Origin of the sequence: Streptomyces sp. NPDC048291 (assembly GCF_043201715.1) — a bacterium.
Classification (GTDB): Bacteria; Actinomycetota; Actinomycetes; order Streptomycetales; family Streptomycetaceae; genus Streptomyces.
Genome location: NZ_JBICZC010000018.1, coordinates 1 through 113499 on the forward strand (window position 1 = coordinate 1; position 113499 = coordinate 113499).

93 protein-coding genes and 4 pseudogenes (1 of these 97 only partly in view) are annotated in these 113499 nt (G+C 71.9%); 42 read left to right on the top strand and 55 right to left on the bottom strand.

What is annotated here, in order from left to right; translation table 11 throughout:
• Nucleotides 1-252: 252 nt before the first annotated feature.
• The 4 genes and pseudogenes from ACGF5O_RS40815 to ACGF5O_RS40830 all read left to right on the top strand — a co-directional run.
• On the top strand, nt 253-465 hold the full coding sequence (locus ACGF5O_RS40815) for a hypothetical protein (protein ID WP_393814993.1): 213 nt from the start codon (nt 253-255) through the stop codon (nt 463-465).
• Complete coding sequence (locus ACGF5O_RS40820) at nt 462-806, top strand: hypothetical protein (RefSeq protein ID WP_393814994.1); 345 nt, start codon at nt 462-464, stop codon at nt 804-806. The genes ACGF5O_RS40815 and ACGF5O_RS40820 overlap by 4 nt, the downstream gene beginning before the upstream one ends.
• 3 nt (nt 807-809) lie before the next feature.
• Nucleotides 810-1283 carry a hypothetical protein gene (locus ACGF5O_RS40825; protein WP_393814995.1) on the top strand — a complete coding sequence of 158 codons (474 nt, stop codon included), beginning with the start codon at nt 810-812 and terminating at the stop codon, nt 1281-1283.
• A 317-nt stretch (nt 1284-1600) separates the two neighbouring features.
• Nucleotides 1601-1798 (top strand): annotated as a pseudogene (locus tag ACGF5O_RS40830) (dTDP-4-dehydrorhamnose reductase); the annotation flags it as partial.
• An 84-nt stretch (nt 1799-1882) separates the two neighbouring features.
• Here the strand turns inward: ACGF5O_RS40830 and ACGF5O_RS40835 are convergent.
• The 3 genes and pseudogenes from ACGF5O_RS40835 to ACGF5O_RS40845 all read right to left on the bottom strand — a co-directional run bounded on the left by ACGF5O_RS40835 (nt 1883) and on the right by ACGF5O_RS40845 (nt 4836).
• Nucleotides 1883-3433, bottom strand: a complete 1551-nt coding sequence (locus ACGF5O_RS40835) for a caspase domain-containing protein (protein WP_393814996.1) — start codon at nt 3431-3433, stop codon at nt 1883-1885.
• A gap of 22 nt (nt 3434-3455) precedes the next feature.
• Nucleotides 3456-3890 (bottom strand): annotated as a pseudogene (locus ACGF5O_RS40840) (hypothetical protein); the annotation flags it as partial.
• 559 nt (nt 3891-4449) lie between these two features.
• Complete coding sequence (locus ACGF5O_RS40845) at nt 4450-4836, bottom strand: recombinase family protein (protein ID WP_393814997.1); 387 nt, start codon at nt 4834-4836, stop codon at nt 4450-4452.
• A gap of 98 nt (nt 4837-4934) precedes the next feature.
• Between ACGF5O_RS40845 and ACGF5O_RS40850 the strand changes: the two genes are divergently transcribed.
• From ACGF5O_RS40850 to ACGF5O_RS40865, 4 genes are all read left to right on the top strand, one after another.
• On the top strand, nt 4935-6608 hold the full coding sequence (locus ACGF5O_RS40850; RefSeq protein ID WP_393814998.1) for an FAD-dependent oxidoreductase: 1674 nt from the start codon (nt 4935-4937) through the stop codon (nt 6606-6608).
• The gene (locus ACGF5O_RS40855; protein WP_393814999.1) at nt 6605-8083 is read left to right on the top strand and encodes an ATP-binding protein; all 1479 of its coding nucleotides are present in this window, start codon (nt 6605-6607) and stop codon (nt 8081-8083) included. Before ACGF5O_RS40850 ends, ACGF5O_RS40855 begins: the two co-directional genes overlap by 4 nt.
• Nucleotides 8080-8433: a UBP-type zinc finger domain-containing protein gene (locus ACGF5O_RS40860; RefSeq protein ID WP_393815000.1), complete on the top strand. Its 354-nt coding sequence runs from the start codon at nt 8080-8082 to the stop codon at nt 8431-8433. Before ACGF5O_RS40855 ends, ACGF5O_RS40860 begins: the two co-directional genes overlap by 4 nt.
• Nucleotides 8434-8551: 118 nt before the next feature.
• On the top strand, nt 8552-11428 hold the full coding sequence (locus ACGF5O_RS40865; RefSeq protein WP_393815001.1) for an AAA family ATPase: 2877 nt from the start codon (nt 8552-8554) through the stop codon (nt 11426-11428).
• Nucleotides 11429-11452: 24 nt separating this feature from the next.
• On the opposite strand, the gene ACGF5O_RS40870 is transcribed toward ACGF5O_RS40865, so the two are convergent.
• The 5 genes from ACGF5O_RS40870 to ACGF5O_RS40890 all read right to left on the bottom strand — a co-directional run bounded on the left by ACGF5O_RS40870 (nt 11453) and on the right by ACGF5O_RS40890 (nt 20226).
• Complete coding sequence (locus ACGF5O_RS40870; RefSeq protein ID WP_393815002.1) at nt 11453-12778, bottom strand: SGNH/GDSL hydrolase family protein; 1326 nt, start codon at nt 12776-12778, stop codon at nt 11453-11455.
• On the bottom strand, nt 12775-15120 hold the full coding sequence (locus ACGF5O_RS40875; protein ID WP_393815003.1) for a glycoside hydrolase N-terminal domain-containing protein: 2346 nt from the start codon (nt 15118-15120) through the stop codon (nt 12775-12777). The genes ACGF5O_RS40870 and ACGF5O_RS40875 overlap by 4 nt, the downstream gene beginning before the upstream one ends.
• A 112-nt stretch (nt 15121-15232) precedes the next feature.
• A complete protein-coding gene (locus tag ACGF5O_RS40880; protein ID WP_393815004.1) occupies nt 15233-17029 on the bottom strand; it encodes an alpha-galactosidase D in 1797 nt (598 codons plus the stop codon).
• Between the two features lie 31 nt (nt 17030-17060).
• Nucleotides 17061-18251, bottom strand: a complete 1191-nt coding sequence (locus tag ACGF5O_RS40885; protein WP_393815005.1) for an ROK family protein — start codon at nt 18249-18251, stop codon at nt 17061-17063.
• Between the two features lie 193 nt (nt 18252-18444).
• A complete protein-coding gene (locus ACGF5O_RS40890) occupies nt 18445-20226 on the bottom strand; it encodes a M4 family metallopeptidase (RefSeq protein WP_393815006.1) in 1782 nt (593 codons plus the stop codon).
• Between the two features lie 307 nt (nt 20227-20533).
• Here ACGF5O_RS40890 and ACGF5O_RS40895 point away from each other — a divergent pair, with 307 nt between their 5' ends.
• The 7 genes from ACGF5O_RS40895 (at nt 20534) to ACGF5O_RS40925 (ending at nt 28556) form a co-directional block, all read left to right on the top strand.
• A complete protein-coding gene (locus tag ACGF5O_RS40895; protein ID WP_393815007.1) occupies nt 20534-21760 on the top strand; it encodes a serine hydrolase domain-containing protein in 1227 nt (408 codons plus the stop codon).
• A gap of 103 nt (nt 21761-21863) precedes the next feature.
• A complete protein-coding gene (locus ACGF5O_RS40900; protein WP_393815008.1) occupies nt 21864-23207 on the top strand; it encodes a CAP domain-containing protein in 1344 nt (447 codons plus the stop codon).
• A 56-nt stretch (nt 23208-23263) separates the two neighbouring features.
• Nucleotides 23264-23941, top strand: a complete 678-nt coding sequence (locus ACGF5O_RS40905; RefSeq protein WP_393815009.1) for an AIM24 family protein — start codon at nt 23264-23266, stop codon at nt 23939-23941.
• 132 nt (nt 23942-24073) lie between these two features.
• Nucleotides 24074-25033 (top strand): threonine/serine dehydratase, encoded by a 960-nt coding sequence (locus ACGF5O_RS40910; protein WP_393815172.1) that lies wholly within the window; start codon nt 24074-24076, stop codon nt 25031-25033.
• A 200-nt stretch (nt 25034-25233) separates the two neighbouring features.
• Nucleotides 25234-26868: a serine/threonine protein kinase gene (locus ACGF5O_RS40915; protein WP_393815010.1), complete on the top strand. Its 1635-nt coding sequence runs from the start codon at nt 25234-25236 to the stop codon at nt 26866-26868.
• Nucleotides 26869-26991: 123 nt separating this feature from the next.
• Nucleotides 26992-28029 (top strand): hypothetical protein, encoded by a 1038-nt coding sequence (locus ACGF5O_RS40920; protein WP_393815011.1) that lies wholly within the window; start codon nt 26992-26994, stop codon nt 28027-28029.
• A gap of 101 nt (nt 28030-28130) precedes the next feature.
• Nucleotides 28131-28556, top strand: a complete 426-nt coding sequence (locus ACGF5O_RS40925) for an SsgA family sporulation/cell division regulator (RefSeq protein ID WP_393815012.1) — start codon at nt 28131-28133, stop codon at nt 28554-28556.
• Between the two features lie 58 nt (nt 28557-28614).
• Here the strand turns inward: ACGF5O_RS40925 and ACGF5O_RS40930 are convergent, their stop codons facing one another.
• Together ACGF5O_RS40930 and ACGF5O_RS40935 are read right to left on the bottom strand one after the other, a co-directional pair.
• Nucleotides 28615-29598: an aldo/keto reductase gene (locus ACGF5O_RS40930; RefSeq protein WP_393815013.1), complete on the bottom strand. Its 984-nt coding sequence runs from the start codon at nt 29596-29598 to the stop codon at nt 28615-28617.
• A gap of 69 nt (nt 29599-29667) precedes the next feature.
• Nucleotides 29668-30564: an SDR family oxidoreductase gene (locus ACGF5O_RS40935; RefSeq protein WP_393815014.1), complete on the bottom strand. Its 897-nt coding sequence runs from the start codon at nt 30562-30564 to the stop codon at nt 29668-29670.
• A gap of 133 nt (nt 30565-30697) precedes the next feature.
• Between ACGF5O_RS40935 and ACGF5O_RS40940 the strand changes: the two genes are divergently transcribed.
• On the top strand, nt 30698-31606 hold the full coding sequence (locus ACGF5O_RS40940; RefSeq protein WP_393815015.1) for a LysR family transcriptional regulator: 909 nt from the start codon (nt 30698-30700) through the stop codon (nt 31604-31606).
• On the opposite strand, the gene ACGF5O_RS40945 is transcribed toward ACGF5O_RS40940, so the two are convergent.
• The 3 genes from ACGF5O_RS40945 to ACGF5O_RS40955 form a co-directional block, all read right to left on the bottom strand.
• Nucleotides 31603-32238 carry a TetR family transcriptional regulator gene (locus ACGF5O_RS40945; RefSeq protein ID WP_393815016.1) on the bottom strand — a complete coding sequence of 212 codons (636 nt, stop codon included), beginning with the start codon at nt 32236-32238 and terminating at the stop codon, nt 31603-31605. The genes ACGF5O_RS40940 and ACGF5O_RS40945 overlap by 4 nt on opposite strands.
• Nucleotides 32235-33728, bottom strand: coding sequence for an MFS transporter (locus tag ACGF5O_RS40950; protein WP_393815017.1), 1494 nt, complete (start codon nt 33726-33728; stop codon nt 32235-32237). Before ACGF5O_RS40950 ends, ACGF5O_RS40945 begins: the two co-directional genes overlap by 4 nt.
• 96 nt (nt 33729-33824) lie before the next feature.
• The gene (locus ACGF5O_RS40955; protein WP_393815173.1) at nt 33825-35015 is read right to left on the bottom strand and encodes an FAD-dependent monooxygenase; all 1191 of its coding nucleotides are present in this window, start codon (nt 35013-35015) and stop codon (nt 33825-33827) included.
• A 343-nt stretch (nt 35016-35358) separates the two neighbouring features.
• Here ACGF5O_RS40955 and ACGF5O_RS40960 point away from each other — a divergent pair, with 343 nt between their 5' ends.
• Entirely contained in the window at nt 35359-35766 is a 408-nt protein-coding gene (locus ACGF5O_RS40960; protein WP_393815018.1) for a tyrosinase cofactor, read from the top strand.
• A 26-nt stretch (nt 35767-35792) separates the two neighbouring features.
• On the top strand, nt 35793-36623 hold the full coding sequence (locus ACGF5O_RS40965; RefSeq protein WP_393815019.1) for a tyrosinase family protein: 831 nt from the start codon (nt 35793-35795) through the stop codon (nt 36621-36623).
• A 25-nt stretch (nt 36624-36648) separates the two neighbouring features.
• Here the strand turns inward: ACGF5O_RS40965 and ACGF5O_RS40970 are convergent, their stop codons facing one another.
• Nucleotides 36649-37353: a ribonuclease H gene (locus ACGF5O_RS40970; protein ID WP_393815020.1), complete on the bottom strand. Its 705-nt coding sequence runs from the start codon at nt 37351-37353 to the stop codon at nt 36649-36651.
• Nucleotides 37354-37400: 47 nt separating this feature from the next.
• Entirely contained in the window at nt 37401-38195 is a 795-nt protein-coding gene (locus ACGF5O_RS40975; RefSeq protein WP_393815021.1) for a VOC family protein, read from the bottom strand.
• 148 nt (nt 38196-38343) lie between these two features.
• Between ACGF5O_RS40975 and ACGF5O_RS40980 the strand changes: the two genes are divergently transcribed.
• The 4 genes from ACGF5O_RS40980 to ACGF5O_RS40995 all read left to right on the top strand — a co-directional run bounded on the left by ACGF5O_RS40980 (nt 38344) and on the right by ACGF5O_RS40995 (nt 43027).
• Nucleotides 38344-39351 carry a zinc-binding alcohol dehydrogenase family protein gene (locus ACGF5O_RS40980; RefSeq protein WP_393815174.1) on the top strand — a complete coding sequence of 336 codons (1008 nt, stop codon included), beginning with the start codon at nt 38344-38346 and terminating at the stop codon, nt 39349-39351.
• A 229-nt stretch (nt 39352-39580) separates the two neighbouring features.
• Nucleotides 39581-41023, top strand: a complete 1443-nt coding sequence (locus ACGF5O_RS40985) for a family 2B encapsulin nanocompartment shell protein (RefSeq protein WP_393815022.1) — start codon at nt 39581-39583, stop codon at nt 41021-41023.
• Nucleotides 41024-41040: 17 nt separating this feature from the next.
• On the top strand, nt 41041-42093 hold the full coding sequence (locus tag ACGF5O_RS40990) for a family 2 encapsulin nanocompartment cargo protein terpene cyclase (RefSeq protein WP_393815023.1): 1053 nt from the start codon (nt 41041-41043) through the stop codon (nt 42091-42093).
• A gap of 49 nt (nt 42094-42142) precedes the next feature.
• Entirely contained in the window at nt 42143-43027 is an 885-nt protein-coding gene (locus ACGF5O_RS40995; RefSeq protein WP_393815024.1) for a geranyl diphosphate 2-C-methyltransferase, read from the top strand.
• A gap of 60 nt (nt 43028-43087) precedes the next feature.
• Here ACGF5O_RS40995 and ACGF5O_RS41000 read toward each other — a convergent pair whose 3' ends face one another.
• Complete coding sequence (locus tag ACGF5O_RS41000) at nt 43088-43570, bottom strand: VOC family protein (RefSeq protein WP_393815175.1); 483 nt, start codon at nt 43568-43570, stop codon at nt 43088-43090.
• 182 nt (nt 43571-43752) lie between these two features.
• Here ACGF5O_RS41000 and ACGF5O_RS41005 point away from each other — a divergent pair, with 182 nt between their 5' ends.
• The 3 genes from ACGF5O_RS41005 to ACGF5O_RS41015 all read left to right on the top strand — a co-directional run bounded on the left by ACGF5O_RS41005 (nt 43753) and on the right by ACGF5O_RS41015 (nt 46919).
• A complete protein-coding gene (locus ACGF5O_RS41005) occupies nt 43753-44958 on the top strand; it encodes an epoxide hydrolase family protein (protein WP_393815025.1) in 1206 nt (401 codons plus the stop codon).
• Between the two features lie 55 nt (nt 44959-45013).
• Entirely contained in the window at nt 45014-45826 is an 813-nt protein-coding gene (locus tag ACGF5O_RS41010; RefSeq protein ID WP_393815026.1) for a class I SAM-dependent methyltransferase, read from the top strand.
• 205 nt (nt 45827-46031) lie between these two features.
• A complete protein-coding gene (locus ACGF5O_RS41015; protein ID WP_393815027.1) occupies nt 46032-46919 on the top strand; it encodes an RNA polymerase sigma factor SigF in 888 nt (295 codons plus the stop codon).
• A gap of 102 nt (nt 46920-47021) precedes the next feature.
• On the opposite strand, the gene ACGF5O_RS41020 is transcribed toward ACGF5O_RS41015, so the two are convergent.
• Entirely contained in the window at nt 47022-47474 is a 453-nt protein-coding gene (locus ACGF5O_RS41020) for an ATP-binding protein (protein ID WP_393815028.1), read from the bottom strand.
• Nucleotides 47475-47866: 392 nt separating this feature from the next.
• Nucleotides 47867-49090, bottom strand: a pseudogene (locus tag ACGF5O_RS41025) (DUF6777 domain-containing protein); the annotation flags it as partial.
• 155 nt (nt 49091-49245) lie between these two features.
• Here ACGF5O_RS41025 and ACGF5O_RS41030 point away from each other — a divergent pair.
• On the top strand, nt 49246-50535 hold the full coding sequence (locus tag ACGF5O_RS41030; protein ID WP_393815029.1) for a streptophobe family protein: 1290 nt from the start codon (nt 49246-49248) through the stop codon (nt 50533-50535).
• Nucleotides 50536-50562: 27 nt separating this feature from the next.
• On the opposite strand, the gene ACGF5O_RS41035 is transcribed toward ACGF5O_RS41030, so the two are convergent.
• The 3 genes from ACGF5O_RS41035 to ACGF5O_RS41045 form a co-directional block, all read right to left on the bottom strand.
• Nucleotides 50563-51111: a hypothetical protein gene (locus ACGF5O_RS41035; RefSeq protein ID WP_393815030.1), complete on the bottom strand. Its 549-nt coding sequence runs from the start codon at nt 51109-51111 to the stop codon at nt 50563-50565.
• Nucleotides 51112-51118: 7 nt separating this feature from the next.
• Entirely contained in the window at nt 51119-53458 is a 2340-nt protein-coding gene (locus tag ACGF5O_RS41040; RefSeq protein WP_393815031.1) for an FHA domain-containing protein, read from the bottom strand.
• Nucleotides 53459-53527: 69 nt separating this feature from the next.
• Entirely contained in the window at nt 53528-53938 is a 411-nt protein-coding gene (locus ACGF5O_RS41045; RefSeq protein WP_393815032.1) for a hypothetical protein, read from the bottom strand.
• A 763-nt stretch (nt 53939-54701) separates the two neighbouring features.
• On the opposite strand from ACGF5O_RS41045, the gene ACGF5O_RS41050 reads away from it, so the two are divergent.
• Entirely contained in the window at nt 54702-54989 is a 288-nt protein-coding gene (locus ACGF5O_RS41050) for a DUF1905 domain-containing protein (protein WP_393815033.1), read from the top strand.
• Nucleotides 54990-55011: 22 nt separating this feature from the next.
• Here ACGF5O_RS41050 and mgrA read toward each other — a convergent pair whose 3' ends face one another.
• Complete coding sequence (mgrA, locus tag ACGF5O_RS41055) at nt 55012-56004, bottom strand: L-glyceraldehyde 3-phosphate reductase (RefSeq protein WP_393815034.1); 993 nt, start codon at nt 56002-56004, stop codon at nt 55012-55014.
• A 111-nt stretch (nt 56005-56115) separates the two neighbouring features.
• On the opposite strand from mgrA, the gene ACGF5O_RS41060 reads away from it, so the two are divergent.
• From ACGF5O_RS41060 to ACGF5O_RS41070, 3 genes are read left to right on the top strand one after another with little or no spacing between them, the layout of a single operon-like run.
• The gene (locus ACGF5O_RS41060; protein ID WP_393815035.1) at nt 56116-57030 is read left to right on the top strand and encodes a LysR substrate-binding domain-containing protein; all 915 of its coding nucleotides are present in this window, start codon (nt 56116-56118) and stop codon (nt 57028-57030) included.
• Nucleotides 57031-57090: 60 nt separating this feature from the next.
• The gene (locus tag ACGF5O_RS41065) at nt 57091-58584 is read left to right on the top strand and encodes a carotenoid oxygenase family protein (protein WP_393815036.1); all 1494 of its coding nucleotides are present in this window, start codon (nt 57091-57093) and stop codon (nt 58582-58584) included.
• A gap of 27 nt (nt 58585-58611) precedes the next feature.
• On the top strand, nt 58612-59127 hold the full coding sequence (locus tag ACGF5O_RS41070) for a DinB family protein (RefSeq protein ID WP_393815037.1): 516 nt from the start codon (nt 58612-58614) through the stop codon (nt 59125-59127).
• On the opposite strand, the gene ACGF5O_RS41075 is transcribed toward ACGF5O_RS41070, so the two are convergent.
• From ACGF5O_RS41075 to ACGF5O_RS41090, 4 genes are all read right to left on the bottom strand, one after another.
• The gene (locus ACGF5O_RS41075; protein WP_393815038.1) at nt 59109-60179 is read right to left on the bottom strand and encodes an adenosine deaminase; all 1071 of its coding nucleotides are present in this window, start codon (nt 60177-60179) and stop codon (nt 59109-59111) included. The two genes, ACGF5O_RS41070 and ACGF5O_RS41075, sit on opposite strands and share 19 nt — an antisense overlap.
• 38 nt (nt 60180-60217) lie before the next feature.
• Nucleotides 60218-60610, bottom strand: coding sequence for a VOC family protein (locus ACGF5O_RS41080; RefSeq protein ID WP_393815039.1), 393 nt, complete (start codon nt 60608-60610; stop codon nt 60218-60220).
• Nucleotides 60611-60790: 180 nt separating this feature from the next.
• Nucleotides 60791-61717, bottom strand: coding sequence for a M48 family metalloprotease (locus tag ACGF5O_RS41085; RefSeq protein ID WP_393815176.1), 927 nt, complete (start codon nt 61715-61717; stop codon nt 60791-60793).
• Entirely contained in the window at nt 61717-62097 is a 381-nt protein-coding gene (locus ACGF5O_RS41090; RefSeq protein ID WP_393815040.1) for a BlaI/MecI/CopY family transcriptional regulator, read from the bottom strand. Before ACGF5O_RS41090 ends, ACGF5O_RS41085 begins: the two co-directional genes overlap by 1 nt.
• A gap of 229 nt (nt 62098-62326) precedes the next feature.
• On the opposite strand from ACGF5O_RS41090, the gene ACGF5O_RS41095 reads away from it, so the two are divergent.
• A complete protein-coding gene (locus ACGF5O_RS41095) occupies nt 62327-62782 on the top strand; it encodes a pyridoxamine 5'-phosphate oxidase family protein (RefSeq protein ID WP_393815041.1) in 456 nt (151 codons plus the stop codon).
• Nucleotides 62783-62791: 9 nt separating this feature from the next.
• Here the strand turns inward: ACGF5O_RS41095 and ACGF5O_RS41100 are convergent, their stop codons facing one another.
• From ACGF5O_RS41100 to ACGF5O_RS41110, 3 genes are all read right to left on the bottom strand, one after another.
• The gene (locus tag ACGF5O_RS41100) at nt 62792-63697 is read right to left on the bottom strand and encodes an aldo/keto reductase (RefSeq protein WP_393815042.1); all 906 of its coding nucleotides are present in this window, start codon (nt 63695-63697) and stop codon (nt 62792-62794) included.
• A gap of 66 nt (nt 63698-63763) precedes the next feature.
• Nucleotides 63764-64474, bottom strand: coding sequence for a chitinase (locus ACGF5O_RS41105; RefSeq protein ID WP_393815043.1), 711 nt, complete (start codon nt 64472-64474; stop codon nt 63764-63766).
• Nucleotides 64475-64671: 197 nt separating this feature from the next.
• Nucleotides 64672-65994 (bottom strand): aldehyde dehydrogenase family protein, encoded by a 1323-nt coding sequence (locus ACGF5O_RS41110; protein WP_393815044.1) that lies wholly within the window; start codon nt 65992-65994, stop codon nt 64672-64674.
• 219 nt (nt 65995-66213) lie between these two features.
• On the opposite strand from ACGF5O_RS41110, the pseudogene ACGF5O_RS41115 reads away from it, so the two are divergent.
• Nucleotides 66214-66429: pseudogene (locus tag ACGF5O_RS41115) on the top strand (acyl-CoA dehydrogenase); the annotation flags it as partial.
• Nucleotides 66430-66571: 142 nt separating this feature from the next.
• On the top strand, nt 66572-67444 hold the full coding sequence (gene purU / locus ACGF5O_RS41120) for a formyltetrahydrofolate deformylase (protein WP_393815045.1): 873 nt from the start codon (nt 66572-66574) through the stop codon (nt 67442-67444).
• 57 nt (nt 67445-67501) lie between these two features.
• Here purU and ACGF5O_RS41125 read toward each other — a convergent pair whose 3' ends face one another.
• From ACGF5O_RS41125 to betA, 11 genes are all read right to left on the bottom strand, one after another.
• Nucleotides 67502-68110, bottom strand: a complete 609-nt coding sequence (locus ACGF5O_RS41125) for a sarcosine oxidase subunit gamma (protein WP_393815046.1) — start codon at nt 68108-68110, stop codon at nt 67502-67504.
• Nucleotides 68103-71417: a sarcosine oxidase subunit delta family protein gene (locus tag ACGF5O_RS41130; RefSeq protein ID WP_393815047.1), complete on the bottom strand. Its 3315-nt coding sequence runs from the start codon at nt 71415-71417 to the stop codon at nt 68103-68105. The genes ACGF5O_RS41125 and ACGF5O_RS41130 overlap by 8 nt, the downstream gene beginning before the upstream one ends.
• 11 nt (nt 71418-71428) lie before the next feature.
• Nucleotides 71429-72661 (bottom strand): sarcosine oxidase subunit beta family protein, encoded by a 1233-nt coding sequence (locus tag ACGF5O_RS41135; RefSeq protein WP_393815048.1) that lies wholly within the window; start codon nt 72659-72661, stop codon nt 71429-71431.
• The gene (gene glyA / locus ACGF5O_RS41140) at nt 72658-73953 is read right to left on the bottom strand and encodes a serine hydroxymethyltransferase (RefSeq protein WP_393815049.1); all 1296 of its coding nucleotides are present in this window, start codon (nt 73951-73953) and stop codon (nt 72658-72660) included. The genes ACGF5O_RS41135 and glyA overlap by 4 nt, the downstream gene beginning before the upstream one ends.
• Before the next feature lie 142 nt (nt 73954-74095).
• Nucleotides 74096-76534, bottom strand: coding sequence for an FAD-dependent oxidoreductase (locus tag ACGF5O_RS41145; protein WP_393815050.1), 2439 nt, complete (start codon nt 76532-76534; stop codon nt 74096-74098).
• Between the two features lie 232 nt (nt 76535-76766).
• Nucleotides 76767-77732: an ABC transporter substrate-binding protein gene (locus ACGF5O_RS41150; RefSeq protein ID WP_393815051.1), complete on the bottom strand. Its 966-nt coding sequence runs from the start codon at nt 77730-77732 to the stop codon at nt 76767-76769.
• Between the two features lie 13 nt (nt 77733-77745).
• On the bottom strand, nt 77746-79719 hold the full coding sequence (locus tag ACGF5O_RS41155) for an ABC transporter permease (RefSeq protein WP_393815052.1): 1974 nt from the start codon (nt 79717-79719) through the stop codon (nt 77746-77748).
• Nucleotides 79719-80810 carry a glycine betaine/L-proline ABC transporter ATP-binding protein gene (locus ACGF5O_RS41160; RefSeq protein WP_393815053.1) on the bottom strand — a complete coding sequence of 364 codons (1092 nt, stop codon included), beginning with the start codon at nt 80808-80810 and terminating at the stop codon, nt 79719-79721. Before ACGF5O_RS41160 ends, ACGF5O_RS41155 begins: the two co-directional genes overlap by 1 nt.
• Nucleotides 80811-80831: 21 nt before the next feature.
• Entirely contained in the window at nt 80832-82301 is a 1470-nt protein-coding gene (locus ACGF5O_RS41165) for an aldehyde dehydrogenase family protein (RefSeq protein WP_393815054.1), read from the bottom strand.
• 143 nt (nt 82302-82444) lie between these two features.
• Nucleotides 82445-83281 (bottom strand): 5,10-methylenetetrahydrofolate reductase, encoded by an 837-nt coding sequence (locus ACGF5O_RS41170; RefSeq protein ID WP_393815055.1) that lies wholly within the window; start codon nt 83279-83281, stop codon nt 82445-82447.
• Between the two features lie 6 nt (nt 83282-83287).
• Nucleotides 83288-84958: a choline dehydrogenase gene (gene betA / locus ACGF5O_RS41175; protein ID WP_393815056.1), complete on the bottom strand. Its 1671-nt coding sequence runs from the start codon at nt 84956-84958 to the stop codon at nt 83288-83290.
• Nucleotides 84959-85107: 149 nt separating this feature from the next.
• Here betA and ACGF5O_RS41180 point away from each other — a divergent pair, with 149 nt between their 5' ends.
• A complete protein-coding gene (locus ACGF5O_RS41180; protein WP_393815057.1) occupies nt 85108-85905 on the top strand; it encodes an IclR family transcriptional regulator in 798 nt (265 codons plus the stop codon).
• A gap of 98 nt (nt 85906-86003) precedes the next feature.
• On the opposite strand, the gene ACGF5O_RS41185 is transcribed toward ACGF5O_RS41180, so the two are convergent.
• The 4 genes from ACGF5O_RS41185 to ACGF5O_RS41200 all read right to left on the bottom strand — a co-directional run bounded on the left by ACGF5O_RS41185 (nt 86004) and on the right by ACGF5O_RS41200 (nt 90062).
• Nucleotides 86004-87137 (bottom strand): aromatic ring-hydroxylating dioxygenase subunit alpha, encoded by a 1134-nt coding sequence (locus tag ACGF5O_RS41185; protein ID WP_393815058.1) that lies wholly within the window; start codon nt 87135-87137, stop codon nt 86004-86006.
• Nucleotides 87138-87189: 52 nt separating this feature from the next.
• Nucleotides 87190-88353 carry an NAD(P)/FAD-dependent oxidoreductase gene (locus ACGF5O_RS41190; protein ID WP_393815059.1) on the bottom strand — a complete coding sequence of 388 codons (1164 nt, stop codon included), beginning with the start codon at nt 88351-88353 and terminating at the stop codon, nt 87190-87192.
• Nucleotides 88350-88712, bottom strand: a complete 363-nt coding sequence (locus tag ACGF5O_RS41195) for a bifunctional 3-phenylpropionate/cinnamic acid dioxygenase ferredoxin subunit (protein WP_393815060.1) — start codon at nt 88710-88712, stop codon at nt 88350-88352. The genes ACGF5O_RS41190 and ACGF5O_RS41195 overlap by 4 nt, the downstream gene beginning before the upstream one ends.
• A gap of 261 nt (nt 88713-88973) precedes the next feature.
• Complete coding sequence (locus ACGF5O_RS41200; protein ID WP_393815061.1) at nt 88974-90062, bottom strand: S-(hydroxymethyl)mycothiol dehydrogenase; 1089 nt, start codon at nt 90060-90062, stop codon at nt 88974-88976.
• A gap of 333 nt (nt 90063-90395) precedes the next feature.
• Between ACGF5O_RS41200 and ACGF5O_RS41205 the strand changes: the two genes are divergently transcribed.
• Nucleotides 90396-92873, top strand: a complete 2478-nt coding sequence (locus tag ACGF5O_RS41205) for a SpoIIE family protein phosphatase (protein WP_393815062.1) — start codon at nt 90396-90398, stop codon at nt 92871-92873.
• On the opposite strand, the gene ACGF5O_RS41210 is transcribed toward ACGF5O_RS41205, so the two are convergent.
• Nucleotides 92862-93062 carry a hypothetical protein gene (locus ACGF5O_RS41210; RefSeq protein ID WP_393815063.1) on the bottom strand — a complete coding sequence of 67 codons (201 nt, stop codon included), beginning with the start codon at nt 93060-93062 and terminating at the stop codon, nt 92862-92864. The genes ACGF5O_RS41205 and ACGF5O_RS41210 overlap by 12 nt on opposite strands.
• Before the next feature lie 356 nt (nt 93063-93418).
• Between ACGF5O_RS41210 and ACGF5O_RS41215 the strand changes: the two genes are divergently transcribed.
• Nucleotides 93419-93859 carry an SPW repeat protein gene (locus ACGF5O_RS41215; RefSeq protein WP_393815064.1) on the top strand — a complete coding sequence of 147 codons (441 nt, stop codon included), beginning with the start codon at nt 93419-93421 and terminating at the stop codon, nt 93857-93859.
• 76 nt (nt 93860-93935) lie between these two features.
• On the opposite strand, the gene ACGF5O_RS41220 is transcribed toward ACGF5O_RS41215, so the two are convergent.
• The 3 genes from ACGF5O_RS41220 to ACGF5O_RS41230 form a co-directional block, all read right to left on the bottom strand.
• Entirely contained in the window at nt 93936-94703 is a 768-nt protein-coding gene (locus ACGF5O_RS41220; RefSeq protein ID WP_393815177.1) for an ArsR/SmtB family transcription factor, read from the bottom strand.
• 83 nt (nt 94704-94786) lie between these two features.
• A complete protein-coding gene (locus ACGF5O_RS41225) occupies nt 94787-95299 on the bottom strand; it encodes a GNAT family N-acetyltransferase (protein ID WP_393815065.1) in 513 nt (170 codons plus the stop codon).
• Nucleotides 95300-95359: 60 nt separating this feature from the next.
• Complete coding sequence (locus ACGF5O_RS41230; protein WP_393815066.1) at nt 95360-96829, bottom strand: APC family permease; 1470 nt, start codon at nt 96827-96829, stop codon at nt 95360-95362.
• A 139-nt stretch (nt 96830-96968) separates the two neighbouring features.
• On the opposite strand from ACGF5O_RS41230, the gene ACGF5O_RS41235 reads away from it, so the two are divergent.
• Complete coding sequence (locus tag ACGF5O_RS41235; RefSeq protein WP_393815067.1) at nt 96969-98156, top strand: ROK family protein; 1188 nt, start codon at nt 96969-96971, stop codon at nt 98154-98156.
• 112 nt (nt 98157-98268) lie between these two features.
• The gene (locus tag ACGF5O_RS41240) at nt 98269-101016 is read left to right on the top strand and encodes an exo-beta-D-glucosaminidase (RefSeq protein ID WP_393815068.1); all 2748 of its coding nucleotides are present in this window, start codon (nt 98269-98271) and stop codon (nt 101014-101016) included.
• Here the strand turns inward: ACGF5O_RS41240 and ACGF5O_RS41245 are convergent.
• The gene (locus ACGF5O_RS41245; protein WP_393815069.1) at nt 101003-102433 is read right to left on the bottom strand and encodes a hydrolase; all 1431 of its coding nucleotides are present in this window, start codon (nt 102431-102433) and stop codon (nt 101003-101005) included. The two genes, ACGF5O_RS41240 and ACGF5O_RS41245, sit on opposite strands and share 14 nt — an antisense overlap.
• Before the next feature lie 217 nt (nt 102434-102650).
• On the opposite strand from ACGF5O_RS41245, the gene ACGF5O_RS41250 reads away from it, so the two are divergent.
• Nucleotides 102651-102914 carry a GlsB/YeaQ/YmgE family stress response membrane protein gene (locus ACGF5O_RS41250; protein WP_362587568.1) on the top strand — a complete coding sequence of 88 codons (264 nt, stop codon included), beginning with the start codon at nt 102651-102653 and terminating at the stop codon, nt 102912-102914.
• Nucleotides 102915-103006: 92 nt separating this feature from the next.
• Here the strand turns inward: ACGF5O_RS41250 and ACGF5O_RS41255 are convergent, their stop codons facing one another.
• From ACGF5O_RS41255 to ACGF5O_RS41265, 3 genes are all read right to left on the bottom strand, one after another.
• The gene (locus ACGF5O_RS41255) at nt 103007-103783 is read right to left on the bottom strand and encodes a GNAT family N-acetyltransferase (RefSeq protein ID WP_393815070.1); all 777 of its coding nucleotides are present in this window, start codon (nt 103781-103783) and stop codon (nt 103007-103009) included.
• Between the two features lie 76 nt (nt 103784-103859).
• Nucleotides 103860-104714 (bottom strand): GNAT family N-acetyltransferase, encoded by an 855-nt coding sequence (locus ACGF5O_RS41260; RefSeq protein ID WP_393815071.1) that lies wholly within the window; start codon nt 104712-104714, stop codon nt 103860-103862.
• 300 nt (nt 104715-105014) lie between these two features.
• Nucleotides 105015-105674, bottom strand: a complete 660-nt coding sequence (locus tag ACGF5O_RS41265) for a chaplin (RefSeq protein ID WP_393815072.1) — start codon at nt 105672-105674, stop codon at nt 105015-105017.
• A gap of 325 nt (nt 105675-105999) precedes the next feature.
• On the opposite strand from ACGF5O_RS41265, the gene ACGF5O_RS41270 reads away from it, so the two are divergent.
• Nucleotides 106000-107616, top strand: a complete 1617-nt coding sequence (locus ACGF5O_RS41270; protein ID WP_393815073.1) for an alpha/beta hydrolase — start codon at nt 106000-106002, stop codon at nt 107614-107616.
• 47 nt (nt 107617-107663) lie between these two features.
• On the opposite strand, the gene asnB is transcribed toward ACGF5O_RS41270, so the two are convergent.
• Both asnB and ACGF5O_RS41280 read right to left on the bottom strand, forming a co-directional pair.
• The gene (gene asnB / locus ACGF5O_RS41275) at nt 107664-109502 is read right to left on the bottom strand and encodes an asparagine synthase (glutamine-hydrolyzing) (RefSeq protein WP_393815074.1); all 1839 of its coding nucleotides are present in this window, start codon (nt 109500-109502) and stop codon (nt 107664-107666) included.
• Nucleotides 109503-109825: 323 nt separating this feature from the next.
• Nucleotides 109826-110605, bottom strand: a complete 780-nt coding sequence (locus ACGF5O_RS41280; protein ID WP_393815075.1) for an alpha/beta fold hydrolase — start codon at nt 110603-110605, stop codon at nt 109826-109828.
• Nucleotides 110606-110773: 168 nt separating this feature from the next.
• Between ACGF5O_RS41280 and ACGF5O_RS41285 the strand changes: the two genes are divergently transcribed.
• The gene (locus ACGF5O_RS41285) at nt 110774-111868 is read left to right on the top strand and encodes a chemotaxis protein (RefSeq protein WP_393815076.1); all 1095 of its coding nucleotides are present in this window, start codon (nt 110774-110776) and stop codon (nt 111866-111868) included.
• Nucleotides 111869-111934: 66 nt separating this feature from the next.
• Nucleotides 111935-112960: a Gfo/Idh/MocA family protein gene (locus tag ACGF5O_RS41290; RefSeq protein ID WP_393815077.1), complete on the top strand. Its 1026-nt coding sequence runs from the start codon at nt 111935-111937 to the stop codon at nt 112958-112960.
• Here ACGF5O_RS41290 and ACGF5O_RS41295 read toward each other — a convergent pair.
• Nucleotides 112950-113499, bottom strand: the final stretch of a protein-coding gene (locus ACGF5O_RS41295; protein WP_393815078.1) for a phosphocholine-specific phospholipase C. It continues 1478 nt past the right edge of the window; only the last 550 of its 2028 coding nucleotides appear in the window; the start codon falls outside the window, past its right edge; it ends in the stop codon at nt 112950-112952. The two genes, ACGF5O_RS41290 and ACGF5O_RS41295, sit on opposite strands and share 11 nt — an antisense overlap.

Below are 113499 nucleotides of genomic sequence, written 5' to 3' on the forward strand. Positions count from 1 at the left end.
CTGGCCCTGCGGAGTAAGACCACCGCCCTGCGCATATCTCATGCCCACGGCGTACCGCAGGGATCCAGCAATGTCAGCCCCGACAACTGAACGGACAGGTCAGTAACAGTCGCCGCCGAGTCGGACACCCTGGGCGTCCAGGTCCGTGCCCTGCTACTCGACTCAGCCCAGGACGACTCGGAGGCCGTCGCGACGGTCGTCACACTGGTCTGCCAGGGCGATTTCGCCGAGCACTACCCACGTCAGGCCCTCGTGCGCCTGCGGCACATCCTCGACCGGTCCGAGACGGACGAAGCCGTACGGACAGCGCAGGAGGCGCTGCGGGACATCGCCGCACGCGACGGCCAGCTGCCGCGGGTGTGGAGCACCGTCATCAAATGGGCCACTGAGAAGAAGCACCTGGCCGGACGCCGGGCCTTCCTGTCGCTCCTGGATCCGCGGGTGGACCCGTACTTCTGCAAGTGATGCTGGCGGCGGCCGAACAGAAGGAAGACATCAAGGAAGCGCTCCTGGACGGCTGGAACGCGACCTCGGCCGACACCCGGGTCGAAGCCGAATGCCTGCAGCTGCTGACCGCCTGGGCCGAGGCGCGGAAGGCAGCGGACATGCCGACCGAGCTCCCGACGGACCTCCTCAACCAGATCATGCTGGGCCACCTGGTCGCCTCCCCGGTCGCCGCGCTCATCTTCGGCGAACCCGGAGTCGCCGACGGCGAGGCGGTCATCGACCCGCGCAAGGACCTCCGGCGGCCCCCGATGCTCTCCTCCCTGATCACCACGCACGAGCGCGCCTCGGCGGAGTCCTGACCCATGGCCTCCACACGATGGTCGCGCCGACGCGCGCGCAAAGCGGTGCGGCGCGGACCGACCCGCTTCGAGGTCCGACTGCGCAGTGCCTGTCCCGACATCGGCTTCACCGCCCGGATCACGGCCACCGTCCTCGCAGAGCCGCCCTACCCCAGCCCCGTCGAGGAGATCGCGGGCGCCGTGCGCACCATGCTCAGGGACGCTGCGAGCAAAAACCCGAAGACGTGCGACCCGGCCGACCTCGCCTCGGCGCGGGATGTCTGTGGCCAGCACCTCGCACGGGTGCGTCAGCTGCCCACCGACCCTCCCATCGAGTTCACGGCCGAGCTCACACTCGGCCTGCTGCCCGACGACCGGGCCGCCGCGACCGCGCTGCTGTCCGCTCAGCGTCGGCAGGCCGTGACCGACATCCTGCGGCGGCAGAAGACCGACGCACTCGCCTCCGAACTGGCCTACCCCGCCGCCCTATTGGCTTGATGAATCGAGCGGGACAACGCCGACTGGTCCCAACTTCCACCTCTTCGCGAACGAGGTGAACACGGTCGCGGACGTGTTCGCCCGGCATCGCCCCGAGGATGTTCGCGCCGTCGAGCATGCCACGCGACTTGCCCTCGACGATGCCTTCCCAGGGCGTCGTCCGGTCCTGGTTTGCGAGATGTGAACATGCCGCAATCGTACGAAGGCAGACCGCCGTGGTGCGGTGTCACCAGGCACCCACTCCGCCGTACGCCTCCCCCACCTCGGGCCGTACGAATGTCCCGAGCGGGATCACCGTCCGGTCTGGCGTGTCGCGCATGACGGTTCTGATCATCGGCGGGAGCGGCTTCCTGGGGGCCGAACCGGTCCGGCAGGCGGGCACCGCCGGACACACGACGGCAGCCACGTACGCGACCGGGCCCGGCGACGGCGGCCGGACCGTATGGCATCACCTCGCTCTCCGGGATCCGGCACGTGTCGGCACCGTCCTGGCCGAGGCCACACCGCGGATCGTCATCAACGCGTCCAGCGGTCGAAGCGATTGGGCGGTCACAGCCGAAGAGCCGGTCCGGCTCGTGCCGACCTGGCCGCCGCCCCCTTCAGTCACTCGGGTGGTCGATCCTGAGTTTTTTGATCGTTTCTACGATGCCGTGGACGAATCGATCCGTGTTGCCGCTGCCGCTGGACTCGGTCAGCCGCAGCGACCGGGCCCCGTACTGGAATTCCGCCTTCGAGTAGGTGGCCGAGGCCCCTGTCTCTCCGGTGACCACCCACTCCTCCCGAGTGGTGAGGGAGACGACGAGCCCGTCGATGCCGTCGTAGTGAACGAACGGCACGGATCCATTGGCACGCACATACATTCCCCGGTCGGTCAGCATCGCCCAGTCCCTGTGGCGCCGGAGGAGCGACGAGCGCAGTTGCACGGCGGCGAGTGACATTTCCGTGTCCGCCACCCGGCACCGGCCCCGCAGTTCCGTGTGGTCCCGGACGGCGGCCTGCTCGGGGCTGAGCAGGAGATCCTTGTCGCTCAACAGGATGCGCAGGGCGTGGGCGAACATGGGCGGTCGGGCTCGTCGGGAGTGTAGGAAGGCATCTACGGCGGAAACCCTGTAGCCGTTGCTGAGGAAACCGACCTGTCTGAAGTAGGGCGGGCGCACACCGAGGCAACGCTCGGGATCGGACATCCTGTCGACGAGGTCGGGGAGTTCCCGGTCCACCTGTGCCATGTCGTAACCCCGGCGCTCGTGTCCGAAGGTTCGCAGGGCACGCAGCAGGGCGAGTTCATCGGCCCCGGTCGCGGCCGTGAGCGTGGCCTGCGAGTGCTGCGGGGAGGGGGTGGGGGCCAGGACGAAGTCGCCCGCCTGATGCCGCAGGGGCCGGGCCGGTTCCGGCCGCCGGCCGCGGGCGAGGACGAAGTCGCCCGCGTGGTGCCGCATGGACTGGGTCGGTTCCGGCAGCCGGTCGCGGGCCAGGGCATCGGCCGTACGGGCGAAGTGGTCGCGAAGTGTCCAGCTCTCACCCGGGCCGGGTGTCTCCCGCTCGATCGCGTCGATCAGGTACTTGGTGAAGTAGGTCTGCGCGTGCGACGTCTTCGGGTCGGATTCGTACCAAGCGGTCCGGTAGGCGCCGCTGGCGGCCATGGTGAACGCGCCCGTTCCGCCCGTCCGGTCGATCAGATTCCTGGAAGGGAACGCCAGACTGGCCTCGGGCCGCGCCGCCCAGCCCGCGAAGCAGCAGTCCAGAATCACGATCTTCGTCCGCGCGTCGCATGCGCGCAGCGCGGAGCGCACGTCGGAGAACTGTAGCCCGAGCGTGGTGCACCGCGAGCCGGACTCGGGCGATTCCCCCAGGGCCAGGCACAGTTCGTCGTCGTGGAGCTGCCCGTGTCCCACGAAGTAGAACAGGGCGACGTCCAGGGCCTCGCCGAACGCCGTCATCAGCTGATCCGGTAAGGAACCCCGCTCGGATGTGTCGCGCAGCACCTCGACCCGCTGCTTCGGCCGACCGCACAACGGGCCGGTCAACAGCCGCGCCATCCGCTCCAGGCTGGTGCGCGCCGCCGGTACCGAGGGCAGGTGCCGGTAGTGTGACACGCCGATCAACACCGCCCGCGAGCGGGAGTAGTCGCGCAGTGGGCCGCGGTCGCTCATCGAGGAGCCCCTCAAGCACCGGCTTGATCTCGTCGATGTTGGACGCTTCGAGGACGAACGGCCTGCCTTTGAATGTCGTCTCGATGCGGAGACTGGTGCGCCGCGAGCGAATGAAGTCGGGCAGGGTCCGGATCGCCTCCACCGCGGTGGTGCCGCCGGCGACCAGTGTCAGCACGTCCCACGCGCCGAGTTGCCCCGGCTCCGGCGTCCTGGCGACGACGGCCACCTCGACCCCGGGCCGCCCGAGCAGCCAATCCCGCAGCGACCACAGGTGAGACGGGTCGGAGACCGCCAACTGAACTTCCACCGTGCCGTGTTGGCGTGCTTTTTCCGGCAGCACAGAATCCTCCGGCTGATCGACTTCCAAGCCAGGCCGACATCGTTCCAGAAAGCACGACTTCGGCGGACGGAATTGGACAGACTGCCCGCGACGCTCGGTCACTCCACCGAGGAACACGCGAGGGCGTGCTGCTGCCAACCGGCACGGCCGGCGCCTCTCGCGTGTGCTGCTTGGCGACTTCCCGCGTCAGCGCGCGGCGCGGGAGTCGCCGTCGAGAGGCGCGGGGGCGGGTGGCGGGACCGGCTGTCCTCCGCCCGGAGCACCCTTGAAAACTGGAGTCCGCGACGACGAACCACTCCTGGCCGTTCCAACAGCCGATCTGCGCGTCGAGGGCCGCGTGGGCCTCCTCGAACACCTGGACGCGTTCAGTGATTTCGAGGTCCACCAGGCCGTTGACGAGTCGTTCCCGGGCCGTGCCGGCAAGCGTCCCGCAGCTGGCGAGCAGAACCTGGTACCGGCTGGTGAAAACCAGGGCGTCCATGCCCTTGGCGTTGCCCTGGGAGCGCAGGACACTCGCCGTGTCCGTGGCCCAGCTGAGGTACCGCAGGGGCGCCTGTAAGCGTTCGCCTCTGGAAGCCGGAGGTTGATGGCGTTGGCATGGATCTCTGCGAGTAGGCGGCGGATGTTTTTCCGGTCAGCCCCCGGTCGGGGTGTTATGAGCATGGCGCTGATCCTGTCAGGGAGGACCGACAGCGTCGTCCTGGCAGGGACTGCCCTCACCGACTGTGGAGTCCACGCCACGCAGCGTACGCACCGACAGGAGCCGGGCCTCCTTCTCCGCGTCTTTGATGCCACTGATCAAGGAGTGCCGGACGCCGTAGTTGCGTGGGGTGAAGGTGCGGTCCAGGCTGGTCACGTGGATCAGGTATCCGCCCGCCTCCGCCTCGTCGACCAGGGCCACGCCCCGGCCGGTCTCACGGGCGCGCCTGGACACCTCCCACGGCACGAGCACGTCGCCGGGTTCGCCGGAGGCGCCGGACGTCAGGTCGGCCAGCAGCTTCTCGAAGTCGTCGCGCACTTCGGCAGCGATGTTGTCGCGGTGCTGGTCGGTGATGCTGCGCACGGTCTAGCCCTTGCCTTTGGACACACGCACGTACTCGCGTGCTGCCCTTGTCACGGTTCCCGTGGCCATAGCCCCTCCCCGTCCCTTACGGTCGCGTTATGTCACCTTCACAGTCACCCGTAGGTGTGATCATGACCGTGGACGACGACCCGGGGGTCTCCCGTGCCGTCGCCCGGGACCTGCGGCGGCGCTACGGCGCGTCGTACCGGATCGTGCGCGCGGAGTCCGGGGAGTCGGCGCTGGACGCGCTGCGGGAGCTGAAGCTGCGCGGCGACCTGGTGGCGGTGATCCTGGCCGACTACCGGATGCCGCAGATGAACGGCATCGAGTTCCTGGAGCAGGCCCTGGACGTGTACCCGGGCGCGCGCCGGGTGCTGCTGACCGCTTACGCGGACACCAACGCGGCGATCGACGCGATCAACGTCGTCGATCTGGACCACTATCTGCTCAAGCCCTGGGATCCCCCGGAGGAGAAGCTCTACCCGGTCCTGGACGACCTGCTGGACGCCTGGCGGGCCAGTGACTACCGGCCGGTGCCGGCCACGAAGGTGGTCGGCCACCGCTGGTCGGCGCGGTCCTCGGACGTGCGGGAGTTCCTGGCCCGCAACCAGGTGCCGTACCGCTGGTACTCGGTGGAGGAGCCGGAGGGGCAGCGGCTGCTGGCCGCGGCGGAGGCCGACGGGGCGCGGCTGCCGCTGGTGATCACGCCGGACGGTACGCCCCTGGTGGAGCCGGAGGCCCCGGAGCTGGCCGCGCACGTGGGCCTGGCGACGACCCCGACGGCGGACTTCTACGACCTGGTGGTGATCGGCGGCGGTCCGGCCGGGCTCGGCTCGGCGGTGTACGGGGCGTCGGAGGGGCTGCGGACCGTGCTCGTGGAGCGGTCGGCGACCGGCGGGCAGGCCGGGCAGAGCTCGCGGATCGAGAACTACCTGGGCTTCCCCGACGGCGTGTCGGGGGCCCAGCTCACCGGCCGGGCCCGGCGGCAGGCCACCAAGTTCGGCGCGGAGATCCTGACCGCCCGCGAGGTCACGGGGCTGGAGATCAACGGCGCCGCGCGGGTGGTGCGGTTCGCGGACGGCTCGGCGGTCGCCGCGCACAGCGTGATCCTGGCGACCGGGGTGCAGTACCGGCAGCTGGAGGCCGAGGGCTGCATCGACCTGACCGGCTGCGGGGTGTTCTACGGCTCCGCGCTCACCGAGGCGACCTCCTGCCAGGGCCAGGACGTGTACATCGTCGGCGGCGCCAACTCGGCCGGCCAGGCGGCGATGTACCTGTCCCGGTTCGCGAAATCGGTGACCCTGCTGGTCCGCGGCGCCGACCTGTCGGCGTCGATGTCGTACTACCTGATCCAGCAGATCAACGAGGCCCCGAACATCGCCGTGCGCAGTCACACCGTGGTGGACGCCGCGCACGGCGTGGAGCGCCTGGAGCAGCTCACCCTGCGCCATGTGCAGAGCGGGGACCGGGAACAGGTCGACGCCCAGTGGATGTTCGTCTTCATCGGGGCGGCACCGCTCACCGACTGGCTCGGCGACACGGTGCTGCGGGACGAACGCGGGTTCATCCTGGCCGGGCCGGACCTGACCGTCGACGGACGGCCACCGGCCGGCTGGGAGCTGGACCGGCCGCCGTACCACCTGGAGACCAGCATTCCCGGCGTGTTCGTGGCGGGCGACGCACGCGCCGAGTCCGCCAAGCGTGTCGCGTCCGCCGTCGGAGAAGGAGCCATGGCAGTGATGCTCGTCCACCGGTATCTGGAGCAGTCATGAGCGGGCAGCTGATGCCGTGCAGCCCGCGGGAGATCGGCGCGCTGTTCCTGTTCGAGAAGCTGGAGCCGGAACAGCTCGGGCGGCTGTGCGCGGCCGGCCGGGTGGAGCTGTTCCAGCCGGGCCCGGTCTACACCGAGGGTGAGCCGGCCACCTGTTTCTACGTGATGGTCGAGGGCACCGTGGTGCTCTCCCGGCAGGTCGGCGGCGACGACGTCGAGGTGACCCGGACCTCGCAGGCCGGGGTGTACGCGGGCGCCATGCAGGCCTACCTCGGGGACCGGGTGCGGCAGGCGTACAACAACACGATGCGGGTGACCGAGCCGACCCGGTTCTTCGTGCTGCCGTCCGACACGTTCGCGGAGATCATGCAGGACTGGTTCCCGATGGCCGTGCACCTCCTCGAGGGCCTGTTCTTCGGTGCGAAGAACACCCAGGCGGCGATCGGTCAGCGCGAACGGCTGCTGGCGCTCGGCTCGTTGTCCGCCGGGCTCACCCACGAGCTCAACAACCCGGCCGCGGCGGCCGTGCGGGCCACGTCGACGCTGCGCGAGCGGGTGGCGAAGATGCGGCACAAGCTCGCCATCATCGCCGGCGGGCCGTACTCGCGCGAGCAGTTGGCGGGCCTGATCGAGATCCAGGAGCGCACGGCGGAACGGGTCGCCAAGGCGTCCTCGCTCAGCCCGCTGGAGACCGCCGACCGGGAGGACACGCTCACCGACTGGCTGGAGGACCGCGGCATCGAGCACGGCTGGGAGCTCGCGCCGACCTTCGTGCAGGCCGGTCTTGACGTCGACTGGCTGGAGCAGGTCGCCGCCGCGGTCGACGAGGAGATCCTGCCGAACGCGGTCGGCTGGCTCAACTACACCATCGAGACTGAGCTGTTGATGAACGAGATCGAGGACTCGACCACCCGGATCTCGAACCTCGTCGACGCGGCCAAGCAGTACAGCCAGCTGGACCGGGCGCCGTACCGGGTGGTGGACGTGCACGAACTCCTCGACAGCACCCTGCTGATGCTGTCCGCGAAGATCGGGCAGGACATCCGGGTGGTCAAGGAGTACGACCGTACGGTCCCGCCGGTCCCCGCCTACCCCGCCGAGCTCAACCAGGTGTGGACCAACCTCATCGACAACGCGGTCTGCGCGATGAAGGACGGGGCAGGCGAGGGCGACGGGCACGGCACGCTGACCGTGCGGACGGCGCTCGACCACGAGCAGCTGCTGGTGGAGTTCCGGGACACCGGGAGCGGGATCGCCCCGGAGATCAAGGACCGGATCTTCGACCCGTTCTTCACGACCAAGCCCGTGGGGCAGGGCACGGGGCTCGGTCTGGACATCTCCTGGCGGATCGTCGTGAACAAGCATCACGGCACCATGCGGGTGGAGTCGGAGCCCGGCGACACCCGGTTCCAGGTGCTGCTCCCGCTGACCGCCGAGACGCCCGAGGAATCCGAGACACCTGTGGAGGCAGTATGAGTGGCGACACCTCGATAGACCCGAACGTCGCACCGAGCGGCGCCGGGTGTGTGGAGTGCGACGCGGCGGGGGGCTGGTGGTTCCATCTGCGGCGGTGTGCCCAGTGCGGGCACGTCGGGTGCTGCGACGACTCGCCCGCGAAGCACGCGACGGCGCACTTCCGTGACACCGGGCATCCGGTGATCCGTAGTTACGAACCGGGCGAGGGGTGGTTCTGGAACTACGCGACGGAGGAATTGTTCGAGGCCGGGCCCGAGTTGGCGCCGCCGGTGAGTCATCCTGCGGAGCAGTCGGTGCCGGGGCCTGCGGAGCGGGTGCCGGAGGACTGGGCTCGGGTTCTGCGGGGCTGAGCGTCCAGGGGGGTGGGGGTGCTGTGGTGACGGCGGCTGCGGGTTCGTCGTGGCTTGTCGCGCAGTTCCCCGCGCCCCCCAGGGGGTTTCGCCTTGCGCTTCTTGCGAGGATGAGGGTGTGTCGCAGAGATCTTTCGGTAGCCCTCTGATCGGGCGGGACGAGGAACTGCTTCGCCTCGGCGGAGTACTTGAGCAAGCCCGCAACGGGCGTGGGCAAGCCATGTTGGTCGCCGGGGACGCGGGGGTCGGGAAGACCAGGCTGCTGGACGAGGTGGCGCTCAGGGCGGCCACGGACGGGGCCACCGTCGTCACCGGGCACTGTGTCGATCTCGGGGACGTCGGGCTGCCGTACCTGCCGTTCACCGAGATCCTCGGGGTGCTGGCCGCCGACGGGCGGTACGCGGAGGTGCTCGCCGCGCATCCTGTCGTGGGGCGGCTGCTCGGGGCCGGGTCGGACTCCGCCCGCGACGCGGATGCGCGACTGCGGCTCTTCGAAGGGGTCGCCGGGCTGTTCGGCAACCTGGCCGCCGAACAGCCCTTGCTGCTGGTCCTGGAGGATCTGCACTGGGCCGACCAGTCGTCGCGTGACCTGCTGCGGTTCCTGCTCAGCCGTGGGGTGCTGCCCCGGCGGCTCGCCGTGCTGGCCTCCTACCGTGCGGACGATCTCCATCGGCGCCATCCGCTGCGGCCGTTGCTCGCCGAACTGGTGCGGCTGCCCGGGGTGGAGCGGCTGGAGGTACGGCCGCTCGGGGACGGGGAGGTGGCGCGGCTGGTGCGGGCGCTGGAGGAGCGGCCGCTGTCCGAGGCGACCGTGCGGGACATCGTGGAGCGGGCCGAGGGCAACGCCTTCTACACCGAGGAGCTGGTGGCAGCCGCCGACGCGGACGGGATGCCGACCGGGCTCGCCGATCTGCTGCTGATCCGCGTCGAGCAGTTGTCGGAGACGGCCCAGCAGGTGCTGCGGACGGCCGCGGTGGCGGGGCGCAGGGTCGGGCACGACCTGCTGCGGGACGCGGCCGGGCTGCCGGAGGACGAGCTGGAGACCGCCCTGCGGGAGGCGGTTGGGCGGCAGTTGCTCGTCGCCGGGGACGGCGACACGTACGCCTTCCGGCACGCCCTCGCGCGCGAGGCCGTCTACGGCGATCTGCTGCCGGGGCAGCGGGCGCGGCTGCACGGCACGTACGCCGGGCTGCTCGCCACGCGCGGGGGCGGGGCGGCGACGGCTGCCGAGCGGGCGCACCACTACCGGGAGAGCCACGACCTGCCCGAGGCGCTGGCCGCGTCCGTGGAGGCCGCGGGTCACGCCCGGCGGATGGGTGCCCCGGCGGAGGAGCTGCGGCATCTGGAGGCGGCCCTGGACCTGTGGCCGGCCGTGCCGTGCGAGGCGCGGCCCTCCGGCGAGGGCCTGGACCCGGTGAGCCTGACGCTGCGGGCGTCGGCCGCCGCCGCACACTCCGGGGACGCGCACCGGGCGGTGTCCCTGACCCGGGCCGCGCTGGCCGGGACCGGCCAGGACGCGGATCCCGAACTCGCCGCCCGGGTGCGCTACACCCTCGCCGGGAACCTCATGACCGTCGACAACCTCGCCGCCGCGTTCGCCTACAGCAGCGAGGCACTGGCGATGATCCCGGCCGAACCGCCCTCCCGGACCTGGGTGTGGGCGGCGGCCACCCATGTCATGGCGGCCCGGCAGGTCGGGGACGACGCGACCGCGTTGCGGGTCGCGCGGCAGGCTCTGGAGGTCGCCGAGCGGATCGGTGCCACCGCGGCCCGGGCCGACCTGTTGATCTCGCTGGCCCGGCTGGAGGGCGGCGGGCGCCGCTCCCCGGAGGCTCGGGAACGGCTCCGGGAGGCGCGGGAACTGGCCAGGTCGGCCGGGGACACGCCGGTGGAGATGCGGGCGCTGTTCAGCCTGGCCATCGGCTGCTTCGAGTCGGGTGAGCTGCGGGAGTGCCTGCCGTGGATCACCGAGGGCCTCGACCGGGCCCGGCGGTCGGGGCTGCTCTCCTCGCCGTACGCGCTGGAGATGCGGTACCTGCGGCTGCTGGTGCTCTTCACGCTGGGGCGGTGGGACGAGTGTGTGCGGGTCGCCCGTGCGGATCCGGCGCCCGGTTTCGCCGAGGGGCCCGTCCTGTACATAGCGCTGGCCCGGGGCGAGCCGGACGTCGTGGCGCGGGCCGGGGCGCTGCTCGGGGAGCCGTTCGACTGGATGGGCACGTTCGTCGGGGGGATCGTGCTGACGGACGCGGCAGCGCTGCGGGGTGATCCCGAGGAGGCCGTGGCCCGGGCGCGGGACGTGGTGGCGGTGCTCTCCGACGAGTTGGGGCGGGCGCCGCACGTGACGGTCCGGCTCGCCGCGCTCGCGCTGGCGGCGCTCCCGGACCGGGCGACGGCCGAAGGGCACGGCGACGGGAGCCCGGACCGCTGGGCCGGTGCCGCCGGTGAACTGGTGGAACTGGCCCGGTCGGCGGCCGTGTCGCAGGGTCCGGAGGGGCAGGCCTGGCTGGCGCGCGCCGAGGCGGAGTGGGCCCGTGCCGTGTCCGGGCCGGACGTGGCGGCCTGGGAGAAGGCGATGGCCGCGTTCACGTTCGGCGATGTGTACGAGACGGCCCGGGTGCGGCTGCGGTACGCCGAGGCCCTGGCGGCCGACGGGCGGCGGGCCGAGGCCGCGGAGCAGGCGCGGGCGGTCCGGGAGACCGCGCTGGCGCTGGGGGCCGTGCCGTTGCGGGGGCGCGCGGACGCGGTGCTGGGCCGGTCGGCGCCTGCGGAGAGCACGGTCCCGCCGCTGACCGCACGCGAGCGGGACGTGCTGCGGCTGCTGGCGCTGGGCCGCAGCAACCGGCAGATCGGCGAGGAGCTGTTCATCACCGGCAAGACGGCGAGCGTGCATGTCTCCAACATCCTCGCCAAGCTGGGCGCGGCGAGCCGTACGGAGGCGGTGGCGATCGCCTACCGGGAACGCCTGATCACCCCCGAGCCGACGGCCCGGGGGTGATCGGACGGGGGTGGTCCGGTTGTCTCAGCGGTCGCAGTCCAGGCTCGCCAGGTCGACGGAGTCGGCCATGGCCTGCATTCCCTTGTCGTTGGGGTGGATGTGGTCGCCGCCGTCGAGGAACGGCATCATCCGCGCCTGGTCGTAGGGGCTGCGCAGGATCCGGTCGAAGTCGGCGATCCCGTCGAACTCCCCGCTGGTGCGGATGTACTGGTTGACCTGCCGGCGTACCGCCTCGCCCGCCTGGTCCCACTCCGGCCAGCCCTCGAACGGCCCGACGGTCGAGGCGACCACGCACTTCCCGGCCGCGTGCGCCCGCCGGGCGATCTCCCGGTAGCCGGCGATCAGGTCGGCCGCGGTGACCCCGGTGTGGGCCTTGATGTCGTTGACCCCCTCGAAGAGGAAGACGGTTCGCAGACCCGGCTGGCCGAGGACGTCGCGGTCCAGCCGTTTGAGGGCCGCCTGCCCGGCGCCGTCGGCGAGGACCTGGTTGCCGGAGATCCCCTCGTCGGCCACGCCCTTGACCTCGGTGTCGGCCTTCTGCAGCCGGCGGGCGAGGTAGTCGGGCCAGCGCCGGTTCTGGTCGCTGGTAGACGCCCAGCCGTCGGTGATGGAGTCGCCGAGCGCCACCACGGCCCCGGTGTCCGGGTCCTTCGGCCGTACCGAGACCGAGTCCAGGTACCACCAGGAGCCGGTGGTGTCGGTCCAGTTGGCGGCGCTCTCCTCGGCGGTGTGGTCGCCCTGGGCGAGGTAGGAGGTCTGCATGGCCATGCCGTGGCCGGTGGCGGGTCCTGCCGCGTCCGGGCTGTGCAGACTGACGACCAGGTTGCTGCCTGCGGGCAGGGTGCCGGGCAGCGGGTCGCTCCACGCGGTCGCGCCGGCCGGCACGGTGACCGTGCGGGCACCGTCGAAGGTCAGCCGCCTGTTGCTGCCCGGCTTGAGGGCGGCGCCCGCGCTCTGCAGGCCGGCGTAGACGCTGTCCAGGGTCAGCGGGCGGTCGCCGAAGGCGTTGGACAGCCGTACCCGCAGGTCGCTGCCGGCCGCGCTGGTGTGCACGACCAGCCGGTAGCCGCGGTCGGCGGTGCCCTGCCCCAGCTGGTCGGCGCTGGCACCCCAGGTGACGACGTCGTGCCGGGCGGAGGCGGTGGATCCGGCGGCCGGCTGCGCGGACCGGGCGGAGGGCTGCGCGGACGACCGGCCGGAGGGCTGCGCGGAGGCCGGGCCGGACGACTGGGAGGAGAACTGGTAGGAGGACGGTGACACGGGAGTCGCCGTGGCGGACCCGGTCTGGCAGGCGACCGTGGTCAGTAGGACGGCGGCGAGGCCGAGGAGCCGTGCGGACCGGCCGGTCACCGCGCCAGGTCCTTCAGCGTGACGGAGGCGCCGGGCTTCAGCGTGATCGTCCGGCTCCTGCCGCCGTAGGCGACCGTGGTCGTACGGCCGCCGACGCTGCGGATCCGGGCCTCGGTCGGCTTGCCGTCCCGCCAGCTCAGGTCGACGACGAAGCCGCCGCGGGCGCCCGCTCCGGTGACCTTGCCGGAGGCGGCCCAGGCGTCGGGCAGGGCGGGCAGGAGCTCCAGGTGGCCGGGACGGGAGTACAGCAGCATCTCCGCGATCGCAGCCGGCGTACCGAAGTTCGCGTCGATCTGGAAGATGCCGCGGCCTCCGCCCATGTCCATGATGTCGAAGAGGTTCGACGCGCTGCCGTTGCTGCCGTTCACCGACGGCTTCAGGTTGTTGACGACGAGCTGGTAGGCCTTCTCCGCGTTCTTCAACCGGGCCCAGCACAGGCTGCGCCAGGCGTTGGACCAACCGTAGCTGTCCATCCCGCGGGCCGTCAGCAGAGCCGTGGCACCGGCGAGGATGTCCTTGGGCGTGGAGTCGTCCGGGCGGATCCGGTCGCCGGGGAAGAGGTTGATGAGCGGCGAGAGGTGGCGGTGGGTGGTCTCGCCGAGGTTGTCCGGGGACATCCACTCCTCCAGCCAGCCGGTCTTGGGGCTCACCACCGGCAGGTAGAGGCGGTCGCGGAGCCCGCCGACGGTGCCCGCGTATCCAGCATCCCTCTTCAGCTCGGCCGCCGCAGTACGGAAGTTCCCGAACAGGGTCCAGACCAGTTCCTGGGCGTAGGTGATGCCCTTGGCGTCCAGCGGCCCCTGCTCCGGCGACCAGTCGCTGTCGGCGATCAGCACCTCCCTGCCGTCGTCCAGGGTGGTGGTGAGCAGCCGCGCCTCCCAGAACTCGACGGCGCCCTTGAGGAGCGGGTAGATCTTCTCCAGGTGGGCGCGGGACTGGGTGAACTCGTAGTGCTCCCACAGGCTCTGGCAGAGCCAGGCGTTGCCCGCCGGGTGCCACCACCAACCGCCTCCGCCGTAGGGGTTGGTGGAGATGGCGACGGTCCAGCCCGCCACCTTGCCACGGGAGTTGCGGTAGCGGTTGCGGGAGTCCTGGAACAGCCGCTCGGTGGTGTCCTGCCAGGACGGGAGCTGGTCGACGCAGTAGTCGGTGAAGGCGTCGAAGCACTGGGACAGGCCCAGCCGGTCGGACAGCCAGTAGTTCATCTGGACGTTGATGTCGGTGTGGTAGTCGCCCATCCAGTCCGGGTCGTTGCCGTCCAGCCAGAGGCCCTGCAGGCCCATCGGGAGGCTGTCGCGCGACCCGGCGACCATCAGGTACCGGCCGAACTGGGCGTAGGCGGCCTCCAGTTCGGGGTCGGGGTCGCCGGTGGCGGCGCGGGCCTGGACACGCGCCCAGGTGTCCAGCTCGCGCTGGTCGTCGGTCGAGGTGCCGAGCGACAGGTCGAACCGGCCGAACAGCGCCCGGTGGTCGGCCGCGTGGGTGCGCAGCAGCGAGTCCGCGGAGTGCCGGGCGGCAGCGCCGGCCTTGGTGCGGGCCAGCGCCACCGGGTTCAGCGACGGGTCGCGGTAGCCGGCGGCGGCGTCCGGCGCGTAGTCGGTGCCGCCGCTGAGGACGACGGTCAGGTCACGGCAGTCGCTGAAGGTGATGTGCGAGCCGCTGACCCGCACGCTGCCGCCGCTGCCGTACGCCCGGACGGCCGCCCCGTACTTCAGCCCGTTGGCGAAGGACCCGGCGAACGACTCGGCGGTGCCGCCGGTCTCCCCGTGGGTGCCCTCCAGGGTGATGGTGCCGGTGTAGCGCCCGCCGCCGTCCTGGCCGAAGTGCACCACGATCACGTCGTCGGGCCGGCTGGCGAAGACCTGCCGCCGGTACGTCACCCCGGAGCGGACGTAGGACGCCGTCACCACGCCGTTGTCGAGGTCGAGGGTGCGGCGGTAGTCGGAGACGGAACCCAGGTCGTGGTCGGGTATCTCGACGGTGAGCCGGGCGAGCAGGGTGAGCGAGCCGAAGTCCGCCCGGCCGTACGGGAACTGGCCGTCGGAGTCGAGGGTGTCGTTGAGCCGGCCGGTCCACAGGGTGGCGTCGGTGACCAGGAGGAGCTCACGGCCGGAGTCGTTGCTCGCGAGGGCGCCGAGCCGGCCGTTGCCGACGGGCAGGCCCTGCGTGATCATCGAGCCGTCGTCGGCGGGCGCCTGCCACCAGAGGTGGTGGCGGGGCGTGGTGAGCGGCTCGGAGGACCGCACCGGGGCGGCGGAGGCGGTGAAGGAGGGGAGTGAGGCCAGGGCCCCGGTGGCGGCGGCCAACGCCAGAAAGCTGCGTCTGCTGGGGTGGTTGTCCATGGGGTTCCAATCCAACGTCCGTGAGGGGTGCGCCCCCTTGGGGGCGCGGGGGAACTGCGCGACCGGCCCCCACCGGCCCGCAGTTCCCGAACGACGCACTTGACCGAGACGACTACCGAGGCGACTTGGGAACGTCGATCCGGTCGACGTCCGGCGCGTACCCCGACCCGCTGTCGAAGCTGATGGTGTTGGCGCCGGCCTTCAGGGTCACCGGCACACTCACCGACGCCACGGTCCCCCAGTCCCCGGTGGACGGGAACTTGTGGCCGGTCCCGGCCCCGGAGTCGGCCGCGACGGTGGCAGACCGGGAGTCACCGCTGATGTAGGCGACCTTCACCAGGTACGTGCCGGCCTTGTCGACGACAACGTTGTTGAAGGTCAGCTTGCCGCCCTGGTACAGGTTTCCGACCTTCTTCTGCCCGGAGCAGGCGTCGCACCCGGCGACGGACGCGTTGCCGCTCAGCGTGTTGCCGCTCGCCTCGGCCTCGTACCCGGTGGACGCCAGCGCGCTGCCCTTCGGCGTCACGGTGAACAGGCGGGAGCCGTGCGCCGGCAGCGCCTCGGTGATCTTGTTCTGGAAGCTGCCGAGGTCCTCCTTGTTCCAGACGTCCCGCACCGACGCCTTGCCGCTGAAGCCCAGCGCCGTCCAGTCGGCGGTGACCGCCGAAGGCGAGCCCGCGAGGTTGAACAGGGCGACGGTGTACGTGCCGTCGGCGTTCTTCGCGGCCCAGACCTGCTGCGGGTCGGACGGGGTGACCGGCCGGGCCGGCGGGTTGTCGCTCTGGTCGATCGCGATGACGTCGCGGTTGGTCAGCAGGGAGACGCCGTAGTCGTCGAGCTTGGTGAGGTCGTCGCCGGTGAACAGCGGCGACTTGGCGATGGCCCAGAGGGTGGCGTAGCTCTGCCGTTCGGCCTTGGTGAGGCCGTCCATCGCGCCGTTGCCGACATCGAGGGAGTCGAGGTCGTTCCAGCCGCCGGGGCCCGCCTTGCCGGTCCAGGCCGGGGTGTCGTCCCAGCGGTCGTCGACCGAGTTCTCCCAGCTGACGAGGGTGTTGCAGTAGCACTCGACGTCGGTGTCGATGCGCCAGCCGTTGGTGTACTTCTGCCAGTCGGCGGCGTGCCCGAAGTCCAGGGACCAGGAGGCCTCCAGGTGGATCGGGCGGCCGGTGGCGGCGATCGCCTGGTGCCAGGCGGCGACGTCGGCGACGTTGTCGTACTGGTCGCCGCTCTTGCCTGAGCCGGGGCCGACGCCGTCGAGCTTGAGGAAGTCGTAGCCCCAGCCGGCGATCAACTGGGCCTGGGAGTCTATGTACTTCTGCGCGCAGGGCTTGTCGAAGTCGAGCTTGTACGAGCTGTCCCAGCCGTTGGTGGTGCGCAGGTCGTCGTAGACGACGTCCGCGGTGGTGCAGCCCTCGGCGTTCCAGATCGGCGTCTTGCCGTCGCCGTAGGCGCCCTTCTCCAGGCCGGCCGGGAGGTAGATGCCTGCCTTGAGGCCCTTGGCGTGGATGTGGTCGGCGACGGCCTTCATGCCGCTGGGGAAGCGGGCGGGGTCGGCCTTCTGGCGGCCGTACTGGTCGTAGCCCTGCTTCCAGTTCCAGTCCATCCACCAGCCGGCGTCGATGTTGACGTGGTCGTAGCCGTACTTCTTCAGCTTGCTCGCGAGGGCGTCGGTCTGCTTGAGGACGTTCGCCTCGGTGAGGTAGCTGTAGTCGCCCTTGTCGTTGAGGCCGGGGTACTTGGACGACTGCATGCTCCAACTCGACCAGCCCATGTAGGGCTTGGCCGCGATCGGGGCGGGCGTCTGGGCCTGCGCGGCGGGCACGGTGGCCGCGCAGGCGGCCGTCAGCGCCAGCACGAGGACGGTTCTCAGCCCGCGTACGGGCAGGGCGGAATTCGAAGGTGACCGCATGGGCCCTCCAGGGTTCGGGGTCTTGGGCGGCTCAGCCCTTGCCCGTCGGTGTGGGAGAAGAGGTGATGAAGGACTGGATCGCGGCGGCCGCGGCCCCGCGCGCCCACTCCTCGAAGGCGAGTGGGCGGGTCTGTACGTCGCTCTGCGCGGCGGAGCCGAAGGCCGCCGCGGTGAACGAGTCGAGGATCTGCTCGGCGAAGAGGTCGTAGGCGGCGAGTCCCTCGCCGGAGATGATCACGCGTTCGGGGCCGAAGAGGTTGGCCACCGTGGCGATCCCCCGGCCGATGGCCTCGCCGGCCCGGGCGTACACCTCGCGCGCCCCGGGCACGCCCTCGTGGGCGAGGGCCAGCGCCGCCGCGGAGTCGGCGACCTGACGGCCGGTCACCTCCCGCATGCGGGTGACGATCGCGGCGTCCCCGGCGATCGCCTCCACGCAGCCGCGGTTGCCGCAGTGGCAGAGGGGCCCGGCCGGGTCGATGGCCACGTGCCCGATCTCCCCCGCCACGCCATGCGCCCCGGACACCACCCGGCCGTGGACGACCAGTCCGCAGCCGATGCCGGCGCCGACGGTGACGACCGCGAAGTCGGAGAGCCCGACCCCGGCGCCGAACCACTGCTCGGCGACGGTCAGGGCGCGGACGTCGTTGTCGACGACGACCGGCAGTCCGGTGGTCATGGCGGCGAGTTCGGCGAGGGCCACGTTCCGCCAGTCGAGGAAGGGCGAGTAGCGCACCACCCCTTCGGAGCGGTCCACGTCGCCGGAGACGGCGATGCCGAGGCCGAGCACGGGGGCGCCGAAGTCCTCGGCCTCGGTGCGCAGTTCGTGGGTGAGTTCGGCGACGGAGGTCAGGACGGCCTTGGCGGCGCGGTCCGTGACCGGCAGCCGGCGGGCCAGCAGGATCCGGCAGCACAGGTCGGTGAGGACCGCGATGACCTCGTCGCCGGTCACCTTGACCCCGATGAAGAGTGCGCGTCCGCCGTCCACCCGTACCAGGTTGGCGGGGCGGCCGAGGGAGGGCCGGGCCTCGCCGTCGGCGTCCTCCGCCAGGTACCCGGCCGCCAGCAGCGGCCGGACGGCCTTGGTCACGGCGGCCGGCGACAGGCCGGCCCGGCGGGCCGCCTCCAGCCGGGTGAGGGGGCCGTGGGACAGGACCGTGGTGAAGATCTGCGAGACGGCCGGCGTGTGGGCCGGGAACGTCTCGGCATGGGAGGTGGAGCGCATGGCCGGGAACTTAGGTGGCTTATTTTCCGCTGTCAATAAAAGAAACAGGAATCACCTGATGGTTGACTGTGAGGCTCCCGTGGCCTTCAAATGGCGGGTGAAGCGGGGGCGTTGACTCGTCTTCCACCGGTACGGCCGATCCGGGTGCCCGGCCCCCCGACGGGGCACCCGGATCAGCTTCGGGGCACGCCCGTCAGTGGCGGGCGGCCGGCGTGTCGGCCTCGGTCACGTTGACCGCGGCCCAGGCCCGGTCGACCGTGCGGTACTCGGCGCTGCTCGCGCCGTAGAGGTCCGTGGCCGCCTTCAGCGTCGCGATCCGCGCGTCGTGGAAGTCGGTCGAGGAGACCATGTACCGGGTCAGCGCGCGGTAGAAGATCGCCGTGGCCTTGGCGCGGCCGATTCCGGTGACCGTGGACCCGTCGTAGGTCGGTGAGTCGTAGGTGGTGGCACCGATCGTCTTGCGGCCGCTGCCCTCGGCGAGCAGGTAGAACGCGTGCGAGGAGACGCCGGAGCCGGCGTGCACCTCGGCATCCGCCGCCTCGGGCGACCAGTAGTCGACGGTGCCTTCGAGGCGGTCCAGCGAAGGGTGGTCGAGGCGGCGCAGGAACTTCTGGCGCAGGCCCAGCTTCTCGCCCAGCAGGTAGTTCGGCGGGTTCTTCGGGTTGTTGGCGAAGAACTCCACGCCGGAGCCGAAGACGTCGGCCAGCGACTCGTTCAGCGCGCCCGGTTCGCCGTACTGGTTGCCGTCGTCGTCCACGCGGGTCGGTTCGAGCTTGGCGGTGGCGTCGACCACGCCGTGGGTCAGCTCGTGGCCGGTGACGTCGAGGACGACCAGCGGCTTCTTGATCTCGGTGCCGTCCCCGTCGCCGTACAGCATGCAGCCGCAGGTGGAGTCCCAGAAGGCGTTGCCGACCTTGTTGCCCCAGTGGACCATGGCGCGGGCGGGCTTGGAGTTGTTCGCTATGCCCTTGCGGCCGAAGGCCTTCTTGTAGAAGTCCAGGGTCTCGGTGATGCCGTACTGGGCGTCGGCGGCGGCGCTGCCCCGGCTGGTGGTGGTGCCGTTGCCCCAGCTGTCGGTGGTGCTGGTGAACTTGGTGCCCTGGCCGAAGCTCTCGGTCTCCCGGCCCTTGGCGTCCCGGGTCTCGGTGCCGTAGCGGGTGGGGTCCTTGAGCAGGAAGCTCTTGCGGGCGGTCTGCGTGGTGGTGAGCGGGACCTTGCCGACGAAGAGGGACCTGCCGGAGCCGTGGGCGGTCGCCGGGTAGTGGGCGGCGGCGGAGACGGACGCTCCGGTGAGGGCCTGGGCGCGGACGCCGGTGCCGAGGACCGGGTCGAGGGCCTCGCCGCGGCTGCGGAGGGTGTCGAGCAGCCGGGGCGAGAGGAACTCGTCGCTGTCCGGCGTGTTGCTGCGGACCCTGCCGGTGAGGGCGTCGACGACGACCGTGCTGGAGCCGTCGGAGCCGTCGACCGCCACCTGGTAGGCGAGGGCGGCGGCGCCGTTCCGGGCGTCCACCACGAGCTGCGCCGGGCCGGGGTCGCCGCCGGCGGCCGCGGCGGCCTTCTCCTCGGCCTGCCGGGCGGTCAGCTTCGCCTCGGTGGCGGCGGGCCTGACGGTGTGGTCGGCCGCGCGGGTGACGCCGGTGTAGGCCAACCGGCGGGAAAGATGGACGACGAGGTCGCCGCCGAGCACCGGCATCCCCCGGTGGGTGCGGACGAAGCGGACGTGGCGTGCCCCTTCGGGGTCGATCATCACGTCCTGGGGCTGGAGCTCGTCGCCGGCACCGACTCCGGTCGCCGCGGCATGGGCGAAGGCCGCGGTCCGGGCCGCGGCCACCACCTGCGCGGTTGTCGTGGCGGAGGCCACGGCCTGCTGTCGTTCCCCCGTCGCGGGACCGGCGAAGGCCGTACCGGCCAGGCCCGTGGCGGCCGTCGTCACGGCGACGGCGACCGCCACGCTGCGTATGTGCGCACTACGCACTGATCAGGGTTCCTTCGTTCGAAGACGGTCGTGGTCACCAACCGCCTTGCGGCAGGGCGCTGTTGGGCGCCGAGGGGGCTGGTCGGGCCCCGGCCGCAACCCTTACGGACGAATCATGTCCATGTAAAGCGCAATTCGTCGCTTTTCTTGCTTTTCATGGCAATACTTGACGAACCCGCACCGCACGGTGATCGAGGAGTGACCAACTGTGCGTCGGCTGTGGAGATGTGACGGGATGCGAGAGGGTTCCCCGAACCCGATGTGACTCATCTCGCATCGAAGACAGCACAGAGAGGAGCAGGTCCGAATGGTCTCGGCAATGGTGTGCAGAAGTGCGGTGCTCGGGGCGGTGACGCTGTCACTGCTGGCGGTCCCGGCCCAGGCGGCACCCCTGAAGACGGCGGCGAAGGCCCGGACGGCCGCCGCCCTCCCGGCGCCCGACACCGCGGGGCTGACCGCGGTGCTGCGCTCGGTGGTGGCGAAGGGCGCGCCCGGCGCGATGGCCCGCATCGACGACGGCACCCAGGTCTACCGGTCCGCCCAGGGCATCGCCGACCGCGCGAGCGGGCGGGCCCTCACCACCGCCGACCGCTTCCGGGTGGGCAGCGTCACCAAGACGTTCTCGGCGGTGGTCCTGCTGCAGCTGGTGGACGAGCACAGGCTCGCCCTGGACGCGCCGGTCAACCGCTACCTGCCGGGGCTGCTGCCGGACGACCGCATCACGGTGCGGCACGTGCTGAGCCACCGCAGCGGGCTCTACGACTACACCAACGACATGTTCGCCAGCAGCGTGTCCGGCTTCGAGGCCGTGCGCAACAAGGTCTTCACCTACCGCCAGCTGATGGACCTGTCCCTCAAGAAGGCGCGCACCAACGCGCCGGGCGCCGCCTACTCGTACTCCAACACCAACTTCGTGGTCGCCGGGATGCTGATCGAGAAGCTCACCGGGCACAGCGTGCGCACGGAGTACCAGAACCGCATCTTCAAGCCGCTCAAGCTCGACGACACCTTCTACGTCCACCCCGACACGAAGATCCCGGGCCGGTACGCCAGCGGCTACCTCACCGCGGACCGGGCGGGCGCCGCGCCCGTCGACGCCACGAACCAGACGGTCTCCTGGGCGCAGAGCGCGGGCGCCATCATCTCCAGCGCACGCGACCTCGACACGTTCTACTCGGCGCTGGTGCGCGGCAAGCTGACGTCGGCCGCCCGCCTCGCGGAGATGGAGCGCTTCACCCGCGTCAACGCCAACACCTCCTACGGCCTCGGGCTGCGCCGCCGCGACCTGTCCTGCGGGGTCTCGGTGTACGGCCACACGGGTGCCGTACAGGGCTACTACACGTACTCGTTCACCAGCAAGGACGGCAAGCGCAGCCTCACCGCGCTCGCCAACGCCTCCAACAGCTCCGACGTGCTCAACACGCTGGCGTCCACGCTGGAGCCGGTGTTCTGCGGCAAGCAGAAGTCCCCGCGCAGCGCGACCGTGCCGCTCGAACGCGAGGACGTGGCGCCGGCCGCCCCGCGGGAGCAGTAGCGCCCCGATCCCCGCAGGGAACCTCGCGCCCGGGCCGGACGTTCAACCGGCGACTCCCCCACCGGGCGCGAGGTTCGGCCCCTGACCGCGTAGAGGCGGCGCGATGAGCGAGCTGGTCCCCGGGGGCAATCTGCCCCTTCCGGGCGGCGCGCTGACGCTGCGGGTGCCCGGTCCCTTCGACGTGTCGGCGCTGATCACCGACGACAGCGGCAAGGTCGGCGGCGACGCCGACTTCGTCTTCTACAACCAGCCGGACGCACCCGGCGTGCGGCTGCGCGGCGACACGCTGACCGTCGAACCGGCCCTGCTGCGGGCGGGCGCCGAGCGCGTCACCCTCACCGTCACCGCCGCCGAGCCGGGCACCCCGCTCGGCCGGCTGCCCGCCGCCACCCTGCACGTGACCGACCGCCTCGGCCGCACGCTGGCCCGCTTCGCCCCGGCGCGCCCGCAGACGGAGACCCTGCTTCTGCTCTCCGAGATATACCGCCGGGGCACCGGCTGGAAGCTGCGCGCGATCGGCCAGGGGTACGCGGACGGACTGGCGGGGCTCGCCCGGGACTTCGGGGTCGACGTGGTCGAGGACCGGCAGCCCTCCCCCGGCTCCCGCGCCACCATCCCGGCCCAGCGCACGGCGGCCTCCCCGGCCCGCCCCTCGACGACCGCGCTCCCCGATCCGGACGGCCTGCTGGGCCTGGTCAACTCCGCCCGCGCCGGGGCCGGCCGCCCGCCGGTGGCCCCGGACGCCCGGCTCACCTCCGCCGCCCTCGCGCACGCCACCGCGATGGCCGACGCGGGCCGGCTGGCCGGCGAGGGCCCCGACGGCGTCTCCGTCCACCAGCGGATCAGCGCCACCGGGTTCGCCTACGTCACGGTCGGCGAGCACCTCGTCTCCGGCCCCCGCACCCCGGCCGAGTTCGTCGAGTACTGCCTGCGCGGCGAGGACGCCCGGCGCACCCTGCTCGACCCGGCGTTCACCCACGCGGGCCTCGCCCACGCCCGTGGCCCACGGGGCGGGGACACCTACTGGACCGCCCTGTGGGCCAGACCCCTCACCCAGGCCGAGCTGACCCGCACCCGCGCCGAGGTCGTCGACCTCACCAACCGGGAGCGCACCCGGGCCGGGCTGCGGCCGCTCGCGGTGGATCCGCAGCTGGCGACGGCCGCGCAGGCGTACAGCACGGACATGGCGACCCGCGACTTCTACTCGCACACCTCGCCCGAGGGCACCCAGCCGTGGGACCGGGCCGCCGCCGCGGGCTCGCGGCGGCGCACCATCGGCGAGAACATCGCCTGCGGCCAGCGCTCCGCGGCCGAGGTGGTGGACGGCTGGATGAACAGCCCGGGCCACCGGGCGAACATCCTCAAACCGGACTTCACCCACATAGGCATCGGCTTCGCCGGGGGCGGCCGGGCCGGCACCTACTGGACCCAGCTGTTCGGTGCCTGAACCGGTACACACCGTGATCTTGGCGGAACGGGTCCGTCCGGGACACCATGCCCGACATGAAGGGTGATCTCTTTTCCAGTCAGCACATGGTGGCCCCGGCGCTCGAGCCGGGCATGACGGCCGAGAACGCGAAGTGCCTCAGGTACACGGTCAACGGCGAGATGTACGCCCGCCAGGGCGCGATGATCGCGCACCGCGGCAACCTGAAGTTCGAACGCAAGGGCCAGGGCGTCGGCGGGATGCTCAAGCGCGCGGTCACCGGCGAGGGGCTGCCGCTGATGTCCGTGCAGGGGCAGGGCGAGGCCTGGTTCGCACACGAGGCGCAGAACTGCTTCATCGTCGAGATAGAGCCGGGCGACCAGTTCACGGTGAACGGCCGCAACGTGCTGTGCTTCGACGCCACGCTCTCGTACGAGATCAGGACGGTGAAGGGGTCCGGCATCGCGGGCGGCGGCCTGTTCAACAGCGTGTTCTCCGGACACGGCAGGCTCGGCCTGATCTGCGACGGCAACCCGCTGGTGATCCCGGTCTCGCCGCAGGCACCGGTGTACGTCGACACGGACGCGGTGGTGGGCTGGACCGCGCACCTGCAGACCTCGCTGCACCGCTCGCAGTCGATCGGGTCGATGCTGCGCGGCGGTTCCGGCGAGGCGGTCCAGCTGATGCTCCAGGGCGAGGGCCATGTCGTGGTCCGGCCGAGCGAGGCGACCCCGCAGAAGGCACAGCAGCACTGACCCTCGGCGCCCTGGTCCGAGTGTCCGGCCGCCGCGGCCGGTCCGGGTTGACCAGGGCGGTCCGGCCGGGTGAGGGTGCGAACGGCGCGGACCGTCACTCCCGCGCCGGAAGGGTGAACCGCCTTGAACGGCATCATCGGCATCTCGGACATCGAAGCCGCGGCCCGGCTGATCGAAGGACATGTCGTCCGCACTCCCACCGTGCCCAGCCCCGGCCTGTCGGAGCTGCTCGGCGCGCCGGTCACCGCCAAGCTCGAACTCCTCCAGCGCACCGGCTCCTTCAAGGCGCGCGGTGCCGCGGCCAAGCTGCTGTCGCTGACCGAGGCCGAGCGGGCGGCCGGCGTGGTGGCGGTCAGCGGCGGCAACCACGGCATCGCCCTCGCGGTGATGGCGGCCGCCCTCGACGTGAAGGCGACGGTGGTGATGCCGCGGACGGCGCCCGCACGGTCGCTCGCGCTGGTGGCGGAGTCCGGGGCGTCGGTGCGGCTCACCGACGGCATGGCCTCGGCGTTCGAGCTGCTGCCGCGGCTGCGGGACGAGGGGCTCACCCTGGTCCATCCGTTCGACGACCCGGTGGTGATCGCCGGGCAGGGCACGGTGGGCCTGGAACTCGCCGAGGACGCGGACGACGTCACCGACGTGATCGTCAGTATCGGCGGCGGGGGTCTGATCGCGGGCGTCGCGGCGGCCCTGCGGGCGCGCCGCCCCGGGGTGCGGGTGTGGGGCGTGGAGACGGCGGGCGCGCAGGCGATGTCCGAGGCGGTCGCGGCGGGCGCTCCGCTGCCGGTCGAGGTGTCCTCGATCGTGACCACGCTCAGCGCGCCGTCCGTGTCCCGGCTGACGTACGACCATGCGGCGGAACTGGTGGAGGAGGTGCTGGTGGTGCCGGACCGGGAGGCGGTGCGGGGCAGTCTGGAGTTCGCCGAACACGCCAAGGTGTGGGCCGAGCCGGCCGCGGGCTGTCTGCTGCCCGCGGCCCGGCAGGTTCTGGAGCGGGTCGGCGCCGGGGCCCGGATCGGGCTCGTCGTCTGCGGGGGCAATGTGACGCACCAGGAGATCTCGGAGTGGACCGCGCGCTTCGGGCTGGACTGACCAGCGGACCGCAGCCGGGCTTTTACCGTCGGTTACCCGCAGGTCGAAGCCCGGTCATTCATTGTTTTCCTGAAGTACCCGGACGGTGCGGCCACTTGAATAAAAGGCAAGAACGGTCCCCGAGTTGCAGATTCTTTGAACAAACCCAGGTATGTCCCGCGTACCTCTGGTCAATGACGAGGCAGGGGTTTCAGCGAGGGATGACGATGGTCAAGGCGCATGTCTCCGCACAAGAAGTGGTCGCAGGAAGGTACCGGCTCCTCGAAGTCGCCGACCGCGAGCCGAACCGCGTCAGCTGGTACGCGGAGGACGTGCAGGCCGAGCGACCGCGCCTGGTGACCGAGATCGCGTTTCCCGAGGCGCCCACCGAGGACACCGTGCGCCGGGCCACCACCCGCATCCTGCGCTCCTCGGAGGTGATGAGCGCGCTGCGGCCCGGCCGGGTCGCCATGGTGATCGACGCCTTCGAGGAGGCGGGCGCGCTGTGGACGGTCACGGAGCTGATCGACGGCACGCCGCTCAGCGAGCTGCTCGTCCAGGAGTCCACGTTCAACTACGTACGGGCCGCGCGCATCGGTCTCGAGGTTCTGGACGTCCTGGAGGCCGCGCACGCGGACGGCTACACGCACGGCGAGCTCAGCCCCGGCCAGATCTTCGTCCGCGACCGGGGCCCGGTGGTCATCACCGGGTTCGGCCTGGCCGGCGCCACGCTGGCGCCCCGGGTCACCGCGCCGTCGTACGCCTCGCCGGAGCAGGCCCGCGACGAACGCATAGGCCCCGCCGCCGACCTGTGGGCGCTCGGCGCGATCCTCTACACGATGGTCGAGGGACGGCCGCCGTTCCGGGACCGGGGCAAGGCGGAGGCCACCCTGAAGGGCGTGGACCGGCTGCCGTTGCGCACCCCGCTGCGGGCCGGTCCGCTGACCCAGGTGGTGCAGGGGCTGCTGCGGAAGAACTCCCGTGAACGGCTGAACCGGACAGTGGTGCGTCAGGCACTGACACGTGTCCTGGACGAGGACCCCGACACGGCCGAACAGCCCGCGCCCGTCTCCCGGCTGCGCGGCGCCTACGTGGCCGCCCGGGCCTCCGGGTGGAGCAGGACCACCATGATCGGCGGGACCGCGCTGGCCGTGGTGACCGTCTCGGTCGCGGTGCTGGCCGCGACGCAGGGTCTGCCGGGCGCCACCTCGGCGGGCTCGGCCCCCACCGCCTCGGCCACGGCAGGCGACCCGGCCAACCGCACGGACGGCAACACGCCCGGCACCTCCACCTCGCAGACGGCGTCCCCCTCCCCCACACCGTCGGCATCCGCCTCCGCCTCCGCCTCCGCGTCCACGTCCCCCTCGGCGACGGCCACGGCCGGTGCCCTGCCGGCCGGCTTCCACCGCTACACCGCCCCGGAGGGGTTCTCCGTGGCGCTCCCGACGGGCTGGAAGCGCCTCGACACCGCCCGGGACGACGTCGCCTACCGCGTCACCTTCGGACCGGGCGGCGACGACCTGCGCACCCTGGCGGTCACCTACAGCACCGACGCGGGCCCGGACCCGGTCGCGATCTGGCGGGACGACGTAGAGCCGGGGCTGGAGAAGCTGGACGGCTACCAGCGGGTCGGCCAGATCCGGGCGACCACCTACCAGGGCCGCAAGGCCGCGGACATGGAGTGGGAGTCCGGCACGGGTGCCGACCGGGTGTACACCTTCGGCCGGGGCTTCCTGCTCGGCGGCGGCCGCAGCTTCTCGCTGCGCATCACGGCGCCGGCCGCCGACTGGGACGACGCCGCGGACAAGCTCGCCATGAAGACCTTCCTGGCGACGTTCCGCGGCTCGGCGAGCTGAGCCGGGGGGGGCGCCGCGCGGCACCCGGCCGGACTTCGACGGTCCGGAAAACCCCGGCCAATGGGTCGATATAGGCTGCCCGTCGGTACGTACGCAGTTCGGCAGCCTTCAGGAGTGTCCTCCGTGACCCTAGCGATCGACCCGTCCGAGACGTCCAGCGCGTCCCCGGCTCCCCTCTCCGATCTGGTGGCGCGGGACGCCCGCGAGTTCGGTGCGTATGTGCGGACCGGAGGCTGGACGTTCGGGCTGATGGTGGCCCGCAGCGTGCGGCCGGGAGGGCAGGGGACGGAGGAGACGGCGAAGGTGTCGGCGAAGGAGTTCGCCGAGCTGGCCGGCTGCTCCGCGGAGCGCGTCATGCGCTACTACAAGGCCTGGGACAAGGCCGCCGACGACGGCATGGTCCCGCACTTCGAGGCCCTCGCACCGGGCCAGGAGGTGGAACTCCCGGACTCGGACGTCTGGTTGACGTACTACGTCTCGCGCAGCAGTGCCGGCTCCGAGCGCGGTACCGCCATCGCGGAGGCCGCCGAGGCCGAGGGCATCCGGCCCACCAAGGCCCTGGAGGTCGCCGAGAACCCCACCGCGCTGCGTGCCGCGATCCTCGCCGACCCGTCCACCGCGCGCGCCGCCCGCTCGGCTCTCCTCGACCGCATCAAGGAGGACCCGGACCTGCAGACCGTGCTGGCCCGCGACGTGGTCCGCACCGCCGACCTGAAGAAGGCCGTCGCCACCGAGAGCCGCTCGGCCGACCGCATCGGCTACGTCCGGCAGATCGCCGAGTCCGGCCAGATCAAGACCCCGGCCGGGCAGACCGTCGACGCGCCGTCGGAGCTGCGCCAGGAGGCCGAGCGCCATCTGTCGCTCCTCGACGAACTGGACGACGACGAGGACACCGGAGAGTGGGCGACCGAGGCCTACGACACGATGAAGAACCTGGTCGTGGAGGCGGTGGAGGCCGACCCCGAACTGCGGGTCCAGGAGAAGCGCACCAAGTTCTACAACAGCCTCCAGAAGGCGACCAAGGCGTTCGAGGAGCTGACCTTCGACGACGCCCAGGACTTCTACGAGGACGACATGGTCCAGCGCCTGGAGGACCTCCAGCTGGCCATCGGCTCCTGCCTGGCCGCGCTGCGCGGCACGAACGGCACGCAGGACTCGTAGGACCGTAGGACCCGTAGGGCAATTCCGCTCAGGATTGAGCGTTTTTCCCGTGGGAGGGGTACTAGAGGGCACCAAGCCGATCGTTCTCGGAGGCCACTCGCGTGAACCCCATCGTGCACAGGACCCTGGTCGTACAGCTCCGGGCGGACGGGACGGGCCGCTGTCCCGTCCTCGCCCATCTGTCGTACGACGCCGGTGACCCGTTCGCCATCACCGCGGTGTTCACCCTGGACGGCCGGGTGCTCGCCCGGTGGCGGCTGGACCGCGAGATGCTCAACGACGGGCTGAGAGAGCCGGTCGGGGTCGGGGACGTCCGGCTGCGTCCCGTGCGGCAGGGGCGCTGGAGGGAAGTGCGCATGGATTTCCTCGGCGACCCCCTGCCCGGCGGCAGCCGCCACCACGCGGTGGTCTTCGCCTGGGCGCCCGCACTGGCCTCCTTCCTGAGCGACACCTACCTGGCCGTGCCGCCCGGCCGGGAGGAGGTCCCGGTGGACGACGTGCTCGCGGAGATCCTCGCCACCGGCTGAACAGCCGTGCTCGGCCCGGCCGGGAGCGGCAGGGCTGCGCTCCCGGCTCGTACCGCTGCTACCAGCGGGTTTCCACCTGGTCCTTGATCCGGCGGTCGTACAGCTCGCGGATCGCGGCGACCGTTTCCCCGGACAGCTCCGGGAGCCGCGCGGCGGCCGCGTTGGCGCGGGCCTGGTCCGGGTTGCGGGCGCCCGGGATCACCGTGGTCACGCCTGGCCGGTCGATGATCCAGCGCAGGGCGAGCTGGGCCGGGGTGTACCCCTCGGGGGCGAGGGCGGCGAACTCGGCGGCGGCCTCGACGCCCGTCGCGTAGTCCACGCCGGAGAAGGTCTCGCCCTGGTCGAAGGCCTCGCCGTGCCGGTTGTAGGTGCGGTGGTCGTCGGCCGCGAAGACGGTGTCCTTGGTGTACTTGCCGGACAGCAGCCCGGAGGCGAGCGGCACGCGCGCGATGATGCCGACGCCGGCCGCCCGCGCGGCCGGGAGCACCTCGTACAGCGGCTTCATGCGGAACGGGTTGAGGATGATCTGCACGCTGGCCACGCCCGGGCGGGCGATGGCGGTGAGGGCCTCCGCGCTGGTCTCGACGCTGACGCCGTAGGCGGCGACGCGCTCCTCCGCGACCAGGGTGTCGAGGGCGTCGTACACCTCGTCGGAGGAGTAGACGGGTGTCGGCGGGCAGTGCAGCTGCACCAGGTCGAGGCGGTCCACGCCGAGGTTGCGGCGCGACCGGTCGTTCCACGCGCGGAAGTTGTCCAGGACGTAGTTCTCCGGGATCTGGTCGACCCGGCGGCCCATCTTGGTGGCCACCAGCACCTCGAGGTCCGGCCGGCCGCGCAGGAAGGCGGCGATGGTCTGCTCGCTGCGCCCGTCGCCGTACACGTCGGCGGTGTCGAAGAAGGTCACCCCCGACTCCGCCGCCGTCTCCAGAACGGCGAGCGCCTCCTTGTCGTCCACCTCGCCCCAGTCGGCACCGAGCTGCCATGTGCCGAGGCCGACGACCGATGCCCGCTGTCCCGACCTGCCGATTACGCGTTCGTCCATGGCGTCAGTCTGTCATCCGCCACCGACAACGGTGTCACGGGCCGGTCCGTCCGGGCCCGCCCCGAACCCTCACGGGGCGCCGAAGTAGTGGCCCTCCTCCAAGTCGGCGATCAGACCCGGGTGTTCCGGCTTCCAGCCCAGGAGCTTCCGGGTCCGCTCGCTCGATGTCGCGTTGTCCACGGCCGCCGGCATGCCCAGCCAGCCGAAGTGGGCCTGCGCCTCCTCCGCCGGGATGCTCTTCGGCGGGACGTCGAGGCCGCGGCCCACGGCCGCCGCGATGTCCTTGAAGGGGATTCCCTCGTCGGCCGCCGCGTGCAGGCCGGTGCCCGCCGGGGCGGACTCCAGGGCCAGCCGGAACAGGCGGGCCGCGTCCAGGCGGTGGACGGCCGGCCAGCGGTTGGTGCCGTCGCCGACGTACGCGGCGAAACCCTTGCCGCGGGCGACGTCGATCAGCCGGGGCACGAAGCCCTGGTCGCCGCGGCCGTGCACGGTGGGCGCCAGGCGGACCACCGCGCTGCGCACGCCGCGCTCGGCCAGGGCGAGCGCGGCGAGGTCGGAGTCGGCGCGGTAGGTGCCCGGTACCGGGGTGTCCTGCTCCGTCGCCACACCGTCGACCGAGGCGAGCATCAGGGTTCCCGAGGTGACCACGAAGGGCCGGTCCGAGCCCGCCAGCGCGGCACCGACCGCCTCGATCACGCGCAGGTCGCTCTCCGCCGCGCGGGTGAGGTTCGGGAAGTCGTCGTGGTTGAAGGCCAGGTGGATCACGCCGTCGGTACCGGCCGCGGCGCGGGCCAGGCCCTCGGGGTCGTCGAGGCTGCCGCGGTGCACTTCGGCGCCCGCCGCCCGCAGGGTCCCGGCCGACCTGTCGGAGCGGGCGAGGGCGAGGACCCGGTGGCCCGCGCCGAGGAGTTCGGGGATGACGGCGGAGCCGACGAAGCCGCTGCCGCCGGTGACGAATACCCGCATGGTGGATGCTCCTTCGAGGGAGGGGGTGGTGCCTCCATCGTTCGGCCAGCGGGCGGCCGGCGTCCAAAGCCTGTTTCGAAATGCGCAATGCGTTTCAGGCATCGGCGCAGGTGATCGGCCTTATCCTGGGGACATGGCTGATCCGGCTTCCGTCCCTGACCTCGATCTGCGGATCGTCCGGTACTTCACCGTGGTCGCCGCGGAGCGGCACTTCGGGCGGGCCGCCGGCGTCCTGCACATCACGCAGCCGGCGCTGAGCCGGCAGATCCAGCGGCTGGAGCAGGTGCTGGGGGCCCGGCTCTTCGACCGCACCCCGCAGGGTGCCCGGCTCACCGAGGCCGGCGAGGTGTTCCTGCCGCGGGCGAAGGCGTTGCTGCGGGCCGCGGGCGAGGCCGCGGCCGTCACCCGGGCCGCCGCCGAGCCGAGCCGGATCACCGTCGGGTACATCAACGGGATCTTCGTCACCCCGGCCGTGCGGGACCTGCGCCGCCGCTTCCCGGACGCCGACGTGCGGACCCTGCACCTCGACTGGGGCGAGACGCGCGACGCCCTGCTGACGGGGCGCGTGGACGCGGCGGTGACCCGGCTGCCGCTGCGCACCGACGGGTTGCGGGTGACGGTGCTCCACGACGAGCCGCGCGTGCTGGTGGTGCCGCTGGACCACCGGCTGGCCGGGAAGGAGTCGGTCACGCTCGACGACATCGCCGACGAGCCGCTGCCGCGGGGGAAGGACCCGCTGTGGAACGCGTTCTGGCGGATCGATCCGCGGCCGGACGGCAGGCCGGCGCCCGACGGTCCGCTGATCGGCGCGGTGGAGGACAAGTTCGAGTTCGTCGCCGCCGGGCAGGCCGTGGCGATCGTGCCCCTGGTGCCCGGCGCGACCGTCCGCCCCGACCTCACCGCGGTCCCGCTGCACGGCGTCGAGCCGAGCCACGTGGTGCTGGCGACCCGCGCCGGGGACGGCAACCGGCTGACGGCCGCCTTCCGCAGGTCGGCCGAGGCGCTGCTGACCGGACCGGCGCGGGAGCCGGACAGCCTCTAGGGGGTCAGCTGGGTCTGGACGGCGGGGCCGTAGCGGTCGGCGATGCCGTCGATGTCGCCGGCCGCGGAGTCGCGCAGCCGCGGGCCGCGGGCGATGCCGTACATCACGCCCAGGCCGATGAGCTGGGCGACGGCGAGTTCGGCGCGCAGGTCCGGGTCGGGTCCGGTGAGCCGGGCGGCGAGGGCGTCGATCACGTGGGCGCGGAAGTTGGCGCGCAGCACCTCGCCGTGGTCGCCGTGCAGGGGTGCGAAGGCGATGCGCAGCAGCGGGTCGGCGCCGCGGTCGCGCTGGCTCTCCAGGACGTGCCGGACCATGTGCCGGCCGAGGTCCTCCAGGGGTGCGTCCAGCAGGGCGGCGGCGTCGGCGTCGAAGGACATGACGCGGGCGAACAGGCTGTCCTTGTTGCCGAAGTACTTGAGGATCAGCGGTGCGCTGACCCCGGCGCGTTCGGCGACGTCCTTGAGGGTGATGTCGGCGTGCGCGTGCCGGGCGAGGAGGTAGCGGGCGGCCCTGAGGATGGCCGCCTTGGTGGCCTCGGCGTCCCGGCGTGCGGGGGCCGGGGCGGCTGCGGGGGTGGCGGGCGCGGGCGTGGCGGCTGCGGGGGTGGCGGGGCGGGTGTTCACGGCACTCATGCTCCCTCCAGCGCGCCGTCCCTGGCGCTCGCGGCCCGGCCCCGGGCGCGGGAGGTGTCGTCGGGGCTCTTGTCGCCGGGGATGGAGAGGGCGGCGGCACCGGCCGCGAGGGCGACGACGCCGGCCATCGCGAAGGCCAGCAGGTAGCCGTGGAGCGTGGCGATCGGGGCGCCGCCGACGAGGCTGGTGTGGTGGGTGAGGACGGCGGCCACGGCGGCGCTGGAGGTGGCCTGGCCGATGGTGCGCATGAGGACGTTGACGCCGTTGGCGGAGGCGGTCTGGCTCGCCGGCACGGCCCGCAGGATCAGCGTGGGCAGCGCCGAGTAGGCGAGGGTGGTGCCGGTGGCGACGACGGTGGCGCCCAGGATGATCATCCACAGGTCGCGGCTGTCGGCGATGCGGACCACGTATCCGCAGGCGATGACCGCGGTGCCGAGGGCCAGGGTGATGCGCGGGCCGCGGGAGGCGGAGATCCGGGCGGAGACCGGTGAGAAGAGCAGCATGGTCACGCCGCCGGGGAGCAGGCACAGGCCGGTGGCCACGATGGACAGGCCGAGGCCGTATCCGGTGGCCTTCGGCGCCTGCACCAGTTGGGCGGTGACGAGGGAGTTGGCGTAGAACGCGAACCCGGTGAGCAGGGCGGCGACGTGCGAGAGGCCCACCCGCGGCCGGGTCACGAGGTGCAGGTCGACCAGCGGCTGCTCGGTCCGCAACTGCTGCCACCACCACAGGGCCAGCACGACGACGGTGGCGGCGAAGAGCCCGAGGACGCGGGGGCTGCCCCAGCCCCACTGGCCGCCCTGCGAGACGCCGAGCAGCAGGCAGGTCAGTCCGACGGCCAGTCCGAGCGTCCCGAGGACGTCGAACCGGCCGCTCTCGCGCACCGGCGACTCCCGGACCGCCCACCAGACGCCCGCGACGCCCAGCGCACCGAGGAAGCTGGTCAGCCAGAACATGGTGTGCCAGTCGTAGTACTGCACGACGAGCGCGGCCAGCGGCAGGCCCAGCGCGGCGCCGATGCCGACGGTGGAGCTCATCAGCGCCACCGCCGATCCCCGGCGCTCGGGCGGGAGTTCGTCGCGCAGGATGCTGATCGAGAGCGGTACGACGGAGGCGGCGGCACCCTGCAGGGCGCGGGCGACGATGAGCACGGTGATGTCCGACGACAGGGCGCACATCACGGAGCCCACGGTCATCAGCGCGAGGGCCCCGGTGAGCACCCGGCGCTTGCCGTACATGTCTCCTGCCCGGCCCAGCACCGGGGTGAGGACCGCCCCGGCGAGCAGGGTCGCGGTGACCGTCCAGGAGACGGCACCGGGCGAGGAGTGGGTGAGCCGGGGCAGGTCGGGCAGGAGGGGGACGACCACCGTCTGCATGACGGCCATGAGGATCCCGCCGAAGGCCAGCACCGGGATGGTCAGCCGCTGCCGCAGCGGGGGCGGGGCGGCGGCCGGTCCCGGGTGACCGGCTGTCGGGGCGGGCTGGTCCATCGGCACTCCTGCGGCGGCGCGAATGAAGAGGTGAATACCTATTCACCCTATCGGGTGAATGACCTTTCACCCAATCGCGCCGCGGCCGTATACCGCCTACGACCGGACGTGCAGGGCGCGCGCCGCCCGCGGCCCGATCCACCGCTTGAGCCTGCGCAGCACTTCGAGCCGCCCGGCGGCCTTGTCGAGGCCGTAGTAGAGCTGCGGCGGGACGTAGGGGAGCAGCGGTGAGTGGCGCTGCCCGAGCAGGGCGAACATGCGGTGCGGGGGCAGGCCGATGTAGCGGGGCAGGTTCTCGTACCACTGGGCGCTGAGCCGGGCGGCGCTCTGCGCGGAGACCAGTTCGGCCCTGCGGCGCCGTTCGTAGGCCGTGAGGGCCTCGGGCAGGACGGCGTGTTCGCGCAGCGCGTCGGCGAGGCACATCGCGTCCTCCAGTGCGAGGGTGGTGCCCGCGCCGATGGAGTAGTGGGTGGTGTGGGCGGCGTCGCCGAGCAGGACGAGGTTGCCGTGGTGCCAGGTGCGGTTGGTGAGGGTGCGGAAGGCCGGCCAGGCCGCCGAGGAGCCGCCGGTCAGCGGGTGGCCGTCGAGGATGCCGGCGAACAGCTTCTCCAGCAGGGTCAGTTGGCCGGCCTCGTCCATCGCGTCGAGGCCGAGGCCGGCGAGGGTGTCCGGGGCGCACTCGATGACGCAGGTGCTGTGCCCGTCGTCGTACGGGTAGCCGTAGCACCAGACCCAGCCGTGCTCGGTCTCGGCGAACGCGAAGGTGAAGGAGTCGAAGACCCGGGTGGTGCCGAGCCACACGTAGTGGTTGCGGCCCTCGGTGGCCTCGGTGCCGAAGTGGCCGGCGTGCCGGGTGCGCAGGGCGCTGTGGATGCCGTCGGCGGCGACGACCAGGTCGGCCTCGGGGAGGTCCCCGGGGGTGATCTCGTCCTCGAACTCCAGTCGGACGCCGAGGCCGCGGGCGCGGTCGGCGAGGATCTCCAGGAGGCGGTGGCGGCCGATGCCGTGCCCCACGTCTCCGGGCTGCCGGGCCACTTGGTCGCGGACGTGGGCGACGCCCTGGGTCCAGCGCACCGAGCTCGCCTCGACGGCCCGCGCCGACTCGGGGTCGTAGGTGTGCAGCCGGTCGAGCAGGGCGCGCCAGTAGGTGACGCCCCAGCCGTAGGTGGAGCCCTCGGGGTTGCGTTCGTGGACGGCGATGTCGTGGGACGGGTTCTGCCGCTTGAGCAGGATCGCGAGATACAGGCCGGCGGGCCCGCCTCCGACGCAGACGACCTTCACGCACACACCCCTGGGTTTCACCGAACGTGGTCAATTGGCACCGGAGGGTAGCAGCGCGGAAACGCCCGGCCGGGTTTTCGAATCGCGCCAGATTGACGCCGTGAGCCACACCACCCGGACGGCGGACCACGGAGAAAGATCACCGGCAAGCGGCGCGGCCGCGCAAGGAATTACCCGTTCCGGGTCCGGCCGGGCCATCACCACAGCAAGATCATCTTCGTTCAATCTTGTATGACATGTGACTGATTGTCCTGATCGTAGCCAACCCGATCCGGGCGATTTCTCCCGCTCCGAGACCGCCGGATAGGCATACGGGGTCAGCACCCGCACCCGTCACAGGAGCATCCGCATGCCCGAACTCACCCGCCGTCGCGCCCTCACGGCGGCGGCCGCCCTCGCCGCCGCGGCCGGCACCCAGGCCCTCCTCGCGCCCGGCGTCTCGGCCGCCGGCCACTCGCACGAGGGATCGCTCGAACCCTTCGACGAGGTCTACAAGGGCCGTCGAATACAGGGCCGACCGGCCGGCATGGACGGCATGGACGGACTGAAGGGAATGGGCGGCGGTCACCACCACGGACACGGCGCCGGATACGCGGTGTTCGTGGACGGGGTCGAACTGCACGTGATGCGGAACGCCGACGGCAGCTGGATCAGCGTGGTCAGCCACTACGACCCGGTCGCCACCCCGCGCGCCGCCGCCCGCGCCGCGGTCGACGAGCTGCAGGGCGCCGCACTGCTGCCCTTCCCCGCCAACTGACCACCCGCACAAGGAGTTTCCCGCACATGACCGTACGCAAGAACCAGGCCGCACTGACCGCCGACGAGAAGCGGCGGTTCGTCGCCGCCGTCATCGAGCTGAAGCGCGGCGGGCGTTACGACGACTTCGTGCGCACGCACAACGCCTTCATCATGTCCGACACCGACGACTCCGAGCGCACCGGCCACCGTTCGCCGTCGTTCCTGCCCTGGCACCGCAGATTCCTGCTCGACTTCGAGCAAGCCCTGCAGTCGGTGGACGCCTCCGTCGCGCTCCCCTACTGGGACTGGAGCGCCGACCGGACCGTCCGTGCCTCGCTGTGGGCGCCGGACTTCCTCGGCGGCACCGGGCGCAGTTCGGACGGGCGGGTGACGGACGGGCCGTTCGCCGCCACCGGCGGGAACTGGCCGGTCAACGTCCGCGTGGACGGCCGCACTTATCTGCGCAGGTCGCTCGGGACCGGCGTGCGCGAGCTGCCGACCCGGGCCGAGGTCGACTCGGTCCTGGCCATGGCGGCGTACGACATGGCGCCCTGGAACAGCGCCTCGGACGGCTTCCGGAACCATCTGGAGGGCTGGCGCGGGGTCAACCTGCACAACAGAGTCCATGTCTGGGTCGGCGGGCAGATGGCCACCGGGGTCTCCCCCAACGACCCGGTGTTCTGGCTGCACCACGCCTTCGTCGACAAGCTGTGGGCCCGGTGGCAGCGCCGGCACCCGGAGGCGGCCTACGTGCCGGGCGGCGGCACGCCGGACGTGGTGGACCTGGACGAGACGATGAAGCCGTGGAACGACGTGCGGCCGGCGGACCTGCTCGACCACACGAGGTTCTACACGTTCGACACCCTGGAGGCCTGACGAGGCCCTGCATCAGGCCGCCGTATCAGGCCTCGGCCGCCGCCCGGCACTCCGGGTGTCCCCAGCCCTGCGCGTTCTTGGCGATGGACTCGCCGGCGTCGTAGGAGCGGCCGCACAGGCAGCGGCCGGGGAACTTCGCCTTGATGGTGCGGGCCGAGGAACCGCCCGCCGCGCTCTTGCGGGGTGCCGCCTTGCGGCGCGGGGCCCCGGCGGAGGCGGCGGGGGCCTGTGACGGCGGCGGTGTCGGGGAGCCGAGGGCGCTGCCCGCGGCCTCCTGGACCGTGGCCGCCTGGCTGGCCGCGCGGTCGGCGAAGTCGTTCAGCGGGTCGCCGTCGACCTGGTGGGCGGGAACGTACCGGAAGTCGACCGCGCGGCCGTCGAGGAGTTCGTCGATGCGGACGACCAGGTCCTGGTTGGCGACCGGCTTGCCCGCGGAGGTCTTCCAGCCGTTGCGCTTCCAGCCGGGCAGCCAGGTGGTGACGGCCTTCATCGCGTACTGCGAGTCCATCCGCACTTCCAGCGGCACGTCCGGGTCGGTGGAGGCCAGCAACTGTTCCAGGGCGGTCAGTTCGGCCACGTTGTTGGTGGCCCTGCCGAGCGGCCCGGCCTCCCAGCGGGCGGGCGTCGCCGCGTCGTCGGACACCACCCAGGCCCAGCCCGCCGGTCCCGGGTTTCCCTTAGAAGCCCCGTCGCACGCGGCCACCACTCGTTCACGCATGGCCCCGATCATGCCACGGCCGGGCGGGGCGCCCGGCCGTGGTCCGGGATCCGCCCAGGTCAGACGTCCGAGGCCGACGGCATCCCGCCCTCGGTGGTCGTGACGTCGATCACCGAGAAGTTGGCGCCCTGCGGGTCGGTGAGCGCCGCCATCCGTCCGAAGGGGCTGGTCATCGGCCCGAAGCGCAGCACCGCGCCGAGCTTCGTCGCCTTGGCGACGGCCTCGTCGCAGTCGGCGACGGTGAAGTACACGTTGACGTACGAGGGCACCTCGGGCGGGAAGTCGCCGGTCATCCGCATCCGGCCGAGGACGGGCTGGTCACCGAGGCTGAACGTGCGGAAGTCGACGTTGTCGTCCTCGATCTGCCGGACCGTGTAGGGGAAGACGCCCGCGAAGAAGGGGTCGGCCTTCTCGGGCTCGCGGGTGAAGACCTCCGCCCAGCAGTAGGCGCCGGGCACGGCCGTGGCCTCGAAGCCCTCGTGGACGCCGCCCTGCCAGATCCCGAAGACCGCGCCGCTGGGCTCGCGGGCCAGGCACATCGTGCCGAAGTCGCCGACCTGCATCGGCTCCATCAGCACCTCGCCGCCGTTGTCCCGGATCCTCGCGGCGGTGGCCGCCGCGTCCGGCGAGGCGAGGTACAGGCACCACTGCGACTGCCCCTCCTGACCGGGCATGGGCGGTACGACGGCGGCGACGGCCTTTCCGTCCGCGTAGGCCTGCGTGTAGTTACCGTACTCCGAGGACGACTCGCCGAAGGTCCAGCCGAGGACCTCGCCGTAGAAGCTCTTGGCCCCCGCCAGGTCGCTGAACATCGCGTCGGCCCAACAGGGGGTTCCTTCAGGTTGTACCGCCATCGCCGCGGCCCTTCCGATCGAGCGGGTTCTCCCGGTTCCTCACGCTAGCCACCGGGAGGTCCGACCGCGCGCCGAACGCCGGACTCCGGCGGAGACTGGAAAGTGAGTCGGCGGCCTTCGGCGGACGGGGCGCGGTATGGCGGACGTGATGCGGGCGTGGTCGGTGGCGCGGCCCGGGCCGGTCGAGGGGGATCCGCTGCGGCTGGTCGAGCGGCCGGTGCCGGTGCCCGGGGCGGACGAGCTGCTGGTGCGGGTGCGGGCCTGCGGGGTCTGCCGCACCGATCTGCATGTCACCGAGGGTGATCTGCCGGTGCACAGGACCGCGGTGACGCCGGGGCACGAGGTGGTCGGCACGGTGGCGGGGACGGGCGCCGGGGTGGCGGACTTCGCGGTCGGCGACCGGGTCGGGGTGGCCTGGCTGCGGCGCACGGACGGGGAGTGCGCGTACTGCCTGCGGGGCGCCGAGAACCTGTGCCCGTACTCGGAGTACACGGGCTGGGACGCCGACGGCGGCTACGCCGAGTACACGACCGTGCCGGCCGCTTTCGCCTACCGGCTGCCCGGCACCCTCGACGACGTCGCGCTCGCGCCGCTGCTGTGCGCCGGGATCATCGGCTACCGCGCGCTGCTGCGGGCGTCGCTCCCGCCGGGCGGGCGGCTCGGTCTGTACGGCTTCGGGGGCAGCGCCCACCTGTGCGCGCAGCTGGCGCTCGCCGAAGGCGCCCGGGTGCATGTGCTCACCCGGGGTGCCGAGGCGCGGCGGCTGGCCGTGGAGCTCGGCGCGGCCTCGGCGCGGGACGCCTGCGAGGCGCCGCCCGAGCCGCTGGACAGCGCGATCCTGTTCGCGCCGGTCGGCGACCTGGTGCCGGTCGCGCTGCGCGCCCTGGACCGGGGCGGGGTGCTGGCGGTCGCCGGCATCCACCTGAGCGACGTGCCGTCCCTGAACTACGAGCGCGAGCTGTTCTACGAGCGGGAGTTGCGCAGCGTCACCTCCAACACCCGTGCGGACGGCCGGGAGTTCCTCGCCCTCGCCGAGCGGCACGGCGTGCACGCGACCACCCACGCCTACCCGCTGTCGGAGGCCCCGCGGGCGCTGCGGGACCTCAAGGCCGGGCGCTTCGACGGGGCCGCGGTGCTGGTGAACGACCTTTCCTGAGTCCAATCCCGGCGCGGCCCCGGGCGTGAGAGCGGGCGACCGGCGCACGATCGACAAACACAACCCTTTCCACCCCGAACTCCAGGTTTGCGCAACTAAGGCATGCAACCGCCCCTTTCGCGCCGTACCCGTAGATCACCAAGGCTGTTTGGCTTGTCCGTGCGCACCACCACCTCGCACACCACCGACCCTCCGGGTCACCGTTGTTCACCTCTCTGCTGGAGGGAATGTGTCCACACCGGACAGCGTCATCGGTTCCGCCGTCGACGAGCCCGAGCCGGATCCGACCGCCGACGGGCAGCTCACCAGCCTGAGCACCCGGGCGGCACGCCAGCTCGCCACGACCACCAAGTCCGAACCGCAGATGCAGGCCATCACCTCCCGGTGGCTGCTGAAGACACTGCCGTGGGTGGACGTCAAGGGCGGCACCTACCGGGTCAACCGGCGCCTCCAACTGCGCACCGGGCGGGGCCGGGTGAGCTTCGAGCACAACGGCGGGGACGACATCCGGGTCATCCCCCGGACCCTCACCGAGCTGCCGATCCTGCGCGGTTACGACGACCTGGACGCGCTGACCCAGCTCGCCGACCGCTTCCAGCCCCGCGAGGTGCGCGCCGGGCAGGTGCTCTTCGAGGCGGGGCAGCCGGTCACCGAGACCTACCTGGTGGTGCACGGCCGGTTCATCCGGTACGCGGCCGGCAAGTACGGCGAGGAGGAGGTCGTCGGGGTCGTCACCGACGGCGACCAGATGGGCGACGAGGCGGTCGGCCAGACCGATCCCCTCTGGCTCACCTCGGTCCGCGCCGAGACGGCGGGCGTGGTCCTCGCGCTGCCCTGGGCGGTCGCCGAGGAGATCATGGACCGGGTGCCGTCGCTCGGCGCCCACCTCCAGGCCTACGTCGACCGGCAGCGGCTGCCGATGAACCGCAAGGGCGAGGCCGAGGTGCCGGTACAGGCCGGCCACACCGGCGAGCCGACTCTCCAGGGCGGCTTCGTGGACTACGAACTCGCGCCGCGCGAGTACGAGTTGTCGCTCACCCAGACCGTGCTGCGGGTGCACTCCCGGGTCGCCGACCTCTACAACCACCCGATGGACCAGACCCAGCAGCAGCTGCGCCTCACGGTCGAGGAGATCCGCGAGCGCCAGGAATGGGAGCTGGTCAACAACCGGGAGTTCGGACTCCTGCACAACATCGACTACGGGCAGCGGATCAGCTCCTTCACCGGTCCGCCGACCCCGGACGACATGGACGAGCTGATCTCCATGCGCCGCAAGACCAAGGTGATCCTGGCGCACCCCAAGGCGATCGCGGCCTTCTTCCGGCAGTGCAACCGGCGCGGCCTCGTGCCCCCGTCCACCAACGTCGACGGACACGAGATCCCGGCCTGGCGCGGGGTCCCGATCTACCCGTGCAGCAAGATCCCGATCAGCGACGACCACACCAGCAGCATCATCGCGCTGCGCACCGGCGAGGCCGACCAGGGGGTCATCGGCCTCTACCAGACCGGTATCCCCGAGGAGTTCCAGCCCGGCCTCAACGTCCGCTTCATGGGCGTCAACGAACAGGCCGTCGTCAACTACCTCGTCACCGCCTACTACTCGCTCGCCGTCCTGGTCCCCGACGCGGCCGGGATCCTGGAGAACGTCCAGCTCGGCCGCACCGCCGACTGACGGCCTGGAGCACATCCATGACCACGACCACCACCTCCTACGCCCTGCCGGGGCCGCCGAACATCGCGGAGCGGCTGCGCCCGGCCCGGCGCACCGGGGCGGTCCCCGGACTGCGCTACCGGCCGGCCGTGCCCGCCGACCCGGAGAAGGCCGCCGAGCTCGACCGCCGCCTCGAAGCCTGGGCCCGGGAGCTGGAGCTGTTCCCGGCGGCCTGGAAGGGGGACTTCTCGGACTTCCAGTTCGGCCGGGCCGTCGCCCTCCAGCACCCGGGCGGCCTCGACCTGGACCGGCTCACCGCCGCCGGCAAGCTGCTGCTCGCCGAGAACATCGTGGACTCCTGCTACTGCGAGGAGGACGAGGGGCGCGGCGGCTCCCGGCGCGGTCTCGGCGGCCCGCTGATCATCGCCCAGTCGGCGCTCGACCCCTACCACGGCATCCCGGAGCTGGAGGAGGAGTGGCGCGAGGGCATCCGGGCCACCGGACCCCTGCGGTCGTACCACTTCGCCCTCACGGACTTCGCGGCCTTCGCCACGCCCAGCCAGACCGACCGGTTCGTGCACGACATCGCCCGGCTGCACCTCGGCTATCTCGGCGAGGCCGCGTGGATGGAGACCGGGTACGTGCCGCGGGTCTGGGAGTACCTGGTGATGCGGCAGTTCAACAACTTCCGGCCGTGTCTGTCGATCGTGGACGCGGTGGACGGCTACGAACTGCCCGAGCCGCTCTACGCCCGCCCGGAGATCCAGCGGATCACCGCGCTGGCCTGCAACGCCACCACCATCGTCAACGACCTGTACTCCTTCACCAAGGAGCTGGCGAGCGACCCGGACCACCTGAACCTGCCCCAGGTGGTGGCCGCCAACGACCGGCGCGGGCTCAAGGCGGCCTATCTGAAGTCCGTCGACATCCACAACCGGGTCATGGACGCCTTCGAGGAGGAGTCGGCCGCCCTGTCCGCCGGCTCGCCGCTCGTCGCGCGCTACGCCGAAGGACTCGCCGCCTGGGTCGCCGGCAACCACGAATGGCACGCGACCAACACCAACCGCTACCACCTGCCCGACTACTGGTAGCCACCGAACCAGACCGAAACACCGTCGGAAACACTTCGAGGAGAACCTGTTGACCACCGCCCCTGTCGCTCGGAAGACCACCACGTCAGCCCCGGTGCCGACCCAGTCCAGGTACCAGAACAGCGTCGCGGAGTACTGGAACGCCGAGGAGAACCCGGTCAACCTCGAACTCGGAAAGATCGACGACCTGTACCACCACCACTACGGCATCGGTGAGGCCGACTGGTCGGTGCTCGACGAGACCGACCCCGCGCTGCGCAAGGAGCGCGTCACCAGTGAGCTGCACCGCCTGGAGCACGCCCAGGCCGAGTTGCTCGCCTCCCATCTGGGCGCCCTCACGCCGGCCGACCGGGTCTTCGACGCGGGCTGCGGCCGAGGCGGCGGCAGCATCGTGGCGAACCTGCGCTACGGCTGCCACTCCGACGGCGTGACCATCTCCGCCAAGCAGGCCGACTTCGCCAACGGGATGGCCCGCAAGCGGGAGGTCGGCGACAAGGTCCGCTACCACCACCGGAACATGCTGGACACCGGCTTCGAGACGGGCGCGTACGCGGCCTCGTGGAACAACGAGTCCACGATGTACGTCGAGCTGGAACTGCTGTTCGCCGAGCACGCCCGGCTGCTGCGCCGCGGCGGCCGCTACGTGACGATCACCGGCTGCTACAACAACACCTACGGGCAGGCGTCCCGCGAGGTGTCCCTGATCAACGCGCACTACATCTGCGACATCCACCCGAGGTCGGAGTACTTCCGGGCGATGGCCGCCAACCGCCTGGTGCCGGTCCACGTGGAGGACCTCACCGCGGCGACGATCCCGTACTGGGAACTGCGCAAGCAGGCCGACCACCTGGTGACGGGGATCGAGGACGCGTTCCTCACCGCGTACAAGAACGGCAGCTTCCAGTACCTGCTGATCGTGGCCGACCGGGTCTGACCCGGCGGCGTGTGCCCGAGGGGGCGGTGTCCGCGGACACCGCCCCCTTCCCCGTACGGCTCACTCCCCCGCGTAGGCCTTCTTCAGCGCGGCGATGTCGAGCTTGCCCATCGCGTACATCGCGCGCGTGGTCCGCGTGGCCTTCTCCGGGTCGGCGTCGCCGATCATCTCGATCAGCCCGTCCGGGATCACCTGCCAGGACACGCCGTACCTGTCCTTGAGCCAGCCGCAGGGCCCGGGCTCGCCGCCGTTCTCGGTGAGCTTGGCCCAGTAGTGGTCGACCTCCTCCTGGCCGTCGCAGTAGATCTGGAAGGAGATCGCCTCGGTGAACCTGAACTGCGGGCCGCCGTTGATGGCGACGAACTTCTGCCCGTTGACCGTGAAGTCGACGGCCAGCACGGACCCCGCCTCCCCCGGCCCGGCCTCGTTGTACCGGCCGACCTTCCCGATGCTGGAGTTCTTGAAGATCGACACGTAGTAGTGGGCGGCCTCCTCGGCCTGCCCGTCGAACCAGAGACACGTGGTGAATCCGTCGGCGGTCATGAACACCTCCTGGAGCGTGGAACGGGTCATCTGTACCGACCCCCGCTCGTCGAGAAACTAATCGCTCAGCGCCCCGCCAGGGGCGCGGGGCTGTATCGCATGTGCGGCTCCGCCGCGCGGGCGCGACCAGCCCCCACCGACCCGCAGGCAACCGACGACCCGTTGCGCCTAGCATCCCCACCATGATCTCTTCGTCGCCGGACATCACGCCCTTCCACATCGCCATCCCCCAGACCGACCTCGAAGACCTCCACGCCCGCCTCGACCGCACCCGCTGGCCGGCCGAGCTCCCCGGCGCGGGCTGGGCGTACGGCGTCCCGACCCCGTATCTGCGCGAGCTCGCGCACTACTGGCGACACGAGTACGACTGGCGGACCGCCGAGGCGGAGCTCAACGCATTGCCCCAGTTCACCACCACGATCGACGGCACGAACGTGCACTTCGCCCACGTCCGCTCCCCCGAGCCGAACGCCACCCCGCTGATCGTCACCCACGGCTGGCCGGGCTCGGTCGTGGAGTTCCTGGACGTGGTCGGACCGCTCACGGATCCCGCGGCGCACGGCGGCGACCCGGCCGACGCCTTCCACGTGGTGCTGCCGAGCATCCCGGGGTTCGGGTTCTCGGGGCCGACCACGGAGTCCGGCTGGGAGGCGGGGCGGGTCGCGGACGCCTGGGCCGAGCTGATGCACCGCCTGGGCTACGAGCGGTTCGGCGCGCAGGGCGGCGACTGGGGCGCGGCGATCTCCCGGGAGCTGGGCCGCGCCCATTCCGGCCGGGTGATCGGCGTCCACCTCAACCTGCTGCCGGGCGCCCAGCAGGCCACCGAGCCCACGGCCGAGGAGCTCGCGGCGCTGGATGCCGAGGAGCGGGCCAACACCCTCGACTCCTGGGACCGTTGGGCCGCCTGGTCCAAGGAGAGCACCGGGTACGCGATCCTCCAGAGCACCCGCCCGCACACGCCCGGCTACGCGCTGACGGACTCGCCGGTGGGTCAGCTCGCCTGGATCGTCGAGAAGTTCCGGGAGTGGACGGACTCCGCGGAGCTCCCCGAGGAGGCGGTGGACCGGGACCGGCTGCTGACCAACGTGATGCTGTACTGGCTCACCGGTACGGCCGCGTCCTCCGCCCGCATCTACTACGAGCGGGCTCACGCCACCGGCGCCCGGGCCGCCGCCCCCGCCGAACCGTCCACGGCACCGACCGCCCTCGCCCTGTTCCCGGCCGAACCCCAGCGTCCGCTGCGGCACAAGGCGGACCGCACGGAGAACATCGTCCGATGGACGGAGTTCGACCGGGGCGGGCACTTCGCGGCGATGGAGGAGCCGGATCTGCTGGTGGGCGACGTCCGGGCGTTCTTCCGGCAGCTGCGGGAGCAGGGCCAAGGCTGAGGCGCCGCCGAAAAGCGCTGGCCCCGCGGCCGGGGGCGCCTGCATCCTGCCCTGCGTGGACGCACTGGAATTCAGGGTGAAGGACCCGGGCCTGCGGGACATCTTCGACCAGGACGCCGAGCGGTACGAACGGGCCCGGCCCCGCTACCCCGCCGCGCTGACCGAGGAGCTGGTCCGGGTCACGGGGGCCGCGCCGGGCGTCCGGGTGCTGGAGATCGCCCCGGGCACCGGCAAGCTCACCGTGGACCTGGCCGCGTCCGGCTGCTCGGTCACCGGCGTGGAGATCGGCCCGCGCATGGCCGCCGTGGCCCGCCGGCGACTGGCCGCGTTTCCCGCGGCGGACGTGGTGGTCGCGGCCTTCGAAGAGTGGGAGCTGCCGCCGGAGCCGTTCGACGCGGTGGTCTGCGCGACCGCCTTCCACTGGCTCGACCCGGCGGTCCGGGTGCCGAAGGCGGCCCGGGCGCTGCGCCCCGGCGGGCTGCTCGGTGTCGTCTCCACTCACCATGTGGCGGGCGGCACCGAGGACTTCTTCGTCGAGGTCCAGGAGTGCTACGAGCGCTGGGATCCGGCCACCCCGCCGGGGCTGCGCCAGACCCGCGAGGCCGACCTCGCGACCGACACGGGCGAATTCACCGGCTCCCCGTACCTCACGGACGTCGCCCTGCACGGCCACGCCCAGGAGATCACGTACACCACCGGCCAGTACCTGGACCTGCTGCTCACCTACTCGAACCACCGCGCACTCCCGGAGACCGCCCGGAACGGGCTGCTCACGGGCGTCCGGGACCTGATCGGCTCCCGGTACGGCGGTGCCGTCACGAAACGGTACTGGCACGAGCTGATCACCGCCGTACGCGTCGGGCCGTAGGCACCTCGTCCGCGGACCGCCACCGGCGGTTTTCCGCCAGGGCGGGAAACAGGACGCATGCGTCGCGTCACCCCGGGTACCCGAGGATCGAGGCACGCATGAGACGTTCGGTTCCGGGTACCCGGACCGGGCGACACCTGGACAGGGCCGGGACGACACCGGCCGAAGAGGCAGCCGCCGCAACGTGAGTGACCTGGGAGAGGACATGAACACCGCCGGGATCCGGTCGGAAGCAGTGAACACCGCTCACCCTGTCGAGGCACGGACGCCGCAGGGGGCACTGCCAGGAATCGAGGACCCGAGGACCGTCGCCCCGCGCGACGCACGTGAGCTGTCCCGCCAGTTCTTCCAGCGGATCAGGGAGCTGGAGGAGGGCACGCCGGAGTACCAGTACGCCCGGAACACGCTCATCGAGATGAACATGTCGCTGGTGCGGTTCGCGGCCGGACGGTTCCGCAACCGCGGCGACGACATGGAGGACATCGTCCAGACCGGGATGATCGGCCTGATCAAGGCCATCGACCGGTTCGAGCTGTCGCGCGAGGTCGAGTTCACCTCCTTCGCGCTGCCGTACATCGTGGGCGAGATCAAGCGGTTCTTCCGTGACACCACCTGGGCGGTGCACGTGCCGCGCCGGCTCCAGGAGCTGCGCGTGGAGCTGGCCAAGGCGCGCGAGGAGCTCTCCAGCCGCCTGGACCGGGAGCCGACCGTCGCCGAGCTCGCCACGCTCATGAACCTGTCCGAGAACGAGGTGGTCGAGGGCCAGCTGGCCGCCAACGGCTACAACTCCTCCTCCCTGGACGCCGCGCTGACCGGGGACGGCCCGGAGGACGGCGAGGCGGTCCTGGCCGACTTCATCGGGGTCGAGGAGGACGGGCTGCGGCTCGTGGAGGACTTCCAGTCGCTTGCCCCGCTCATGGCCGAGCTGAGCGAACGGGACCGGGAGATCATCCATCTGCGGTTCGTGGAGGAGGCCACCCAGGCGGAGATCGGCGAGCGGCTCGGCTGCTCCCAGATGCACGTCTCCCGCCTGATCAAGCGGATCATCATGCGGCTGCGTCAGGGGATGCTGGGCGAACTCGGCTGCGCCTGACGGCGGCGTCACGGGCGCTGCCCCGCACCGGCGCGCGGGGCAGCGCCCGTGGCGACTCACCGACTCACGGCCCACGGCTCACCAACTCACTGAGGGAAGAGCTCACTGAGGGAAGCGCACCAGCGCGCGCACCCGTTTGCCGACCGGCACCCGTTCGGCGATCACCTCCGCGGCCACGGCGTGGACGATCTCCAGCCCGTGCCGGCCGACCCGCTCGGGGTCCCTGGGGAAGCGCCGGGGCAGGGTGGCGCTGCTGTCGTACACGGAGACCAGGACCGCGCTGTCCGTGCCCTCCAGTTCGAGGATGTACGGGCCGTTGCTGTGCCGGTCCGCGTTGGTGACCAGCTCGCTCACCACGAGGAGCAGCTCGCCGTCGGCCCGGGGGTCGATCTCGGCGCACCACTCGGTCCTGAGCTGCTCCAGGAAGCCGGCCGCGAAGTCCCGCGCCTCGGCGATGCAGCCGGGCTCGCCGGTGTAGTGCGCCGCGCGCCGCAGCGGCTCCACGGGTACGTCGAAGCCAGTCGGTATCACTGCCCCGCCCAGGTTTTCGATCATGCGTGTCTCTCCAGGAGGCCGGCTCGGCCTGTCGCTGTTGCATCCATGCTCGTACCCCGAGCGGGCTCCGGCAGTCCCCAGGGGTGTTCGCCGACCGCGCACACCGCACGTCGCGCTGGTCACAGCCCCGGCGAGCCGGCGCCTGCCGAGCCGGGGGGTGCCTGCTGGGCCGGGGACTCCGGCGCGGCGGGGGACAGCGCGGACTCCGGGCCGGGCGACCCCGGGGACGGCGGGCCCGGCTGCTGCGCCGAGGAGGGCGGCCCCGGGGAGACGGGCCCCTGCGACGCGGGCGGCTGCGACGCGGGCGGCTCGCTCTTCGGGGACTCGGTGCGCGGGGACTCGTTGCCGTGCTTGGGGGGCTCGGACTTCGGCGGCTCGGACTTCGGGGGTTCGCTCTTCGGTGACTCGTTCTTCGGGGGCTCCGACGAGGGGGCCTCGGAGGACGGAGGCTTCGAGCCCGGCGACTGCGAGGACGGGGGCTTGGAGGCCTGCGACGGCGACTCGGAGGAGGGCGGCTTCGAGGACGGCTTCCCGGACGGCGACTGCGACGGCGCGTTCGAGGACGGCGGGCTCGACGAGGGCGAGTTCGACGACGGGGGTTTGGAGCCGTGCCCCGGGCTCGCCGGCGTCGACGGGCCGGACGAGGCCGGCGGGCACGGGGTGGTGCCGGGCGGGCAGCCGTGGTGGCCCGGCGGGTTGATGGGGTCCGGATTGGCCGGGGGCCTGGCCGGGCGGTCCTGGTGGCCGGTGTGGTCGCCCCGGTGGCGGCCGAACCAGTCGTCGTGCTCGTGGTCGAAGACGACGAACACCTTGACGATCTGCGCGGCCGGTGCGACGACGACCACGTTCGCGGGCCGGTACGCGGCCCAGGCGGCACCGGTGGTCCTCGGCGTGGTCCGCTGCGCGACCGGCGGGGCCAGCGGGTTGCCGCAGGCGCACCGCAGCCGGGGCACGCCGTGCCCGTCGACCAGGACGGCGGTACCCGACTGGAGGACGGACTGGTAGGTGGTCGCCTTGCCGTCGCGGTAGCCGTGGGCGGTGACCCGGGTGTCCGCGCGCAGCTGTACGGGGGTGAGCGAGCGCAGGTAGGCGGGGACGCCGGACGGCTGGACGCCGACCTGGGAGGCGAAGGCCCTGTTCCGGGACGGTGAGGACTGGAAGTACCTGATCTGCTGTTCGACGTCGCAGCTGGCGCTGTTCTTCGTGCCGCTGTAGAGGCCGGGCGCCCCGCCGTCCACCCCGCGGACCTCGTTCGCCGTCGCCGTCGACCCGGCCGGGGCAGCGGACAGCGGCGCCGCGGAGCTCTTCTTGGCGGTGGACTCGGTGAACGGGTCCTGGCCCGAGCTGTTGGCGGCCTGCAGGAAGACCTCGCCGCGTTTGCCGGAGCTGTCGCCCGAACGGGTGAGGACCACGACCAGGGCGGCGGCGACCACCACGGCCGTGGTGAGCGTCGCGACCCGGGGCGCAGACCTCCACCACGGCCGGTGCGGCTCCCCGCCCCGACCGTCGCCGCCGGGCGGCTGCGAGGGGGGTCCGGGAGGCGGCCCGGAGGCCCCGGACAGGGGGCCGGAAGGAGGTCCTGTGGGACGGCCGGACGACGGCGGTTCGACGCTCACGCGCTCATCTCCCCAGTGCGGTAAACGGCATTCATGAAAAATGCCTCAATTGGGGCATGTCGAGCCCAATGTGCGCCGGTCCGGTACCGCCCGCAAGCCGACGCGGACGGACCACCCGGCGGGCGGCGGGCACGGGGGTTGCCTAGCGTGACAGCGTGCGTCCCCGAATCGCCTCCGAGCGGCCGGTGGCCGCGCCGGCCGGCCGGTCCGCGGCCCGGCACGGCTGGCCGCAGGCCCTGGCCGTGGTGCTGACCGCGTCGGTCGCCATGCTCGTGCCGGCCGCCGTGGGGCTGTGGGCGGCGGGCGCGGCCGACCTGCCGAAGGGCGCGTTCCTGCCAGTGGTCCTGGCGACCGTGGTGACGGCGGTCGGCGGCGCCGTCGAGCTGTCCGGGAACGCGGGCGAACTGGCCCGCACGAACGCCGGGCTGACGGTCGTACCGCTGTCGGTGACGCTGGTCGGGGCGCTGGTCGCCGCCGGGGGATTCCTGCGTCCGCTGCGACACCGGGCGGTGGCCGGGGCCGGGGAGCTGGCCGGGTGGGCGGCCCGGCTCGCGGTGCTCTGGCTGCTCGCGCTGATCGGGCTCGCGTCCGGTGCCCGGCACACCTTCGCCGTGGACGTGGGCAGCGGCACCCTCGGCGATCTCACCGACGTGCTCGACGCGGCACCGCACGCGGGCTTCACGACGGATGTGCCGGGGACGGCCGGGTTCGGGCTGCTGTGGCTGGCGGGGATCCTGCTGCTGGCGCTGCTGGTGTCGCGCGGGGCGCCGCTGCCGGGGCGGCTGCTGCGCTTCCAGGCCTCGGTGCGCCCGGCGGCGTACGCCATGGTCGTGCTCGTGCTGGCGTACGTCGTGCTGGCCCTGGTGGCCGCCCTGGCCACGATGGCGACCCGCGGTCACGCCCGGGAGACCCTCGCGGTGATCCTGCTCGGGCTGCCCAACCTGGCCTGGCTGGCCCTCACGCTCGGGCTCGGCGCCACCTGGAAGGGCAGGGTCGACGGCCCGTTCGGGCTGCCGGTGCCGAAGGTGCTCGCCGAGGTGCTGCGCACGCCGGACGTCTCGACCCTGAACCTGCGCACCGTCACCGCCCACGACGGCCGCTGGTGGTGGCTGGCCTGGGTGGCCGCGGTGCTGCTGCTGGCCGCCGCGTTCCTGATGGCGGCCCGCTCCCCGGCCGGGATCCGCGCCTGGCAGCACGCCCTGCACCTGGCGGTCGCGCTGGGACTGACGATGCTGACGCTGTGCCTGATCGGACGGATCTCCGCCCACTACGGCCTCTCCCTGCTCGGCATCGGCGACCTGGGCGGAAATCTCTCGGGCGAACTGCTGCTGGAGCCCGTGCTGTGGTCGGCGGTGGGCCTGGGCGTGCTGTGGGGGCTGGTCGCCGGGTTCCTGGGCGCGCTGCTGGCCCGCCCGGTGCACCGGCGGGGCGAGGTGGCCGCCTGAACGCGGGCGGCAAGGCGCTGCCGGCCGTCAGCGGCCGCCGTCGGGGGTGACCACCCGGGTCGGATCCCGGCCGGGGCCGACGCCGCCCGGCCCTGCGCGGTCGGTGACGTACGTGGACAGCCGCCGCCCGTCGCCGTAGAGCCAGCGTCCCTCGGCCGGGTCGTACAGCCACATCGACTCCCCGTCGACCACCACGCCGATGCGCAGCCCGTGGGTACGGCCGCGGAAGGACTCCCCGTCGAGGCCGCCGACGGCCAACTCCTCGACGGCGGCCCGGTAGCCGGTGAGCGCCTCGGCGGCGCGGGCGAGAAGCGGGCGCGGGTCGGTGGCCTCGGTGGGCTGGCCGCCGGTGACGGGCGGGTCCTGGGGTACGGCTATGAGGTAGCGGCCGTCGACCCAGGCGGACCAGCCGTTGGCGCAGCTGATGTGCGCCCAGTCGCCATGCCGTTCGACGAGCTGGACGGGCAGCAGCGCGTCGAGGGGCACGGTGGGCCGGCCCGGGTCGGGGGCCTCCCAGGCGGGCATGCCGTCGCCGGGGACGACATGGGTGGGCCGGAAGCCCGGCGTGGTCGTCATCGGTCGCCTACTTCCGCATCACGGCCGGCTCGTGGCGGCGCAGCAGCCGGGACAGCACCCAGCCGAAGACGACCGCCAGCACCACCAGCATGGCCATGTTCCGCAGCCAGACGCCCGCCGAGTGCCGGAAGAGGGGGTCGTCGGTGAAGGAGCCGGGCACGATCCGGTGCAGTTCGACGGTGCCGGCCATGGCGCCGAGCGCCCACCGCGAGGGGACCAGCCAGGCGACCTGTTCGAGGCCGGGCACGCCGTCCAGCTTCAGCAGGGTTCCGCAGAAGACGACCTGGACGACGGTGAGCAGCACAAGGAGCGGCATCGTCACCTCCTCCTTGCGGACCAGTGCGGAGATCAGCAGGCCGAGCATCATCGCGGTGAAGGAGAGCACGGCCACGGCGACGGTGATCTCCAGCAGGGGCGGCATCAGCACCCCGTCGCCGCCGGGCGCGTTGAGGTCGACGCCGGCCAGGCCGACCTGGGTGAGCACGATCGCCTGGAGCACGGTGATGGCGCCGAGGACGACGACCTTCGACATCACGTACGCCGATCTGGGCAGTCCGACGGCTCTCTCCCGCTGGTAGATGACCCGTTCCTTCACCAGCTCGCGGACGGCGTTGGCCGCGCCGGTCAGCACCCCGCCCACGCACAGGGTGAGCAGGGCGTTGGTCGCGGTGTCGAAGGTGAGCTTGTTCCCGGCGACGGCCCGGGCCATGGCGCCCATCACGAACGGCAGCCCGATCATGATGGCGAGGAAGGTCCGGTCGGCGAGGAGCGCGGCCGTGTAACGCCGTACCAGGGTGGAGAACTGGGCGCTCCAGCTGCGCGGCCTGGGCGGCGGGGCGGCGGCCACCGGCCCGGAGCGCGGCAGCACCGGCTGGGCGCTGGAGTTCACGATGTACTTCCGGTGGTACGACGAGGCGCGGTACTCCCCCGCCCAGTCCCGGCCGGTGTCCCGCTCGAACGCCTCGAAGGCCTCGGGCCACTCGCCGAACCCGAAGAAGCCGAGGGCGTCGCCGGGCGGGCCGAAGTAGGCGGTCCGGCCGCCCGGGGCGAGGACCAGGAGGCGGTCGCAGACGTCCAGGCTGAGCACGCTGTGGGTGACGACGATGACGGTACGGCCGTCGTCTGCGAGGCCGCGCAGCATGTTCATCACCGAGCGGTCCATGCCGGGGTCGAGTCCGGAGGTCGGCTCGTCCAGGAACAGCAGGGACGGCTTGGTCAGCAGTTCCAGGGCCACGCTGACCCGCTTGCGCTGCCCGCCGGAGAGGCTGTGCACGGGTTGTTCGGCGCGCTGTTCGAGGCCCAGTTCCCGGATGACCTCGTCCACCCGCTGCCGGCGCTCGGCCTTCGCGGTGTCCTCCGGGAAGCGCAGTTCGGCGGCGTAGGTGAGGGCGCTGCGCACGGTCAGCTGGACGTGCAGGATGTCGTCCTGCGGGACCAGGCCGATGCGCTGGCGCAGTTCGGCGTAGTCGCGGTAGAGGTCGCGGCCGTCGTAGAGGACCGTGCCGTGCTCGGCGGGGCGCTGGCCGGTGAGGGCGTTGAGCAGGGTGGACTTGCCGGCGCCGCTCGGTCCGACCACCGCCAGCAGGCACTTCTCGCCGACCGGGAAGGAGACGTGGTCCAGCAGGATCCTGCGGCCGTGGTCGACGGCGACGGTCAGTTCCTGGACGTCCAGGGAGACCTCGCCGGTGTCGACGTACTCCTGCAGTTCGCCGTCGACCAGGCAGAACGCGGAGTGGCCGATGCCGACGACGTCCCGGGGGCCGAGCGGGGCGCGCGTGACCGGGCCGCCGTTCAGGTAGGTGCCGTTGTGGCTGTCGAGGTCGACGATCTCGTGGCTGCCGTCGGGGTCGGTGCGCAGTTCGGCGTGGTGGCGGGAGACGATCAGGTCGTCGACGACGACGTCGTTGTCGGGGGCGCGGCCGATGCGGACCGTGCGGGCGGGGAGCCGCCGTACCGAGGAGGGCTGCCGGAAGGTGCCGGTCCGGGCGGGCATGGAGACGGCGGAGGGACGGTCCGTGGCGGGTGCGGGGCGGCCGCTCAGGACGGCGGACGGGCCGTCGGCGGGGCTGCCGAAGCGGATCACCGTGCCCGGTCCGACCTCCCACTCGCGGATACGTCGGCCGTCGGCGTAGGTGCCGTTGGTGCTCTGCTCGTCCTCGAGGGTCCAGTGGCCCTCGTCGGGCCGCAGCACCGCGTGGTGCCACGAGACCCGGGCATCGTCGATGACGATGTCGCTCAACGGGTCCCGCCCGACGTGGTAGTCGCGGCCCGGGCTCATCACCGTGGATCCCGTGTCGGTCTCCAGGACGAGTTCGGGCGCCGTCGAGGCGACCGGCCGCTCCACCATGGGCAGAATTCTACCGATCCGCCCTCTTCTGTGCCTGGTCAGGGCCTCCCGGGCGGCGGCTGTCAGGTGTCAGGCGACGGGGACGACGAGAGCGGGGATGGTGCGCTGCATCCGCAGGGCGTCGATGGACTCGGCGAGCAGTTCGTACTCCGTGGTGTCGTCCTGGAGCGCGATCCGCACCAGCCGCCCGCCGGCCAACTCGTCGGCGACCAGCTCCTGCCGGGCCGTGTCGGCGCACCAGGCGCGCAGCAGCCCGGGTATGTCGGAGACGGTCTCCGCGACCGGGACCAGCGCCCCCTGCGGGAACCGGGGGTTCTCGGGTAAGGGGTCGAGGCGTTCCGCGATCCAGGAGGCCCGGTCCCGTAACCACCACAGCGCCAGTGCCAGGGTCGGCGCACGGTAGGTGCCGAGCGGAACGCCGATGCGTTGCCCGCCGCACATGCCGTATGCCGTGACGTGGCACAGGAATTCGTCGTGCACGATCACTCCCCCGTAGCTCGCCGGTGTGCCGTCGCGGCCGGGTTTCCGTGCGGCTCCTGTGCGGTGAAGTGCTCCTGACATTCGAGTATGTTCACTTTCGAAACACTGTCACCACACCTTTCCGGCCAGTCTCTTGGCATATTCCCCCTGCGAATTGGCCGAAATGCGCGAGCTGCACCGGCCGGCCTTCGTTTCCCGAGGGCCGATCGGCCCGTGGCACGGACCGGGGCATGGTGGCGCCGGCGGCTCGACGCAAGCCGCGCTCCCTCCCCTGACCAGCGGTGACGACCTCCGCGAGGATTGATCCGGCGGACCCGCGAACACCGACCGTTACCAGGCCGCCGGCCGGCGGCCGTTTCGAGTTCTGGAACGCCACCGGGCCGCAGGCGCCGGCCGAGCCGACCGCCGCTGCCCGGCCCCGGAGGGCGGTGGCGCCGCCCCTCCCACGGCAGATGTCGCCGTACCTTGCCAGGTCACGGCCGTGATCACGGCGGTGCACGAGCGGTTCCCGGGCCGCGTGGTCCGCCCGGTCGGGGACGCCGACGGCCGCCATGAATCGGGCCGCCCAGGCCGGGAACCGGCGTACTAGGCGGAAGGTCCGGCTCCGGTGGCCGGTTTTGGCACGGTCACGCTCAGTGAGGACGGTCGGATCCTCCGGGAACGGGCTTTCGCGATGCGTTCCCACGATGAGTTCCGGCGATGAATTTCCGCGCTCGCGGCGGTCTCCTGAAGGAGAGAGACCACTGCGACCGGAGGACCGTTCATGAGTACGACCGCGCTGCTGGACGTGGAATTCACCGCCGTACTGCGCCGCAGCCCGGCCAGGGGCGGCTGGACCTATGTGGTCTGGCCCGAGTCCGCCGTGTTCTTCGGCACCCGGGGGCTGGTGAAGGTCCGGGGCACGGTCGACGGGCACCCTTTCCTGAGTTCCTTCATGGCCCTGGGCGACGGCACGCACAAGCTCCCCGTGCGGGCCGACGTCCGCAGGGCGATCGGAAAGGGCGAGGGGGACGCGGTGTGCGTCCGCCTCACCGAACGGATCACCGGTTGACCAGCGGTTGATCAACCGCTGGTCAGCGGCTGACGATCGCGTCGATCCGCGCCAGTTCCTCCACGTCGAAGTCGAGGTTCCCGATGGCGCCGACGCAGTCCTCGACCTGCTGCGGGCTGCTCGCGCCGATCAGCGCGGAGGTCACCCGGCCGCCCCGCAGCACCCAGGACAGGGCGAGCTGGGCCAGCGTCTGGCCGCGCCCCTTGGCGACCTCGTCGAGGTCGCGCAGCTGGGCGACCAGGTCCGCGGTGACCGCGTCCGAGTTCAGGAACGGGCTGTCGCTCGCGGCCCGCGACCCCTCGGGGATGCCGTCGAGGTAGCGGCCGGTGAGCAGGCCCTGCTCCAGCGGGGAGAAGACGATGGAGCCGACCTGGAGCTCGTCGAGAGCGTCCAGCAGGCCCTCGGTCTCCGGGCGGCGGTCGAGCATCGAGTAGCGCGGCTGGTGGATGAGGAGCGGGGTGCCGAGCTCGCCGAGGATCCGGGCGGCCTCGCGGGTCTGCTCCGCCGAGTAGTTGGAGATGCCGACGTAGAGCGCCTTGCCCTGCTGGACCGCCGAGTGCAGGGCACCCATCGTCTCCTCCAGGGGAGTCTCCGGGTCCGGGCGGTGCGAGTAGAAGATGTCGACGTAGTCCAGGCCCATACGGGTCAGGGACTGGTCCAGCGAGGAGAGCAGGTACTTGCGCGAACCCCACTCGCCGTACGGGCCGGGCCACATCAGGTAGCCGGCCTTGGTGGAGATGACCAGCTCGTCGCGGTAGGCCGCGAAGTCCGCCTTCAGGGCCTCGCCGAACGCGGACTCGGCGGCGCCGGGCGGCGGGCCGTAGTTGTTGGCGAGGTCGAAGTGGGTGACGCCGAGGTCGAAGGCGCGGCGCAGGATGGCGCGCTGGGTCGCCACGGGCCGGTCGGGCCCGAAGTTGTGCCACAGGCCGAGCGACAGCGCGGGGAGCTTCAGGCCGCTGCGGCCGCTGCGGCGGTACGGCATGTCGGCGTAGCGGTCGGGGTGTGCGGTGTACAACGCGACTCCAGAGGGGTTGCCACAGGATCTACCGATGCCACTCTTTCCCGAGCCCCGTGCAGTGGTCCAACAGGAGAATCCGATGGAATTGTGCGGCTAGTCTTCTCAATCATGGAACTGCGCCACCTCCAGCACTTCGTCGCCGTCGCCGAGGACCAGCACTTCACCCGGGCGGCCGAGCGGCTCATGGTGTCCCAGTCGGGTCTGTCCGCGTCGATCCGGGCCCTGGAGCGGGAGCTGCGGGCGCCGCTGTTCGTGCGGACCACCCGCCGGGTGACGCTGACCGAGGCGGGCCGGGCGCTGCTCGGCGAGGCGGAGCGGATCCTCGCCCAGGTGCGCTCCGCGCACGAGGCGGTGGCCGCCGTGCAGGGCGTGCTGCGCGGCACGCTGGCGCTGGGCACCGAGCAGTGCATCGCCGGGGTGCACGTGGCGGGGCTGCTCGCCGCGTTCCGTCGCCGCCACCCGGACGTGGAGATCCGGCTGCGGCAGGCCGGCTCGGGCGCGCTCGCCGAGGAGGTGGCGGCGGGCCGGCTCGACCTGGCCTTCGCGTACCGCACCCAGGACGACACCGACCAGCTCCGCTCGGTGTCGCTGACGGGGGAGCCGATGACCGTGCTGTGCCATCCCAGCCACCGGCTGGCGACGGCCGGCGAGGCCGTGACCCCGGAGGACCTCGGCGGCGAGGTGTTCGTCGACTTCCACCCGGACTGGGGCCCGCGCCGCACCACCGACGCGGCGTTCGCCTCGGCGGGCGTGCGGCGGACGGTCGCCCTTGAGGTCAACGACGTGCACAGCCTCCTCGACCTGGTCGACGAGAACCTCGGCGTCGCCGTCGTACCGCGCCACTTCCGCCACAAGCGCCCCGCGCTGACCGCGCTCGCGCTCAAGGACACGGACGAGACCGCGTACGAGACGGTCGCCCTGCTGCCGCCCGAGACGGCCACCAGCCCGGCGGCCCGGGCGCTGATCACCCTCCTCGAAACAGGGGGTCTGGCAACACCCCCGGACGGGGCCTGCCCCTCCTGACCCGGGCCGCCCGTCGCCGCAGACTCGTGGAAGTCCACGACGACGACGGGGAGTTCGGAGATGGCGGAACACACACGGCGTACGGTGCTGCGCGGGGCCGCGGGCATCGCGGCGGCGGGCGCGCTGACGGGAGCGGCGGTCCGGCCGGCAGCGGCGGCACCAGCGACGGCTGAACCGACGGATCGTCACTATCCTTTCCTGGAGGGCGCCTTCGCCCCGGTCACCGAGGAACTCACGGCCTTCGACCTGCCGGTCACCGGCCGTATCCCCGGTGACCTGAACGGCCGTTACCTGCGCAACGGCCCGAACGTGCTCGGTCTCGAGGATCCGCGCGCCCACCACTGGATGCTGGGCGCGGGCATGGTGCACGGGGTGCGGCTGCGCGGCGGGCGCGCCGAGTGGTACCGCAACCGCTGGGTGCGGTCCGCGCAGGTGACGGCGGAGCTCGGGGAGACCTACCCCGGTCCGGTCCCGCCGGACGACTTCGCCTGCAACACCCACGTCGTCCCCTACCGGGGGCGGATCCTCGCGCTCCAGGAGAGCGGCCCGCTGCCGTACGAACTCGACGGCGAGCTCAACACCGTGGGCAGCTACGACTTCCGGGGCACCCTGGAGGGCGCGTTCACCGCACACACCAAGTACGACGCGCACGCCGACGAGTTGCACGCGATCGCCTACTACCCGACCTGGGACCATGTCCGGCACCTGGTCGTGGGCCCGACCGGCCGGCTCGCCCGCACCACCCGGATCCCGGTCCGGGACGCGCCGATGATGCACGACTTCGCGCTCACCGAGAAGCACGTGGTCGTCTTCGACGTCCCGGTCACCTTCGACGCAGAGGCCGCCGGGGCGGGCGCGCCGGTGCCGTACGTGTGGAACCGTGAACACCCGGCCCGGGTGGGCGTGATGCCCCGGTCCGGGGGCGCCGTCCGGTGGTTCGGCGTCGACCCGGTCTTCTACTCGCACACCCTCAACGCGTACGACGAGGGCTCGTCCGTGGTGATCGACCTGACGACCTATCCGGCGCCGTTCGACGTCGCGAGCGCCACCACCGACGGACCGCACTCGGTGGGCACCGCGAGGCTGGAGCGCTGGACCGTCGACCTGCGCCGCGGACGGGTCGGCAGGCGCACGCTCGACGACCGCCCGCAGGAATTCCCGCGCGTGAACGAGGAGTTGGTGTCCCGCCGGCACCGCTACGGCTACTCGGCGGCGGCTGCCGAGATGTCCGTCGCCTATCTGGCCGGCGACGGCAACCCACCGGACCGCGCCTTCTCCAACGCCCTCTTCAAGCACGACCTCGCGCGCGGCACGGCCGAGGTGCACCGGCTGCCGCGGGGCGCGGCGGCGGGTGAGGCGGTGTTCGTGCCGGGCGAACACGGGCGGCGGGAGGACGACGGGTACGCGCTCGCCTACGTCCACGATCCGGACCGGGGCGCCGCCGACCTGCTGATCCTCGCCGCGCAGGACTTCACCGGCGAGCCGCTGGCCCGGGTGCACCTGCCCGGCCGGGTGCCGCTGGGGTTCCACGGAAGCTGGATTCCGGACGCATGACGACCGGCGATGCGCGATCGTGGTCGTATGCATGCAAGGGACATCCTCATCGACGGCTTCGGCCGCATCCAGGAAGAAGTCCATGCCGCCCTCGACGGCGCCGGCTCCGACCTGCTCAACAAGCTCCCGGCCCCCGACGCCAACTCCATCACCTGGCTGGTCTGGCACCTCACCCGGATCCAGGACGACCACGTCGCCGACGCCTTCGACCTCGACCAGGTGTGGCTGACCCAGGGCTGGGAGAAGCGTTTCGGCCTCGGCCTGCCGCCCCGTGACCACGGGTACGGCCATACGCCGGCCGACGTCGCGAAGGTCACGGTGGACTCCGGGGACCTGCTGACCGGCTACCACGACGCGGTGTACGAGCAGACCCTGGCGGTGCTGCGCGAGCTCCCGGCCAAGGACCTGGAGCGGATCGTGGACACCCGCTTCGACCCGCCGGTCACCCTGGGCGTACGGCTGGTGAGCGTCCTGTCCGACGATCTCCAGCACGTCGGACAGGCCGCCTACATACGGGGACTGCTTCAGAGCGCGGCGGCGTAACCCGGCAGGACGACGTCCTCGACGAGGGCCCTGCGCTCGTCGAACGGGATGAACGCGCTCTTCAGGGCGTTCACCGTGACCGTGCGCAGGTCCTCGACGGTCCAGCCCGCCTCCGCCACCAGCAGGGACATCTCCCGGGTCATCGTCGTCCCCGAGACCAGCCGGTTGTCGGTGTTGAGGGTGACCCGGAAGCCCAGCTCCTTCAGCGCGGTGATCGGGTGCTCGGCGATGGAGGTGGCGCAGCCGGTCTGGAGGTTGGAGGTGGGGCACATCTCCAGGGCGATCCGGCGGTCGCGCACCCAGCCCGCGAGGCGGCCGAGCTTGCCGTCGACGATGTCCTCGGTGATCCGGACCCCGTGCCCGATGCGCTGGGCGCCGCACGCCTGGATCGCCTGGTGGATGCTGGGCAGGCCGAACGCCTCGCCGGCATGGATGGTGAAGGGCACGCTCTCGCCCCGCAGGAGCTCGAAGGCGTCGAGGTGGTCGGCGGCCGGGAAGCCGTCCTCGGCGCCCGCGATGTCGAAGCCGACGACACCCGCGTCCCGGTAGGCGACGGCCAGTTCCGCGGCCTCGCGGACCCGGTCGAACATGCGCATCCCGCACAGCAGGGTGCCGACGCGGACGGGCGTGCCCGCGGCGGCGGCCTTCGCCATACCGGCGGCGAGCCCCTCCTGCACGCTCTCCACGACCTCGTTCAGCGTGAGTCCGCCCCTGACGTTCAGCTCCGGGGCGTAGCGCACCTCGCCGTAGACGACACCGTCGGCGGCCAGGTCCAGGACGTACTCCTCGGCGACCCGGCGCAGCCCCTCCTTGGTCTGCATGACGGCGAGGGTGTGCTCGAAGGTGGCTATGTAGCGGACCAGGTCACCGGAGTTGGCGGCCTCGACGTACCAGGCGGCCAGCTCGTCGGGGTCGGTGGCGGGCAGGGTGTGACCGGCCTCGGCCGCGAGTTCGACGAGGGTGGCGGGGCGCAGGCCGCCGTCGAGGTGGTCGTGCAGGACGGCCTTGGGGAGGCGACGGATCACGTCTGCGTCTACGCGCGTAGCGGTCATGGTGGGGCTTTCCTCGGCAGGTGGTTCGGAGTGGTCGGTCAGGCGGCGGGCTGGAGCAGGTCCCAGCGGTTTCCGTAGAGGTCCTGGAAGACGGCGACGCTGCCGTACGGCTCGTGCCGCGGCTCCTCGAGGAAGGTGACGCCGGCCGCGGTCATCCGGGCGTGGTCGCGGGCGAAGTCGTCGGTGTGCAGGAAGAAGCCGACCCGGCCGCCGGTCTGGTCGCCGACGCGGGCACGCTGGTCCTCGTCCTTGGCGCGGGCGAGCAGCAGTCCGGTGCCCTGCCCCTCCCCGCCGGGCTCCACGACGACCCAGCGGGACCCGTCCGGGCGCGGCGCGTCCTCGACGAGCCGGAACCCGAGGGCCTCGGTGTAGAAGCGGATCGCCTCGTCGTAGTCGCCGACGACAAGGGTGACCAGGGCGACGCGTCGCATGGGGGGCCTTTCGGTGGAGCGGTTAGCGGGAGAGGTTATACGTAAAACTTGCCGGATGCCAGTCCGGCTTTCCCTGGGGGGACCCTTTGAAAGGCGTTGCCTGGAGCGCCCCTCCGGGGGCGCGGGGAACTGCGCGACCAGCCACGACGGACCCGCACCCGGCGACGACCGGCCGCCCCCCTACCGCTCCGCTTCCCCCTGAGCGACCTCCACCCGATGATGAAAGTCGGCCATCCCGGTCACGGACGCGACACACGACACCCCGGCGCAGGCCACGAGCAGTACCGCGACCCACCCCCCGGCCCGCCGCCGCCCCCGCGGCGCCAGCAGCGCCTCGACCCGCCGCGGCACCGGCCCGGACGCGGCACCCGGCACGAACGCCGGCCGCTCCGCACCCCCGCCCTGCCCCGCCAGCGCGGCCCGGGCGATCGCGCGGGCCGTCAGCCGCCGGTCGCCCACCGCGCTGGCCGCGGCCTCGTCCGCGGCCCGCTCCGCGGCCAGCCGGATGACGGCCCGGACCCCGCGCAGCGCCGGATGGCAGTGCGCCGCGAGCTCGGCCGCGGCGAGGAAGTAGTGGTGGCCGCCCGCGTTGTGCGCGCGTTCGTGCGCGAACAGCGCCTCCCGCTCGCTTCCGTCGAGGCTGCGCAGCATCCCGGTGGTGACCACGATCCGGTGCGGCCTGCCGGGCAGCGCGTACGCGTCCGCGCACGGCGAGTCGACCACGCACAGGTCACCCGCGGCGGGCCCGCGCCCGGCCTCCGTGCGGGCCGCGCGGAAGGCACGGACCTGCCGGAGCACCGACCGTGCGAGCGTGCAGGCGAACACGGCGAGGCCGCCCACCGACACGGCGGCCAGCGGCAGCACGTAGCGGTCGGAGGCGGTGTGCAGTGGCTGGATCAGGTCGCCGAGCGCGGCGAAGAACGGCAGCCTGAGCAGCCCGGTGAGGACGAACGCGCCGAGCGCGGCGAGCGAGCACCCCGCGAGGGCGACGGCCGAACCGGTGATCGCCCGGAGCGCGACGGCCGGGGCCAGCCGGTCGAGGGCCCGGCGGGCCAGGGGCGGCAGGGCGAACGGCAGCAGCAGCGGCAGGATCAGGAGTGCGATCATCATCCACCGGATTGCTCGTCGGCTTCGAGCAGGACGCGCAGCACCCGCTCGTCGTCGGGGCTGAGCTGGGCGACGAACCGGGCGAGCACGGTCTCCCGGTCGGCGTCCCGGTCGAGCTCGGTGTGCATCCGCTTCGCGGTGAGGCCCTGTGCGTCCTGGACGGGGACGTAGGCGTAGCCGCGACCCTGCCGGTGCCGTTCGACCACGCCCTTGTCGTGCAGCCGGGTCAGGATCGTCGTCACCGTCGTACGGGCCAGGTCGGTGCCGAGGCTCCGCTGTACCTGGCCGGGGGTCTGGGGCGCGCCGGCGGCCCAGAGGGCGGCCATGACACTGGCCTCCAGTTCGCCGGCCGGCCGGCGTTCGTCCTTCGGGTCGGCCATGGAAGGTTCCTCACCCCTTCGTCGTCCTCGGTCCTGGGACCGTCTACGGCAGTGTAGTCAGCCGGGCGGCGGCCGGCGCCCGTGAATCCATTATGGGCAGCCCCGTCGCGGGAAGGGGCCCGGTCGCCGGCCGGGAGCCGCCTCGTGCGCGCGTCCCCGGGGGCCCGTACCGGAGACCTAGGACGCGGGCCCGAGGCGTGGCGCGGGTCCGGCCGGTAGCTTCGCGGCCATGAAGATCACGAACCCGGCCCGCTCCCCCGAGCGGCGCAGGCACGACGTGCTCGCCCGCCTGGAGCGGGAGACGGACGTCTGGGTGGCCACGGCGGACGACGACGGGCTGCCGTGTCTCGTGCCGCTCTGGTTCGTCTGGCACGCGGACGCGGTGTGGCTGTCCACCCGGATCACCAACCCGACCGGTCGCAACCTGCGGGACGGCGGCCGGGCCCGGCTCGCGCTCGGGGACACGCAGGACGTCGTGCTGCTCGACGGCGAGGTGACCGTCTTCGCCCCGGCCGACGTGCCGGAGGCCGCCGGGGCGCTGCGGGCGAAGACGGGCTGGGACCCGGGCGGGGACGGCCCGTCGTACGCGTTCTTCCGGATCCGGCCGTACGCCGTGCAGGCCTGGCACGGGACGCACGAGCTGCGCGGCCGGCAGCTGATGCGGGACGGGGTGTGGGCGGTCTGAGCCGGACCGTCAACCGGCCTTGCCGTGCAGGGTGTTGAGCCGGGCCAGCTCGTCCTCGGTGAGCCGGATGGCGCCGGCCGCCACGTTCTCGGCCAGGTGGTCCGGGTTGCCGGTACCGGGGATGGCGAGCACGTGCGGGCCCTGGTGCAGGGTCCAGGCGAGGCGGATCTGCGCGGGGGTGGCGTCGTGGGCGCGGGCGACGGCGAGGACCTCGTCGTCGTGGTTCTCGGTGGCGCCGCGCGCCCCGGCGTCACCCGCGACGGCGAAGAACGGCACGAAGGCGATGCCCCGTTCGCCGCAGACGCGCACCACCTCGTCGGTGGCCGGGTTCGCCGCGTCGAGTCCCCAGCGGTTCTGCACGCACACCACGGGGGCGATGGCCAGCGCCTCGTCGAGGTGGCGCGGTTCGACGTCGGAGACGCCGAGGTGCCGGATCAGCCCGGCCTCGCGCAGTTCGGCGAGGGCGCCGAAGTGCTCGGCGATCGACTCCTGGCGCATCCGGCGGAGGTTGACGACGCCGAGGTGGTCGCGGCCGAGCTGGCGCAGGTTCTCCTCGACGTGCCCGCGCAGCTGGTCGGGGCGGGCGGAGGTGCCCCACTCCCCGTGGTAGTCGCGGTAGGGGCCGACCTTGGTGACGATGACCAGGTCGTCCGGGTAGGGGGACAGGGCGGTGTTGATGAGTTCGTTGGCGGAGCGCAGGGCGGAGAAGTAGAAGGCCGCCGTGTCGATGTGGTTCACGCCGAGCTCGACGGCCCTGCGCAGGACGGCGATCGAACGGTCGCGGTCGCTCGGGGTGCCGTGGTGGAAGGCGGCGCTGCCCGTCAGCCGCATCGCGCCGAAGCCGAGGCGGTGGACGGGCAGGTCGCCGAGTCTCCAGGTGCCGGAGGCGTCCGCGGTGATCGTTTCGGAGGTCATCGACGGAGTCTGGCACACGATTCCGACGACGCTCCCGGCGATCCCGACGACGGGATCGGCACCGGGTCAGCAGTAGAGGTTGCCGCCCGTCGGGACGCCGAGGATCTGGGTGAACCTCTGGTAGGCGCTGACCCGGCTCTGCACCTGCGCCGGGTTCTTGCCGTCGCACTCCAGGGAACCGTTGATGGAGCGGATGGTCTGGCCGAAGCCGGCCTGGTTGACCATGGCGTTGTGGCCGGTCATGGTGCCGGGGCCCTTCTGGGCGTTCCAGTACCAGAGGCCGGTCTTCCAGGCGACGGCGGAGTTGTTCTGGACCTGCCACGGATTGTCGAGGAGGTCGATGCCGAGCGCGTCGCCCGCGGCCTTGTAGTTGAAGTTCCAGCTGAGCTGGATGGGGCCGCGCCCGTAGTAGGCGGACTGGCCCGCGGGGCAGCCGTAGGACTGGCTCCGGTCGCAGTAGTGCGAGTAGTTGGCGGTGTTCTGCTCGACGATGTAGACCAGTCCGCCGGTCTCGTGGCTGACGTTGGCGAGGAAGGCGGCCGCCTCCTGCTTCCTGACGGTGTCGCTTCCGGTGTTGGCGAAGGCCGGGTAGGCGCTGAGGGCGGCGGTGAGGCCGCTGTAGCTGTAGAACGAGTTCCGGCTCGGGAACATCTGGTTGAACTGCGCCTCGCTGACGACGAAGCCGGCGGCGGAGGCCGAGGGGGCCGCCTGGAACACCAGGACGGAGCCGCCTATGGCAAGCGAGGTCAGGAGTGCGGCGATACGGCGCCTCGACACGGATCAACTCCTTTGCGGAGCACGGCCGCGCCCCTGGAAGGGGGTGCGGCCGCGGTGGGGGGTGTGAGGCACACTCAACTGCTTTGGTCTGTACCAGTCAAGGGTGTAGACCAGTCAGCCGGCCGCCGGTCCCCGGCCCATGACGGCGGTCCGGCCCGGCCGCGTCGGTGCGGCCGGGCCCGGAGAGCGGTGGAGGGTCAGCTCAGGGGCTTGGCGAGGACCGCCTTGCGGTGGCTGAACGTCTCGATGGAGTACCGGCCGTGGTAGCTGCCCATACCGCTCTCCCCCACCCCGCCGAACGGCAGGTCGGAGACGGTGAGATGGGCGAGCGGCAGGCCGTGGCCGAGGGCTCCGGAGGACGTCTCGGCTGCGATCCGCTCCCGGGTGGCGTCGGACTCGCTGAACACGTAGAGCGCGAGGGGTTTGTCGCGGTCGTTGATGAAGCCGATCGCGCCGTCGAGGTCCGGGACGGTCACGACGGGCAGGATCGGGCCGAAGATCTCCTCCCGCATCACCGGGGAGTCCGGGTCGACGTCGGCGAGCACGGTGGGCGCGATGTACCGGGCGGCCCGGTCGGTGTCGCCGCCGACGGCCACCCGGCCCGAGCCGAGCAGACCGCTGAGCCGGTCGAAGTGGCGCTCGTTGACGATCCGGCCGTACTCGCCGGACTCCTTGGGCTCGCTGCCGAACAGCCCCTGGACGGCCTCGGCCAGGGCGGGCTCCAGGGCCGCGGCCGTCTCCGGGTCGGTCAGGACGTAGTCGGGGGCCACGCAGGTCTGCCCGGCGTTGAGGAACTTGCCGCGCGCCAGCCGCTGCGCGACCACGGTGAGGTCGGTGCCGCGGTCGACGAACGCCGGGGACTTGCCGCCGAGTTCGAGGGCGACCGGGGTGAGGTGCTCGGCGGCGGCGCGCATCACGACCCGGCCGACCACGCCGTTGCCGGTGTAGAAGATGTGGTCGAAGCGCTCGGCGAGCAGGGCCGTGGTCTCGGGGATGCCGCCCTCGACCACGGCGACCGCCTCGGTGTCGAGGTAGGCCGGGAGCAGCCGGGCCAGCGCGGCCGAGGTCGCGGGGGCCAGCTCGCTGGGCTTGGCGACGACCGCGTTGCCGGCGGCGAGCGCGCCGGCCACGGGGGCGAGCAGCAGCTGGGCCGGGTAGTTCCACGGGGCGATGACGAGGACGACGCCCAGCGGGTCGTACTGCGTCCAGGCGGTCGCGTCGTCACCCAGGTGCTTCGGGACCGGCGCGGACTCGGGGCGCAGCCACTCCGCCAGGTGGTCGAGGGTGTGGTCGATCTCCCGGACGGTGAAGTCGATCTCCGTGCCGTAGGCCTCGCGTGTGCTCTTGCCCAGGTCCGCGTGGAGGGCCGCGGCGATCTCGTCGCCGCGCTCCGTGAGCATGGCGCGCAGCCGCCGGAGCTGACCGGTGCGCCACTCGACGGGCTTGGTGCGGCCGGTGCGGAAGGTGGCCCGCAGCCGGGCCACGATGTCGGCGGGCTGCTCGGGGGTGGGCTGGTTCACGGGTGCCTCGCTGGTGATGGGCTCGGGCCGCAGGGCCCGACCGGGGTCTCGACGATCAGATGCATATTGCAACCTTTCATGGACCGAAGTAAATTCCGGCAGCCCGAAACCACTGGGTTTGACGAAGGTCACATCGGCGCGACCGGCGGGTTCGCACCGGCGCCGTTCGAGGTGTACCCGTTCGGGCAGGCCCCCGGACCGACATCCCGTACCGCGAAAGAGGAGCGGCTGGCGCTGCGGGCGGAGGCGTTCGCGCTGATGCGTACGGCCACGACGGCGGCCGTGGTGACGGGCGGCGGCCGGGCGATGTCGTTGCACCACCGCGCCCAACGGCTGGCCAGGGAGGGTCTGTTCCTCCTGGTCCAGGGCCAGACGAGCGAGTCGCGCACGGCGCATCTGGCGGACCTCGCGCAGCGGAACCGCTCTGTTCGTTGACCCGACTACCGGATGCGCACGTTGCGCATCGCACAGCACAGTGCGCCAAGTGGAACGTGACCTCTTGACCCGTCGGCCCTCTTGGCTGGACCATGTTGCGTATCACTCATGTCGTTGCGCAATGCGCATCAGGGAGGATGTCATGTCCCCTCGACCGCAGCCCGGCCGCGAGTTCGTCCTCACCCTTTCCTGCCCCGACCGGGCCGGTCTGGTCCACGCCGTCACCGGGTTCCTGGTCGGCCACGGCGGCAACATCCTGGAGAGCCAGCAGTTCGACGACCGGGCCGAGGACCGCTTCTTCATGCGGGTGCACTTCGACGTCCCGGCCGGCGCCGGCTCGCTGGAGGAGCTGCGCGCCGGTTTCGTCCCGGTCGCCGAGGAGCACCGGATCACCTGGCGGCTGACCGACGCGTCGACCCCGATCCGCACCCTCATCATGGTGTCGAAGTTCGGCCACTGCCTGAACGACCTGCTGTTCCGCAGGTCCACGGGCGCGCTCAACATCGAGATCCCGGCGATCGTCTCCAACCACCGCGACTTCGAGCCACTGGCCCGGACCTACGGCATCCCCTTCCACCACATCCCGGTGACGCCCGACACCAAGGACGAGGCGGAGGCGCGGCTGCTGCGCCTGGTCGGCGAGCTGGACGTCGACCTGGTGGTGCTCGCCCGGTACATGCAGATCCTCTCCGACGACCTGTGCAAGCGGCTGGACGGCCGGGCCATCAACATCCACCACTCGTTCCTGCCGAGCTTCAAGGGCGCCCGGCCCTACGTCCAGGCGCACCGGCGCGGCGTCAAGCTGGTGGGCGCCACCGCGCACTACGTGACGCCCGATCTGGACGAGGGCCCGATCATCGAGCAGGACGTGGTCCGGGTGAGCCACTCGCACGCCCCGGACGAACTGGTCGCGCTCGGCCGTGACGTGGAGGCCCAGGTACTCGCCCGCGCCGTGCGCTGGCACAGCGAGAGCCGGGTACTGGTCAACGGCCGTTGCACGGTCGTCTTCCGCTGACGTCACGAAGGGCGGGCCCGCAACCCGGTGGGGTGCGGGCCCGCCCTTCGTGGTGCCTCACACGTGTTCCACGGCCGCGTCCAGCAGCCAGTCCACCAGGTAGCCGGCGAAGGAGGAGCGCACCAGCACCCAGAACCCGGCCCTGGTCTCGTCCCGTGCCACCAGGACGACCTGGGTGCGGGCCAGCGTGGTCTGGGCGCAGCGGCCGGGGCCGAACGCGCGGGGGTGGAGGTCCAGGGCGCAGCCGTGGGCGAGCAGGTCGCGGGCGCGCGGGCCGCCGACGAGGAGGGTGGTCCGCTGGGCGGAGACGTCCGTGACGGTGACGGCGGCCTCCGCGTCCGCGGCGGCCGTACGGATCCTGCTTTCCAGCTCCCCCTCGGTGCCCGGCCTACCCACCACCAGCCATTCGTCGGGGCCGAGCCAGACGGCGGTCACCTCCCCCGCGTGCACCACGGTGTCGGGTTCCAGGGGCAGTTGCACGCCCAGGGCCAGCCCGACGGCGTCCGCCGCCGGGCTCTTGGCGTCGAGACGGACGTTCACCTGGGCGAGGAACGGGAGTTCGGCGAGGCGGAGCGCGCCCCTTGAGGAGCGGGTCACGGCGGCCAGCCGGGGTGCGGCGTCGGCCAGGGGGCTGCGCCGGGATGCGGTCGGGGCGGTGTCAGCCATCGCGGCGGGCTCCCTCGGGGTCGTAGAGGACGGGGCTTGCGACGGTCACCGGCACGAGCTGTGCGCCGACGGGGGCGTAGAGGCGTTCTCCGATGCGGTCCCGGCCGCCCTTGACCAGGGCGAGCGCGAAGGTCCGGCCTAGGGCGGCGCTGCGGTAGCTGGAGGTGACGTGGCCGAGCATCGGCACGGGCGGCGGGGGCAGTTCGCTGTCGGCGACCAGGTGCGTGCCCTCCGGGAGGAAGGCGGCAGGGTCGTCGGTGAGGAGGGCGACCAGGTGCTTGCGGTCGGCTCGGACGGCGTCGGCACGCGCGTAGGAGCGCTTGCCGATGAAGTCGGGCTTCTTCTTCGACACCGCCCAGCCCATGCCGAGATCCTGCGGGGTGACGGTCCCGTCGGTGTCCTGGCCGACGATCGGGTAGCCCTTCTCGGCGCGCAGTACGTGCATGGTCTCGGTGCCGTACGGGGTGATGCCGTACGGGGCGCCCGCCTCGTACAGCGCCTCCCAGAGCGCGACCGCGTGCCAGGGCGACACGTTGATCTCGTAGGCGAGTTCGCCGGAGAAGCTGATCCGGCAGACGCGGGCGTCGAGGCCGGCGACGGTGGTGTCCCGCCAGGCCATGAACGGGAAGTCGTCGTTGGCCACGGCCAGTTCGGGCGCGAGCGAGCCGAGGACGGTGCGGGACCGGGGGCCGACCAGGGCGACGGTCGCCCACTGCTCGGTGACCGAGGTGCAGTGCACCCGCAGGTCGGGCCACTCGGTCTGCAGCCACTCCTCCATCCAGTCCAGGACGGCCGCCGCGTTGCCGGTCGTGGTGGTGACCAGGAAACGGTCGGGGGCGAGCCGGATGACGGTGCCGTCGTCGAACACCATGCCGTCCGGGCGGCACATCACGCCGTAGCGGATCATGCCGACCTTCAGGGTGCTCATCATGTTCGTGTAGAGCAGGTCCAGGAAGCGCCCGGCGTCCGGGCCCTGGACGTCGATCTTGCCGAGCGTGGAGGCGTCCATGAAGGCCACGCCCTCGCGGGCCGCGCGGCACTCGCGGAGCACGGCGGTCGCCATGTCCTCGCCGTCCTGCGGGTAGTACCAGGGCCGCTTCCACTGCCCGACGTTCTCGAAGAGCGCGCCGTGCCCGGCGTGCCAACCGTGCAGGGCGGTCGTACGGACCGGGTCGAGGAGCGCGCCGCGGTCGCGCCCGGCGAGGGCGGCGAAGGAGACGGGGGTGTACGGCGGCCGGAAGGTGGGCAGGCCGAGCGCCGAGACGTCGACGCCTAGGAGTTCGGCGACGACCCCGCTCGCCAGGAGTCCGCCGGTCTTGCCCTGGTCGTTGGCGGTGCCGGCCGTGGTGTAGCGCTTGGTGTGCTCCACCGAGTGCAGGCCCGCGCCGGTCGCGCGGGTCAGGTCGGCCACGGTGACGTCGCGCTGGAGGTCCACGAAGCGGGGGGCCTCGCCCGGGACGGTGAAGACCGGCATGGGCGGGGTGTACGGCTGCGCGGCCACGGCGGGGAGGGCGGGCGTCCCGGCTGTCCAGCCCTCCGCCTCCACGGCGCGGGTGCCGGCCGCCGTGCCCTGGACGAGGGCCGTGGCGAGGTCGTGGGTTCCGTTCACGCCACCCGCCGTCTCGACCGCCTGACGGCAGCTGTCGGGGACGAAGGTGCCGAGTTCCCCGTCGTGGCGGAGCCTGCCGCCGGCCTGGCTGTACAGGTGGGCGACCGGGTTCCAGCCGCCGGAGACGAGGAGGAGGTCGGCGGTGAACTCGCGTGCGGGAAGCGTGCCTTCACAGGGGGCGACGGTCACGGCGGTGAGACGCTCGGCGCCTTCCGTGCCGGTGACCGCGTGGCCCGCCAGCACCTCGATGCCGGCCGACCTGGCGCGTGCGGCCCACTCCCCCGGGTCGGGGCGCGTGTCGACGATCGCCGGGACGGTCACTCCGGCCGCGGCGAGGTCGAGGGCGGCGGCGTAGGCGCTGTCGTTGGTGGTGAACACGACGGCTCGACGGCCGGGCAGGACGGCGTAGCGGTGGAGGTACGTGCGGGCCGCGGCGGCCAGCATCACGCCGGGCCGGTCGTTGTCGCCGAAGGCGAGGGAACGCTCGTGGGCGCCGGTGGCGAGGACGACGCGCCGGGCACGGATCCGCCAGACGCGTTCGCGGGAGACGTGCGGCGGGGAGGCGGCGCCGAGGTGGGCGGTACGGCGCTCCACGGCGAGGAGGTGGTTGTCGTCGTAGTGGCCGAAGACGGTGGTGCGGGGCAGGACGCGTACCTCGGGGGCCGCTTCGAGGCGGGCGCGGGTCGCGGCGACCCAGTCGAGGTGCTCGCCGCTGCCGAGCAGGCTGCCGCCGGGTTCCGGCTGGTCGTCGGCGAGGATGACGCGGGCGCCGGTGGTGGCGGCCGCTGCTGCCGCGGCGAGGCCGGCGGGGCCCGCGCCGACGACCAGGACGTCGCAGTGGGCGTGTACGGCGTCGTACCGGGCCGGGTCGGGGGTGGTGGCGAGGCGGCCCTGGCCGGGGAGGCTGGTGGCGACCAGGCCGTCGTGGAGTTCCACGGTGGTGGCGGGGAGCATGGGTTCGGGGAAGGGGGCCTCGATCTGTACGACCGCGTTGGGTTCCTCGACGCCGGCGGAGAAGATGCCTCGGGGGCGGCCGAGCCTGATGCTGGTGGCGGCCTGGACGACGCCGTTGGCGAGGAGGGCGGAGGCGAGGGTGTCGCCTCGGTAGCCCTGGTATTCGGTGCCGTCGAAGGTGAAGGTGAGGGGGGTGGTGCGGTCGATTCGGCCGCCGGTGGGGGTGCGGTGGGATTGGTCGCCCCCGCCGCCCCTACCCGTCCCGTCCTGAAGGGGCGCTGCCCCTTCCACCCCGCCGGGGGCTGCGCCCCCGGACCCCGCTTCGGCCTGAACGGCCTCGTCCTCAAACGCCGGACGGGCTGACAGAAGCGGCGTCGGCCGAGAAGGTCCCGCCGGACGGGCTGAGAGAAGCGGCGTCGGCCGGGAGGGTCCCGCCGGACGGGCTGAAAGAGATGGCGTCGGCTGAGTTGGCGCCGTAGGGCGTGGCTCGCCCGGTCGGTATACCGTTCGGATCTCGTTCGTCGACGTGTCGCGTACCGCGTTGAACCATCTCCGGCAGCCTGCCGCGTGGCTCCAGCGCTCCGCGAAGGGGCCCTTGGGGTTGTCGCGGAAGAACAGGTACCGCGCCCACTCCTCGTCGGTGAGGGAGGCCGGGTCCTCGGGGTAGGCGACGTGGGCCTGGCCGCCGTAGTGGAACTCGGTCTCGTCGCGGGGCCCGCACCACGGGCAGGGGATGAGCAGCATGGTCGGGCTCCCTAGTGGGCCACCGCGGCAGCGCCGTGCTCGTCGACGAGCGCGCCGGTGGTGAAACGGTCGAGCGAGAAGGGGGCGTTGAGGTGGTGGGGGCTGTCGTGGGCGATGGTGTGGGCGTAGACCCAGCCGACCCCGGGGGTGGCCTTGAAACCGCCCGTTCCCCAGCCGCAGTTGAGGTACAGGTTGTCCACCGGGGCGAGGCCCACGATCGGTGAGGCGTCGGGGCTGACGTCGACGATGCCGCCCCAGGTGCGCAGCACGTGGGCGCGGGCGAAGACCGGGAACAGTTCGAGGGCCGCCGCCATCTGCTCCTCGATGATGTGGAACGCGCCGCGCTGGGTGTAGGAGTTGTACGCGTCGATGCCCGCGCCCATCACCAGCTCGCCCTTGTGCGCCTGGCTGACGTACACGTGCACCGCGTTGGACATGACGACGGTGGGGTGGACGGGCTCCAGGAGTTCGGAGACGAGGGCCTGGAGCGGGTGGCTCTGGAGGGGGAGGTCGATGCCTGCCATCGCGGCCAGGACCGAGGTGTGGCCGGCCGAGCACAGGGCCACCTTGCCGGCCGCGATCGGGCCGAGGTTCGTACGGACGCCGACGACCCGGCCGCCCACCACGTCCAGCCCGGTGACCTCGCAGTTCTGGATGATGTCGATGCCGGCCGCGTCCGCGGAGCGGGCGAAGCCCCAGGCGACGTAGTCGTGCTTGGCGATGCCGGCGCGGGGCTGGTAGGTGCCGCCGAGGACCGGGTAGCGGACGTCGGGCGAGGTGTTGACGATCGGGCAGACCTCTTTGACGCCGTCCGCGTCGAGCCACTCGGCGTCGACGCCGTTGAGGCGGTTGGCCTCGACCCGGCGGACGCTGTCGCGGACGTCCTGGAGGCTGTGGGCGAGGTTCAGGACACCGCGCTGGGAGAAGAGGATCGGGTAGTCGAGTTCCTCCTCCAGACCCTCCCAGAGTTTCAGGGCGTGTTCGTAGATGCCCGCGCTCTCGTCCCACAGGTAGTTGGAGCGGATGATCGTGGTGTTGCGGGCCATGTTGCCGCCCGCGAGCCAGCCCTTCTCCAGGACGGCCACGTTGGTGATGCCGTGGTTCCTGGCCAGGTAGTGCGCGGTGGCGAGGCCGTGCCCGCCGCCGCCGACGATGACGACGTCGTAGGACCGCCGGGGCTCGGGGGTGCGCCAGAGGAAGTCCGGGTGGTCGGGGAGGTCGGCGCCTGGGGTGCGGGGGCTCATCGGACGGCTCCGTCGGGCGAGTGGGCGTGCGAGAGATGGGGGTAGAGCGGGTGCCGTGCGGCCAGTGCCTCGGTACGGGCGCGCAGGCCGGATACGTCCGGCTCGGGCTGGAGGGCGAGGGCGATGACGTCGGCCACCTCGGCGAAGTCCTCCGCCGTGAAGCCCCTGGTGGCCAGGGCGGGGGTGCCGATGCGCAGGCCGGAGGTGACCATGGGCGGGCGCGGGTCGAAGGGGACGGCGTTGCGGTTGACGGTGATGCCGATCTCGTGGAGGAGGTCCTCCGCCTGGCGGCCGTCCAGCGGCGACTCCCGCAGGTCGACCAGGACGAGGTGGACGTCCGTGCCGCCGGTGAGCACCTTCACCCCGGCCGCCGCCGCGTCGGGTCGTGTCAGGCGCTCGGCGAGGACGCGGGCGCCGGCCAGGGTGCGGGCCTGGCGTTCGGCGAACTCGGGGGTGGCCGCGACCTTGAAGGAGACGGCCTTCGCCGCGATGACGTGCTCCAGCGGGCCGCCCTGCATCCCGGGGAACACCGCCGAGTTGATCTTCTTGGCGAGCTCGGCGTCGTTGGTGAGGACGACCCCGCCGCGTGGTCCGCCGAGGGTCTTGTGCGTGGTCGTGGTGACCACGTGGGCGTGCGGGACCGGGCTCGGGTGCAGCCCCGCCGCCACCAGGCCCGCGAAGTGCGCCATGTCGACCATGAGCAGTGCGCCGACCTCGTCGGCGATCCGGCGGAAGGCGGCGAAGTCGAGCTGCCTGGGGTACGCCGACCAGCCCGCGATGATCATCTTCGGCCGGTGTTCCTTGGCGAGCCGCTCCACCTCGTCCAGGTCCACGAGGTTGTCGGTCTCGGAGACGTGGTACGGCACGACGTTCAGCATCTTGCCGCTGTAGTTGAGGCGCATGCCGTGGGTGAGGTGGCCGCCGTGCGCGAGGTCGAGGCCGAGGATCGTGTCGCCGGGCTTCAGCAGGGCGAAGAAGACTGCCGTGTTGGCCTGGGCTCCCGAGTGCGGCTGCACGTTGGCGAACCCGGCCCCGAACAGCGACTTGACCCGCTCGATCGCCAACCGTTCGGTGACGTCGACGTGTTCGCAGCCGCCGTAGTAGCGGCGGCCGGGGTATCCCTCGGCGTACTTGTTCGTCGCCACCGACCCTTGCGCCTCCATCACGGCGACGGGTGCGAAGTTCTCGGAGGCGATCATCTCCAGAGTGGACTGCTGCCGCTCCAGCTCACCACGGAGCGCCGCATGGACTTCGGGGTCGAGCTCGGCCAGGGGCGTGTTCAACGCGTTCATAGGGGCTTCCCGATCCTTTCAACGACCTTGGCGAAGCGCCCCGTAAGGGGCGCTGGGGGTCCCCCCGGCCGAAGGCTGGGGGAGGAACTGCGCGACCAGCCACGACGCACCCGCAGCCGAACAACGACGCCTCCCGGATCCGTCACCCACGGAGACGACTCATCGCCGGATCGAACAACGGCTCCTCGGCCACCACGGCCTCCACCCGCTGGTCGAAGTACCCGATCTGCACCCCGGTCCCCGGCACCGCCAGCTCCACCGGCAGCCACGCGTACGCGATCCCCTTGCCGATCGTGTAGCCGTAGGCCGCGCTGGTCACGTAACCCACCGCCCGCTCGCCGTCGTACACCGGCTCCTTGCCCATCACCACGGCGGCCGGGTCCGCGATCGTGAGGCAGCTCAGCCGGCGCCGCACGTCCGCCCCGCGCCGCCCCAGCGCGTCCCGCCCGACGAAGTCGCCCTTGTCGGGCTTGACGGCGAAGCCGACGCCGGCTTCGTAGGGGTCGTGCTCGTAGGTCATGTCGGTGCCGAAGGAGCGGTAACCCTTCTCCAGCCGGAGGCTGTTGAAGGCGCCGCGGCCCGCGATGATCCCGCCGAGCGGCTCGGCCGCCTGCCAGAGGGTGTCCCACAGCTTCAGCCCCTGGTCGGCGGTGGTGTACAGCTCCCAGCCGAGTTCGCCGACGTACGACAGCCGCATCGCGGTGACCGGCACCGAGCCGATGTAGGCGCGCTTGGCGCGGAAGTACTTGAGTCCGTCGTTGGAGAAGTCCTCGTCGGTGAGCGGCTGGAGGACCTCGCGGGCAAGGGGCCCCCACAGGCCGATGCAGCAGGTGCCGGGGGTGATGTCCCGGACCTGGACCGTGCCGTCCGCCGGCAGTCGCCGCGCGAACCAGTCGAGGTCGAGGTTGCCGTTGGCGCCGACCTGGAAGAGGTCGCGGGCGAGGCGGGCGACGGTGATGTCGCTGCGGATGCCGCCGTCGTGGTCGAGGAGCAGCGTGTACGTCACCGAGCCGACCGACTTGGCCACCTTGCCGGTGACCAGGCCCTCCATGAAGGCGGCGGCGCCGGGGCCGCCGACCTCCAGCCGCTTGAGGGCGGTCATGTCGTACATCGCGACGGTCTCGCGGGTGACCTGGGCCTCGGCGCCGACGATCGGCGACCAGTAGCGGGCGGCCCACTCGTTGGGGGCGGGGATCGAACGGCCCTCGACCAAGCGCGCGTTGGCCTCGTACCACTGGGGGCGCTCCCACCCGTTCGCCTCCAGGAAGAACGCGCCGTGCTCCTGCTGGCGGGCGTGGAAGGGGCTGGTGCGGATGGGGCGCGGTTTCCCGGACGGCTGGAGGGGGTGGAGGATGTCGTAGACCTCGACGAAGTTCTGGCAGTCGCGGGCGAGGACGTACTCGGGGGCGAGCTGGTGCGGCTCGAAGCGGTTGACGTCGCACTCGTGCAGGTCGAAGGACGAGCAGTGGCCGTCGACCAGCCATTCGGCGACCGCGCGGCCGACGCCCGCGGAGTGGGTGACCCAGACGGCCTCGGCGACCCAGAAGCCCCTGACGTCCGGGGACTCGCCGAGCAGCGGGTAGCCGTCGGTGGTGAAGGAGAAGAGGCCGTTGATGCCCTCCTCGATCTTGGCCTCGCGGGTCGCGGGGAGGAGGGAACGGGTCTCGGTCCAGGCGTCCTCGAAGTCCTCCTCGGTGAACTTCAGGACGGAGGGCATCTGGTCGGCCTCGTCGACGGAGAGGATGTCGTCGGCGGAGACCGGCATGGGCCGGTGACCGTAGTAGCCGATGCCGAGGCTGTCGAAGCGGTCGCGGTAGTAGAGGTCGGCGTCCTGGTGGCGCAGGATCGGGCGGACCGCCTCCTCGGTCTGGCCGGCCAGGGCGGGGACCGGGCCGGTCCAGGCGAGCTGGTGGCCGAGCGGGGTGAGCGGGAGGTTCATGCCGACCATGCGGGCGATCTTCGGGCCCCAGATGCCGGCGCAGCAGACGACGATGTCGGCGGGCAGTTCGCCCTGGTCGGTCAGCACGGAGGTGACCCGGCCCTCACTCTGCCGGACGTCGAGGACCTCGTGGCGGGCGAGGAAACGGACGCCGCGTTCGGTGGCCCGGCGGATCTGGGCCTCGACGGCGAGGACGGCCTTGGCGAGGCCGTCGGTGGGGACGAGGAGGCCGCCGAGCACCCGGTCCGGGTTGACCAGCGGGTGCTGTGCGACGCACTCCTCGGGGGTGAGGATCCGCGCCTCGACGCCCCAGGCGGTGATCCAGCCGTGCCGGCGGTGCAGTTCGGTGAGGCGCTCGGGGGTGGTGGCCACTTCGAGGCCGCCGACCTGGAGGAAGCAGGGCTCGCCGTCGACGTCGAGGGAGCAGAACTTCTCGACGGTGTAGCGGGCCAGCTCCGTCATGGTCTTCGACGGGTTCGTCTGGAAGACCAGGCCCGGGGCGTGTGAGGAGGAGCCGCCGGTGGCCGGGAGAGGGCCCTGGTCGACCACGGTCACCTCGGTCCAGCCGCGTGCGGAGATCTCGTCCGCGAGGGCCGCTCCCACGACGCCCGCTCCGATGATGACCACTCGGGGTCCCGCCATCGCCCAACCTCCGAACTTGAGACCGGTGCAGTTGCTTTGTGCGCAACGTGATTCAGGCTGCGCAACTCAATGTGCCCGTCGCCGAGGAGGGGTGTCAAGGGGGCGGCGACCCGGCGGATCAGCTCCCGGATCAGCCCGGTCGCGGACGGAAAACGGCAACGCCCGGCGGGCGGCGCGCACAACTGCGCACCGCCCGCCGGGCGTCCCGGAACGACTGCTCCCGCGGCCTCCGCTACTTCAGCCAGGCCTTGACCTTGTCGGGGTTGGCGTCGACCCACTTCTTGGCCGCCGCGTCGTCCGACATCTTGTCCACCGCGATGTACTTGGCCACGGTGTTCTGGTCGTCGTTGGTCCAGTTGAAGTTCTTCACCAGGTCGTAGGCCGGGCTGCCCGACTTGGCGAAGCCGGCGCTGACGATCTTGTCGAGGTCGTAGACGGGGTAGTCGCAGGCGACCTTCGCCGCGTCGGCGTCGCAGCCCGTCGTGTACTTCGGCAGGGAGACCTTCTTCAGCGGCACCTCGGACAGGAACCACTGCGGCTCGTAGAAGTAGCCGATCAGCCACTGCTTGTTCTTCTCGGCCGTTCTGAAGGCCTGGATGAGCGCGGTCTCGCTGCCCGCGTACACCACCTTGAAGTCCAGCTTCAGGTTCGTCACCAGGGCGGCGTCGTTGGTGACGTACGACGGGTCGCCGTCGAGCAGTTGGCCCTTGCCGCCGGACTCGGAGGTCTTGAACTGGGCCGCGTACTTGTCGAGGTTCTTCCAGTCGAGGATGTCGGGGTGCGCCTTGGCCAGCCACGGCGGCACGTACCAGCCGATGATGCCCTTGTTTCCGGTGGAGCCGGCCTCGACGGCCGTCTTCTGCCCGGTGATGTACTTCTTCTTCAGATCGTCGTGGCCCCAGTTCTCCAGGACGGCGTCGACCTCGCCGGTCCCGAAGCCCTGCCAGGCGATCTCCTCCTTCAGGTCCTTCTTGTCGACCGTACAGCCGAGGTTGTGCTGCGCGACGTACGCGACGACCGCCGCGTCCGCCTCGTAGCCGACCCAGGGGTTGACGGCCAGGTTGAAGGTGCCGCACTTGCCGCCGGAGGACGTCGAGCCGGCGGAACTGCTGTCGCCGACCTTCGCCCCGCCGCAGGCCGTGAGAGTGAGGCCGAGGACGGCCAGGCCGGCCGCGCCGGCTCGCCAGTGTTGTGCCATGGTGTCGAGCTCCTTATGCCCTGGTGCGTCGTGCCGCAGCCTGAGTGATCCGGTCGAACATGACTCCGAGCAGTACGATGGCGAGCCCTGCCGCCAGCCCCTTGCCGTACAGCTCGCCCTGCGAGAAACCGGCCACGACGTCGTAGCCGAGGGCGCCGGCCCCTACCAGGCCGCCCACCACAACCATCGACAGCACGTAGATCAGACCCTGGTTGGTCGCGAGGGTCAGGGCGCTGCGTGCCATCGGCAGCTGGACCTTGGTGATGATCTGCCAGGTGTTGCACCCGGCGGAGGTCGCCGCCTCCACGGTGGGCGCGGACACGTTCCGCACCCCGTCCGCGATGATCTTCACGGCGACGGGTGCCGCGTAGACGACGGCCGCGACGATCGCCGTGAAGCGGGTGGCGCCGAAGAGCGCCAGGAACGGCACCAGGTAGACGAACGGCGGCATGACCTGTGCCGCGTCCAGGGTGGGCCGGATCAGCCGGTCCACCAGCATGCTGCGGCCCATCCACACGCCGAAGACGACGCCGACCAGCATCACCAGGACGGTGGCCACGGCGGTCGAGGCGAGGGTGGTCATGCTGTCCGACCACAGGCCGGTGCCGACCAGCAGCCCGACGCAGGCGCCCGCCGTCGCGCCGGCCCGCCAGCCGCCGAGGACCGCGCCGAGCCCGACCAGGACGGCGCCGACCAGCCACCACGGGGAGTCGGTGAGCAGGGTCTGGAAGGGGTTGAGCAGACCGTTGGTGAGGGCGTCCCGCAGGGCGTTGGTGAGGCCGGACAGGTGGTCCTGCAGCCAGGTGGTCGCGGTGTCGGCGGCGCTCGCGATGTGGCTGCCGACGGTGCCGTCGCCGGGGAACTCGGCCGCCCAGACGTAGGTGTGGGAGAGGTAGACCAGGACGACGGCCGCGATCCCGCCCGCTCCGAGCAGCGGACGGCGCCACGTCACGAACCGTCCGTCCGTGCGGCGGGTCTCGGTGCGGGCGGCGGCGGCCGTGGTGACCCGGTCGAGCACGATGGCCATGACGACGATGGCGAGGCCCGCGTTGAAGGCGGTGCCGACGTCGAGCGACTGGAGGGCCTGGACGACGGTCTTGCCGAGGCCGGGCGCGTCGATCAGGGCGGCGATGGTGACCATGGCCAGGGCGGCCATGATGGTCTGGTTGACGCCCATGACGACCGTGCGCTTCGACATCGGCAGCAGCACCTTCACCAGTTGCTGGGTGCGGGTGGTGCCGAGCGAGTCGGCGGCCTCCACCGTGGTCTCGGGGACCGAGCGGATGGCGTGCGCGGTGATGCGGATGGCGGGTGGCGCCGCGTAGATCACCGTGGTGATGACGGCGGAGGCGCCGCCGATGAGGAAGATCAGGGTGAGCGGGGCGAGGTAGACGAAGGTCGGCATCGTCTGCATGAAGTCCAGGAAGGGCGTCATGATCCGGTTGAACCGGTCGGAGAGCCCCGCCCACACACCGAGCGGGATGCCGATCAGCAGGGCCACCAGGACCGCCGACAGGGTCAGCGCCAGGGTGTCCATGCTCTCCTGCCACAGGCCCTGGAGCCCGAAGAAGGTGAACCCGGCGACGGCCAGGAGGGCGACCCGCCAGTTGCCCACGGCCCAGGAGACGTAGCCGGTGATGCCGACGACGCCGAGCCAGCCGATCTGCGGGACCGGGCGGCCGTCGGCGGGCTGGGAGATCAGCGACTGGACGAAGGTGACCAGGTTGTCGATGACCAGCCGGATCTCGTTGAAGAAGTAGAGGAAGACCGGGTTGGAGTTGCGGTTGGCGCCGATGCTGTCGTTGACGTCGTTCAGCCAGCGGTGCAGGCCGGTGAGGTCGGCGGCGGCCAGGGTCAGCGTCTGCCGGCCCCGGAACGCGGCGAAGAGGACGAGCCAGACGACCAGGATCGCGGCCACCACCATCGGGCGGCTGACCTTCCTGCGGAACGTCGCGACCGGCGCGGCCGCGTCGGCGACGGCGGCCATCAGACGCCGCCGTCCTGCCCGGCGACGACCGCGAGGATCTCCTCGTCGCCGACGATGCCGAGCAGCTTGCCGTTCTCGACGACCTTGACCGGCTTCTCGGCGGCGAGCACCGCGCGGGTCGCCTCGCGTACGACCACGTCCGGGCCCAGCTCCGGTCCGTCGAGGGCGTCGTCGGGCTCGGCGGGCCGCATGATCCAGCGCAGGGTGAGGACGTCACCGCGCGGCACGTCCTTGACGAAGTCCCGTACGTAGTCGTCCGCCGGGGCGCCGACGAGTTCGTCGCCGGTGCCGCACTGGACCGTCTTGCCGTCCCGCATGATGAGGATGCGGTCGCCGAGCTTGAGCGCCTCGGAGAGGTCGTGGGTGATGAACACCATGGTCTTGCCGACCTCGTGGTGCAGCCGGATGACCTCGCTCTGCATGTCGCGGCGGATCAGCGGGTCGAGCGCGGAGAACGGCTCGTCGAAGAGGAGGACGTCCGGGTCGCCGGCCAACGCCCGGGCCAGGCCCACCCGTTGCTGCATGCCGCCGGAGAGCTGGTCGGGGTAGGAGTTCTCGTAGCCGGCGAGGCCTACGAGTTCGACGGTCTCCATCGCGCGCTTCGCGCGGTCGGCCTTGCCCATGCCCCGGATCTCCAGGCCGAACGCCACGTTGTCGACGACCTTGCGGTGCGGCAGCAGGCCGAAGTGCTGGAAGACCATGGAGAACTTGCTGCGCCGCAGCTCGCGCAGGCGCCGGGCGTCGGCGTCCCGGATGTCCTCGCCCTCGAAGACGATCTCGCCGGCGGTGGGTTCGATCAGCCGGGTCAGACATCGCACCAGGGTGGACTTGCCGGACCCGGACAGGCCCATGACGACGAAGACCTCGCCGGGCGACACCTCGAAGCTGACGTCCCGGACGGCGGCGGTGCAGCCGGTTCGGTCCATCAGCTCGCGGCGGGTGAGGCCGCACAGCTCCTCGGAGCCCGGCACCTCGTCGGCCTTCGGCCCGAACACCTTCCACAGCCGGCGCACGGAGATGACCGGGGTGCGGTCCCGGGGTTCCTCGGACGTGTCGCGCTGCTGCGACGCCTCGGTCTGGGCTGGGGGCATGGTGGGGACCTCTCTTCGGCGTCAGCCGCGGAACCAGTGCTGCGGCCGGGGTTGGATGTTCTGCCAGACGTGCTTGGGCTCTCGGTACTCGTCCAGGCCGGTCGGTCCCAGCTCGCGGCCCACGCCCGAGTGCCCGAAGCCACCCCATTCCGCCTGCGGCACATAGGGGTGGTAGTCGTTGATCCACACGGTGCCGTGGCGCAGCCGGCGGGCGACCCGCTGGGCCCTGCCCGCGTCCTGCGTCCAGACGGCCCCCGCGAGGCCGTACTCCGTGTCGTTGGCGATGCGGACGGCGTCGTCCTCGTCCCGGAAGCGCTCCACGGTGAGCACGGGTCCGAAGGACTCCTCGTGCACCACGCGCATGTCCTGCCGGCACTCGTCGAGGACGGTGGGCGGGTAGTAGAAGCCGTTCGCGAGCGCGGGGTCGTCGGGGCGAGCGCCGCCGCAGCGCAGTACGGCGCCCTCGGCGATCCCCGCGGCGACGTACGCCTCGACCTTCTCGCGGTGCTGCGCGGAGATCAGCGCCCCGGTCTCGGCCTCGGGGTCGAAGGGGCCGCCGAGCCGGATGAGCCGCGCGCGGCGCACGACCTCGTCGACGAAGGCGTCGTGGATCGGGTCCTCGACGATCAGCCGCGCCCCGGCCGAGCAGACCTGCCCCGAGTGCAGGAAGACGGCGGTGAGCGCGAAGTCGACGGCGGTCTCGAAGTCGGCGTCGGCGAAGACCACGTTGGGGTTCTTGCCGCCGAGTTCCAGGGCGACCTTCTTCACCGTGGCGGCGGCGGTGGCCATGATGTGCCGGCCGGTGTGCAGTCCGCCGGTGAAGGAGACCATGTCGACGGCCGGGTGCTCGGCCAGCGGTGCGCCCGCCTCGGCTCCGGCGCCCAGGACCAGGTTGGCGGCGCCGGCCGGGAGTCCGGCCTCCGCCAGGGCCTTCATCAGGAGGATCGCGGTGGAGGGGGTCAGCTCGCTGGGCTTGAGGACGACCGTGTTCCCGGCAAGGAGGGCCGGGGCGACCTTCCAACTCGCCTGCAGCAGCGGGTAGTTCCACGGGGTGATCAGTCCGCAGACGCCGACGGGTTCGTAGGTGACCCGGCTGAGCGCGTCGTCGCGGCCGGTGTCGACCACGCGTCCGGCGCTGGTGCCGGCGATGCCGCCGTAGTAGCGGAGGCAGGAGACGACGTCGGCGATGTCGTACTCGCTCTCCACCAGGCGCTTGCCGGTGTCCAGGGACTCGGCGCGGGCGAATTCCTTGGCGTCGCGCTCGATGATGTCGGCGGTGCGCAGGAGCAGCGCGCCGCGCTCGCGTTCGGGGGTGTGCGGCCAGGGGCCCTCGTCGAAGGCGCGCCGGGCCGCGCTGATCGCCGCCTCCGTGTCGGGGCGGGTCGCCTCGGAGACCTTCGCGACGAGGGTGCCGTCCGCAGGACAGCGGATCTCACGGTGGCCGCCGGCCACCGCCGCGCGCCATTTCCCATCCACATACAGATCTGCCACGGCCGCGCCCTTCGAGCCCGAATTCGTTGCGCATTGTGCATTGGATTGCTTTTGGTGGAACACCCTGACCGAATGTACTGACAGCCGTCAAGGGCTCCGCGTATCCCGATTCGGCCGCGAAAACGGCACCGTCGGGGGGTGGGTCAGCCGCCCAGCCGGTCCAGCAGCGCACGGCGCCACCGCTCCGTCTCGGCGACCTGGTTGAAGGTGAACAGATGGAGGCCCGCCACGCCCGCCGAAGGGGCGGTGAACGCCGCCGCGCCCCGGGCGAGCAGCCGCTCGGGGTCGTATCCGCCAGGCGTGGCGAACCGCAGGAACCAGGAGGCGTGCCCGGCGAGGAAGCGGGTCGACTCCCCCACCCCGATCTTCGTCGCCATGGACAGCAGCTTGGCCCGCTGGACGGGCCCGGCGACGCCGACGTACACGGGCAGGGTGACGTCACGGCGCCGGATCCGGGCGAGCCAGTCGCCGAGCACGCGCGCGTCGAAGCAGAGGTTGCTGACGATGTAGGTGGCGTGCGCCCGCTTGTCCCACATCGCCTGGATGGTGAGGTCGTCGTGGATGAGGGGATGGCTCTCCGGATAGCCGGTGATCCCCGTCCGCGCGAAGGGCCTGCCCGTCTCGGTGAGCCGGCGCAGCACCGGCAGCGCTCCGTCGTACGGCCCGGCGGGCGGATCGGCGTCGCCCGCCGGGACGAAGAGGTCGTCGACGCCGGCCGCGCGCAGCCGCTCGGTGACGTCCTTGAGATGCGTGTCGTCGCGGAGCAGGCGCCCGGGGACGTGCGGGACGACCCGGTAGCCGTGCGCCGTGAGCCGCTCGGTGAGGGCGAGGGTCGGTTCCAGGCCCTTGACCGGCGACGCCGTGACCGTGACCACGACGTCGTGGGGCACGTGGGCGAGGACCTTCTCCTCGGTCTCCCGCGCCGGCAGTACCTCGTAGCGGACGTGGGCGAGCAGCGCCCGCAGCGCCTCGGCGCCCATGGCGGTCTACCCGGCCTGCTTCTGGGCGTCGCGGAGCCGGTAGTACACGGCCTTGGAGGGCGGCAGCGGGTCGTTTCCGAGGATCAGGTCGGCCGCCTTCTCGGCGATCATCATCACCGGCGCGTAGATGTTGCCGTTGGTGACGTACGGCATCACCGAGGCGTCCACCACCCGCAGCCCTTCGACTCCGTGCACCCGCATGCTGCCGGGGTCGACGACGGACATCTCGTCGGTGCCCATCTTGCAGGTGCAGGACGGGTGCAGGGCGGTCTCGCCGTCCTTGGCGACCCAGGCGAGGATCTCCTCGTCGGTCGCCACGGACGGGCCGGGTGAGGTCTCGCCGTCGTTGTAGGCGGCGAGCGCGGGCTGGTTGAGGAGGTTGCGGGCGACCCTGACCGCCTCGACCCACTCGCGGCGGTCCTGCTCGGTGGAGAGGTAGTTGAAGCGCAGGGCCGGGTGTTCGCGGGGGTCCCTGCTCCTGATCTTCACCGAGCCCAGGGCGTCGGAGTACATGGGCCCGACGTGGACCTGGTAGCCGTGGCCTCCGGCGGGCACCGAGCCGTCGTAGCGGACGGCGATGGGCAGGAAGTGGAACATCAGGTTGGGGTAGTCCACGTCGTCGTTGCTGCGGCAGAAGCCGCCGGCCTCGAAGTGGTTCGTGGCGGCCGGGCCCCTGCGGAAGAGCCACTGCAGGCCGATGAAGGGGGCCCGCCACTTCGCCAGGTACGGCTGCATGGAGACCGGCTGCTTGCAGGCGTACTGGATGTACACCTCCAGGTGGTCCTGGAGGTTCTCGCCGACGCCGGGCAGGTCGTGGACGACGTCGATGCCGAGGGCGGTGAGTTCCTTCGCGTTGCCGACGCCGGAGAGCTGGAGCAGCTGCGGGGAGTTGATCGCGCCGCCGCAGAGGACGACCTCCTTGGCGCGGACCTGCTGGAGGGCGCCCTTGCCGCGCCGGTACTCGACGCCGACGGCCTTCTTGCCCTCGAAGAGGACGCGGGTGACCAGCGCGCGGGTCTTCACGGTGAGGTTGGGGCGCTTCCTGGCGGGCTTGAGGTAGGCCTTGGACGCCGACAGCCGCCGTCCGCGGTGGACGTTGCGGTCGAACTTGGCGAAGCCCTCCTGCCGGTAGCCGTTGACGTCGTCGGTGGGCGCGTAGCCCGCCTCCTCGGTGGCCTTGAGGAAGGCGGAGAAGAGCGGGTTGGTGGCCGGGCCGCGCTCCAGGACCAGCGGGCCGTCGTGGCCGCGGAACTCGTCGTCCGGGTCGGCCGCGAGGCAGTTCTCCATCCGGCGGAAGTACGGCAGGCAGTGCGCGTAGTCCCAGCTCTCCATGCCGGGATCGGCGGCCCAGCGCTCGTAGTCCATCGGGTTGCCGCGCTGGAAGATCATGCCGTTGATGCTGCTGGAGCCGCCGAGCACCTTGCCGCGGGCGTGGTAGATGCGACGGCCGCCCATGTGCCGCTCGGGTTCGGACTCGTACTTCCAGTCGTAGAACCGGCTGCCGATGGGGTAGGTAAGCGCCGCCGGCATGTGGATGAAGACGTCCCACGGGTAGTCGGGGCGGCCCGCCTCCAGGACGAGCACCCGGTTGCCGGGGTCCGCCGAGAGCCGGTTCGCCAGTGCGCTGCCGGCCGAGCCGCCGCCGACGATGACGAAGTCGTACTGCAAGGGAGCCATGGTGCCTCGTCTCGCTCGCGCCGTCGATTGCGCGGAATGCTAGTACGGGTATCGCTATACGCACCAGGTTGCGAACAACGCAACTTGTAAGATCTTTGTTCACATCGCGTTACTTGGAGGGTGTTGTTTACTGCGCGTATAGTTTCGCTATGAGCAACTTCAGTCCGGATACCGAAACGAACGGCTCATCTTCTGGTGGCGTGCAGTCCGTCGACCGCGCCATCAGCGTCCTGGAGATCCTGGCCCAGCGCGGCGAGGCGGGGGTCAGCGAGGTGGCCGCCGAGATCGATGTTCACAAGTCGACCGCGTTCCGGCTGCTCGGCGCCCTGGAGGCGCGCGGTCTCGTGGAGCAGTCGGGCGAGCGGGGCAAGTACTCGCTCGGCTTCGGCATCGTACGCCTGGCCGGCGCCGTGACGGGACGCATCGACGTCACCCAGCAGGGCCGGGCCGTGTGCGAGCGGCTGGCCGAGGAGATCGGTGAGACGGTCAACATCGCGGTGATGCAGGAGCACTACGCGATCAACCTCTACCAGGTGCGCGGCGCCGCCGCGGTCAGCGCGCACAACTGGGTCGGCCAGCTGACCCCGCTGCACGCCACCTCCAGCGGCAAGATCATGCTGGCCCACGTGCCCGCCAGGGAACGCGCCGCGCTGATCTCGGACGGGGGCCTGAAGAAGCTCACCCCGCACACCATCTCCTCGAAGGCGAAGCTGGAGAAGAACCTCGCGGAGGCCCGGGAGCGCGGTTACGCCTGGACGCTGGAGGAGCTGGAGATCGGGCTGCACGCGATGGCCGCGCCGATCCGGGACCGGGACGGGGCGGTCATCGCCTCGATCAGCGCGTCCGGGCCGTCCTACCGGTTCACCGAGGAGCGCATGCACGAGCTGGCCCCGGTGCTGGTCAAGGGCGCGGAGGAGATCAGCCACCGGATGGGGTACCTGGGCTGAGCGCCCGCGGGACGTGCCCGGGATGCGCCCTCGGTCGTCCGCGGCGCCGTCGTGGCTGGTCGCGCAGTTCCCCGCGCCCCTTCAGGGCGCGGGAACCGTCATTCCGGCTGCCGGGTGCCGAGGCGTTCGTCGACCCAGTCGTGGAAGGCGCCGATGTGGTGCTCGCTGGGCACCAGCACCCCGCCCTTGGCGTACAGCCGTGAGCTCATGCCGGGCTGGGTGCGTTCGCAGGCCTCGAAGTCCTGGCGGTTGACCCGGTCGAAGAGCTCCACGGACCGGCTGACGTCCTTGCCGCTCTCGACGACGTGCGGGAGGTAGAGCCAGTCGCACTCGACGATGGTGCGGTCGACGGCCACCGGGTACATCCGGTGGAATATCACATGGTCCGGCACCAGGTTGATGAACACCTGCGGTTTGACGGTGATCGCGTAGTACCGCCGGTCCTGGTCCGCCGAGACCCCGGGGATGCGGTCGAGCCCCTCGGATCCGTCGACGGTGAAGCCCTGGACGTCGTCGCCGAACTCGGCGCCGTGCCCGACGTAGTACTGGGCCGCGTAGCCGTCGGCGAACTCGGGCAGCACCTCGGTGAGTTCGGGGTGGATGGTGGCGCAGTGGTAGCACTCCATGAAGTTCTCGATGATGAGCTTCCAGTTGGCCTTCACGTCGTAGACGATCCGCCGGCCGACGGAGAGGTCCTCGACGCCGTAGCGCTCGATCGACTCGACGTCGCCCAGCCGCTCGACGGCCGCCCCGATCACGTCCTCCTCGAAGGACGGCGGGTTCTCCGCGAGGCACACCCACACATAGCCGAGCCACTCCCGCACGGCCACGTCCACCAGGCCGAACTCGGTACGGCCGACGTCGGGCATCTTGGTGAGGTTGGGCGCGGCGACGAGCTTGCCGTCGAGGCCGTAGGTCCAGGCGTGGTACGGGCACTGGAAGGCGCGTGCGACCTCGCCGGTCTCCTCGGTGCGGAGCTTGGCCCCGCGGTGCCGGCAGACGTTGAAGTAGGCGCGGATCGACCGGTCCCGGGCCCGGGTGACGAGGATGGACTCGCGGCCCACGTCGACGGTGCGGAAGGCACCGGGCTTCGGCAGGTCGGATGCGCGGGCCACGCAGAACCACATCGTCTCGAAGATGCGCTCCTGTTCCTGGGCGAAGATCCCGGGATCGGTGTAGGCGGAGCCGGGGAGGGTGGCGATGAGGCTGTCCGGCAGGCTGGTCGAGGTCACGGTGCACTCCTCGGAGAACGTCGCGGATCGGTGGGGTGGCGCGGGCGCCGGGTCAGGACGCGGCGGTGCCGAACTGCTTGCGGGCCCGGGTGAACAGCCGCGGCTGGTTCATCCCGAGCACGGCGACCTGCCGGCCCGCCCGCCGGTACACGGCGAGGAAGCTGCGGTCGTCGGTCGAGCCCTCCTCGACCGTCACGCTGTCGGCCCCGGCGGCGTGACCGACGAACTGGATCTTCACGCCGTACTGGTCGGACCAGAAGTACGGCGGCCGGGGTGCCCCCGGTTCCCGCGCGCCGTGCGCGAGCAGCGTGGCGACGGCGGTGTCCGGGCGTTCCAGCGCGCCGGTCCAGTGCTCGACCCTGCGGTGGGTGCCGGTGTGCGGGTCGTACCAGTTGGCGCAGTCGCCGACGGCGACCACCCCGGCCACGCTGGTGCGTCCGTCGGAACCGCACTTCACGCCGTTGTCGAGTACGACGCCGGAGCCCTGCAGCCACTCGACGCAGGGGTTGGCCCCGACGCCGACGACGACGGTGTCGGCGGGCACGCTGCGGCCGTCCGCGAGCAGCACCGCCGTCACCCGGCGCTCACCGCTCAGCCCCTTCACCCCGACCCCGCACGACAGCCGTACCCCGTGGTCGGCGTGGAGCGCGGAGACGACGGCGCCCATGGTCTCGCCGAGCGGTCCGGCCAGCGGGGCCGGGGCCGCCTCGATCACGGTGACGTCCAGGCCGAGGGCGTACGCGGTGGAGGCGACCTCGGCGCCGACGAACCCGCCGCCGATCACCACCAGTCGGCCGCCCTGCGCGAGGTCCTCCCGCAGCGCGCGGGCGTCGTCGAGGGTGCGCAGCGTGTGGACCCCGGCGAGCCCCTCGGTGCCGGGCAGGGTACGGGCGGCGGCGCCGGTCGCGACGACCACGCCGTCGGCGCGGACCTCGCTGCCGCCGGCTAGCCGGACCGCCCGGCGGGTGCGGTCGAGACCGACGGCCCGGGAGCCGAGCAGCCACTCCGCCCCGAGGTCCTCGTCGTCGCGCTCCAGCGCCAGGTCCGCCTCGCCGAGGGCTCCGGCCAGGAACTCCTTGGACAACGGCGGCCTGTCGTACGGGCGGTGGGGTTCGTCGCCCACGACGACCAGCCGGCCGTCGTACCCCCGCTGCCGCAGCGAGCGCGCGGCCGAGAGTCCGGCCAGCGAGGCACCCACCACGGCGACGGTCCTCACGCCGCGCCCCCGGCGAGGCGGGCACTGACGCACGGCGGCAGGTTGGGCGCGTCGGCGGAGAGCCGGACGTAGACCGTTCCGTCCTCCACGACGACCTCGTGGGTGCGCACCGGGCGCTTGGCCGGGGGTGCGTCCACGGCGCCGGTGCGCAGGTCGAACTTGGAGGCGTGCAGGGGGCATTCCACCTCGCAGCCCTCCAGCCAGCCGTCGGCGAGCGAGGCGTCCTGGTGGGTGCAGGTGTCGTCGATGGCGAAGAGCTCGCCGTCGTCGGTGTGGAACACCGAGACGGGCGGATCGATGTCGAGCCGGTGGGCCTCGCCTCGCGGCAGATCCGCGAGACGGCACGCGGGAATCATCATGACACCTCGGTGCGTATAGCGAAACGGATTGCGGTTAGCGCAACGTCAGTCTGGGGGCCGCCGCGAAGCGTTGTCAAGGAGTTCATGCGCCGGTTCGCACGGGTCACGGCCGTGCTCCCACGGGCACGCCGAAGCGCCCCCGAAAGCATGCGTGAGCAGGGCGAACAGGCCCCGTGTGAAGTGCGGGTACGGCCCTGCCCCGGTGCCGTGACCGGGGCAGGGCCGCTTCGCGGGCGGGCGGTCAGAGACCGCGGCCGTCCGTCACAGGAGCACGACCGAGCGCAGCACGTCACCGTGGTGCATCCGCTCGAAGGCCTTCTCCACCTCGTCGAGCTGGATGGTCTCGGTGACGAAGGCGTCCAGCGGCAGCCGCCCCTGGAGGTGCAGGTCGATGAGCATCGGGAAGTCCCGGGTGGGCAGGCAGTCCCCGTACCAGGACGACTTGAGCGCCCCGCCGCGGCCGAAGATGTCGAGCAGCGGGAGTTCCAGCTTCATCTCGGGGGTGGGTACGCCGACCAGGACGACGGTGCCGGCGAGGTCGCGGGCGTAGAAGGCCTGCCGGTACGTCTCGGGGCGGCCGACCGCCTCGATGACGACGTCGGCGCCGAAGCCGCCGGTCAGCTCGCGCACCGCGTCAACGGCGTCGGTCTCCTTCGAGTTGACCGTGTGGGTGGCGCCGAGCCTGCGCGCGGTGTCCAGCTTGCGGTCGTCGATGTCGACCGCGATGACGCGCGCCGCACCGGCCAGATGCGAGCCGAGGACCGCCGCGGCACCGACCCCGCCGCAGCCGATCACGGCGACCGAGTCGCCGCGGCCGACGTTGCCGGTGTTGATCGCGGCGCCGATGCCCGCCATCACACCGCAGCCGAGCAGCCCGGCGACCGCCGGGGACACGGCCGGGTCGACCTTGGTGCACTGCCCCGCCGCCACCAGGGTCTTCTCCGCGAAGGCACCGATACCGAGCGCCGGGGAGAGCTCCTGGCCGGTCGAGGCCAGGGTCATCCTCTGCTTGGCGTTGTGGGTGTTGAAGCAGTACCAGGGCCGCCCGCGCAGACACGCCCGGCACTGACCGCACACCGCACGCCAGTTGAGGATCACGAAGTCACCGGGCGCCACGTCCGTGACACCCTCGCCGACCGACTCCACCACACCGGCGGCCTCGTGCCCCAGCAGGAAGGGGAACTCGTCGCTGATCCCGCCCTGCTTGTAGTGCAGGTCGGTATGGCAGACCCCGCAGGCCTCGATCCTGACCAGCGCCTCGCCCGGACCGGGGTCGGGCACGACGACGGTCTCCAGACTGACAGGGGCGCCCTTGCTCCGCGCGACGACGGCACGGACCTGCTGGGACATGGCCACTCCTCGACTGAAAGAGGGGGCGAGACGTTGCCCAATGTGGCACGCATCTCGTGTTTCGCAACACAGCATCGCGGAGGCCGAAGCGGGGGTCAAGGATGCGGCAGCACGTCCTCCGTGGCTCGGCCCTTGCCGGTCGCGCAGTTCCCCGCACCCCTCCGGGGCGCCGCGGAGCCGGGGCGCCGGAAGTCCCCGGCCACAGCGCCTCGGGGGTGTCCGGTCGGCGCTCACCGGCGCCCGGGCGGTCGGCGTGTGCGCAGGTATCATCTATTGCGCAACCACCACAAACCACCACATCCCGAGTCCGGCACGGATGTGCCCGAGGTGAGGATGCGCGACATCACCTTCGACGGCCGCGGCGAGCTCCCCGAGCCCGGGGGCGAGGCGGAGGCACTGCTGGACGCGCAGGGCCGGGTGGCGGCCTGGGGCCCGGGCGCCGAGGCGCTGCTCGGCCATCCCGCGCGGGAGGTGCTCGGCCGGCCGGCGGACGGCCTGCTGCACGACCCCGCCGAGGCCGCGCACCTGGTCCGGCGGTGGGCGGACGGGGACCGCCAGGGGCCGCTGGTGCTGCGGCGGCGCGACGGGGAACCGGTCGAGGTCCAGGTCTGGGTGCGTTCCCTCACCGCCACGGACGGCGGGCAGCGCTGGCTCGTCCAGGCGGCCGGGGCGGAGGCGTACCGCACCTTCGAACTCGGTCGTGCCCTGTTGCAGGGGCTGTTCACCGACATCCCCTTCCACATCGACCTCTTCGACACGCGGCAGCGGTTCGTCGCCCAGAACCTCGCGCAGCGGCGCGCCGGGGTGTTCAAGGACGCCGAGTACTCCGGGCACACGATGCGCGAGATGGCGCCGCCCGGCCTGCTGGACATCGACGCGCTGGAGGAGCGGCAGCGCAGGGTGCTGGAGACCGGCGAGGCGCTGCTCGACACGGAGGTCGTCGGCCACCCCGTACCCGGTTCCCCCGACGACTACGTGTGGTCGGAGTCCATCCTGCCGCTCAGGGACCCGTCCGGGACGGTGATCGCGCTGGCCCATGTGGTCTCCGACGTGACCCAGCGGGTCCGCTCACGCGAACGGCTGGTCCTGGCCAACGAGGCCGGCGCCCGGATCGGCACCACCCTGGACCTGTGGCAGACGGCCCGGGAACTGGCCGAGGTCGCGGTGCCGTGGTTCGCCGACTCCTGCCACGTCGACCTGCTGGACTCCGTCTTCTCCGACACCGACGACACGGACGGCGGGGGCGGCGCGAGCGGTGGGGACGGCGCGGACGGCCGGGAGCCGGCCGACGACGCACGGTCGCGCCACCCGCTGCTGCGCCGGGCCGCGTCCGACGGGGTGACCGCCGGGGACACCGTCACCGGCGGGGCGCACGCGGTGCGGGTGGGCGACCTCGACACGGCGGCGACGGCGCCCGGCTCGCCGTTCCTCCACGCCCTGGCGAAGGGCGAGTCCGTCCTCCTCGCGGACGAGCGACTGCGTTCCGTCGCCGCGGATATCCGCCGGGCACCGGGCGCCGGCCCGGACGTGCACTCCTGGCTGCTGGTCCCCATGCTCGCGCGGGGTGTCGCCCTCGGTACCGCCGTCTTCATGCGCTCGCGCAGCCCCCGCCGGTTCGAGCCCGAGGACGTGCTGCTGGCCGAGCAGATCGTGACCCGCACCGCGGTCTGCGTCGACAACGCCAGCCGCTACCACCGGGAGCGGACGACGGCCCGGACCCTCCGGCGGAGCCTGCTCCCCCAGCGGCTGCCGTCGCCGTCGGCGGTGCGGACGGCGTCCCGCTATCTGCCGGCCAGCGAGCACACCGGTCTGGGCGGGGACTGGTTCGACGTGATCCCGCTGTCCGGGGCGCGGGTGGCGCTCGTGGTGGGCGATGTCGTCGGGCACGGTCTGCAGTCGGCGGTGACCATGGGCCGGCTGCGCGGCGCCGTCCGCACCCTGGCGGATCTCGACCTGTCGCCGGTGGAGCTCCTCGCCCACCTGGACGACCAGATGAACCGCTTCCTCGACGAGCGCGGCGACGAGGCGTCCCTGGTGACGGGGGCGACCTGCCTGTACGCGGTGTACGACCCGGTGTCGCGGCTGTGCCAGCTGGCGCGGGCCGGCCATCCGCCCCCGGCGGTGGTGTCGGCGGGCGGCGCGGTCGACTTCGTGGACCTGCCCGGCGGGCCGCCGCTGGGCCTCGGCGGTGTCGTGTTCGAGGAGCGCGAGATCGCCCTCGCCGACGGGGACCTGCTGGTCCTCTACACGGACGGGCTGCTGGAGTCGCGGGTGCAGGACTTCGACACCGGGCTGCGCCGGATGCGCGCCACGCTCTCCCGCACCCCCGCGTCCGCGACTCCGCAGGACGTGTGCGACACGCTCATCACCGGGCTGCTGCCGCCGGGCCACCAGGACGACGTGGCCGTGCTGGTGGCCCGGATGACCGGTCTGGCCCCGGACGCCCATGTCACCTGGGAGATCGGCGCGCAGGAGCAGATGGTCGGCCGGGCACGGGAACTGACGGTGCGGCAGCTGGCGCGGTGGGGGCTGGCGGAGGAGTCGTTCACCACCGAGCTCATCGTGAGCGAGCTGGTGACGAACGCGCTGCGGTACGGCGGTGCGCCGATCACGCTGCGCCTGATCCGGGACCGGAGCCTGATCTGCGAGGTCTCGGACGGCAGCAGTACCTCGCCCCATGTGCGGCACGCCCGGGACACGGACGAGGGCGGACGCGGCCTCTACCTCATCGCCCAGCTCGCCCAGAGCTGGGGGACGCGGTACAACCCGCGGGGCAAGACCATCTGGGCCGAGCAGTCACTACCCGTCTGAGGCGCCCGCGGCGGACGGCGGCCGGTCGTCGTCCGGCCCCGGTACGACGACCAGGAAGGCATCCGTGCCGAGGTCCATCACCACGGTCGCCCGCCCGCCCTCGGCCCGGCACCGCGCCGCGTACTCCTCGGCCGGCCACGAGCCCCGGGGAGCCCCGGCCGGAAATCGCTCCAGCACCCTCGCACCCATAGTGGTCCTGCACCTCCCGGGTCGGTTGCCGCCTTTCCCCTCGGCTGCCCCCGATCGAGGCGGACATGCCCCGGACGGCTCGGACGAGGTGGTGGCGCTGTTCGTGCGGGACAGCGCGGTGGACCGCGGGTCCTCAACCCGTTGACCCAGGCGAAGCGTTACGACCCGGACGGCGCTCGGCCACCCGGAGCCGATCGTCGACCTGGTGGACGGTCTCGCCCGGTTCCGGCGGGCCCGGGAGCGCGGCCGAGCCCAGAACTACACATAAAGAAGAAATAAGAGCACAATGCTATCTAGCGGCGTATACCGCACGCACCAGACGCGGTCAGGCCTGCAAGTCGAGAAGGAGACGAGTCATGGCCAACGTCTCGCACGGCAGAAGTGACATAACCAGCCACCCCGATGTCTCCGAGATGCGGGAGCGCTACGCCCGCATGCTCGGCGGCCGTGATGTGGCGCTCGTGGACGGACCGGTGTTCCTGCTCGGTCTGTACTGCGCGGCGTCCCCGTGGATCCTCCACTACACGGCGAGCCAGCCCGCACTCGTGGCCCACAACCTGATCATGGGCATAGCGATAGGCCTGCTGGCACTGGGCTTCACCAGGGCACCGGAGCGCATGTACGGCCTCAGCTGGGCCATGTGCGCGCTGGGCATCTGGATGATCATCGCCCCCTGGGTGGTCGGCAGCAGCCCGGACAAGGGCGTCATCATCAACAACGTCATCATCGGCGCACTGGCCCTCTGCCTCGGGCTGGTGTGCGCCGCTTCGGCGGCCAAGCGGACGCCTGTGACCTAGGCACACCGGACTTCCCCTGGAAGGGAGGACGCGGGGCCGGTCCGGTGACGGCGGACCGGCCCCGCCGGGCGCCCGCTCAGCGGCCGGGGACCAGCCAGGGCTCCTGCGGGAGCGGACTGCCGGTCTCGATCAGGGACTTCAGGTTGGAGAGCACGGCCGGCCAGCCGGACGAGATCGCCTGGAGTTCGCCCTCGTCGTTGAGGTCCTCGTGGGTGACGGTGAGCTTGACGATGTCGGCGTGCGGGCGGATGTCGAAGGTGACCCGGGAGTGCCGGCCCCGGTCGCCCTCGTCCGCGGGCGCCGCCCAGGTGGTGACCAGCCGGGTCGGACGGTCGCTCTCGACGACGGTGCCGACCACGTCGGCGATGCCGGAGCCGTCGGTGCGGACGTGCTCCCAGCGGGAGCCGGGGCGCCAGTCGGAGACGTTCGAGTGTCCCCAGTAGACGGCGGTCAGGTCGGCGTCCGTGAGGGCGTCCCAGACCTTCTCCGGGGTGCTGGCGATGTAGGTGACGTAGACATAGCTGGGCTGGTCGCTCATGGCTTCCTCGGCTCGTCGCTTCAGGTCGCCGAGCGCGCGCAGGCGCGGGCGCTCGAACTTGTCGATCCACCGCTCCTGGATCTCGTGGAGCGGCACCGGGTTGAGGTAGTGCAGCTTCTCCCGCCCCCGCCGCACGGTGCTGATCAGATTGGCCGCCTCCAGGACGGCCAGGTGCTGGGTCACCGACTGCCGGGTCATCGCGATCCGCTCGCACAGCTCGCCCAGCGTCTGGCCGTTCTGCTCGTGCAGCCGGTCCAGCAGCCGTCTGCGGGTGTCGTCGGCCAGCGCCTTGAAGACCTGGTCCATCCCGCTCTCGTCCTCTGATCGCACACCCAACGTTATGCAGGCAATTACTTGCATGTCAATGCCGGCCACCGGCACGGCACGGTTCAGGGCGCCGTGCCGAACGAGATCCACACGTCCGGCGGCAGCTCCGGCATGCCCGGCACCGGCCGGGGCTCCTCGGTCCAGGCGTCGCCCGCCGCCTCGGCCGCGACCCGCCGCCAGAAGGCGACGGCGCCCGGGTTCTCGTACTGGAACGCGACCTGCCAGCGGCCCGGATGCCGCGCGAGCACCTCGCGGACGGCGGTCAGCCCGACGCCGGTCCGGCGCGCGCCGCGCACCACGAAGAAGCTGTTGAGCACCCGCACGGGCGCGTCCAGCGCGCGGACGAAGGCGAAGCCGACCGGGTGCCCGCCCCGGACGAATAGGTAGGGCGCCCAGCCGGGTGCGCAGAACGCGTCCTCGACACGCTCGTCGCGGAACGAGCCGTCGGGCCTCGGCAGGAGTCCGCGGGACCCGGACAGGTCGTGGCGGAACATCAGCCACAGACGGTCGACGACGGGGCGGTCATCGGGGGCGGCGGGACGGACGACGACGTCCGCGGCAGTGGGTTCGGTCATGAAAAAAGCCTCACCCGGCGGTGGTTGACCGCCGGGTGAGGCTGACGTGTGGTGGGGAATCTACACCACGGCCGGTTCCTCCGGCGTCACGTACTCCTCGCTGATCTCCTTCGCCCCGAACGGCCACACCTTCTCCAGCCGCGCCCAGACCACGAACGCCACGCAGCCGAGGCCGAGCCAGGCCAGGGACCACTCGATGGGGTGGCGGCCCGGGGAGTTCCGGTCGGCGTAGCCGTAGATCACGCACCAGCCGGCGAAGGCGACGATGCTCGGCAGCGGGTAGAGCCACATGCGGTACGGCCGCTTCAGGGCCGGCTGCCGGCGGCGCAGCACGCTGAGCGCGAGGATCTGGGCCAGCGCCTGGACGATCACCATCACGGTGGTGAGCAGCTGGATCAGGGTCGCCAGGTCGGTGTGCCGGCCGATCAGGAAGCCGATCGCGGTGATCACGCCCATGGTGGCGAGCCCCAGCGTCGGGAAGCGGTGCTTGGGGTGCAGCCTCTCGTAGGGGCGGAAGAAGACGCGGTCGCGGGCGGCGTCGTAGGGCACCCGGGAGCCGCCGAGCAGGCCGGTGAAGACCGAGGCGAAGGCCGTGATCAGGATCAGCACGGTCACCGTGTCGGCGGCGCCCTTGCCCCAGGTCTTCTCAAGAACCGCAGAGGCTACGGAAGTCGACGCGATGTCGCCCGGGTTGGTCATGCGGTGCCAGTCGATGACGCCGAGCGTGCCGATCTGGAGCAGCAGGTAGATCGCCATGATGCCGAGGATGGAGAAGAGGATGGAGCGCGGCAGGACGCGGCCGGGGTCCTTGATCTCGGCGCCCATGTACGCGGTCGTGTTGTAGCCGAGGTAGTCGTAGATGCCGATGGTCAGGCCCGCGGCGAAGCCGAGCCAGAAGTGGTCGCTGGTCAGGTCGAAGGCGTGGGCCGGGTAGGTGAAGGCCAGGTGCGGGCTGAAGTCGCTGGCCGCGGCGGCGATCACCAGCAGCACCGAGGCGATCATCACCGCCCACATGACGGCGGTGATGCGGGCGATGTGCTCGATGCCGCGCCAGAGCAGGAGCACCACCAGGGCGATGACGCCGAGCCCGATCAGGTCGCCGGAGGTCTGGCCGAGGCCGGGGGCGAGATAGCCCAGGTACTGGACGAAGCCGACCACGCCGGTGGACATGATCAGCGGGATGAAGAGCATCGCCGTCCACACGAACAGGAACGGCATCAGGCGTCCGGTGCGGTACTGGAAGGCCTGGCGCAGATAGACGTAACTGCCGCCGGAGCCGGGCATCGCGGCGCCTAGCTCGGCCCAGACGAGGCCGTCGCAGAGCGCGAGCACGGCACCCGCGACGAAGCCGATGACGGCCTGCGGGCCGCCGAACGCGGCGACCATCAGCGGAATGGTGACGAACGGACCGATTCCGCACATCTGGCTCATGTTGATGGCGGTGGCCTGGAACAGACCCACGCGGCGGACGAAACCGCCGTTCGGCGGGGCACTGCCCGGGACGACGGGACTACCGGGACCAGCAGACATGGGGGCTCCTGGGCGAGACACGGGGAGGTGGGCGGGGCGCGTACGACGGGCGGGTACCGACTCGGCGGGATGGCCGATAAAGTTAAGGAGCCTTACTAGATGCGTCAAGTATGCGTCGGGAATCGGTGAGAATGGTGCGATGGCCGCCAGCGACGTCGTAGAGGAGCAGGAGCAGCCCTGGAGCCGGCAGCGCCTGCGCAGCGCCAACGAGCGGCTGCTGCTGGACCGGCTGCGCCTGCTCGGTTCCGCCTCCCGCGCCCAACTGGCCCGCGAGACGGGCCTGTCGAAGCCGACGGTGTCCAGCGCGCTGGCGGCGCTGGAGTCGGCGGGCCTGGTCCACGAGGTCGGCACCCACGTGCCGGAGCGCGGCCGCACGGCCGTCCTGTACGCGCCCGACCCGGCGGCCGGGTTCGCGCTGGGCATCGACGTGGGCCGCAGCTGGCTGCGGGTCGCGGTCGCCGATCTCGACGGCACCCTGGTCGCCCGCTCCGACGTGCGCAACCGGGCCCGGGGTTCGGGCGCGATGGCCGACCTGCTGGTCGCGACGGCCCGGCAGGTGGTCGCCAACTCCGGAGTGGATCCGGCCGAGGTGGTGCACGGGGTGGTGGGCACGCCGGGCGTGTACGACGAGCGGCAGCGCCGGGTGCGGTACGCGATGCACCTGCCCGGCTGGGGGCGCGCGGGCCTCTTCGACCGGATGCGCGAGGAACTGGGCGTCCCGCTGGAGGTGCACAACGATGCCAACCTGGCGGCCCTCGGCGAGTACACGTACGGCGTCGGGGCGGGCAGCCGGCTGTTCGCGTACATCATGATCGGCACCGGCCTCGGGATGGGCGTGGTCAGCGAGGGACGGCTGTTCACCGGGGCGCACGGACTGGCCGGGGAGATAGGGTTCCTGCCCTGGCCGGGGCAGCAGCGGGGGCCGGAGCGGCTGGAGGACGCGGTGTCGGGGGTGGCCGTGGTGGAGACGGCGCGGCGGCTGGGGATGACCGGGCAGCTCACCGCGAAGTCGGTGTTCGACGCGGCCCGCCAGGGCGATCCGGCCGCGGTGGAGGCGGTACGTCTCGAAGGTGAGCGGATCGCGCACACGGTGGCGGCGGCAGCGGCGGTGCTCGACCCCGACCTGGTGGTGCTGGGCGGCGGTGTGGGCCACAGCGTCGACCTGCTGCTGCGCCCCGTGCGGGAGCATCTGCGCACCCTCACACCGCTGCGCCCGAAGCTGGCGCCCAGCGGGCTCGGCGAGGACGCGGTGCTGCTCGGCGCGGTGGCGACCGCCCTGGGCACCGCCCGTGACCTGGTGTTCGAGCGCCGGTCGGGCACTTCCTGACCGCGGCGGCGCCAACTCGCCAGGGCCCCACGGTGATTGACACCGCCTCCGTGGCACCCTAGCTTGAGCCGGGTTAGTAAAGTTTCCTAACTTTACGAGCCTGGAGACCATCGTGTTCCCTCGCCGTGCCCCCGGACACCGCCTCGCCACGGCCGCCGTGGCCCTGGGACTGCTCTGCTCACTCAACACCAGCGCCTGGGCCGGGGCCCGCGACCCGGCCCACGGGCCCGGCCGGATCACCCGTGTGCCGTCCGCCGCCGGGTCCGAGACGCCGCTGTCGGGCTACGCGATCCGGTCCACGGCCGACGTGGGCGACTCCGCGGCGGCGGTCTCCTCCCCCGGCTACCCGACGCAGGGCTGGTATCCGGCGGGGCCCCGCTCCACGGTCCTGGCCGCACTCCTCGCCGACGGCGTCTACGACGACCCGTTCGTCTCCACCAACCTCCAGAAGATCCCCAAGGCGCCCTTCCAGGTGCCCTGGTGGTACCGCAGCGACTTCACGGTGGCCGACCCCGCACAGCGCACCTACCTGGACTTCAGCGGGGTGATCTCGGCGGCCGACGTGTATGTGAACGGCCGTCAGGTCGCGACCGCCGCCGACGTCACCGGCGCGTACACCCGGCACGAACTGGACGTCACCTCGCTCGTGAAGTCCGGCACCAACACGGTCGCCTTCCGCATCCAGCCCAACAACCCGAACAAGAACCTCACCATGGGCTGGCTCGACTGGCTCCAGCCGCCGCCCGACCAGAACATGGGCATCGTCCGGGACGTCCTGGTCCGGCGCGGCGGCCCGGTCGCGCTGCGCGACGCGCACGTGGTCACGAAGCTCGCGGTGCCGTCCCTCGCGACGGCCGACCTGACGGTCAAGGCACAGGCCCGCAACGACTCGGACGCGCCGGTCACCGCCGAGGTCTCCGGCACCGTCGCCGGGGTTCCCCTCACCAGGTCGGTCGAGCTGGCGGCCCACCAGACCAGGACCGTCACCTTCTCCCCCGACGACACCCCCGGTCTGCACCTCACCTCCCCCGAGGTGTGGTGGCCCGCGGGCATGGGCGGCCAGCCGCTCTACGACCTCGGCCTCACCGCGTCCGTCGCCGGCGCGGCCTCGGACACCGCGCACGAGAGCTTCGGCATCCGGGACGTCAAGGCTCCGCTGAACTCCGACGGCGCCCGCCAGTACTCGATCAACGGCCGCCGGCTGCTGGTCAAGGGCGGCGGCTGGTCACCGGACGAGTTCCTGCGCTGGGACCGCGGCTATGCCGAGGACCGCCTGAAGTACGCCCTCGACCTGGGCCTCAACGCCATCCGGCTGGAAGGCCACATCGAGCCCGACGAGTTCTTCGACCTCGCCGACCGCCTCGGCGTCCTCACGCTGCCCGGATGGGAGTGCTGCGACAAGTGGGAGGGGCAGACCAACCCCGGTGAGAGCGGCGAGAAGTGGACCGCCGCCGACTACCAGGTCGCCCAGACCTCGATGGCCGCCGAGGCCGCCCGGCTGCGGGACCACCCGAGCGTGGTCTCCTTCCTGATCGGCAGCGACGCAGCGCCCGACGCGACGATCGAGAAGAACTATCTGGACGCCCTGAACGCCGCCGACTGGGCGGTCCCGGTGGTTCCCGCCGCGTCGGACAAGTCGGCTCCCCAGCTGGGCAGTTCGGGCATGAAGATGACCGGCCCCTACGACTGGGTGCCGCCGGGCTACTGGTACGCCAAGCGCGAGGGCGGCGCCACCGGCTTCAACTCGGAGACCAGCGCGGGCCCCGACATCCCCACCCTCGACACCCTGCGCCGGATGATGACCCCGGCCGAACTCGACACCCTCTGGAAGAACCCGGACGCCAAGCAGTACCACCGCTCGCCGTCCGCGACCTTCGGCACCCTGAAGGTCTACGACACCGCCCTCACCGGCCGCTACGGCGCCCCGAAGAGCCTCGCCGACTACGTCAGGAAGGCCCAGCTCGCCCAGTACGAGAACGTCCGCGCCCAGTACGAGGCGTACGAGCGCAACCAGACCGACGCCTCGAAGCCGTCGACCGGGGTGGTCTACTGGATGTTCAACAGCGGCTGGACGTCCCTGCACTGGCAGCTGATGGACCGTTACCTCGACCAGGGCGGCGCCTACTTCGGCGCGCAGAAGGCCAACGAGCCGCTGCACGTCCAGTACTCCTACGACGACCGCTCGGTGGCCGTGGTGAACAACCGGCACACGCCGGTCTCCGGGCTCACCGCACGGGCCACCCTCTTCAACCCCGACGGCACCCAGAAGTACGACAAGACCGTCACCGGTGTCTCGGTCCAGGGCGACGGCGCGCACAGTACCGCGCTTACCCTGCCGGCGTCGGTGTCCGGGCTGGCGTCCACCTACCTGGCGCGGCTTGTCCTCACCGACGCCGCCGGCAGGGAGGTGAGCCGCAACGTCTACTGGCTCTCGACCAAGTCCGACACCCTCGACTGGGCGAAGACCGACTGGTGGCACACGCCGACGACGAGCTACGCCGACCTGACCGGGCTGTCCTCGATGGCCCAGGTACCGGTCACGGCGACGGCCTCGACGACGGACGCCGACGGCACCTCGACCACCACGGTCACCGTCCGCAACGCGGGCACCGGGAAGACGCCTGCGCTTCTAACGGACGTCCATCTGGTCGACGCCAACGGCAAGCCCGTGCTGCCGGTCCGGTGGTCGGACAACGAGGTCAGCCTGTGGCCGGGCGAGTCCACGACGCTGACGGCGACCTACCGGACGTCGGACCTGCACGGCGCCACACCCCAGGTGCGGGTCTCCGGCTGGAACGCGGTGGAGCGGACGGTTCCGGCGGGCCCGCCGGAACCGTCCGTCCCGCTCAGCTCACGTTGAGCGCGGTGTCGTCGACGACGAAGGACGTCTGGAGGGTCGAGCCCTCGACACCGGTGAACTTGATGGTGGCCGTGGTGCCGGCCAGGGAGGAGACGTCGAAGCTCTTGAGGACGTATCCGGAGGCCGCGTTGAGGTTGGAGTACGTGGCCAGGGTGGTGGATCCGGCGGTGACCGTCAGCTTGTCGTAGGCGGTGCTGGTGGTGGTCTCCGCGGTGTCGATGTGCAGATAGAAGCTGAGCGTCGCGGAGCAGCCGGAGGGAATGGTCACCGACTGGGACAGCGTGTCGGTGTGCGCGGAGCCGTAGCCGTCGAGCCAGGCCTTGTAGGAGCCGGTGCGGGCCGCCTCGCTGCTGGAGTTGGTGATGACCCCGCTGCTGGCGGTCCAGGTGGTGTTGCCGGACTCGAAGCCGGGGTTGCCGAGGAGCTGGGCGGAGGTGCAGGTGCCGCCGCCACCCCCTCCGCCGCCGCTGCTGCCGCTGGACGCGCCGGTGAGCCAGGCGGTGGCGTTGAGGGCGAGGGCCGCGTTGGTGGCGCCGGTGTCGTTCCAGCCGTCGTACAGCGTGTTGCCGGACTGGCCGGTGCCGTCGTCGATGGGCGAGCTGTCGCCCCAGAACGCGACCCGGCCGCTGCCGAAGGTGCTGGTCGCGAAGAAGGCGCCGGTGTTGCCGGAGTAACCGCTGCGGTAGACGAGGCCCTTGACGGCGGAGTTGTCGGAGGGCTTCAGGGTGGCGGTGGTGCCGTCCGCGATCAGGCTCTTGGTGACGGTGCCGAAGGAGCCGTTCAGCACGGGGTCGCTGCTGTCGCTGATCGCGGCCGGGTAGCCGGAGCTGATGTCGAGCGAGTCGATCGAGAAGCCGAACGGGTCGGTCGAGTCGACGCTGTTGTTCGTCATCAGGTCGTTGAGGATCTCGACGGCGTCCTCGCCGTCGTTGTTGCGGTCGGCCCCGGTGTGGTCCGAGACCATGAAGAGACCGCCGCCGTTCTTCACGAAGTTCATGATCGCCGTCTTCTCGGCGGTCGTGAACAGCGTGTTCGGCTCGGGCAGCACCAGCGCGTCGAAGTTCGACAGGTCGGTCGTCGACGAGCCGCCGTAGGTGAGCGCGCTGGTCGCGGTCTTCATGCTGTAGCTGCCGGTCTTCTGGAGGGCCACGCCCCACGAGGAGAGCGCGCCGGTCCAGTCGGTCTCCGAGGACGGGGAGGAGTCCTGGGCGAGCGGGTCGGGCTTGCTGGTGGAGATGATCCAGTCCGCGTTCCCGGCCTCCTCGGCGTGGCCGTCGTCGAACAGGACGCGGTAGGTGGTGGCCGCGTGGGCGGGGGCCGCGGCAGTGCCGACCTGGAGGGCGGCTCCTGTGACGAGCAGTCCGAACCCGGCCAGGGCGGTGGTGAGTCTGTGGCGGGATCTGCTGGATCCAAGCATCCGGCGAACCTCCGTGAGGGGGTGGGGTAGAGGCGGTGCGGGCGCCAACTCTGCGCGCGTAGAACGTGCTTGAGATTTCTACACGCGTCGACTCATTGAAAGGTACATGGCATGTCCGGTCGATGAACAGAAAACCGCTGTAACAACCGGACGGGACTGCCGCCGGATTCAGCGGGCAGATTGGACTGCAGCGGGGTACCGACCAAGAGGGGCGGATATGGAGATCTCGGGCATCATCAGCGCCATCATCATCGGACTCATCATCGGTGTGCTGGGGCGCCTGGTCGTCCCCGGCCGCCAGCACATCGGTGTCCTGTGGACCATCGTCGTCGGCATCGTGGCGGCACTGCTGGGTTCGGCGCTCGCGGCGGGCTTCGGCGTGGCCGACACCAAGGGCCCCGACTGGATCGAGTGGTTCATCCAGATCGCCCTGGCGGCGCTGGGCATCGCGGCACTGGACCGCAGCAAGGCGCGCCGGTGACCTGAGCGCGCCTCGGACGCGGCGGGACCGCACCGGTCGGTGCGGTCCCGCCGCGCGGGCGCGCCCGGCGCCCGGCCGATCCCGCCTGCCGCCTACTTCGGAGAGATGTACGGGGTGGTCGTGCTCAGGGCGTGGAAGCCCAGCCGCTCGAGGATCGGCCGGCTCGTCGGCAACGCGTCCACCTGGAGGTACCGGCAGCCGTGCGCGGCGGCGACCCGCGCCCGGTGGGCGACGAGCGCGCGGTACACGCCGCGTCCGCGCCACTTGGCCACCGTGCCGCCGCCCCACAGCCCGGCGAACCTCGCCCCGGGCACCAGCTCGACCCGGGCGGCGCTGACCGGTTCGTCCCCGGCGAGCGCGACCAGCGCGACCATGGTGTCGGGCTGCTCGGCGAGCCGCGTCAGCAGCTGGTGCCGGAGCGGTGAACCGTCGGTGCCGAACGCCTTCTCGTGCACGTCCACCACGAGTTCGATGCCCGCCCGGTCCGTGGCGGGCACCACGCGTACGCCGTCCGGCAGCCTCGTGTCGAGGGTCAGCCGGGCGACCTCGCCGATCATCAGCGTCTCCTGCGGCTCCGCGCCGAACCCGGCAGCGGCCAGCCGGTCGCCGAGGTCCGAGGGCCGGTCGTGGCCGTAGACCTTCCACTCGAACTCCCGCCCCTGGGCGGCGAAGAAGTCGACCTGCTCGGCGATCGCACGATCGGCGGTCGCCTCGTCCAGGTCCGACCAGAGGACGCCGCTCCACCCCTCGGCGTCCGCGACCTGGCGCACCACCGCCCCCACGCGCTCGATCCGGGCGCCCGGCCCGTCGGGCCGGGCGCCTTCGCGCATGTCGCGGTCGTACAGGGCGAGCACGGTTCTGTGATCCATCCCGGCACTCCACCATCCGGGCACGACGGCGGCAACAGAATTACCCGGTGGCGGCCGGGGGTCCGGGGGCCGGCGGTCAGCCCAGTTCGAGCGTCGTGACCCCGAAGACCCGCTCGCGGGCGTGGTCGCGGACCGGGCCGGTGTACATGCGGGCGGTCTCGAACGAGGGGGCGAAGCCGGCCGCTTCGGCGAGGGCGATGCCCGCCGTGCTGGTCCCGGGTACGTCGATGGCGACCTGGTGACCCGCCGCCTCGGCGGTGAGCGCCGTGAACAGGGCGCGGGCGTCCTCGGCGGTGTCGGCGAAGAGGGGACCGATCCGCAGGGTGTCGCGGCCGGGGCGGATCACGCCGTAACCGGTGAGGCGGTCGCCGTCGTGGCGGACGAACGCCCGGTGCCCGGCGCCGGTCAGCCACGCGGCCACGAAGCGCGGCCGGTCGGCCGGGCAGCAGGCGCTGTCGTACGCAGTGACGGCGGCCAGGTCGGCGGCGCGGGCGGGCCGGACGCCGGCCGGGGTCTCGGCGGCGGGGGCCTCCCCCACGAACCGGGCGGTGCGGTAGGCGAGTTCGAACCCGGACTGGCGGTAGTTGTCCTGCTGGGCCACCACGCCGTCCAAGCCGACGGTGCGGTTGCCGGCGTGGGCGAGTGCGGTCTTCCAGGTGGTGAGCCCGTGGCCCTGACCGCGCAGGTCGGGGCGGACCAGGTACCAGCCCAGGAAGGCGTAGTCGGCGCCGTGATTGACGACGGAGATGGCCGACACCGGTTCACCGTCGATGCGGCCGACGAAGAACCCGTCGGGGTCCTGGGCGAAGAAGGCGGCGGTGTCCGACAGCCCGGGGTTCCAGCCCTCGTCGGCCGCCCAGCCGACGATCACCGGCCAGTCGTCGGGGGTGGCCCGGGTGACCACGAGGTCCTGGGGGGCCGGAGAGGTCATCGATGCGCTCCATTCCGTAACGGGGTCCGACCGCGCGGCGACCGGCGCCGCGCGCCCGCAGCATCCTTCCCGATCACCGGGCACCGTGCCACGACGGGATCAAGCCGTCGACGTGCCGCGTACGGTTCCGGACGCCGGACCGATCGGTCCGCCCGTCCGGCGGTCCACCGGTCCACCGGTCCACCGGTCGGCCGCTCGGCGCCGGGCGACCCGCGGGAACGGCGGAGGCCCCACCGGTCGGGTCCGGTGGGGCCTGCCGATGCGCGGTGCGTCAGCCCGCTCCGGTATCACGTCGGCCGGTCAGCGCGTCCGGCCCGGGCGGAAGCGCCGGTGCAGGGCGGTCCCGGTGAGCAGCAGTGCTGCGCTGCCCGCCACGGCGGCGCCGGTGAGGTCCGTGCCGGTGTGGGCGAGGGTCGCCTGGGCCGGCGGCGCGACGGGGTCCGGCACCTCGGGCTCGTGGCGGCTCTTCGGCGGGGCCGGCGGCTTGACGGTGGGCGGCTCCGGGGTGGTGGTCTTCGGCGGGCTCGGCTGGTCGCCGGAGGTGTTCACCGAGGTGTTGCCGGTGCTCGGGTTCAGGACGCCGACCACGTCGACGCTGTTGCCGCTGACGTTCACCGGGAGGTCGACCGGCAACTGGATACCGTTGCCGGACACCACCCCGGGCGAGCCCTCCTCGGCGCCCTGCGCGGACGCGCCGCCGGACGTGGCCGAGCCGCCGGGCGCGCTGTCGGTGGCGTCGCCGCCGCCCTCGTTCACGCAGGTGTTGCCGGCCGCCGGGTTCAGCAGCCCCACCACGTTCACGGTGTTCCCGCACACGTTCACCGGGAGGTCGACCGGCAACTGGATACCGTTGCCGGACACCACCCCGGGTGAACCGGCCGCAGTACCGTCCGCGCTCGCGTCGGCCCAGGCCGGAACCGCCATGGCCATCGCACCGGAGGCGGCAGCGACGGCGATCACACCGTTTCGGGTAACCCGTTTCATAGGTTCCCTGCCTTCCAGACATGATTGCGGGCGCTCGCCCGCAACGGTTAAAACGCAGACGACCCATGCGAGTTATGGCTTATCAACATTTCGCCCCATCGAGTGACACCTAGGTCGAACCGTCGGCAAAAGTATGCAAGGGCATTGAAAGGGGATGTTCGCGCGAGGGGTGCGGAGGACGGTGCGGAGGACAAGGCCCCCGGTCCGCCACGCTCGCCGGGAGGCGGGCCCCGCGGAGCCCGCCTATGGTGAGCGAAAGCCCTGTGTCCGGTCCGCCACGGAGCGTCCCTGGAGGCCCTCGATGCCTGCCGTGCCCCGTACCCGGCCCGCCCTGCGGCGCTGTTCCGGCGCCGGCGCCGCAGCGCTGGCGCTGCTGGGCGCCGGGCTGCCCGCGACCACGGCAGCCGCCGGCGGGGACCAGCCGGACCTGACCCGGTTCTACCGGCAGCACGCCAGGTGGACGGCGTGCCGGGACGACGCGCTGCCCAAGGACATGCAGTGCGCCAAGGTGACCGTCCCCCTCGACTACGCGCGTCCGGCCGCCGGCACCCTCGATCTGGCGCTGTCCCGCTACCGGGCGACCGGGAAGTCGCAGGGCTCGGTGCTGCTGAACTTCGGCGGCCCGGGCGGCTCGGGCGTCAGCCAGCTCGGCCAGGACGGCAAGAAGTTCATGGGCCTGACCAACGGCTACGACGTGGTCGGCTTCGACCCGCGCGGGGTCGGCCGCTCCTCCCCCGTCAGCTGCGGCGACGGCATCGGCGGCACCTCGGACGGCGACGGCGCGAGCGCCGACGAGCCGCCCGACATCGCGCGTCCGGAGGCCCTGATGAAGGAGCTGAAGCAGCTCACGGTGCGGTGCACCAGGAATTCCGGCCCCGTGCTGTCCCACATAGGCACCGTGAACGCCGCCCGGGACCTGGACGTCATCCGCCAGGCGCTCGGCGACAAGAAGCTCAACTACCTGGGCTTCTCCTACGGCACCAGGCTCGGCGCGGTGTACTCGGCGCAGTTCCCGCACAACGTGGGCCGGATGGCGCTGGACGGCATGGACACGCTGACCGAGTCGCTGGCCGAGCAGGGGGTGGCCGGGGCCCGGGGGCAGCAGACGGCGCTGGACGACTTCCTGGACTGGTGCGTCGCCGGTCTGGGGTGCCCGTTCGGGCAGGACCGGCGCAAGGCGGGCGAGGCGGTCGTGAAGCTGGTGCGCTCCCTCGACCAGGACCCGGTGCCCTCCGACTTCGGCGGCCCGTTCACCGGCCAGGACCTCGTGGGCGCCCTCGGGCAGGGGCTCTACGGCAAGGAGCTGTGGCCGGTGCTGGAGCGGGCACTGGCCTCGCTGATCGAGGACGGGGACACCCGGGGAGTGCAGAACGTCGCGTCCGGCGGCTCCGCGTTGCCGCACGGGCACCGGCCGGCCGGCGGGCTCGTGGACAGCGCGGACATCCCCGTGGACAACCTGTCGGCGGCGCTGATGGCCATCAACTGCGCCGACGACCCGGACCGGCCGAGCGCCTCGCGGCTCACCCGGGATGTCGCCCGGCTGGACAAGGAGTACCAGCGGGCGTCCCCGGTGTTCGGCCGGTTCCGGCTGACGCAGGTGCTGCTCTGCTACGGCCGGCCGCGCGGTACGGACTTCATCCGCGAGAAGGTGAAGGACGTGCCCTCCGCGCGGATGCTGCTCGTGGGCACCCGCGGCGACCCGGCGACGCCGTACAGCTGGACGGTCGAGACGGCGCGGCGGCTCGGTCCTTCGGCCGTGGTGCTGGACAACAGGGGTGACGGGCACACCGGGTACACGTCGTCCACGTGCGTGCACGGCAAGGTCGACGACTTCCTGCTGTACGGCACGCTGCCACCCGACGGCAGCTCCTGCCCGGCGGACGGTGACCGCGGCACGGTCGCCGACTCGCCGGGCTGAGCCCCCCCGGGTCTCGAACTCAGGGCTCAGGGCTCAGGGCTCAGGGCTCAGGACAGGGTGAGTTCCGGCTCATAGAGGTCGATCCAGTGGGCCAGGTCGAGGGTGCGTTCCAGGCCGCGCCGGTCGGCCTGGGTGCTCAGCTCGGCCTGGTGGGCCGCCCGGTCGGCCCTGTCGCGGTCGACGATGTCGAAGACCCGGTGGTCGGGCCGGGCCACCAGGTCCTTGACCTGCTCCTGGAGGGCGCGGCCGTACTCCGGGTCCTGGGTGGAGGGGTAGGGGCTCTTGACCCGGTCGTACACGGACTGCGGGAGGACGTCCCGGGTGGCCTCGCGGAGCAGGGTCTTCTCTCGGCCGTCGAAGGACTTGAGGGCCCAGGGCGCGTTGTAGACGTACTCGACGAGCCGGTGGTCGCAGAACGGCACCCGGACCTCCAGGCCCACGGCCATGCTCGTGCGGTCCTTGCGGTCGAGCAGGATACGGACGAAGCGGGTGAGGTGCAGGTAGCTCATGCGCCGCATCCGGTACTCGAAGTCGCTCTCGCCGTCCAGGCGTTCGATGCCGGTGAGGGCCGAGTGGTAGGCGTCGGCGATGTAGTGCTCCAGGTCGAGGGACTTGGCGAGGTCCGCGCGCAGGACGCCGGCGTCGTCGCCGAAGTGGCGGGCGAACTGGAAGAGCCAGGGGAAGGTGTCGGCGGTGCGGGCCCCCTCGTCGAAGAACTGCAGGTAGCCGCCGAACACCTCGTCGGCGGACTCGCCGGACAGCGCGACGGTGGACTGGTCGCGGACGGCCCGGAAGAGCAGCAGGAGCGAGGTGTCCATGTCGCCGAAGCCGGCCGGCAGGTCGCGCGCCCTGATCACCCGCTCGCGGACCGCGGGGTCGGCGAGGCTGGCCACGTCGAGGACGATGTCCTGGTGGTCGGTGCGGGCCAGCCGGGCCACGTCGTGCACGAAGGGCGTGTCGGGGGTGGAGCGCAGTTCGTCGGCGACGAAGTTGTCGGTCCGGCCGACGAAGTCGACGGCGAAGCTGCGGACCTTCTCGCCCTGCGCGGCGAGCTGCCGGGCCGCGATGGCGGTCATGGCGGAGGAGTCGAGGCCGCCGGAGAGCAGGGTGCAGCGGGGCACGTCGGCCACCAGCTGGCGGCGCACGATGTCGTCGAGGAGTTCACGGACGGTGGCGACGGTGGTGTCGCGGTCGTCGGGGTGCGGGCGGGTCTCCAGCCGCCAGTAGGCGCGGGTGCGCAGGCCGCGGCGGTCGACGGTGACCACGGTGCCGGGTTCCACCTCGCGCATGCCGTCCCACACGGCGTGCCCGGGGGTCTTCACCATGGTGAACAGCTCGCGCAGGCCGTCCAGGCCGACCCGGGGGCGGACCAGCGGGTTGGCCAGGATCGCCTTGGGCTCGGAGCCGAACAGGACGCCGTCCGGGGTCGGGTACATGTAGAAGGGCTTGATGCCCATGCGGTCGCGGATCATCACGAGCTTGTCGTGGCGGCCGTCCCAGACCGCGAAGGCGTACATGCCGTTGAGCCGCTCGGCGACCGAGTCGCCCCACTCCACATAGCCGCGGAGCACCACCTCGGTGTCCGAGTCGGTGGTGAACTCGTGTCCGCGGGCGGCGAGTTCGCGGCGCAGCTCGGTGAAGTTGTAGGCCTCGCCCGAGTAGACCATCACGACGGTGCCGTCCGGGGTGCGGACGCTCATCGGCTGCCGGCCGCCGGGCAGGTCGATGATCGCGAGCCGGCGGTGCCCCAGGGCGGCGGGGCCCTCGCTCCAGGTGCCCCGGTCGTCGGGGCCGCGGCAGGCCATGGTCTCCGTCATTGCATCCAATGCGCGCTGCTCGGTGGTGAGGTCACGGTCGAAGGAGACCCAGCCGGTGATGCCACACATGTGCTACCTCCTGCTGCCGGTCAGCCGGGGCATGCGCGCCACCTGCGGTTCCGCGGTGGAGGCAATTGCCCGAGCGAACCACTTGTATTCAGCACCTATATAGCGAGCGTGCGCCCGGGACCTCGGCCGGTCAACCTGGCTGTAACACGAACGGAGTACCCCACCCCCACTTTCGGACGCGTTTTGCCCGCGCGAGGCCCGCAATCCCGCCTCGCACCGGGCCCTGTCCGCCCCTAACAGGCCAAGCGCAAAAAGTTCGCCAAACGGGTCGGCGCCGCGGCTTTCGCCGGGCGCCGGTCACCTGGTGCTGTCGCGGGTTCGCGCTACGCGGCCGGGGTCAGGAACCGGTCCAGCACCGCCGTCAGCTCGGCCGGCCGCTCCACCGGCAGCTCGTGGCCCGCGTCGATGATCCGGACCTCGGCGTCCGGGTAGGCCTTCGCCATCCGCAGCATCTGCCCCACCGGCAGCTGGATGTCGTGGTAGCCGTGCACCATCAGGGTGGGCGCGGTGATCTCACCGGCCCGGTCGAGGACGTCGAAGGCCCGCATGGCGCCGTACAGCGTCATGACGACCTCGCGCGGGGTGCCGGCGGACGCCCGGACGTACTCCCGGATCTGCTCGCGCGGGTAGCCCGGGGCGAAGGCGCGCTGGATGTTGGCGGCGACGAACAGCTTGAACGGCACGAGCGTCGAGGCCGCCATCAGCAGCCCACGGCCGCGGCTGTACGTCATCCGCCCGATGGAGTTGACCAGGACCATCCGCTCGACCCGCTCGGGGTGGGCCAGCGCGAGGGTCTGGGAGATCATGCCGCCCATGGAGTGCCCGACAGGGACGAAACGGTCCACCTCCAGGTGGTCGAGGAGCGCGACCACGTCCTGGACGAGTTCGGCGACCGTCCGCACGCCGGCCCCGGTGCTCTCGCCGTGGCCCCGCAGGTCGAGCCGGATCACCCGGCGCTCTCCGCCGAAGTGCGCCATCTGGTGGTCCCAGCGGTGCCGGTTCGCGGTCCAGCCGTGGATGAACACCAGGGGCGCGGCGCTTCCGTCGCGGGGGCCCTCGTCGTCGTACGTCAGTGCCGCTCCGTCGACTTCGAGCTGCGGCATGGGGGCCTCCTGGGGCGCGATCCGGTTACTGCCGGGTACGGTAACGGGCCGTCCGGCCCGCCGTCACCGGCCGCCGGGCCTCAACACGGTTACGGCGCGACCGGGGCCCGGCGGCGCCGGAGAATTACCCCAAATGCCGCAATGGCGAATCGGTCCTATGGTGCTGATATGGAGCACGCACTCAGTCCTTCGACCCTTGCCGAGCTGCGCCGCCCGCGCCCCTATCCCGCTGTCTCCGTGCTGACGCCGACACATCGTCGTGAGCCCGACAACGCCCAGGACTCCGTCCGGCTGCGCAATGTCGTGGCCGAGGCGAAGAAGCAGCTGGAGTCCGATCCCGCGGTCACCCGGGACCGCCGCTCCGATGTCGTCAGGCAGCTCGAACAGGCTCTCGCCGAGGTCGACCTGACGTACACCGAGGACGGTCTGGTGATCTTCGCCGCGCCGGGCGAGCACCAGGTGTGGTCGCTGGCCCGCAGCGTGCCCGAGCGCGTGGTGCTCTCGGACACCTTCCTCACCCGCAACCTGGTCTCGGCGCAGGCGGCCGAGCGGCCGTTCTGGGTACTGTCGATCTCCGCCGACCGCGTCACCCTGTGGAACGGCGGCACCGACCGGGTGACCGAGAGCCGGGCCGGTGGTTTCCCGCTCAACCGCAGCCAGGAGAACTTCGACGCCGAACGCCGGGAACAGATCGGCGACATGCCCAGCACCTTCCGCGACGAGGACACCAAGCACTTCCTGCGGGAGGCGAACACCGCGATGGCGGCGCTGCTCCGGGAAGAGCCGCGGTCGCTGTACGTCACCGGCGAGCAGGCCGCCCTCTCCCTCTGGGAGGAGCTCGGCAACGTCGCCCGGCACAGCGTCCCCGTGCAGCACGGCGGGCTCGCCCATGCCGGCCCGGAGGCCGTGTGGCAGGCGATCACCCCGCTCCTCCAGGCTGAGTCCCGCCGGAGCACGGCGTCGGTGGCCCGGGAACTGGAGTCCGCGCGCGGCCACAAGACGTTCGCGGCCGGTGTCGACGAGGTCTGGCAGAACGCCCGAGAGGGCCGGGTCCGGCTGCTCGCCGTCGAGGAGAACTACCGCACCACGGTCCGCGACGACGGCGACCACCTGATGCCGGCCGCGAGCGGCGACCTCGACGCCCGCGACGACATCGTGGACGAGATCGTCGAGCAGTGCCTGGAGACCGGCGCAGACGTCCGCTTCGTCCCGGACGGCACCCTGGGCGACGAGAACGGCATCGCCGGCGTGCTGCGCTACTGACCAGCCCCTCCCCCGGCCGACGTAGGCTCTGGAACGTGATCGTCGGCCGAGAGGGAGTGTGTGGGCGTGGCTGAGTTGCTGGGCGTCGCGGTACTGGGTGCCGGACACATGGGGGCCGACCACATACGACGGCTGGACCAGGTGATCAGCGGCGCTCGGGTGGCCGCGGTGGCCGACCCGGACCCCGACCGCGCCAAGGAGGCGGTCGCCGGTCTCGACGGCGTGTCCGTGCACGCGGATCCGCTGGCCGCCCTGGCCGCTCCGGGGGTCGACGCGGTGCTGATCGCCTCCCCCGGCCCGGCGCACGAGGAGCCCCTGCTCGCGTCCTTCGAGCGCGGGTTGCCGGTGCTGTGCGAGAAGCCCATGGTGCCGGACTCCACCGGTGCGCTGCGGGTGGTGGAGGCAGAGGCGAGGCTCGGACGCAGGCTGGCGCAGATCGGGTTCATGCGCCGCTACGACGCCGAGTACGGGCGCCTGAAGTCGCTGCTGGACGGCGGCGGCCTGGGCCGGCCGCTGATGCTGCACTGCACCCACCGCAACGTGTCCTCGCCGCCCGGTTTCACCAGCGCCATGCTGATCAACAGCTCGGTGTCGCACGAGATCGACGCGGCCCGCTGGCTGCTCGGCCAGGAGCTGACCGCGGTGACCGTGCTGCGGCCCAGGCCCTCCTCCGGCGCCCCCGAGGGACTGCTCGACCCGCAGCTGGTCCTGTTCGAGACCGACGGCGGCGCCCTCGTCGACGTCGAGGTCTTCGTCAACTGCGGCTTCGGCTACCAGGTGCGCTGCGAGGCCGTGTGCGAGAACGGCAGCGCCCGGATCGGCGAGGACCACACGATGCTGGTCACGGCGGCCGGCGGCGCCCGCGAGGAGGTGGCCCAGGACTACCTGGTGCGGTTCGCCGACGCCTACGACCGCGAGGTGCAGGCCTGGGTGGACGCCACCCGGCAGGGCCGGGTCACCGGACCGGGCGCCTGGGACGGCTACGCCTCCTCCGCGGTCGCCGAGGCCGGGGTCCGGGCGCTGGAGAACGGCGGCCGTACGACCGTCGAGCTCGCCCCGCGCCCGGACCTGTACGCGGACCTCAGCCGCTGACGGAGGCGGCGCCCGTCTCCAGATGGCCGGTGAACCGGCGCGACCAGGTCGCGTCGGAGTCCACCGTGACCGTGAAGTCGTACCAGCCGCCCTGGTACGCGACGGCGTTGAAGTAGTCCTCGGTCGAGGCGCCGGCGGCGACCGTGTACGTCCAGGGGCCGTCGGTGCGGTAGTTGTTCGAGGTGATCGTGAACTTCACGGACGTGGCGCCGGTGTTGGCCATCTTGAACCAGACGGCGAGCTTGCCGCTGCCGGGCTCCACGGCGTAACGGGTGCTCACCTCGGCCGACTTGCCGGCCTTGGTCGCGTCGCCCTGGAAGCGGCGCAGGAAGCGGTTGGGGCCGGCCATGGTGATGTCGTACTTGCCGGCGCCGTACCCGGTGCCGATGTTGAAGTAGTCGGAGGCGGTGGAGCCGGCGCCGACCGTGTACTGCCAGGGCGTGGTGTCCCGGTAGGCGTTCGGGTGGATGGAGAGATGCGCCGGGCGGGTCGCCGCGGTGCCCTGGTTGGCCATGGTGAACCAGGCGCGGACGGCGCCG

Bases quoted from the DNA above. Each gene is read 5' to 3' on its own strand.
- ACGF5O_RS40915 (WP_393815010.1), top strand. From the start codon at position 25,234: ATGACGATGGTCAAGGCGCATGTCTCCGCACAAGAAGTGGTCGCAGGA.
- ACGF5O_RS40930 (WP_393815013.1), bottom strand. From the start codon at position 29,598: ATGGACGAACGCGTAATCGGCAGGTCGGGACAGCGGGCATCGGTCGTC.
- ACGF5O_RS40975 (WP_393815021.1), bottom strand. From the start codon at position 38,195: ATGGCGGTACAACCTGAAGGAACCCCCTGTTGGGCCGACGCGATGTTC.
- ACGF5O_RS41235 (WP_393815067.1), top strand. From the start codon at position 96,969: ATGGCCGCCAGCGACGTCGTAGAGGAGCAGGAGCAGCCCTGGAGCCGG.
- ACGF5O_RS41250 (WP_362587568.1), top strand. From the start codon at position 102,651: ATGGAGATCTCGGGCATCATCAGCGCCATCATCATCGGACTCATCATC.
- ACGF5O_RS41160 (WP_393815053.1), bottom strand. From the start codon at position 80,810: ATGCCCCCAGCCCAGACCGAGGCGTCGCAGCAGCGCGACACGTCCGAG.
- ACGF5O_RS40895 (WP_393815007.1), top strand. From the start codon at position 20,534: ATGGTCTCGGCAATGGTGTGCAGAAGTGCGGTGCTCGGGGCGGTGACG.
- ACGF5O_RS41050 (WP_393815033.1), top strand. From the start codon at position 54,702: ATGAGTACGACCGCGCTGCTGGACGTGGAATTCACCGCCGTACTGCGC.
- ACGF5O_RS41245 (WP_393815069.1), bottom strand. From the start codon at position 102,433: ATGCTTGGATCCAGCAGATCCCGCCACAGACTCACCACCGCCCTGGCC.
- ACGF5O_RS40960 (WP_393815018.1), top strand. From the start codon at position 35,359: ATGCCCGAACTCACCCGCCGTCGCGCCCTCACGGCGGCGGCCGCCCTC.
- ACGF5O_RS40860 (WP_393815000.1), top strand. From the start codon at position 8,080: ATGAGTGGCGACACCTCGATAGACCCGAACGTCGCACCGAGCGGCGCC.
- ACGF5O_RS41070 (WP_393815037.1), top strand. From the start codon at position 58,612: ATGCATGCAAGGGACATCCTCATCGACGGCTTCGGCCGCATCCAGGAA.
- ACGF5O_RS41145 (WP_393815050.1), bottom strand. From the start codon at position 76,534: ATGGCGGGACCCCGAGTGGTCATCATCGGAGCGGGCGTCGTGGGAGCG.
- ACGF5O_RS41205 (WP_393815062.1), top strand. From the start codon at position 90,396: ATGCGCGACATCACCTTCGACGGCCGCGGCGAGCTCCCCGAGCCCGGG.
- ACGF5O_RS41020 (WP_393815028.1), bottom strand. From the start codon at position 47,474: ATGATCGAAAACCTGGGCGGGGCAGTGATACCGACTGGCTTCGACGTA.
- ACGF5O_RS40965 (WP_393815019.1), top strand. From the start codon at position 35,793: ATGACCGTACGCAAGAACCAGGCCGCACTGACCGCCGACGAGAAGCGG.
- ACGF5O_RS41130 (WP_393815047.1), bottom strand. From the start codon at position 71,417: ATGCTGCTCATCCCCTGCCCGTGGTGCGGGCCCCGCGACGAGACCGAG.
- ACGF5O_RS41000 (WP_393815175.1), bottom strand. From the start codon at position 43,570: ATGACCGCCGACGGATTCACCACGTGTCTCTGGTTCGACGGGCAGGCC.
- ACGF5O_RS41170 (WP_393815055.1), bottom strand. From the start codon at position 83,281: ATGGGCGCCGAGGCGCTGCGGGCGCTGCTCGCCCACGTCCGCTACGAG.
- ACGF5O_RS41210 (WP_393815063.1), bottom strand. From the start codon at position 93,062: ATGGGTGCGAGGGTGCTGGAGCGATTTCCGGCCGGGGCTCCCCGGGGC.
- ACGF5O_RS40940 (WP_393815015.1), top strand. From the start codon at position 30,698: ATGGCTGATCCGGCTTCCGTCCCTGACCTCGATCTGCGGATCGTCCGG.
- ACGF5O_RS41225 (WP_393815065.1), bottom strand. From the start codon at position 95,299: ATGACCGAACCCACTGCCGCGGACGTCGTCGTCCGTCCCGCCGCCCCC.
- ACGF5O_RS40945 (WP_393815016.1), bottom strand. From the start codon at position 32,238: ATGAGTGCCGTGAACACCCGCCCCGCCACCCCCGCAGCCGCCACGCCC.
- ACGF5O_RS41270 (WP_393815073.1), top strand. From the start codon at position 106,000: ATGCCTGCCGTGCCCCGTACCCGGCCCGCCCTGCGGCGCTGTTCCGGC.
- ACGF5O_RS40885 (WP_393815005.1), bottom strand. From the start codon at position 18,251: ATGCGCTCCACCTCCCATGCCGAGACGTTCCCGGCCCACACGCCGGCC.
- ACGF5O_RS41060 (WP_393815035.1), top strand. From the start codon at position 56,116: ATGGAACTGCGCCACCTCCAGCACTTCGTCGCCGTCGCCGAGGACCAG.
- ACGF5O_RS41195 (WP_393815060.1), bottom strand. From the start codon at position 88,712: ATGATGATTCCCGCGTGCCGTCTCGCGGATCTGCCGCGAGGCGAGGCC.
- ACGF5O_RS41100 (WP_393815042.1), bottom strand. From the start codon at position 63,697: ATGACCTCCGAAACGATCACCGCGGACGCCTCCGGCACCTGGAGACTC.
- ACGF5O_RS41285 (WP_393815076.1), top strand. From the start codon at position 110,774: ATGGAGCACGCACTCAGTCCTTCGACCCTTGCCGAGCTGCGCCGCCCG.
- ACGF5O_RS40825 (WP_393814995.1), top strand. From the start codon at position 810: ATGGCCTCCACACGATGGTCGCGCCGACGCGCGCGCAAAGCGGTGCGG.
- ACGF5O_RS40935 (WP_393815014.1), bottom strand. From the start codon at position 30,564: ATGCGGGTATTCGTCACCGGCGGCAGCGGCTTCGTCGGCTCCGCCGTC.
- purU (WP_393815045.1), top strand. From the start codon at position 66,572: ATGTCCCCTCGACCGCAGCCCGGCCGCGAGTTCGTCCTCACCCTTTCC.
- ACGF5O_RS41155 (WP_393815052.1), bottom strand. From the start codon at position 79,719: ATGGCCGCCGTCGCCGACGCGGCCGCGCCGGTCGCGACGTTCCGCAGG.
- ACGF5O_RS41080 (WP_393815039.1), bottom strand. From the start codon at position 60,610: ATGCGACGCGTCGCCCTGGTCACCCTTGTCGTCGGCGACTACGACGAG.
- ACGF5O_RS41035 (WP_393815030.1), bottom strand. From the start codon at position 51,111: ATGACGACCACGCCGGGCTTCCGGCCCACCCATGTCGTCCCCGGCGAC.
- ACGF5O_RS41040 (WP_393815031.1), bottom strand. From the start codon at position 53,458: ATGGTGGAGCGGCCGGTCGCCTCGACGGCGCCCGAACTCGTCCTGGAG.
- ACGF5O_RS41065 (WP_393815036.1), top strand. From the start codon at position 57,091: ATGGCGGAACACACACGGCGTACGGTGCTGCGCGGGGCCGCGGGCATC.
- ACGF5O_RS40880 (WP_393815004.1), bottom strand. From the start codon at position 17,029: ATGCGGTCACCTTCGAATTCCGCCCTGCCCGTACGCGGGCTGAGAACC.
- ACGF5O_RS41180 (WP_393815057.1), top strand. From the start codon at position 85,108: ATGAGCAACTTCAGTCCGGATACCGAAACGAACGGCTCATCTTCTGGT.
- ACGF5O_RS40990 (WP_393815023.1), top strand. From the start codon at position 41,041: ATGACCACGACCACCACCTCCTACGCCCTGCCGGGGCCGCCGAACATC.
- ACGF5O_RS41215 (WP_393815064.1), top strand. From the start codon at position 93,419: ATGGCCAACGTCTCGCACGGCAGAAGTGACATAACCAGCCACCCCGAT.
- asnB (WP_393815074.1), bottom strand. From the start codon at position 109,502: ATGTGTGGCATCACCGGCTGGGTCTCCTTCGACCGTGACCTCACCACC.
- ACGF5O_RS41230 (WP_393815066.1), bottom strand. From the start codon at position 96,829: ATGTCTGCTGGTCCCGGTAGTCCCGTCGTCCCGGGCAGTGCCCCGCCG.
- ACGF5O_RS41075 (WP_393815038.1), bottom strand. From the start codon at position 60,179: ATGACCGCTACGCGCGTAGACGCAGACGTGATCCGTCGCCTCCCCAAG.
- ACGF5O_RS41015 (WP_393815027.1), top strand. From the start codon at position 46,032: ATGAACACCGCCGGGATCCGGTCGGAAGCAGTGAACACCGCTCACCCT.
- ACGF5O_RS40875 (WP_393815003.1), bottom strand. From the start codon at position 15,120: ATGGACAACCACCCCAGCAGACGCAGCTTTCTGGCGTTGGCCGCCGCC.
- ACGF5O_RS40835 (WP_393814996.1), bottom strand. From the start codon at position 3,433: ATGAGCGACCGCGGCCCACTGCGCGACTACTCCCGCTCGCGGGCGGTG.
- ACGF5O_RS40950 (WP_393815017.1), bottom strand. From the start codon at position 33,728: ATGGACCAGCCCGCCCCGACAGCCGGTCACCCGGGACCGGCCGCCGCC.
- ACGF5O_RS40980 (WP_393815174.1), top strand. From the start codon at position 38,344: ATGCGGGCGTGGTCGGTGGCGCGGCCCGGGCCGGTCGAGGGGGATCCG.
- ACGF5O_RS41125 (WP_393815046.1), bottom strand. From the start codon at position 68,110: ATGGCTGACACCGCCCCGACCGCATCCCGGCGCAGCCCCCTGGCCGAC.
- ACGF5O_RS41085 (WP_393815176.1), bottom strand. From the start codon at position 61,717: ATGATCGCACTCCTGATCCTGCCGCTGCTGCTGCCGTTCGCCCTGCCG.
- ACGF5O_RS40970 (WP_393815020.1), bottom strand. From the start codon at position 37,353: ATGATCGGGGCCATGCGTGAACGAGTGGTGGCCGCGTGCGACGGGGCT.
- ACGF5O_RS41220 (WP_393815177.1), bottom strand. From the start codon at position 94,703: ATGGACCAGGTCTTCAAGGCGCTGGCCGACGACACCCGCAGACGGCTG.
- ACGF5O_RS41255 (WP_393815070.1), bottom strand. From the start codon at position 103,783: ATGGATCACAGAACCGTGCTCGCCCTGTACGACCGCGACATGCGCGAA.
- ACGF5O_RS40850 (WP_393814998.1), top strand. From the start codon at position 4,935: ATGTCACCTTCACAGTCACCCGTAGGTGTGATCATGACCGTGGACGAC.
- ACGF5O_RS41135 (WP_393815048.1), bottom strand. From the start codon at position 72,661: ATGAGCCCCCGCACCCCAGGCGCCGACCTCCCCGACCACCCGGACTTC.
- ACGF5O_RS41280 (WP_393815075.1), bottom strand. From the start codon at position 110,605: ATGCCGCAGCTCGAAGTCGACGGAGCGGCACTGACGTACGACGACGAG.
- ACGF5O_RS41005 (WP_393815025.1), top strand. From the start codon at position 43,753: ATGATCTCTTCGTCGCCGGACATCACGCCCTTCCACATCGCCATCCCC.
- ACGF5O_RS40900 (WP_393815008.1), top strand. From the start codon at position 21,864: ATGAGCGAGCTGGTCCCCGGGGGCAATCTGCCCCTTCCGGGCGGCGCG.
- betA (WP_393815056.1), bottom strand. From the start codon at position 84,958: ATGGCTCCCTTGCAGTACGACTTCGTCATCGTCGGCGGCGGCTCGGCC.
- ACGF5O_RS41150 (WP_393815051.1), bottom strand. From the start codon at position 77,732: ATGGCACAACACTGGCGAGCCGGCGCGGCCGGCCTGGCCGTCCTCGGC.
- ACGF5O_RS41260 (WP_393815071.1), bottom strand. From the start codon at position 104,714: ATGACCTCTCCGGCCCCCCAGGACCTCGTGGTCACCCGGGCCACCCCC.
- ACGF5O_RS40905 (WP_393815009.1), top strand. From the start codon at position 23,264: ATGAAGGGTGATCTCTTTTCCAGTCAGCACATGGTGGCCCCGGCGCTC.
- ACGF5O_RS41095 (WP_393815041.1), top strand. From the start codon at position 62,327: ATGAAGATCACGAACCCGGCCCGCTCCCCCGAGCGGCGCAGGCACGAC.
- ACGF5O_RS41090 (WP_393815040.1), bottom strand. From the start codon at position 62,097: ATGGCCGACCCGAAGGACGAACGCCGGCCGGCCGGCGAACTGGAGGCC.
- ACGF5O_RS40855 (WP_393814999.1), top strand. From the start codon at position 6,605: ATGAGCGGGCAGCTGATGCCGTGCAGCCCGCGGGAGATCGGCGCGCTG.
- glyA (WP_393815049.1), bottom strand. From the start codon at position 73,953: ATGAACGCGTTGAACACGCCCCTGGCCGAGCTCGACCCCGAAGTCCAT.
- ACGF5O_RS41200 (WP_393815061.1), bottom strand. From the start codon at position 90,062: ATGTCCCAGCAGGTCCGTGCCGTCGTCGCGCGGAGCAAGGGCGCCCCT.